This is a genomic window from Citrobacter sp. TBCS-15 (assembly GCF_005280815.1).
GTDB lineage: Bacteria > Pseudomonadota > Gammaproteobacteria > Enterobacterales > Enterobacteriaceae > Citrobacter > Citrobacter werkmanii.
Genome location: NZ_SZWK01000101.1, coordinates 172,086 through 287,428, shown reverse-complemented (window position 1 = coordinate 287,428; position 115,343 = coordinate 172,086). Strand labels below are relative to the sequence as shown.

The 115,343-nt window shown below is 51.4% G+C and carries 99 protein-coding genes, 1 tRNA gene, 1 pseudogene and 1 riboswitch (2 of these 102 cut by a window edge); of the genes and pseudogenes, 55 read left to right on the top strand and 46 right to left on the bottom strand.

From position 1 onward, the window contains the following. The 3 genes from plsC to FDW96_RS04470 form a co-directional block, all read right to left on the bottom strand. A protein-coding gene (gene plsC, locus FDW96_RS04480; RefSeq protein ID WP_032940773.1) for a 1-acylglycerol-3-phosphate O-acyltransferase crosses the window boundary here: on the bottom strand, positions 1–536 show its 5' portion. Its footprint begins 202 nt before the window's first position; 536 of the gene's 738 nt are visible here — the first part of the coding sequence; the start codon lies at positions 534–536; the stop codon falls past the left edge of the window. 193 nt (positions 537–729) lie between these two features. After that, entirely contained in the window at positions 730–2,988 is a 2,259-nt protein-coding gene (gene parC, locus FDW96_RS04475) for a DNA topoisomerase IV subunit A (protein ID WP_061382452.1), read from the bottom strand. 118 nt (positions 2,989–3,106) lie between these two features. Further along, complete coding sequence (locus FDW96_RS04470) at positions 3,107–3,502, bottom strand: YgiW/YdeI family stress tolerance OB fold protein (protein ID WP_038633899.1); 396 nt, start codon at positions 3,500–3,502, stop codon at positions 3,107–3,109. Positions 3,503–3,653: 151 nt separating this feature from the next. On the opposite strand from FDW96_RS04470, the gene qseB reads away from it, so the two are divergent. Together qseB and qseC are read left to right on the top strand one after the other, a co-directional pair. Beyond that, entirely contained in the window at positions 3,654–4,313 is a 660-nt protein-coding gene (gene qseB, locus FDW96_RS04465; RefSeq protein WP_032940770.1) for a quorum sensing response regulator transcription factor QseB, read from the top strand. Continuing rightward, positions 4,310–5,659 (top strand): quorum sensing histidine kinase QseC, encoded by a 1,350-nt coding sequence (qseC, locus tag FDW96_RS04460; protein WP_137365265.1) that lies wholly within the window; start codon positions 4,310–4,312, stop codon positions 5,657–5,659. The genes qseB and qseC overlap by 4 nt, the downstream gene beginning before the upstream one ends. 7 nt (positions 5,660–5,666) lie before the next feature. Here the strand turns inward: qseC and FDW96_RS04455 are convergent, their stop codons facing one another. The 3 genes from FDW96_RS04455 to FDW96_RS25375 are packed head-to-tail and all read right to left on the bottom strand — an operon-like array spanning position 5,667 to position 7,198. Further along, on the bottom strand, positions 5,667–5,999 hold the full coding sequence (locus tag FDW96_RS04455) for a DUF2645 family protein (RefSeq protein ID WP_137349761.1): 333 nt from the start codon (positions 5,997–5,999) through the stop codon (positions 5,667–5,669). A gap of 6 nt (positions 6,000–6,005) precedes the next feature. Further along, positions 6,006–6,716, bottom strand: a complete 711-nt coding sequence (locus FDW96_RS25380; RefSeq protein WP_137349760.1) for a hypothetical protein — start codon at positions 6,714–6,716, stop codon at positions 6,006–6,008. 2 nt (positions 6,717–6,718) lie between these two features. Continuing rightward, positions 6,719–7,198 (bottom strand): Hcp family type VI secretion system effector, encoded by a 480-nt coding sequence (locus tag FDW96_RS25375; protein ID WP_042311010.1) that lies wholly within the window; start codon positions 7,196–7,198, stop codon positions 6,719–6,721. Between the two features lie 246 nt (positions 7,199–7,444). Here FDW96_RS25375 and FDW96_RS04440 point away from each other — a divergent pair, with 246 nt between their 5' ends. Continuing rightward, entirely contained in the window at positions 7,445–8,026 is a 582-nt protein-coding gene (locus FDW96_RS04440; RefSeq protein WP_006688047.1) for an NAD(P)H-dependent oxidoreductase, read from the top strand. A 30-nt stretch (positions 8,027–8,056) separates the two neighbouring features. Then, positions 8,057–8,371: a putative quinol monooxygenase gene (locus tag FDW96_RS04435; protein ID WP_042289259.1), complete on the top strand. Its 315-nt coding sequence runs from the start codon at positions 8,057–8,059 to the stop codon at positions 8,369–8,371. Between the two features lie 57 nt (positions 8,372–8,428). Here FDW96_RS04435 and parE read toward each other — a convergent pair whose 3' ends face one another. The 5 genes from parE to nudF are packed head-to-tail and all read right to left on the bottom strand — an operon-like array spanning position 8,429 to position 12,834. Continuing rightward, entirely contained in the window at positions 8,429–10,321 is a 1,893-nt protein-coding gene (gene parE / locus FDW96_RS04430; protein WP_005123094.1) for a DNA topoisomerase IV subunit B, read from the bottom strand. Positions 10,322–10,349: 28 nt separating this feature from the next. Then, positions 10,350–10,931, bottom strand: a complete 582-nt coding sequence (gene yqiA, locus FDW96_RS04425; protein WP_038633915.1) for an esterase YqiA — start codon at positions 10,929–10,931, stop codon at positions 10,350–10,352. After that, entirely contained in the window at positions 10,931–11,758 is an 828-nt protein-coding gene (cpdA, locus tag FDW96_RS04420; RefSeq protein ID WP_042311024.1) for a 3',5'-cyclic-AMP phosphodiesterase, read from the bottom strand. Before cpdA ends, yqiA begins: the two co-directional genes overlap by 1 nt. Before the next feature lie 24 nt (positions 11,759–11,782). Next, positions 11,783–12,205: a DUF1249 family protein gene (locus FDW96_RS04415; RefSeq protein WP_003024582.1), complete on the bottom strand. Its 423-nt coding sequence runs from the start codon at positions 12,203–12,205 to the stop codon at positions 11,783–11,785. Further along, complete coding sequence (gene nudF, locus FDW96_RS04410; protein WP_038633920.1) at positions 12,202–12,834, bottom strand: ADP-ribose diphosphatase; 633 nt, start codon at positions 12,832–12,834, stop codon at positions 12,202–12,204. The genes FDW96_RS04415 and nudF overlap by 4 nt, the downstream gene beginning before the upstream one ends. 205 nt (positions 12,835–13,039) lie before the next feature. Between nudF and tolC the strand changes: the two genes are divergently transcribed. The 3 genes from tolC (at position 13,040) to FDW96_RS04395 (ending at position 16,507) form a co-directional block, all read left to right on the top strand. Then, positions 13,040–14,515 (top strand): outer membrane channel protein TolC, encoded by a 1,476-nt coding sequence (gene tolC, locus FDW96_RS04405; protein WP_042311027.1) that lies wholly within the window; start codon positions 13,040–13,042, stop codon positions 14,513–14,515. A gap of 148 nt (positions 14,516–14,663) precedes the next feature. Next, entirely contained in the window at positions 14,664–15,341 is a 678-nt protein-coding gene (locus FDW96_RS04400; RefSeq protein WP_006688037.1) for a DUF1190 family protein, read from the top strand. Positions 15,342–15,346: 5 nt separating this feature from the next. Continuing rightward, positions 15,347–16,507 (top strand): glutathionylspermidine synthase family protein, encoded by a 1,161-nt coding sequence (locus FDW96_RS04395; RefSeq protein ID WP_137365396.1) that lies wholly within the window; start codon positions 15,347–15,349, stop codon positions 16,505–16,507. Positions 16,508–16,547: 40 nt separating this feature from the next. Here FDW96_RS04395 and ygiD read toward each other — a convergent pair whose 3' ends face one another. Beyond that, the gene (gene ygiD / locus FDW96_RS04390) at positions 16,548–17,336 is read right to left on the bottom strand and encodes a 4,5-DOPA dioxygenase extradiol (protein WP_079225986.1); all 789 of its coding nucleotides are present in this window, start codon (positions 17,334–17,336) and stop codon (positions 16,548–16,550) included. A 147-nt stretch (positions 17,337–17,483) separates the two neighbouring features. On the opposite strand from ygiD, the gene zupT reads away from it, so the two are divergent. After that, positions 17,484–18,257 carry a zinc transporter ZupT gene (gene zupT / locus FDW96_RS04385; protein ID WP_038633928.1) on the top strand — a complete coding sequence of 258 codons (774 nt, stop codon included), beginning with the start codon at positions 17,484–17,486 and terminating at the stop codon, positions 18,255–18,257. A 66-nt stretch (positions 18,258–18,323) separates the two neighbouring features. Here the strand turns inward: zupT and FDW96_RS25005 are convergent, their stop codons facing one another. Next, positions 18,324–18,500, bottom strand: coding sequence for a hypothetical protein (locus tag FDW96_RS25005; RefSeq protein WP_064507033.1), 177 nt, complete (start codon positions 18,498–18,500; stop codon positions 18,324–18,326). A gap of 430 nt (positions 18,501–18,930) precedes the next feature. Continuing rightward, positions 18,931–19,584: a 3,4-dihydroxy-2-butanone-4-phosphate synthase gene (ribB, locus tag FDW96_RS04380; protein ID WP_038633931.1), complete on the bottom strand. Its 654-nt coding sequence runs from the start codon at positions 19,582–19,584 to the stop codon at positions 18,931–18,933. A gap of 106 nt (positions 19,585–19,690) precedes the next feature. Continuing rightward, a riboswitch (FMN riboswitch) is annotated at positions 19,691–19,841 on the bottom strand. 132 nt (positions 19,842–19,973) lie between these two features. Here ribB and ubiK point away from each other — a divergent pair. Then, entirely contained in the window at positions 19,974–20,270 is a 297-nt protein-coding gene (gene ubiK / locus FDW96_RS04375; protein ID WP_038633935.1) for a ubiquinone biosynthesis accessory factor UbiK, read from the top strand. A 32-nt stretch (positions 20,271–20,302) separates the two neighbouring features. On the opposite strand, the gene glgS is transcribed toward ubiK, so the two are convergent. Further along, complete coding sequence (gene glgS / locus FDW96_RS04370; protein ID WP_087856824.1) at positions 20,303–20,509, bottom strand: cell surface composition regulator GlgS; 207 nt, start codon at positions 20,507–20,509, stop codon at positions 20,303–20,305. Between the two features lie 261 nt (positions 20,510–20,770). On the opposite strand from glgS, the gene FDW96_RS04365 reads away from it, so the two are divergent. Then, positions 20,771–21,400 carry an OB-fold-containig protein gene (locus FDW96_RS04365; protein ID WP_137349756.1) on the top strand — a complete coding sequence of 210 codons (630 nt, stop codon included), beginning with the start codon at positions 20,771–20,773 and terminating at the stop codon, positions 21,398–21,400. Positions 21,401–21,423: 23 nt separating this feature from the next. Continuing rightward, positions 21,424–23,091, top strand: coding sequence for a flotillin family protein (locus FDW96_RS04360; protein ID WP_042311035.1), 1,668 nt, complete (start codon positions 21,424–21,426; stop codon positions 23,089–23,091). Between the two features lie 65 nt (positions 23,092–23,156). Here the strand turns inward: FDW96_RS04360 and hldE are convergent, their stop codons facing one another. The 3 genes from hldE to FDW96_RS04345 are packed head-to-tail and all read right to left on the bottom strand — an operon-like array spanning position 23,157 to position 28,839. After that, positions 23,157–24,590: a bifunctional D-glycero-beta-D-manno-heptose-7-phosphate kinase/D-glycero-beta-D-manno-heptose 1-phosphate adenylyltransferase HldE gene (gene hldE / locus FDW96_RS04355; RefSeq protein WP_042311038.1), complete on the bottom strand. Its 1,434-nt coding sequence runs from the start codon at positions 24,588–24,590 to the stop codon at positions 23,157–23,159. A 59-nt stretch (positions 24,591–24,649) separates the two neighbouring features. Next, positions 24,650–27,490, bottom strand: coding sequence for a bifunctional [glutamate--ammonia ligase]-adenylyl-L-tyrosine phosphorylase/[glutamate--ammonia-ligase] adenylyltransferase (gene glnE / locus FDW96_RS04350; RefSeq protein ID WP_137365264.1), 2,841 nt, complete (start codon positions 27,488–27,490; stop codon positions 24,650–24,652). A gap of 47 nt (positions 27,491–27,537) precedes the next feature. Beyond that, positions 27,538–28,839: an inorganic triphosphatase gene (locus FDW96_RS04345; RefSeq protein WP_061382459.1), complete on the bottom strand. Its 1,302-nt coding sequence runs from the start codon at positions 28,837–28,839 to the stop codon at positions 27,538–27,540. A gap of 242 nt (positions 28,840–29,081) precedes the next feature. Between FDW96_RS04345 and FDW96_RS04340 the strand changes: the two genes are divergently transcribed. Further along, positions 29,082–29,702, top strand: a complete 621-nt coding sequence (locus FDW96_RS04340) for a TIGR04211 family SH3 domain-containing protein (protein ID WP_048232822.1) — start codon at positions 29,082–29,084, stop codon at positions 29,700–29,702. Between the two features lie 62 nt (positions 29,703–29,764). Next, positions 29,765–31,006: a multifunctional CCA addition/repair protein gene (locus FDW96_RS04335; protein WP_137349754.1), complete on the top strand. Its 1,242-nt coding sequence runs from the start codon at positions 29,765–29,767 to the stop codon at positions 31,004–31,006. A 97-nt stretch (positions 31,007–31,103) separates the two neighbouring features. Here the strand turns inward: FDW96_RS04335 and bacA are convergent, their stop codons facing one another. Both bacA and folB read right to left on the bottom strand, forming a co-directional pair. Continuing rightward, complete coding sequence (gene bacA / locus FDW96_RS04330; RefSeq protein WP_042311049.1) at positions 31,104–31,922, bottom strand: undecaprenyl-diphosphate phosphatase; 819 nt, start codon at positions 31,920–31,922, stop codon at positions 31,104–31,106. Between the two features lie 86 nt (positions 31,923–32,008). After that, on the bottom strand, positions 32,009–32,377 hold the full coding sequence (gene folB / locus FDW96_RS04325) for a bifunctional dihydroneopterin aldolase/7,8-dihydroneopterin epimerase (protein ID WP_042311051.1): 369 nt from the start codon (positions 32,375–32,377) through the stop codon (positions 32,009–32,011). Between the two features lie 106 nt (positions 32,378–32,483). On the opposite strand from folB, the gene plsY reads away from it, so the two are divergent. Further along, complete coding sequence (gene plsY, locus FDW96_RS04320; protein WP_003024662.1) at positions 32,484–33,101, top strand: glycerol-3-phosphate 1-O-acyltransferase PlsY; 618 nt, start codon at positions 32,484–32,486, stop codon at positions 33,099–33,101. A 31-nt stretch (positions 33,102–33,132) separates the two neighbouring features. On the opposite strand, the gene FDW96_RS04315 is transcribed toward plsY, so the two are convergent. Further along, entirely contained in the window at positions 33,133–34,074 is a 942-nt protein-coding gene (locus tag FDW96_RS04315; RefSeq protein WP_137365263.1) for a LysR family transcriptional regulator, read from the bottom strand. 212 nt (positions 34,075–34,286) lie between these two features. Here FDW96_RS04315 and ttdA point away from each other — a divergent pair, with 212 nt between their 5' ends. The 10 genes from ttdA (at position 34,287) to ureG (ending at position 42,362) form a co-directional block, all read left to right on the top strand. Then, positions 34,287–35,195, top strand: coding sequence for a L(+)-tartrate dehydratase subunit alpha (ttdA, locus tag FDW96_RS04310; RefSeq protein WP_042311054.1), 909 nt, complete (start codon positions 34,287–34,289; stop codon positions 35,193–35,195). After that, on the top strand, positions 35,192–35,797 hold the full coding sequence (gene ttdB, locus FDW96_RS04305; protein ID WP_006688017.1) for a L(+)-tartrate dehydratase subunit beta: 606 nt from the start codon (positions 35,192–35,194) through the stop codon (positions 35,795–35,797). Before ttdA ends, ttdB begins: the two co-directional genes overlap by 4 nt. Before the next feature lie 48 nt (positions 35,798–35,845). After that, on the top strand, positions 35,846–37,309 hold the full coding sequence (locus FDW96_RS04300) for an anion permease (protein WP_069324355.1): 1,464 nt from the start codon (positions 35,846–35,848) through the stop codon (positions 37,307–37,309). 123 nt (positions 37,310–37,432) lie between these two features. After that, complete coding sequence (locus FDW96_RS04295; protein WP_204556000.1) at positions 37,433–38,257, top strand: urease accessory protein UreD; 825 nt, start codon at positions 37,433–37,435, stop codon at positions 38,255–38,257. Positions 38,258–38,267: 10 nt separating this feature from the next. After that, positions 38,268–38,570, top strand: coding sequence for an urease subunit gamma (locus tag FDW96_RS04290; protein ID WP_003024678.1), 303 nt, complete (start codon positions 38,268–38,270; stop codon positions 38,568–38,570). 9 nt (positions 38,571–38,579) lie between these two features. After that, complete coding sequence (locus tag FDW96_RS04285) at positions 38,580–38,900, top strand: urease subunit beta (protein ID WP_038633976.1); 321 nt, start codon at positions 38,580–38,582, stop codon at positions 38,898–38,900. Beyond that, positions 38,893–40,596, top strand: a complete 1,704-nt coding sequence (gene ureC, locus FDW96_RS04280; RefSeq protein ID WP_137365262.1) for an urease subunit alpha — start codon at positions 38,893–38,895, stop codon at positions 40,594–40,596. The genes FDW96_RS04285 and ureC overlap by 8 nt, the downstream gene beginning before the upstream one ends. Positions 40,597–40,605: 9 nt before the next feature. Beyond that, positions 40,606–41,064 (top strand): urease accessory protein UreE, encoded by a 459-nt coding sequence (ureE, locus tag FDW96_RS04275; RefSeq protein ID WP_042311069.1) that lies wholly within the window; start codon positions 40,606–40,608, stop codon positions 41,062–41,064. Next, the gene (locus tag FDW96_RS04270) at positions 41,064–41,735 is read left to right on the top strand and encodes an urease accessory protein UreF (protein WP_137365261.1); all 672 of its coding nucleotides are present in this window, start codon (positions 41,064–41,066) and stop codon (positions 41,733–41,735) included. The genes ureE and FDW96_RS04270 overlap by 1 nt, the downstream gene beginning before the upstream one ends. 9 nt (positions 41,736–41,744) lie before the next feature. Further along, a complete protein-coding gene (gene ureG, locus FDW96_RS04265; RefSeq protein ID WP_038633986.1) occupies positions 41,745–42,362 on the top strand; it encodes an urease accessory protein UreG in 618 nt (205 codons plus the stop codon). Positions 42,363–42,449: 87 nt separating this feature from the next. Here the strand turns inward: ureG and tsaD are convergent, their stop codons facing one another. After that, entirely contained in the window at positions 42,450–43,463 is a 1,014-nt protein-coding gene (tsaD, locus tag FDW96_RS04260; RefSeq protein ID WP_042311072.1) for a tRNA (adenosine(37)-N6)-threonylcarbamoyltransferase complex transferase subunit TsaD, read from the bottom strand. Positions 43,464–43,699: 236 nt separating this feature from the next. Here tsaD and rpsU point away from each other — a divergent pair, with 236 nt between their 5' ends. The 3 genes from rpsU (at position 43,700) to rpoD (ending at position 47,908) form a co-directional block, all read left to right on the top strand. Continuing rightward, entirely contained in the window at positions 43,700–43,915 is a 216-nt protein-coding gene (gene rpsU / locus FDW96_RS04255; RefSeq protein ID WP_001144069.1) for a 30S ribosomal protein S21, read from the top strand. 238 nt (positions 43,916–44,153) lie between these two features. Beyond that, positions 44,154–45,899, top strand: coding sequence for a DNA primase (gene dnaG, locus FDW96_RS04250; protein ID WP_038633998.1), 1,746 nt, complete (start codon positions 44,154–44,156; stop codon positions 45,897–45,899). Between the two features lie 164 nt (positions 45,900–46,063). Then, on the top strand, positions 46,064–47,908 hold the full coding sequence (gene rpoD / locus FDW96_RS04245) for an RNA polymerase sigma factor RpoD (protein ID WP_038634001.1): 1,845 nt from the start codon (positions 46,064–46,066) through the stop codon (positions 47,906–47,908). A 45-nt stretch (positions 47,909–47,953) separates the two neighbouring features. On the opposite strand, the gene mug is transcribed toward rpoD, so the two are convergent. Continuing rightward, positions 47,954–48,460 (bottom strand): G/U mismatch-specific DNA glycosylase, encoded by a 507-nt coding sequence (mug, locus tag FDW96_RS04240; protein ID WP_069324359.1) that lies wholly within the window; start codon positions 48,458–48,460, stop codon positions 47,954–47,956. Between the two features lie 124 nt (positions 48,461–48,584). Here mug and FDW96_RS04235 point away from each other — a divergent pair. The 7 genes from FDW96_RS04235 to FDW96_RS04205 all read left to right on the top strand — a co-directional run bounded on the left by FDW96_RS04235 (position 48,585) and on the right by FDW96_RS04205 (position 55,644). Further along, a tRNA-Ile gene (locus FDW96_RS04235) sits at positions 48,585–48,660 on the top strand. A 116-nt stretch (positions 48,661–48,776) separates the two neighbouring features. After that, complete coding sequence (locus FDW96_RS04230) at positions 48,777–49,571, top strand: hypothetical protein (RefSeq protein ID WP_137365260.1); 795 nt, start codon at positions 48,777–48,779, stop codon at positions 49,569–49,571. A gap of 132 nt (positions 49,572–49,703) precedes the next feature. Beyond that, the gene (locus FDW96_RS04225; RefSeq protein WP_074388486.1) at positions 49,704–49,907 is read left to right on the top strand and encodes an AlpA family transcriptional regulator; all 204 of its coding nucleotides are present in this window, start codon (positions 49,704–49,706) and stop codon (positions 49,905–49,907) included. Between the two features lie 105 nt (positions 49,908–50,012). Then, positions 50,013–51,329: an inovirus-type Gp2 protein gene (locus tag FDW96_RS04220; RefSeq protein WP_137365259.1), complete on the top strand. Its 1,317-nt coding sequence runs from the start codon at positions 50,013–50,015 to the stop codon at positions 51,327–51,329. 657 nt (positions 51,330–51,986) lie between these two features. Beyond that, positions 51,987–52,193: a hypothetical protein gene (locus tag FDW96_RS25370; protein WP_252362852.1), complete on the top strand. Its 207-nt coding sequence runs from the start codon at positions 51,987–51,989 to the stop codon at positions 52,191–52,193. 40 nt (positions 52,194–52,233) lie between these two features. Then, complete coding sequence (locus FDW96_RS04210) at positions 52,234–54,408, top strand: McrB family protein (protein ID WP_137365258.1); 2,175 nt, start codon at positions 52,234–52,236, stop codon at positions 54,406–54,408. A gap of 3 nt (positions 54,409–54,411) precedes the next feature. Further along, the gene (locus tag FDW96_RS04205) at positions 54,412–55,644 is read left to right on the top strand and encodes an McrC family protein (protein WP_137365257.1); all 1,233 of its coding nucleotides are present in this window, start codon (positions 54,412–54,414) and stop codon (positions 55,642–55,644) included. Between the two features lie 152 nt (positions 55,645–55,796). Here the strand turns inward: FDW96_RS04205 and FDW96_RS04200 are convergent, their stop codons facing one another. From FDW96_RS04200 to FDW96_RS04190, 3 genes are read right to left on the bottom strand one after another with little or no spacing between them, the layout of a single operon-like run. Beyond that, positions 55,797–59,045, bottom strand: coding sequence for a type I restriction endonuclease subunit R (locus tag FDW96_RS04200; protein WP_137365256.1), 3,249 nt, complete (start codon positions 59,043–59,045; stop codon positions 55,797–55,799). Further along, complete coding sequence (locus FDW96_RS04195) at positions 59,042–60,421, bottom strand: restriction endonuclease subunit S (protein ID WP_137365255.1); 1,380 nt, start codon at positions 60,419–60,421, stop codon at positions 59,042–59,044. Before FDW96_RS04195 ends, FDW96_RS04200 begins: the two co-directional genes overlap by 4 nt. Beyond that, complete coding sequence (locus tag FDW96_RS04190) at positions 60,421–62,781, bottom strand: class I SAM-dependent DNA methyltransferase (RefSeq protein ID WP_137365254.1); 2,361 nt, start codon at positions 62,779–62,781, stop codon at positions 60,421–60,423. Before FDW96_RS04190 ends, FDW96_RS04195 begins: the two co-directional genes overlap by 1 nt. Before the next feature lie 159 nt (positions 62,782–62,940). On the opposite strand from FDW96_RS04190, the gene FDW96_RS04185 reads away from it, so the two are divergent. Further along, complete coding sequence (locus FDW96_RS04185; protein ID WP_252362851.1) at positions 62,941–66,765, top strand: RNA-directed DNA polymerase; 3,825 nt, start codon at positions 62,941–62,943, stop codon at positions 66,763–66,765. 292 nt (positions 66,766–67,057) lie between these two features. Here FDW96_RS04185 and FDW96_RS04180 read toward each other — a convergent pair whose 3' ends face one another. The 9 genes and pseudogenes from FDW96_RS04180 to FDW96_RS04150 all read right to left on the bottom strand — a co-directional run bounded on the left by FDW96_RS04180 (position 67,058) and on the right by FDW96_RS04150 (position 75,716). Further along, positions 67,058–68,365, bottom strand: coding sequence for a site-specific integrase (locus FDW96_RS04180; protein WP_023331342.1), 1,308 nt, complete (start codon positions 68,363–68,365; stop codon positions 67,058–67,060). A gap of 452 nt (positions 68,366–68,817) precedes the next feature. After that, on the bottom strand, positions 68,818–69,303 hold the full coding sequence (locus FDW96_RS04175; protein ID WP_137349730.1) for a hypothetical protein: 486 nt from the start codon (positions 69,301–69,303) through the stop codon (positions 68,818–68,820). Positions 69,304–69,959: 656 nt separating this feature from the next. Then, complete coding sequence (locus FDW96_RS25515) at positions 69,960–70,088, bottom strand: hypothetical protein (RefSeq protein ID WP_256372417.1); 129 nt, start codon at positions 70,086–70,088, stop codon at positions 69,960–69,962. Positions 70,089–70,399: 311 nt separating this feature from the next. Next, positions 70,400–70,566, bottom strand: a pseudogene (locus FDW96_RS25555) (cell filamentation protein Fic); the annotation flags it as partial. A 197-nt stretch (positions 70,567–70,763) separates the two neighbouring features. Further along, complete coding sequence (locus tag FDW96_RS04170; protein ID WP_137365253.1) at positions 70,764–71,087, bottom strand: DUF1889 family protein; 324 nt, start codon at positions 71,085–71,087, stop codon at positions 70,764–70,766. A 109-nt stretch (positions 71,088–71,196) separates the two neighbouring features. Beyond that, positions 71,197–73,011, bottom strand: a complete 1,815-nt coding sequence (locus tag FDW96_RS04165; protein WP_137365252.1) for a diol dehydratase reactivase subunit alpha — start codon at positions 73,009–73,011, stop codon at positions 71,197–71,199. 10 nt (positions 73,012–73,021) lie between these two features. Continuing rightward, positions 73,022–73,450, bottom strand: a complete 429-nt coding sequence (locus FDW96_RS04160; RefSeq protein WP_137365251.1) for a diol dehydratase small subunit — start codon at positions 73,448–73,450, stop codon at positions 73,022–73,024. A gap of 2 nt (positions 73,451–73,452) precedes the next feature. Then, on the bottom strand, positions 73,453–74,037 hold the full coding sequence (locus FDW96_RS04155; protein ID WP_137365250.1) for a propanediol/glycerol family dehydratase medium subunit: 585 nt from the start codon (positions 74,035–74,037) through the stop codon (positions 73,453–73,455). A gap of 11 nt (positions 74,038–74,048) precedes the next feature. After that, positions 74,049–75,716: a propanediol/glycerol family dehydratase large subunit gene (locus FDW96_RS04150; protein ID WP_137365249.1), complete on the bottom strand. Its 1,668-nt coding sequence runs from the start codon at positions 75,714–75,716 to the stop codon at positions 74,049–74,051. A gap of 392 nt (positions 75,717–76,108) precedes the next feature. On the opposite strand from FDW96_RS04150, the gene FDW96_RS04145 reads away from it, so the two are divergent. The 4 genes from FDW96_RS04145 to FDW96_RS04130 are packed head-to-tail and all read left to right on the top strand — an operon-like array spanning position 76,109 to position 78,624. Continuing rightward, entirely contained in the window at positions 76,109–76,537 is a 429-nt protein-coding gene (locus tag FDW96_RS04145; protein ID WP_007372190.1) for a heme-binding protein, read from the top strand. Between the two features lie 22 nt (positions 76,538–76,559). Then, positions 76,560–77,723, top strand: a complete 1,164-nt coding sequence (gene dhaT, locus FDW96_RS04140; RefSeq protein ID WP_137365248.1) for a 1,3-propanediol dehydrogenase — start codon at positions 76,560–76,562, stop codon at positions 77,721–77,723. 16 nt (positions 77,724–77,739) lie between these two features. Next, the gene (locus FDW96_RS04135; RefSeq protein ID WP_137349723.1) at positions 77,740–78,093 is read left to right on the top strand and encodes a glycerol dehydratase reactivase beta/small subunit family protein; all 354 of its coding nucleotides are present in this window, start codon (positions 77,740–77,742) and stop codon (positions 78,091–78,093) included. Beyond that, complete coding sequence (locus FDW96_RS04130; protein WP_137365247.1) at positions 78,094–78,624, top strand: cob(I)yrinic acid a,c-diamide adenosyltransferase; 531 nt, start codon at positions 78,094–78,096, stop codon at positions 78,622–78,624. On the opposite strand, the gene dhaR is transcribed toward FDW96_RS04130, so the two are convergent. Together dhaR and FDW96_RS04120 are read right to left on the bottom strand one after the other, a co-directional pair. Beyond that, entirely contained in the window at positions 78,602–80,527 is a 1,926-nt protein-coding gene (gene dhaR, locus FDW96_RS04125; protein WP_137365246.1) for a dihydroxyacetone kinase operon transcriptional regulator DhaR, read from the bottom strand. The genes FDW96_RS04130 and dhaR overlap by 23 nt on opposite strands. 89 nt (positions 80,528–80,616) lie before the next feature. After that, complete coding sequence (locus tag FDW96_RS04120; RefSeq protein WP_007372185.1) at positions 80,617–81,714, bottom strand: glycerol dehydrogenase; 1,098 nt, start codon at positions 81,712–81,714, stop codon at positions 80,617–80,619. Positions 81,715–82,274: 560 nt separating this feature from the next. Between FDW96_RS04120 and FDW96_RS04110 the strand changes: the two genes are divergently transcribed. Continuing rightward, a complete protein-coding gene (locus tag FDW96_RS04110) occupies positions 82,275–83,933 on the top strand; it encodes a glycerone kinase (protein WP_079225969.1) in 1,659 nt (552 codons plus the stop codon). 40 nt (positions 83,934–83,973) lie between these two features. Here FDW96_RS04110 and cfa read toward each other — a convergent pair whose 3' ends face one another. Then, positions 83,974–85,128, bottom strand: coding sequence for a cyclopropane fatty acyl phospholipid synthase (cfa, locus tag FDW96_RS04105; protein ID WP_079225968.1), 1,155 nt, complete (start codon positions 85,126–85,128; stop codon positions 83,974–83,976). Between the two features lie 66 nt (positions 85,129–85,194). Between cfa and FDW96_RS04100 the strand changes: the two genes are divergently transcribed. Further along, positions 85,195–86,043 (top strand): AraC family transcriptional regulator, encoded by an 849-nt coding sequence (locus tag FDW96_RS04100; protein WP_137365245.1) that lies wholly within the window; start codon positions 85,195–85,197, stop codon positions 86,041–86,043. On the opposite strand, the gene FDW96_RS04095 is transcribed toward FDW96_RS04100, so the two are convergent. Continuing rightward, complete coding sequence (locus tag FDW96_RS04095; RefSeq protein WP_137365244.1) at positions 86,044–86,817, bottom strand: siderophore-interacting protein; 774 nt, start codon at positions 86,815–86,817, stop codon at positions 86,044–86,046. A gap of 236 nt (positions 86,818–87,053) precedes the next feature. Here FDW96_RS04095 and FDW96_RS04090 point away from each other — a divergent pair, with 236 nt between their 5' ends. After that, complete coding sequence (locus FDW96_RS04090) at positions 87,054–87,734, top strand: PadR family transcriptional regulator (protein ID WP_162267385.1); 681 nt, start codon at positions 87,054–87,056, stop codon at positions 87,732–87,734. A gap of 52 nt (positions 87,735–87,786) precedes the next feature. Here FDW96_RS04090 and FDW96_RS04085 read toward each other — a convergent pair whose 3' ends face one another. Continuing rightward, complete coding sequence (locus FDW96_RS04085) at positions 87,787–89,307, bottom strand: PAS domain-containing methyl-accepting chemotaxis protein (RefSeq protein ID WP_137365243.1); 1,521 nt, start codon at positions 89,305–89,307, stop codon at positions 87,787–87,789. Positions 89,308–89,737: 430 nt separating this feature from the next. Between FDW96_RS04085 and ygjG the strand changes: the two genes are divergently transcribed. After that, positions 89,738–91,117 (top strand): putrescine aminotransferase, encoded by a 1,380-nt coding sequence (gene ygjG / locus FDW96_RS04080; protein ID WP_167371260.1) that lies wholly within the window; start codon positions 89,738–89,740, stop codon positions 91,115–91,117. A 91-nt stretch (positions 91,118–91,208) separates the two neighbouring features. Here the strand turns inward: ygjG and FDW96_RS04075 are convergent, their stop codons facing one another. Continuing rightward, positions 91,209–91,541 carry a tRNA-binding protein gene (locus tag FDW96_RS04075; RefSeq protein ID WP_079225965.1) on the bottom strand — a complete coding sequence of 111 codons (333 nt, stop codon included), beginning with the start codon at positions 91,539–91,541 and terminating at the stop codon, positions 91,209–91,211. Positions 91,542–91,691: 150 nt separating this feature from the next. Here FDW96_RS04075 and ebgR point away from each other — a divergent pair, with 150 nt between their 5' ends. The 7 genes from ebgR (at position 91,692) to FDW96_RS04040 (ending at position 104,066) form a co-directional block, all read left to right on the top strand. Then, a complete protein-coding gene (ebgR, locus tag FDW96_RS04070) occupies positions 91,692–92,675 on the top strand; it encodes a transcriptional regulator EbgR (RefSeq protein ID WP_061382479.1) in 984 nt (327 codons plus the stop codon). A 189-nt stretch (positions 92,676–92,864) separates the two neighbouring features. Next, positions 92,865–93,311: a beta-galactosidase subunit beta gene (locus FDW96_RS04065; RefSeq protein ID WP_137365242.1), complete on the top strand. Its 447-nt coding sequence runs from the start codon at positions 92,865–92,867 to the stop codon at positions 93,309–93,311. 157 nt (positions 93,312–93,468) lie between these two features. Further along, complete coding sequence (locus tag FDW96_RS04060; protein ID WP_137365241.1) at positions 93,469–96,615, top strand: glycoside hydrolase family 2 TIM barrel-domain containing protein; 3,147 nt, start codon at positions 93,469–93,471, stop codon at positions 96,613–96,615. Between the two features lie 96 nt (positions 96,616–96,711). Beyond that, entirely contained in the window at positions 96,712–98,211 is a 1,500-nt protein-coding gene (locus FDW96_RS04055; protein ID WP_137349715.1) for an APC family permease, read from the top strand. A 133-nt stretch (positions 98,212–98,344) separates the two neighbouring features. Beyond that, positions 98,345–99,421 (top strand): protein YgjJ, encoded by a 1,077-nt coding sequence (gene ygjJ, locus FDW96_RS04050; RefSeq protein ID WP_137349714.1) that lies wholly within the window; start codon positions 98,345–98,347, stop codon positions 99,419–99,421. A 44-nt stretch (positions 99,422–99,465) separates the two neighbouring features. After that, positions 99,466–101,817, top strand: coding sequence for an alpha-glucosidase (ygjK, locus tag FDW96_RS04045; RefSeq protein ID WP_137365240.1), 2,352 nt, complete (start codon positions 99,466–99,468; stop codon positions 101,815–101,817). Between the two features lie 230 nt (positions 101,818–102,047). Beyond that, the gene (locus FDW96_RS04040) at positions 102,048–104,066 is read left to right on the top strand and encodes an NADPH-dependent 2,4-dienoyl-CoA reductase (protein WP_137349712.1); all 2,019 of its coding nucleotides are present in this window, start codon (positions 102,048–102,050) and stop codon (positions 104,064–104,066) included. A 46-nt stretch (positions 104,067–104,112) separates the two neighbouring features. On the opposite strand, the gene FDW96_RS04035 is transcribed toward FDW96_RS04040, so the two are convergent. Next, on the bottom strand, positions 104,113–104,940 hold the full coding sequence (locus FDW96_RS04035; protein ID WP_252182532.1) for a hypothetical protein: 828 nt from the start codon (positions 104,938–104,940) through the stop codon (positions 104,113–104,115). Positions 104,941–105,033: 93 nt separating this feature from the next. Further along, on the bottom strand, positions 105,034–106,170 hold the full coding sequence (gene rlmG / locus FDW96_RS04030; protein WP_137349711.1) for a 23S rRNA (guanine(1835)-N(2))-methyltransferase RlmG: 1,137 nt from the start codon (positions 106,168–106,170) through the stop codon (positions 105,034–105,036). Positions 106,171–106,252: 82 nt separating this feature from the next. Between rlmG and FDW96_RS04025 the strand changes: the two genes are divergently transcribed. The 4 genes from FDW96_RS04025 (at position 106,253) to sstT (ending at position 110,550) form a co-directional block, all read left to right on the top strand. Then, entirely contained in the window at positions 106,253–106,753 is a 501-nt protein-coding gene (locus FDW96_RS04025; RefSeq protein WP_042311118.1) for a M48 family metallopeptidase, read from the top strand. Between the two features lie 72 nt (positions 106,754–106,825). Next, entirely contained in the window at positions 106,826–107,824 is a 999-nt protein-coding gene (locus FDW96_RS04020; RefSeq protein WP_061382486.1) for a Gfo/Idh/MocA family protein, read from the top strand. Between the two features lie 268 nt (positions 107,825–108,092). Continuing rightward, a complete protein-coding gene (locus FDW96_RS04015; RefSeq protein ID WP_038642882.1) occupies positions 108,093–109,061 on the top strand; it encodes a TerC family protein in 969 nt (322 codons plus the stop codon). Positions 109,062–109,305: 244 nt separating this feature from the next. Next, entirely contained in the window at positions 109,306–110,550 is a 1,245-nt protein-coding gene (sstT, locus tag FDW96_RS04010; RefSeq protein ID WP_061382487.1) for a serine/threonine transporter SstT, read from the top strand. A 16-nt stretch (positions 110,551–110,566) separates the two neighbouring features. On the opposite strand, the gene FDW96_RS04005 is transcribed toward sstT, so the two are convergent. The 3 genes from FDW96_RS04005 to uxaC all read right to left on the bottom strand — a co-directional run bounded on the left by FDW96_RS04005 (position 110,567) and on the right by uxaC (position 114,321). Beyond that, entirely contained in the window at positions 110,567–111,121 is a 555-nt protein-coding gene (locus FDW96_RS04005) for a YgjV family protein (protein ID WP_042311125.1), read from the bottom strand. 138 nt (positions 111,122–111,259) lie between these two features. Further along, positions 111,260–112,747 (bottom strand): UxaA family hydrolase, encoded by a 1,488-nt coding sequence (locus FDW96_RS04000; RefSeq protein ID WP_042311128.1) that lies wholly within the window; start codon positions 112,745–112,747, stop codon positions 111,260–111,262. A 161-nt stretch (positions 112,748–112,908) separates the two neighbouring features. Then, positions 112,909–114,321 carry a glucuronate isomerase gene (uxaC, locus tag FDW96_RS03995; RefSeq protein WP_137349709.1) on the bottom strand — a complete coding sequence of 471 codons (1,413 nt, stop codon included), beginning with the start codon at positions 114,319–114,321 and terminating at the stop codon, positions 112,909–112,911. A 472-nt stretch (positions 114,322–114,793) separates the two neighbouring features. Between uxaC and FDW96_RS03990 the strand changes: the two genes are divergently transcribed. Then, positions 114,794–115,343, top strand: the 5' portion of a protein-coding gene (locus tag FDW96_RS03990; protein ID WP_042311133.1) for an MFS transporter. The gene runs 752 nt beyond the window's last position; only the first 550 of its 1,302 coding nucleotides appear in the window; it begins with the start codon at positions 114,794–114,796; its stop codon lies off the right edge, out of view.

Here is a 115,343-nt window from a genome sequence, read left to right as displayed (position 1 = left end):
ACGCACACCGGAATAACCGGGACGCCCGCCGCAATCGCCGCATGAAACGCGCCGGTTTTAAACGGCAGCAGACCACGACCGCGGCTGCGCGTCCCTTCCGGGAACATCCAGATAGAAATACGACGTTTTTTGAAATGGTTCACCACGGCTGCGATGGTGCTGTGCGCTTTAGCACGGTTGTTTCTGTCGATCAACAGGTTACCGGTTAACCAGTACAGCTGCCCGAAGAACGGGATCCACAGCAGGCTTTTTTTACCCACCGTTACCGTCGGCGGCTGAACAATATTCGAAGCAGTAACCATGTCATAGTTGTTCTGGTGGTTACAAATATAGATAGCATTACCATAATTCTGCGCGTCTGCCGGCATGCGGCACTCGACCTTCAGGCCATACAGGGGAGCCAGGCGGCCAAACATATGACCGAACGTTGCGACGTGTTTTGGATTCCGTGGGCTGAACAGACAGTATATACAACCGAAAATACAGACCAGAATGCAGTAAATAACAGTAATGATTAAACGAAAAATATATAACATAACAACCTCTAAGGCCTAAGAGCCTGGCATTTTACGTCACCGGATACATAACTCTGCATCAGGTTAGGGCTTTGTTAGGCGGCTCTCTGGAAAAGCGTATTGTTAATCGCAACGCACGAATAAACAACGGTTTTACGGGAAATTTTAACGTTGGCTCTCCCTGAGCGAAAGCAGGGAGAGCCGGGCAGTCACGTTATTCTTCGCTGTCGCCCTGACTGGCGCGTCGAGGCGAGTCAATTTCAATGCGATCGATACGCTGTAGACCACGCATCAGCGTGCCGCGACGACCACGTTCGCCGGTCACTTTCTGCAACTCTTCAGGACGCAGTTTAATTTTGCGTTTACCGACGTGAATAGTCAGCGTGCTCTGTGGCGGCAGCACATAGAGCAGCGCCAGGCCATCTTCGCCTTTCGCCGCTTCTGCTGAAGGGATATTGATAATCTTGTTCCCTTTGCCTTTCGACAGTTGCGGCAAATCGCTCACCGGGAACATCAACATGCGACCTGCCTGGGTAATGGCCAGCAGCATATCGGTTTCATCTTCAATCACCACGGGAGGCATGACATGCGCATTTTCTGGCAGCGTAATCAATGCTTTACCCGCACGGTTACGCGCCACCAGGTCATTGAAGGTACAGACAAAACCGTAGCCCGCATCGGATGCCATCAGCAGTTTCTGATCGTCACCTTCCATCAGCATATGCTCAACCGTCGCGCCCGGCGGCAGCGTGAGCTTACCGGTTAATGGTTCGCCCTGGCCACGTGCCGACGGCAGCGTAATCGGGTCGATGGCGTAGCTGCGTCCGGTCGAGTCAACGAACACCACCGGCTGGTTGCTCTTACCCTTCACTGCAGATTTAAAGCTGTCGCCCGCTTTATAGCTTAATCCTGGCGCATCAATGTCGTGGCCTTTGGCGCTACGCACCCAACCACTCTGGGACAATACAATAGTCACCGGCTCAGACGGCAGCATGTCGTGCTCGCTCATCGCCTTCGCTTCTTCACGTTCCTGCAGCGGGGAGCGGCGATCGTCGCCATAAGCATCGGCATCGGCCTGCAGCTCTTTCTTCAGCAGGTTACTCATTTTACGCTCGGAAGCGAGAATGGCCTGCAGTTGATCGCGCTCTTTCGCCAGCTCATCCTGCTCACCGCGGATTTTCATCTCTTCGAGTTTGGCAAGGTGGCGCAATTTCAGCTCAAGGATAGCTTCAGCCTGCGTTTCAGAAATGCCAAACCGCGACATCAGCTCAGGCTTAGGTTCATCTTCATGACGAATAATCTCGATCACTTCGTCAATGTTGAGGAACGCCACCAGCAAACCTTCAAGGATATGCAGGCGCTTAAGCACTTTTTCCAGACGATAATTCAGGCGACGACGCACGGTATCACGGCGGAACGCCAGCCATTCGGTGAGGATCTCCAGCAGGTTTTTCACCGCCGGGCGACCGTCGAGGCCGATCATGTTCAGGTTGATACGGTAGCTTTTTTCCAGATCGGTGGTGGCAAACAGGTGGTTCATCACCTGTTCCATATCCACGCGATTGGAGCGCGGGACAATCACCAGACGGGTCGGATTTTCATGATCCGATTCGTCACGCAGGTCGTCAACCATCGGCAGCTTTTTATTGCGCATTTGAGCAGCGATCTGCTCCAGCACTTTTGCCCCGGAAACCTGATGCGGCAGCGCGGAAATCACTACCGCACCGTCTTCTTTCGTCCATACCGCGCGCATACGCACGGAGCCGCGTCCGTTTTCGTAAATCTTACGAATTTCCGCACGCGAAGTAATAATCTCGGCTTCGGTCGGGTAATCCGGCCCCTGCACGATATCCAGCAGTTGATCGAGCGTTGTTTTCGGCTGCTCAATCAGCGTAATCGCTGCTTTTGCCACTTCACGCAGGTTATGCGGCGGAATGTCCGTCGCCATACCCACGGCAATACCGGTCGTACCGTTCAGCAGAATATTTGGCAGACGCGCAGGCAGCATCTTTGGCTCCTGCATAGTGCCGTCGAAGTTTGGCACCCAGTCCGACGTTCCCTGACCGAGCTCACCCAGCAGGACTTCCGCATATTTAGACAGACGGGATTCGGTATAACGCATCGCCGCGAAGGATTTGGGATCGTCCGGCGCCCCCCAGTTCCCCTGGCCGTCAACCAGCGGATAACGGTAAGAGAACGGCTGCGCCATCAGTACCATCGCTTCATAGCAGGCGCTGTCGCCATGTGGGTGGTATTTACCCAGCACGTCACCGACGGTACGCGCGGATTTTTTAAATTTGGCGCTGGCATTCAGCCCCAGTTCGGACATTGCATACACAATGCGACGCTGAACGGGTTTCAAACCATCGCCAATAAATGGCAACGCCCTGTCCATGATGACGTACATGGAGTAGTTCAGATAGGCGTTTTCCGTGAATTCATGCAGCGCCAGGCGCTCTGCCATATCGCTCATTAATCGTGGTTCCTCAACTTTGTACCCCTCTATTGAAGGGCAATATTGCCGCAGATACTACCCTATCTGGCGTGTTGAGTCACAAAGAAAAGGGCCGCGAATGCGGCCCTGATGGGGATTATTTAGCAACTTTGCTAATCTGTTTCACGTCGATTTCAACGGAGTTCCAGTCTTTATCCACTTCGCCCTGGATCTCAACCACATCCTGCGGCGTTACGGTTACGCCGTTCCAGCGCTTATGGTCAATATCCACATTCACCGTGCCGGTCGCATCTTTAAACACATACAGATCGTCGGAAATACGCTCAACGATGTTCCCACGCAGGGTAACCCACGCGTCATCACGCAGCGATTTAGCACTTGCTACCGTCGTGATGCTGCCGTTCGGGCCGACAAACCCACCGCTTTGGCTTTGTGTGGTCGTCGTTGGCCCAGAGAATCCGCCCTGCTGCGCTGCCAGAACAGGTGCGGAACACAGTGCCATTACGGCAACCATTGCAGCTAATTTTTTCATCGTCATGTCTCCCTTTCATGTTGGTTTACGACTATTAAATAAGGTAATCCTTAACAACTTCTTAAGGAAAAAAAAGATTCTTTTTTGCTGTACAGATGCGGCGGCGACAAGGTTTACTGACGGTAAAGAGAGTTTTCGCAGGGAAGAATATATGCGCATTTTACTGGTTGAAGATGATACGTTGATTGGCGATGGCCTTAAAACCGGTCTGAGTAAAATGGGTTTTAGCATCGACTGGTTTACCGAAGGACGTCAGGGGAAAGAAGCACTCTACAGTGCCCCGTATGATGCGGTAATCCTCGACCTGACGCTGCCAGGCATAGACGGACGAGACATCCTGCGCGAGTGGCGAGCCAACGGGAAGCAGGAACCGGTGCTGATTCTGACCGCCCGCGACGCACTGGCGGAACGCGTTGAAGGCTTACGTCTGGGCGCGGATGACTATCTGTGTAAGCCCTTCGCGTTGATCGAAGTTGCCGCCAGGCTGGAGGCGCTGGTGCGTCGTGCCAGCGGCCAGGCCAGCAACACATTGCGCCATGGCGAGGTGACGCTCGATCCCGGCGCGCTGGTCGCCACGGCGGCGGGCGAACCTTTGTCTCTTAAGCCCAAAGAGTTCGCGCTGTTGGAGCTGCTTATGCGCAACAAGGGCCGCGTCCTGCCCCGTAAACTGATTGAGGAAAAACTATATACCTGGGACGAAAACGTCTCCAGCAATGCGGTTGAAGTACACGTCCATCACTTACGCCGTAAGCTCGGCAGCGACTTTATCCGTACCGTGCATGGCATTGGCTACACCCTGGGTGACGCATGAAATTCGCACAACGCCTCAGCCTGCGCGTCAGGCTAACGCTTATCTTCATGATTTTGGTTTTAGTGACCTGGCTGATTTCCAGCTTTGTCGCGTGGAAGCAAACCACCGATAACGTGAATGAGATGTTCGACACGCAGCAAATGCTGTTCGCCAAGCGTCTTGTCACGCTGGATCTTGATGAACTCAAAGCCTCTGAACGTATCGCGCATACCCCGAAAAAATTCAAACATGGTCATATTGACGACGATGTACTGACCTTTGCGGCCTACACGCCAGAAGGGAAAATGGTTCTTCACGATGGCGACAATGGCCAGTACATTCCCTATAGCTATCGCCGGGAAGGTTTTGACGATGGCTATCTGAATGGCGACAACGATAAATGGCGTTTTGTCTGGCTGACTTCCGCAGATAAAAAGTATCGAATCGTTGTCGGCCAGGAATGGGAATATCGTGAAGATATGGCTTTAGCGATTGTGACAGCACAATTGGTGCCGTGGTTGGTCGCTCTGCCGCTGATGCTGTTAATCCTGATTGTGTTGTTAAGTCTTGAACTTAAGCCACTGAAAAAACTGGCGCAGGCGCTACGTTTACGCGACCCGGAATCAGAAGAACCGCTCAGTTTGAAAGGCATTCCTGGCGAGGTTCGCCCGCTGGTTGAATCACTCAACCAACTTTTCACTCGTATTCATACCACCATGGTACGTGAACGGCGCTTTACTTCAGATGCCGCTCACGAGCTGCGTAGTCCGTTGACGGCGCTGAAAGTGCAAACCGAAGTGGCGCAACTGTCTGACGATGACCCGCAGGCAAGGCAAAAAGCCTTAATGCAGATGCAGGCCGGGATCGATCGCGCCACGCGTCTGGTTGATCAGTTACTGACGCTTTCGCGCCTTGACTCCCTCGACAATCTTCAGGATGTGGCGGAAATCTCGCTGGAGGAGTTGCTGCAATCTTCGGTGATGGATATCTACCATTCGGCCCAGCAGGCGCATATTGACGTACGTTTGCAGATTAACGCGCATGGCATCACATGTACCGGGCAACCGCTGTTACTCAGCCTGATGGTGCGAAATCTGCTGGATAATGCGATTCGCTATAGTCCCCAGGGAAGCATTGTGGAAGTGACGCTCAACGCCCGCAATTTTAGCGTCAAAGATAATGGTCCAGGTATTGCGCCGGAAGTTCTGATGCACATTGGAGAACGCTTTTATCGCCCACCAGGGCAAAGCGTGACCGGCAGCGGTCTGGGGTTGTCAATTGTCCGTCGCATCGCGTCCTTACACAGAATGTCGGCCTCGTTTGGAAATGCTCCGGAAGGAGGGTTTGAAGCTAAGATCAGTTGGTAGGCCTAAATCACTGGCAATATAAATAACGCCCCCAAAAAAGCCACCAGCCAACGAAAAGGCAGGTGGCTACCGCGAGACAATATAACCAGAACTCAAACATTCTTCGGTCATAGAGTTTTCTGACTAGGATAATAATAAGCGGCGTGAGCAGAAAAAATGCTGCAACGGCAGCCTGCAAACCGCGATTATCGTTTGAGACGACAGGTATACTACAAATTGAGTCATTCGGCTCAAGCATCCAACTATATTTATTGAAGGCAAAAAATGTATCGGTTAACCAATACGCAAGGACTATATATAGAGACACTTCAAGTATAGATACTACTTTTCCTTTTAACATATACAATTACTCTCTAAGTAATGCTCTGATATGTTCTCTTATTTCCAGCAATCTCATACCATAGGATATATAGTTATAGTCTTCCGTACCTCGTTTGGGTACATTACTTATTAATTGGGTGAAATCTTCTAAACATCTTTGAACTCCCCGATTATACCTCACACCCGCCATTATGTATTGCTCATCGGTCATATAAAGTGTTGCTACATCAGGATAATCATAGAGAATGAGATCTCTCAAATAATTTGCTGTTACGCGCAAGTTAAAGTCATCCTCCATGAGACAGGTTGCTAACTCCAACTGATCCCTGGTAGTAAGCTCCGAAGGATCCAGGCCAAGTGTAACAGCCGCAACGCGTATTTGTGCAGCTACAGAACCAAATAATGTTTTATCTGCAGGTTTGCTCCCCCACCCAATCATCCTTTTAACCTCAAACACCTGAAATTTAAAATTTTCAGGCATTCCTCCTGATTCAATCCATGCTACTGCGCCAAGCAGGTCGGAGCGTATCCCCGCAGCGTTAGCATGTTTAATGATTTTATCTCTGTTGTATTGCACATATGCATCTTTATAGGCATTCAAATAAAATGCTCCTGAAAATCCACGGGCATCATTTTTGCCTAACTTCCAAAACAAAACATCAATTTCATCCCATTTCCGGAATTTTGTCTGTGGGATGGTACAGAAACGGTTCCTCAGCATAAAATCGCTTTTCATCGTTAGAAAATCCTTTCTTCCCAGAAGCTATATGACTCAGTGCCGGCTATAAGATGTTTCCACGTTATATTTTTATAGCTCAGCATAATGACTTCCTCTGGCTGATTACCTGCATGTGTTAACACATGAGGATAGCAGGATGAAATGTTAGACAAATAAGCATCCTGTAACTCAATAGAGTAAAACCGTTCAATACCACCACCAGAAATTGTTCTATAAAAGTCAAATAAAACCGATAATTTTTCATTTTCAGAAATCGCGGCATTTAACAAAGGTGATGACTTATCTATTGGCTTATAAAATTTCACAGGATGATGTAAAACATTATGCTCTCGACTCATGGAATGGTCGAATTGCAGGACAAAAATTTCATCAACGTGGTTTAGTTGATATTTATTACCAATAGAAGCAGATGTTCCACAATCAGCAGAAATCATGCCCTGTTTTTCACCGATAACTGTCGCATATATAATATTGGCCATTATAAAACCCTTTATATTGGTGTTTTGAATAACTCAGCTACAGACAGTTTATTCCTTCACTGTGATAAAAAATCACTCCATTTATCTGTTACAGAAAATTCAGAATTCATTTACACACTTTACGTAATTTCTCCACGACACCCAACTATTGCTATAAATGCAAAAGACTTTGCACATTTTGCTAATTTCACCGTACCGCTCATCAGCGTAGAATCGGCCTCAAACGTTATTCTTTGAGGACACAAAATGAGCAACATCCTGATTATCAACGGTGCGAAAAAATTCGGCCATTCTAATGGGCAATTGAATGACACCCTGACCGAGGTCGCGGACGGTATCCTGCGCGACCTCGGGCATGATGTTAGAGTCGTACGCGCTGACAGCGATTATGACGTGCAGGCAGAAGTGCAGAACTTCGTCTGGGCAGACGCCGTTATCTGGCAGATGCCGGGTTGGTGGATGGGCGCGCCGTGGACGGTGAAGAAATACATTGATGACGTGTTCACTGCCGGGCACGGTACGCTGTACGCCAGCGATGGTCGCACACGTTCAGATGCGTCAAAAAAATACGGTTCCGGCGGACTGATTCAGGGCAAAAAATACATGCTGTCTCTGACCTGGAACGCACCGATGGAAGCCTTCACGGAAAAAGATCAGTTCTTCCATGGCGTGGGGGTTGATGGCGTTTATCTCCCGTTCCATAAAGCAAACCAGTTCCTGGGAATGGAAGCGCTGCCGACCTTTATCACCAATGATGTGATTAAAATGCCGGATGTCCCGCGTTATATCGCAGAATATCGCAAGCATCTGAACGAAATTTTTGGTTAACTGGTAACCTGGAATTAGAAGGAGTTAACCATGCTTACCGTTATTGCAGAAATCCGTACACGTCCAGGTCAACATCACCGCCAGGCGGTACTGGATCAGTTCGCTAAAATCGTTCCGACCGTACTGAAAGAAGAAGGCTGCCACGGCTACGCGCCGATGGTCGATCATGCTGCTGGCGTCAGTTTTCAGACTACAGCCCCGGATTCTATCGTCATGATTGAACAGTGGGAAAGTATTGCCCACCTTGAAGCGCATTTGCAGACACCGCACATGAAAGCCTATAGCGAAGCCGTGAAAGGTGATGTGCTGGAGATGAATATTCGTATTCTGGAATCTGGCATTTAAGATTGTCGATTTGCCGGATAAGGCGTTTTACGCCGCCATCCGGCATTTAAGGATCGATTACCCTTCGAGATCCGCCAGGTCGCCTTTCTCCTGCAACCAGTTACGACGATCTTCAGAACGCTTCTTGGCCAGCAGCATATCCATTACCGCGTTGGTGCGCTGATCGTCTTCATCATCAATGATGAGCTGCACCAGGCGGCGCGTGTTCGGATCCAGCGTGGTTTCGCGCAGCTGCATCGGGTTCATTTCGCCCAGACCTTTAAAGCGCTGCACGTTCGGCTTGCCTTTCTTGCGTTTTAGCTGCTCCAGTACGCCCGCTTTTTCTTCTTCCGTCAGTGCGTAATAGACCTCTTTACCGAGGTCGATACGGTATAACGGCGGCAGCGCCACATAGACGTGACCGTGTTTCACCAGCGTGCGGAAGTGTTTTACAAACAATGCGCACAGCAGCGTGGCAATGTGCAAACCATCGGAGTCCGCATCCGCCAGAATACAGATCTTGCCGTATCGCAGCTGGCTCAGATCGTCGCTGTCCGGATCGATACCGATCGCCACCGAAATATCGTGAACTTCCTGCGAGGCCAGCACTTCATCGGAAGAGACTTCCCAGGTATTGAGGATCTTACCTTTGAGCGGCATGATCGCCTGGTACTCACGATCGCGCGCCTGTTTGGCCGATCCGCCCGCAGAGTCACCTTCGACAAGGAACAGTTCGGTGCGATTGAGATCCTGTGCGGTACAGTCCGCCAGTTTCCCTGGCAGCGCCGGACCGCTGGTCAGCTTTTTACGCACCACTTTTTTCGCCGCGCGCAGGCGACGCTGGGCGCTGGAAATCGCCATCTCAGCCAGCAGTTCGGCTGACTGCACGTTTTGGTTCAGCCACAGGCTGAAAGCATCTTTCACCACGCCAGAGACAAAAGCCGCGCACTGACGCGAGGAGAGACGCTCTTTGGTTTGCCCGGCAAACTGCGGATCCTGCATTTTTACCGACAGCACGTAAGCGCAGCGATCCCAGATATCTTCCGCCGACAGCTTCACGCCGCGCGGCAGGATATTGCGGTATTCGCAGAACTCGCGCATCGCATCCAGCAGGCCCTGACGCAGACCGTTAACATGCGTACCGCCTTGCATGGTTGGGATCAGGTTTACATAGCTTTCGGTCAACAGCTCGCCGCCTTCCGGCAGCCAGAGCAACGCCCAGTCAACGGTCTCTGTCTCACCGCTAAAATTACCGATAAACGGTTTTTCTGGCAGCGTCGGCAGGCCATTCACCGCTTCGCTCAGATAATCATTCAGACCATCCTGGTAGCACCAGCGCTGTTCGCTATTGTTGACCTCATCTTTAAAAGTGATCTCAACACCCGGACACAATACCGCTTTAGCTTTCAGTACGTGCGTTAAGCGCGAAACGGAAAAACGCGGGCTGTCGAAGAAGGTTTCATCCGGCCAGAAGTGCACGCTGGTTCCGGTATTGCGTTTACCGCAGGTCCCGACAACCTGTAAATCCTGCACCTTATCGCCGTTCTCAAACGCGATGTTGTACACCTGTCCGTCGCGACGTACGTTCACTTCCACACGCTTAGACAGAGCATTGACCACGGAGATACCCACCCCATGCAGACCACCAGAGAACTGATAGTTCTTATTGGAGAACTTACCACCCGCATGTAAACGGCAGAGGATCAACTCAACCGCCGGAACACCTTCTTCAGGGTGAATGTCTACTGGCATGCCGCGGCCATCATCAATGACTTCCAGAGATTGGTCAGCATGTAAGATCACATCCACACGTTTTGCGTGGCCCGCCAGTGCTTCATCCACACTGTTATCAATCACTTCCTGCCCAAGGTGGTTCGGACGGGTTGTATCGGTGTACATCCCCGGGCGACGGCGTACCGGCTCAAGCCCAGTGAGTACCTCAATGGCATCAGCGTTATAAGTTTGCGTCATGGTTTAAATAAGCAATTCGAATTGATCGTCAGAAACTGTGCAGTCCAAGAAAATCGACAATCTGGTTGAAATAATCTTCGAAGCCCGTGAATGCGTGGTTTCCGCCCTCAGTAACTGTCTGGCGGCAGGAGGCGTAATACGCCACCGCCTGGCGGTAGTCCAACACTTCATCGCCCGTTTGTTGGAGCAGCCAGATTAAATCCGGCGCTTCCAGCGGGTCAATCTGCATGACTTTAAGATCGTAAATATGGCGTGACTCTAGCACATATTGCTGCCCCGTGTAGGGGTTCTCGTTTTGACCGAGATAGTCGACCAGCAGTTCATAAGGCCGGACCGCCGGATTCACCACCACCGCTGGCAGCATAAAACATTGTGACAGCCAGGTGGCGTAATAGCCGCCCAACGAGGAACCGACAATCCCCAGCGACTCGCCGCCATGCTCTAGAACGATCGATTCCAGCATCTCTGCGGCCTGAGCAGGATACGGCGGCAACTGCGGTACGATCATCTCAACGTGCGGATGGTGCTCCGCCAGCCAGCTTTTCAGCAAACATGCCTTCGCTGAACGAGGAGAACTGTTAAATCCGTGGAGATAGAGAAGTGTAGACATCAGTAGCCTTCTGAAGCGGTATCAGGGTGGAACCGATTACCCTGCAGACGACACACCTGAGTCTGCAACGTACCGTCAGCAAATAGCTCCAGCGTACGCCAGCCGGGGCTGATGGTATCTAACGTGAAATTAGAACAATGCGGCTTAAACTGCACGCAGGTCGACGGCGTCGCCAACAGGCGGCGACCGTTCCAGTCCAGATCCAGTTCCTGATGAATATGCCCGCAGAGCAGATACTTCGCGCGCGGGTAGTTCACCAGCACGTTGTCCAGCTCGGCGGCATTGCGCAGACTGTGCTGATCGAGCCAGCTGCAGCCCGCAGGCATAGGATGATGATGCAGAAGCAGCAAGGTATTGCGTTCAGGCGCATCGGCAAGTTTACGCTCCAGCCATTCGAGCTGAAATTCGCTTAACTCGCCGTGGGGAACGCCAAATACCTGACTGTCCAGCAACAAGATTTGCCACTGTTCGCCAATGAAGACGCGCTTAGCCGGGGAAATGCCAGCTTCCTGCAGCGAGCTGTACATTGCAGGCTGAAAATCATGATTACCCGGGAGCCAAACGCAGGGCGCACGAAAACTTGCGATGCCCTCAGCAAAATGCTGATAAGCCGCAGCGGATTGATCCTGCGCCAAATCGCCAGTCGCGACGATCAGATCGTACTCTGGCGACTCAGCATGTATTGCATCCAGTACGGATTGATAGCTGTCCCAGGTGTTCACACCCAGCAGCGTTTCATGCTTTTCGGCAAACAGGTGAGTGTCTGTAATTTGTAAGATCCTGACTCTGGCCTCACCAGCCAAAGGAAGGGTTAACAGGCTTTCCAAATGGTGTCCTTAGGTTTCACGACGCTAATAAACCGGAATCGCCATCGCTCCATGTGCTAAACAGTACCGTAACCAGTCGGCCAGAAACTGGTTAATTTGATGCTTTTCGTCGCGTTGATGCAACTTTTTATTTGGATAATCATACCGCGCTTTGAAGCGAAAGATCTGCTGACTTGAACACACTTCAGCGACCCTCGCATCATGATACAGACGCACGGTTAACGACGGCAGACTCCAGTAAGTCACAGCCGGTGCCGTTTGTTCGATCGCGACAAGCGTAGTGTATCGGGTCGATTCAACGATCGTTAACCGATATTGTGCGTTTGCCACCTGATAGCTCACTGTTTCGCCGGCTGCGTCATTACGCGGCAACAGGCGGCGCAATTGCGAATAATTGGTTTCGCACAGGCGCATCATTTCAGGGAAGTCAGGTGTGTAACGCTTCATTTTTTCCACTCAGTTTTTAACTCTTGATAGTGCAGCTGTAACCATTGCAAGGCGATGACAGAAGCCGCGTTGTCGATTATCCCCTCTTCTACCCATTGGTAAGCCTGTTCCCGGCTCACCACATGAACACGAATATCTTCGTTTTCATCAGCCAGACCATGAATTCCGCTCGCGGTCGTGGCGTCCACTTCACCCACCATAATCGATGAGCGTTCGCTGGTGCCTCCCGGGCTTGCCAGATAACTTAGCACCGGTTTTACGCGTTTAACGTTAAGCCCAGCTTCTTCCATGGCTTCACGGCGCGCGACATCTTCCACACTCTCGCCTTCTTCGATCATCCCGGCCACCATTTCCAGTAGCCATGGGCTGGCGCTGGTATCAAACGCCGCGATGCGGATCTGCTCGACCAGCACAACTTCGTCCCGCTCAGGGTCAAAGGGTAGCAAGACTGCCGCGTGTCCGCGCTCAAAAATTTCGCGCTTTACCTCACCGCTCATCCCGCCGTTAAACAGGCGATGGCGGAATCGATAAAGATCCAGTGAAAAAAATCCGCGGTATAGCGTTTCTCGTGCAATAATTTCTACATCATTTTTAGTGAAAGTCATTGGCAAGTTGTCTGGTTTACGCATTGTGCTGTCCTGAAACCAATAGTGTTTAAAATGTGAATTTCAAGGTCGTTTGACTGATGTTTCAACGCCCTTGTGTTAAATTGATGCAAATTAACGCCGTATGGCACGTAACGCCAACTTTTTGCAGTGGCGGATTCTGCTAGAATCAGCAAATATTTTTACAATTTGATCAGCGCTAAATACTGCTTCACAACAAGGAATGCAAATGAAGAAATTGCTCCCCATCCTTATCGGCCTGAGCCTGTCGGGGTTCAGTACTCTGAGCCAGGCAGAAAACCTGATGCAGGTTTATCAGCAAGCACGCCTGAGCAACCCGGAATTGCGTAAATCCGCCGCCGATCGCGATGCTGCATTCGAAAAAATTAACGAAGCGCGTAGCCCATTACTGCCGCAACTGGGATTAGGTGCCGATTACACCTACAGCAATGGCTACCGTGATGCAAATGGCGTCAACTCCAACGCCACCAGCGCATCTCTGCAGTTAACTCAGTCCATTTTTGATATGTCAAAATGGCGTGCCCTGACGCTGCAAGAAAAATCAGCGGGCATCCAGGACGTGACCTATCAGACCGATCAGCAAACGCTGATCCTGAATACCGCCACCGCCTATTTTAACGTACTGAACGCGATTGACGTGCTGTCTTACACCCAGGCACAGAAAGATGCGGTTTACCGTCAGTTAGATCAGACCACTCAGCGTTTTAACGTTGGCCTGGTTGCCATCACTGACGTACAGAACGCCCGTTCACAATACGATACCGTGCTGGCGAACGAAGTTACCGCGCGCAACAATCTGGATAACGCGGTGGAACAGCTGCGCCAGGTGACCGGTAACTACTACCCGGAACTGGCTTCGCTGAACGTTGACGGCTTCAAAACCAACAAACCGCAGGCGGTGAACGCACTGCTGAAAGAAGCAGAAAACCGCAACCTGACCTTATTGCAGGCACGTTTAAGCCAGGATCTGGCGCGTGAACAGATCCGCCTGGCACAGGACGGTCATTTACCAACTCTGGACCTGACCGCATCTACTGGCGTATCTGACACCTCTTACAACGGTTCCAAAACTAACAATAACGCCCAGTATGACGACAGCAACATGGGCCAGAACAAAATCGGTCTGACCTTCTCGCTGCCTATCTACCAGGGTGGAATGGTTAACTCGCAGGTGAAACAAGCGCAGTACAACTTTGTTGGCGCGAGTGAACAACTGGAAAGCGCACACCGCAGCGTGGTGCAGACCGTTCGTTCTTCGTTTAACAACATTAATGCGTCCATCAGTAGCATCAACGCGTACAAACAAGCGGTTGTTTCTGCGCAAAGTTCTTTGGATGCGATGGAAGCCGGTTATTCCGTTGGTACACGTACCATCGTGGATGTATTGGATGCCACTACCACGCTGTATAATGCCAAGCAACAGCTGGCTAATGCGCGTTATACCTATCTTATCAATCAGTTAAACGTCAAATCCGCGCTCGGTACGCTGAACGAGCAGGATCTGGTGGCCCTGAACAATACGCTGGGTAAACCGGTATCCACTACCCCGGATACGATCGCCCCGCAAAACGCGCAGCAAGACGCCGCAGCGGATGGTTATACGTCCAACAGCACGACGCCGGCGGCGCAGCCGACAGCAGCACGTACAACCAGCAGCAACGGCACCAACCCGTTCCGTAATTGATGCTGATGACGGGGCTTCGGCCCCGTCTGAACGTAAGACAACGTAAAGATCCGCCCCTTCCTACGCATTCTCGCCTCTTCCCGCTTCAATTTCGACCAGTCATCCTCTATTCTGAGCAGTATTTACCACTGGGTCCTGGAAGACATAAATGAAACGGACAAAATCGATACATCACGCCTCGTTCCGCAAAAGCTGGAGCGCACGCCACCTGACTCCTGTCGCCCTGGCAGTTACCGCTGTGTTTATGCTCGCGGGCTGTGAAAAGAGCGACGAAACGGTTTCGCTTTATCAAAACGCGGACGACTGCTCGGCAGCGAATCCGGGTAAAAGCGCCGAATGTACTACCGCGTTCAACAATGCGCTGAAAGAAGCGGAACGCACCGCGCCAAAATATGCCACTCGCGAAGACTGTATCGCCGAATTCGGCGAAGGCCAGTGCCAACAGGCACCTGCGCAAGCGGGTATGGCGCCGACCGGCGAAGGCCAGGCTCAGGCGCAGAACCAAAGCAGCGGCAGCTTCTGGATGCCGCTGATGGCAGGCTACATGATGGGCCGACTGATGGGCGGCGGTATGGGCGCGCAGCAGCCGCTGTTCAGCTCGAAAAATCCGGCCAGCCCAGCATACGGCAAATACACTGATGCCAGCGGTAAAAACTACGGTGCAGCGACGCCGGGTCGTACCATGACCGTGCCGAAAACCGCCATGGCGCCGAAACCAGCCACCACCACTACCGTCACCCGCGGCGGATTTGGCGAATCTGTGGCTAAACAGAGCACTATGCAGCGTAGCGCCAGCGGCACCACCACACGTTCAATGGGCGGCTGATGGTCATGGAAAGAGTCAGTATTGTTGAGCGCCCGGACTGGCGCGATAAGGCCACCGAATACGGTTTCAACTTTCACACTATGTACGGCGAGCCGTACTGGTGTGAAGACGCGTACTATAAGCTCACGCTTGCCCAGGTTGAAAAGCTGGAAGAGGTCACCGCAGAGCTGCATCAAATGTGCCTCAAAGTGGTGGAAAAGGTCATCGCCAGCGATGAGCTAATGACCAAGTTTCGCATTCCAAAGCATACCTGGGGCTTTGTTCGTCAGTCCTGGCAGACACAGCAGCCGTCACTTTATTCGCGTCTGGATCTGGCGTGGGACGGCACGGGTGAACCCAAACTGCTGGAAAACAACGCCGATACGCCAACGTCACTGTACGAAGCCGCGTTTTTCCAGTGGATCTGGCTGGAAGATCAGCTCAATGCCGGCAACCTGCCGGAAGGCAGCGATCAGTTCAACAGTCTGCAGGAAAAGCTGATCGAGCGCTTCACCGAGCTGCGTGAACAGTATGGTTTTCAGTTGCTGCATCTGACCTGCTGTCGTGATACGGTCGAAGATCGCGGAACGATCCAGTACCTGCAGGATTGCGCTGCCGAGGCTGAGATCGCCACTGAATTCCTTTATATCGAAGATATTGGCCTTGGTGAAAAAGGTCAGTTCACGGATATGCAGGATCAGGTTATTGCCAACCTGTTCAAACTTTATCCGTGGGAATTCATGCTGCGTGAAATGTTCTCCACCAAGCTTGAAGACGCGGGCGTTCGCTGGCTGGAACCGGCCTGGAAGAGCATCATCTCCAACAAAGCGCTATTACCGCTGTTGTGGGAAATGTTCCCGAACCATCCGAACCTGCTGCCAGCGTACTTCGCCGAAGACGACCATCCGCAGATGGATAAATTCGTCGTTAAACCGATCTTCTCGCGCGAGGGGGCTAATGTCTCCATCATTGAGAACGGGAAAACGATCGAAGCCGTTGAAGGGCCGTATGGCGAAGAAGGTATGATCGTACAGCAGTTCCATCAGCTCCCGAAATTTGGCGACAGCTATATGCTGATCGGCAGCTGGCTGATTAACGATCAACCTGCTGGCATCGGCATTCGTGAAGACAGAGCATTGATCACGCAGGATCTCTCGCGCTTCTATCCGCATATTTTTGTCGAATAATCGTTGTGCCGGGTGAGGCGAAGCTGCCACCCGGCATTTCTCATCCAACCTGTACAGACAACATACTTAAACTTCCCATCTCAATCCCGTCGACAGGAATAGTCACCGGCTCTTTGCCATCCCACGCGCCCAATACATACAGCAGCGGCAGATAGTGATCCGGCGTCGGGTTCGACAACGATCCACCTTCATGATCGAGGTAGTTGACCAGAGGGTGCTGTTCAACCGGTCCCTGCCATGTCAGGTTGGCCTTCACATAATCGTTGAATGAGATCGCCCACGGGTATGGCGTGTTCTCACCGTGCCAACGCGCAGTACGCAGGTTATGCACCACGTTACCGCTGGCTACCAGCATAATGCCCTCATCACGCAGCGCCGCCAGCTTGCGACCCATCTCAAAATGCCAGGCCGCGGGTTTAGTGCTGTCGACGCTTAACTGCACCATAGGAATGTCCGCATTCGGATACATCTTGATCAGCACACCCCATGAACCGTGGTCAAAGCCCCACGCTTCTCTATCTAACGTGACGGGCACAGGGGAAAGCAAATCCACCAGATGCTGCGCCAGCTCAGGTGAACCGGGGGCCGGGTAATGGGTGTCATATAATGCTTGCGGAAAACCGCCAAAATCATGGATTGTTTTTGGCGCTTCCATCGCCGTCACGCCTGTTCCACGGGTAAACCAATGCGCCGACACCACCACAATGGCTTTCGGACGCGGCAACGTTTCCCCCAGTTGCTGCCAGGCACGGGTATAAACGTTATCTTCCAGAACATTCATCGGGCTACCGTGGCCCAAAAACAATGCTGGCATACGAGCTGAAGACATGATGATATCCTTACTGAGGGAGTCATTTTGATACCATCACAATACGCTTTTTCGGTTAATGAAGAACTCAGATAACCATGATGAAGATCATCAGTTATTTTGACGATCTGGCCCGGACAGCAGATTGATAAGGAGTTAGATTTGTCGATGTCAGTACCTTTACTTCTGACTTTACTGGCAGGCGCCGCCACGTTTATCGGCGCATTTCTCGGCGTGCTGGGGCAAAAACCCTCTAATCGCGTTCTTGCCTTTTCTTTAGGTTTCGCCGCCGGGATCATGTTACTGATTTCTCTAATGGAGATGCTACCTGCTGCGCTGGCCGCTGACGGCATGTCGCCGGTGTTGGGTTACGGGATGTTTATTGTGGGCCTGCTGGGCTACTTTGGCCTCGACCGTATACTGCCGCATGCTCACCCTCAGGATCTGGTGCAAAAAACCACGCAGCCTTTACCCGGTTCCATCCGGCGTACCGCGATTTTATTAACGCTCGGCATCAGCCTGCACAACTTCCCGGAAGGAATTGCGACATTTGTTACTGCCAGCAGCAACCTCGAACTGGGCTTTGGTATTGCCCTTGCCGTCGCATTACACAATATTCCTGAAGGATTAGCCGTGGCGGGTCCGGTCTATGCGGCTACGGGATCTAAACGCACCGCGATATTCTGGGCCGGGATTTCGGGCATGGCGGAAATATTGGGTGGCGTACTGGCGTGGTTAATTCTCGGTAGTCTGATTTCGCCGGTAGTAATGGCGGCGATAATGGCGGCCGTTGCAGGTATTATGGTCGCGCTGTCCGTCGATGAATTGATGCCATTGGCAAAAGAGATCGACCCCAATAATAATCCCAGCTATGGGGTATTGTGCGGAATGTCGGTGATGGGGTTAAGTCTCGTCATTCTCCAGTCTATGGGAATCGGCTAATCCAGAGGGCGGATGCCACCCTACAAGTTTAACAGCATCCGCTCATCCATAGCAGAACGCGAAGGACTATTCCTGTCCCTTAACCGCGCCGTTATCTTCGCCAGGTCGACGAAAGAGTTTGTTACGCGCCTCAAGCAGCGCATCTCTGTCCTGGCGGAACGCACGACAATAACGCTTCATATGACAATAATAACCCACCGCAACGAGTGCAATTAATACAATCCAATACCAGGCAATAAACATTCTTTTACCCTTAATATTTAACATCATTAAACATTTAACGTTAAAAATTTACACTAACTTATTCTGACCTACCCCTATAGTGGCATAACACAGAAACAAATATATGATTTCGATCATATAACCCAACTGTGCAGGGAATGACAAACGTGTATTAAAAATAAAACAATGTAGAAACAAGCCTGTTTCTAAATAATATTTATTATTCTGTAAATATCCTCAGCTCACTTAAGACAAAGTGATAAAATCGCTAATCCCTGATAATTCATCTCTTTCCCGGCCAATAAACAGAATTATTTAAACTCTACTTTCGGCAATGCCATTTAATTGCGGAACATTTTAAATATAAGCAGGCCTCGATAACAAAAAACCGAAGCCAGAAAACTGACTTCGGTTTTTTTATCCCTACCACAACAAGCGTGGTTATGAGCAATTAGCTGGCTTTACGCTCATGCGCCTGACGGTAAGCCACCAGGTCTTCGATAGTGACCACAGCCATATTATGCTTGCCGGCAAATTCGATGCACTCCGGCGCGCGCGCCATGGTGCCATCGTCATTGGTCAGTTCGCACAGCACACCGGCTGGTTTAAAGCCTGCCAGCGTCATCAGATCGATGGTGGCTTCAGTATGACCGCCGCGAGTCAACACACCGCCTGCCTGAGCTCGCAGCGGGAAAACGTGTCCCGGGCGGTTCAGATCGGAAGGTTTTGCGCCATCCTTAATTGCCGCACGTACCGTAGTAACACGGTCTGCAGCGGAAACGCCGGTAGTCACGCCTTCTGCGGCCTCAATGGTCACGGTAAAACCGGTACCGTAAGCACTGGTGTTATTTTCCACCATCATTGGCAGATCGAGCTGTTTGCGTCGGTCTTCAGTGATGCACAGGCAAACAATACCGCTGCCGTGACGGATGGTCAGCGCCATCTGTTCAACGGTCATGGTCTCTGCCGGGAAAACCATATCGCCTTCGTTTTCACGATCTTCGTCGTCAAGCACCATCACACCGCGTCCTTCACGCAGCGCAGAAAGCGCATGTTCAACACGTTCGAAAGGCGTACCAAAAGAGGAAAGTAGCGTCTGATTCATGGTAAAAAAACCTCACTAAAATTATGGTTACCAGAATCAGGGCAGTCTTAGGAGTACCGTCTAAGCGGCAAAAAAATAACGTGAGCGGGTCCATGCCCGACTGGATCGTTACTCTCTCCCATCCGGACTCTAACCGTCGGCCCCGGAATTACACCGGATCTGCTGACCTTTGAGTTTGCACCCAAAGCGCTCGCGGGCTTTCAGCATTAAGCTGATTTACCGCCGGTGGGGAATTTCGCCCCGCCCTGAGAATAAGCGGGTTAACTATAACGCTATTGATTACCTTCATCAACGCCTTTACTCGACTTAGCTTCACACAATTCTGGTTTATGCCTGCGCCCATTCGCACTACAATAAGCAGCAACACGTACCAGTTCAGGGAAACCACAATGATTGACCCGAAAAAAATTGAGCAAATTGCTCGTCAGGTTCACGAGTCGATGCCGAAAGGGATCCGGGAGTTTGGGGAAGACGTCGAGAAGAAAATTCGTCAAACGCTGCAGTCACAACTGACCCGTCTGGACCTGGTAAGCCGTGAAGAGTTTGATGTGCAGACTCAGGTTTTGCTGCGTACCCGTGAAAAGTTGGCGCTGCTTGAACAACGCCTGACTGAGCTGGAAGCGCGTGAAAAAACGGCAGAAGTTAAGCCTGCCCCTGCAATCCCCTCAGTCGATCCGCAAGAGTAAAAACGACAACGGGCCGCAAGGCCCGTTTTTTGTTAGTGTTCCAGTTCGAGTTTCTTCGCCTCTGTCGCCTGCTGGCAGTACAGCGCATAACGTTTACAAAACCAGCTACGATGTTCCTCATCCATATTGCCAGTGACGGCCTGGATATCAACAGGGTGTCCCTCAGCCTGCATCCTGGCAAAACTGCGGGCCAGGAAATCGAAATTGTTCATTGAATACATGTTGCTGTGCATGAGCATACCCTCCAGTTATTGAATATCTGCTAAGGCCATATGCTTTTTCTGATTTCAGTATTTCCCTATACGCGAAATGGTTTTGTACATAATGTGCGCAAATTTATAGCCCAGGCTCACACTTTCCTACGAAATATAAGGGGGCAATAAGTCCCCTTTCGGATTTAAGGATAATGGCTCGGCATGCTATTGTAACGTTATGTAAAAGTAACAGGTAAAACCGTTACTTTTGACACTATCAGGGAACGTAGTCGCAGGAGGAAAAAGTTGGTTTTATTTACGGAATATAACGGCCCCTACCTGTTTGCTATTTCATTTGTACTACTGATTGGCCTATTGGAAATCATCTCTCTTATTTTCGGTCATTACCTTTCTGGCACGCTTGATGCACATCTCGAACATTACGATGCCCTGACCTCCGGCAATATAGGACAGGCATTGCACTATCTCAATATCGGACGGATTCCAGCGCTGATCGTGCTGTGCTTACTCGCTGGCTTCTTTGGACTTTTCGGTATCCTCATCCAGCATGGCTGGGTCACGTTGTGGCAAGCACCGCTGAGTAATCTACTACTTGTCCCGGTAAGTTTTATTCTCGCCGTCTTCGCTGTGCATTACAGCGGGAAAATTATTGCTCCCTGGCTGCCACGGGATGAAACCACCGCCCTCGCCGAGGATGAGTTTATCGGCAGCATGGCAATTATTACCGGCCATTCTGCGAGTGCCGGAACCCCATGCGAAGGCAAATTTACCGACAAGTTTGGGCAGACCCACTATGTGCTGCTGGAGCCTGAAGCGGGCAAAGAATTCAAAAAAGGAGACAAGGTGCTGATTATTTGCCGACTCTCTGCAACGCGTTACCTGGCCGAGCTCAACCCCTGGCCGACTATTTTATAATTTTATACAGAGGGATCTCATAGATGGATGATGTTTTTGGCATGTTACCTTCATGGATGTTTACCGCCATTGTTGCGGTGGTCGTCTTAGTAATTATCGGGATTATTTTTGCCCGCCTGTATCGCCGCGCGTCTGCCGAACAGGCGTTTGTGCGTACCGGCCTTGGCGGGCAAAAAGTGGTGATGAGCGGCGGCGCAATTGTCATGCCGATTTTCCACGAAATTATTCCAATCAATATGAACACCCTCAAACTTGAGGTGAGCCGTTCAACTGTCGACAGTCTCATCACCAAAGACCGTATGCGCGTGGATGTGGTAGTCGCCTTTTTCGTGCGTGTAAAACCATCTGTAGAAGGTATTGCGACCGCCGCACAGACGTTGGGTCAGCGTACATTGTCGCCAGAAGATTTACGTGTGTTAATCGAAGATAAGTTTGTCGATGCGCTACGTGCCACAGCATCGCAAATGACCATGCATGAACTTCAGGATACGCGAGAGAACTTCGTTCAGGGTGTACAAAACACCGTGGCGGAAGACCTGTCCAAGAACGGGCTGGAACTGGAAAGCGTTTCGTTAACCAACTTTAACCAGACCGAAAAAATCCATTTCAACCCCAACAACGCCTTTGATGCCGAGGGTCTGACCAAGCTGACCCAGGAAACGGAACGTCGTCGTCGCGAACGTAACGAAGTCGAGCAGGACGTAGAAGTTGCCGTCCGTGAGAAAAACCGCGATGCGCTGTCACGCAAGCTGGAAATCGAGCAGCAGGAAGCGTTCATGACGCTCGAGCAGGAACAGCAGGTGAAAACCCGCACGGCTGAGCAAAATGCAAAAATTGCCGCCTTCGAAGCCGAACGTCATCGTGAAGCTGAACAGACGCGTATTCTTGCCGAACGTCAGATTCAGGAAACGGAAATCGAACGCGAGCAAGCCGTTCGTTCAAGAAAAGTGGAAGCGGAGCGCGAAGTTCGCATTAAAGAGATCGAACAGCAGCAGGCAACAGAGATTGCTAACCAGACCAAGTCCATCGCCATCGCCGCCAAGTCCGAACAGCAGTCCCAGGCAGAAGCGCGTGCTAACGATGCGCTGGCCGAGGCGGTTCGCGCTCAACAGAACGTAGAAACCACTCGCCAGACCGCAGAAGCCGATCGTGCCAAACAGGTGGCGCTGATTGCCGCCGCGCAGGATGCTGAAACACAGGCCGTTGAACTGACCGTACGCGCGAAAGCAGAGAAAGAAGCGGCAGAATTGCAGGCAGCCGCAATTGTTGAACTGGCCGAAGCCACGCGGAAAAAAGGTCTCGCGGAAGCCGAAGCACAACGCGCACTGAACGATGCGATTAACGTGCTTTCTGACGAACAGACCAGCCTGAAATTTAAGCTGGCTCTGCTGCAGTCCCTGCCAGCAGTGATTGAGAAATCCGTTGAGCCAATGAAGTCTATCGATGGAATCAAGATCATTCAGGTTGATGGTCTGAACCGCGGCGGTGCGGGCGGTGAAGTGACCGCAGGTAACGTAAACGGTGGCAATCTGGCGGAGCAGGCATTATCAGCCGCCCTTTCTTATCGCACACAAGCGCCGCTGATTGATTCGCTATTAAATGAGATAGGTTTGTCCGGCGGCTCGCTGTCGGCACTGGCCGATCCGCTTAAAAACAGCCCACAGCCTGTTGAGAAAACGACTGAAGAATAAGAAACAGAAATACCGGATGGCAGCGCTTACGCGTTTTATCCGCCATCCGGCAAACTTTCCAGGTGTTACTTATCGCTGTCTTTCTGGATCTTCTTAATGATATTGGTCGTTGAGCAGCCGTCTTCGAAGTTCAGCACCAGTACTTCACCGCCGTTCGCCCACACCTCTTTGCTGCCCGCAATATCTTCTGGCTTATAATCGCCGCCTTTTACCAGCAGATCCGGCAGGATGCCCGCAATCAGACGTTGCGGTGTATCTTCTTCAAAAGAGACCACCCAGTCGACGGCCTCCAGCGCACCCAGTACGATCATCCGCTGTTCCAGCGGGTTGACCGGACGCGTTTCGCCTTTCAAACGTTTGGTCGAAGCATCGCTGTTTACCGCTACGATCAGGCGATCGCCCAGCTTGCGCGCGTTTGCCAGATAGGAGACGTGACCCGCATGCAGGATGTCGAACACCCCGTTGGTCATCACGACTTTCTCACCGCGTTTGCGGGCGCTGGCTACGGCCTGTTTCAGCTCAGCTTCGCTCATCACACCAAAGCCAGTATCTGCCCGACCGCGCACGGCGTTTTCCAGTTCAATGGGAGAAACGGTGGAAGTCCCCAGTTTACCTACGACAACACCGGCTGCGGCGTTAGCAAAGTAGCACGCTTCTTCCAGAGAGTTACCCGCCGCAAGCGTCGCCGCAAGCACGCCAATAACCGTATCGCCCGCGCCGGTCACGTCATACACTTCCTGCGCCTGGGTCGGCATATGCAGCGGTGCTTTACCCGGTTGCAGCAGCGTCATCCCCTGCTCGGAACGCGTGATCAGCAAAGAGGAAAGGTCAAAATCAGCAATCAATTTCATGCCGCGTTCCACCAGCTCATCTTCGCTTTTGCACTTACCAACAACCGCTTCAAACTCAGACAGATTCGGCGTCAGCAGCGTGGCGCCACGGTAGCGTTCAAAATCGGTTCCTTTCGGATCGATAAGCACCGGAACTCCGGCCTTACGCGCCAGCGCAATCATCTGCTGGACGCTTGCCAGCGCGCCTTTGGCGTAATCAGAGAGCACCAGCGCGCCGATAGAACCCAGCGCCTGATTAATACGCTCGTGCAACGGCTGCGGATCCACACCTTCAAAACCTTCTTCGAAATCCAGGCGAATCAGCTGCTGGTTACGGGAAAGCACGCGCAGTTTGGTAATCGTCGGATGGGTCGGTACGGAGACGAAATCACATTTTACGTTCACATCCGCCAGCGTTTTGCTCAGCGCACGCGCCGCGTCATCAATACCAGTCAGGCCCACCAGACGCGAATTCGCTCCCAGGGAGGCAATGTTCATCGCCACGTTTGCTGCGCCACCGGGACGTTCTTCGATGGTATCCACTTTCACCACCGGAACCGGCGCTTCAGGCGAAATACGGCTGGTAGGACCGTACCAGTAGCGATCCAGCATCACATCACCGACAACCATTACTCCTGCACGTTCAAACTCTGGCAGCGTTACTTTCATTCCTGTCTCCTGAGAGATTCTCTGAGGGTCTTAAAATTTGCGCGCGATAATAGCACACTTCACTCGGCAACCAGCCACTTCTGCCAGCTGTCGCGCACCAGCGTGCGTTCAGCCTCAAAGCACTCTGGCGCCACATGGCCCGGAAGCTCCTGCAAGGCAAGATGGTGAAGTTCATCACGCAGCGTCGTATAAGCACGGGTAAGCGCCAGCGCCTCCTGCTCATCCATAATGTCGTTTTGCGCCAGTAATTCCAGAATGCGCACGTTATCCGACCAACGCGTCAGCTTCGGTTTTTCATGGGCATAGCGCAGCACCAGGTATTGCGTAATGAACTCAATATCGGTAATGCCGCCTTCGTCCGCTTTGATATCAAAACGATCGCGATGCTTATTGCCCAAATGGGCACGCATTTTCTCACGCATTTCGCGCACCTCGGTTTGCAAGGTTTTTCCGTCACGGACGAGGGTCATGATAGCGCGACGCACCGCGTCAAACTGAGAGGTCAACTGCGGGTCACCGTACACTACGCGCGCACGCACCAGCGCCTGATGCTCCCATGTCCAGGCTTCATTGCGCTGGTAATCGGCGAAAGCGTCCGCTGATGTTACCAGCATCCCCGCCGCACCGGACGGACGCAGTCGCGCATCCACTTCGTACAAAATACCGGAGGAGGTACGGGTACTGAAAAGGTGCATAATGCGCTGCGCAAGACGCAGATAGAACTGTCGCCCGTCAATCTCACGCTCACCGTCCGTCATCACGTCCATCGGACAATCGTGCAGGAAGATCAGATCGAGATCCGAGCTATAACCCAGCTCCCAGCCGCCCAGCTTGCCATAGCCGACCACGGCAAAACCGCGTCCCTCGCGATCGCCAAGATGGGTGGGTTGCCCGTAGCGAGCGACCATCTGCGTCCACGCCTGCTGGACTACCGCATCGATAATGGCTTCCGCCAGCCAGGTTAAGTGATCGCTCACCTTCATCACCGGCAACGTACCGGCGATATCAGCCGCGGCAATACGTAACAGCTGGGTTTGCTTAAACTGACGCAGCGCTTCCAACTGTTGCTCTTCGTCATCTTCCGGCACGCGCAGTAAATACTGGCGCAGCTCATCACGGTAGGCATCCGTCGCCGTGGGTTGATACAGCGTGTTCGGATCCAACAGCTCGTCGAGCAACAGCGGATACCGCGCCAGTTGGCTGGCGATCATCGGCGAGGCGGCACACAGTGAAATCAGGTGCTTCAGCGCGCCGGGAAATTCGCTCAGCAGCTCCAGATAGGTTGTACGGGTGACAATGCCCACCAGCAGCGGCGTAATGCGCGACAGCGGAACTGAGGCGTCGTCACGCGAACAGACATCGCTCAGCAGATGCGGCATTAGATGATCCAGCACCTGGCGTCCGCGCGGGCCAATGGTGCGTTTATCCAGCTCTTTGCGGAAATCCGCGATCAGCGACAGGACGCGTCGCCGATCGTCATCCGCCAGATGCGTCAGCACCGGCGTGGTGTCATCTTCCTGTAAGGCGTCCTGCCACAGTTCGCGCCACTGTTCTGACAGCGACTCTTCCTGAGTTTCGGCTTCGTCATCGCCAATCAGCTCGTTAAATACCCGACGCACGTTGTGCATATGGCCAGCCAGCACATCGGTCAACTGCTGCCAGTCATCAACGTTCATTCCCCACGCCAGCCGCGCACGATTCAGTTCATCACCCGGCAGCGTCTGGGTCTGTTCATCATTGATGCTTTGCAGCAGGTTTTCCAGACGGCGTAAATAGAGATAGGCTGCGCGCAGTTGCTCCGCATCAGTATCTGGCAACAGGTTTAACGCATTGATGGCGCTCAGCGTCGGTAACAGCGAGCGGGATTGCAGCGACGGCTCGCGTCCGCCGCGAATAAGCTGGAATACCTGCACGATAAATTCGATTTCACGAATACCGCCCGCCCCCAGCTTAATGTTGTCCTTCAGTCCGCGACGGCGCACTTCACGGGCAATCATCCCTTTCATGTTACGCAGGGACTGGATCACGCTAAAATCAATATAGCGGCGGAAGACAAAAGGTCGCAGCATGGCGCGGAGTTCATTGACGTAAGTGCCATCGGCATCGCCCATAATGCGGGCTTTGACCATTGCATAACGTTCCCAGTCGCGGCCTTGTTCCTGGTAATAATCCTCCAGCGCGGAGAAGCTCAGCACCAGCGGACCACTGTCGCCAAATGGGCGTAGGCGCATGTCCACCCGATAAACAAAGCCATCCATTGTGGGCTGTTCCAGGACCTTGATGAGCCGCTGGCCCATACGGGTAAAGAACTGCGCGTTATCCAGCTCGCGTCGCCCGCCCTGCGTACTGCCGTGCTCCGGCCAGGCAAAAATCAGGTCGATATCGGAGGAAAAATTCAGCTCGCCGCCGCCCAGTTTCCCCATGCCTAAAATCAGCAGCGGTTGCGCAACACCGTCTGGATTACAAGGCGTTCCCCATTCGCGACAACAAGCGGCGTATAACCAGTCACGCGCGGCAACGATCAGCGTTTCAGCCAGATGGCTTAGCTGCTGCAAGATACTCTCTTCCGTCACCAGCGACAGCGTCTGCACCCACGCGATACGCACCATAATACGACGGCGAAACAGGCGTAGCTCACGCATCAGCGCGTTTTCGTCGCTGACCTCGGTCAAAGCCTGCTGTAACCAGGCGGCATAATGTTGCCATTCGTCCACCTGAGGCGCTGCGCTTTCCAGCTCCAGCAGCCATTCAGGATGGGCAATAAGGCTGTCGCGGACAAAATCACTGAATGTAAGCACTGACTTCGCCTGCACGCTAAGCGAGGACTCAGATATTGTTGTTGGCAGCCGCTCAACAACGGTCGGCCAGTACTGCTGTAACGGTGAAGAGAGCTGCTTCATTTATGAGTTATCCTTTGAATAGCGCCAGATGGCGGCCTCAGTCCTGATTATCGTTTTCCGCTGTGCAGCCAGAACGGTTCCAGCGCGATTGCCTCATTGCGGAAGTGTTCAATTTCAATATATTGGTTGGCCGCAATGGCGTGACGCAGGCCCTGCCAGTTGGCGATCCATTCCGAGGCGACATTTTCGTCATAATATCCCGCCAGCATCAGCATGCTATCAATGTTGCGCGTCAGGCGTGGAAGCTGATCGGCATACTGATCGCCCAGCGGCTGAGCAAACGCGGTTTTCAGTTCAGCGGCATGGCGCGAGAGATGAATATCTGAGAAACGCTTAAAGGAGTCGGCAATTTTACCCTGCGCCTTCGCATCAAGGAACGGCTGCCATCCTTTGGTTACCAGCCACTCGGTCAGCGCCAGTTTTGCCATCGCCGTTTGTGTGCTGTAAACCGCCGAAACGGCAGAAACGTCCGACGCCATGATCGCTTCCGACTGGGTCAGTAAATCTCGTAAGTGAGCACTCGCTTTTCGTGGCACAATACCGCCAAACAGCATCAGAATGTGGCGCACCAGGCCCATTGCCGCCAGTACCTCGGCTTTTGCCCCCTTGACGCCACGTACCCACAGCTCTTCATGGTACTGCCACTGTGATAATGCCAGCTCCAGCGCCGCTTCCAGACCTTGCTCGATGCTCGCCTTCGCGGGAACCCGTAAAATGCGCGTCGGTTTGAGTTCACGCGGCGCATTCCCCTGCGCTAAATGATAGCCGCGCGCCGCTTTGCTCAGGCTACCCTGCCGTAAACCAGTTTGTGAAACCAGCTGGTTTGCCAGCTTCAGTACCGCACGGGTATCGCCACTTAGCAGTTCCAGTTCAAGCTCACAGATAGGTTCAGCAAACTCGCCCGCTTTCACTTCCCCAAGGTCGAGGGCTATCTCAATCCGGCTACCGTCGACATCAAGGCACCATTTCTCACGGTAAAAATCGGTGCTAAACAGCGGTTGCACCTGAGAAGCGAGTTCCGTGGGTAGCTTGCCATCCGGCCAGACTTCAGCGGGAAACAGGGTGAGATCCAGCTCAGGCGTGCTCAGCGCAACGTTATATTCTGGTCGCTGATGCAGACCGCCCGTTACCCGTCCGGCAATTTTCATGGTCATTTCATAATGACCGTTTTCACCGCGAATACGCAGTCCCATATCGTGACCACGCAACCAGGCATCCGGCGTTTCGTAGTAGATATTCAGCAACTGGCTGGGCGCGTGATGCTCTCCTCCCAGCGTATTCAGACGCTCACGTAGCGCATCTACAGCATCACTATTGACGATAAATTTTAATTCGATTTCCTGGGCCATGGTCTTGTACTTATGGGTTATGTCACAGTTGAGAAAACTGACTGCGAACTAAGTTCGTTCTTAATGGTCAAGTAGATAGTATTTTGCGCCAAATTGCCATGCAACGAGCAATTTGACGGGCGTAAAAGTTTCGGGTGGTGGCAAAAAGGACACAGATGATTCCGATTGATGTCGAATGCTTTGCGTAGAGACACTGATGCCACTACTATCGTTCCACTTTCTATGACAATAACGACAGCCTGATGCCAAAATTACGCCTGATTGGATTAACTTTACTCGCACTTAGCGCCACTGCAGTCTCACATGCCGAAGAAAAGCGCTATGTCTCTGACGAACTGAACACCTGGGTCCGCAGCGGTCCGGGAGATAATTATCGCCTCGTGGGTACGGTTAACGCCGGCGAGGAAGTCACGCTTTTACAGACTGACGCCAACACCAACTACGCCCAGGTGAAAGACAGCACCGGACGTACCGCCTGGATCCCGCTGAAAGAGCTGAACAGTACGCCGAGCCTGCGCACCCGCGTTCCCGATCTGGAAAACCAGGTTAAGACGCTGACAGATAAGCTCAATAATATCGATACCACGTGGAATCAGCGCACCGCCGATATGCAGCAAAAAGTGGCGCAAAGCGACAGTGTGATCGACGGGCTGAAACAAGAAAACCAGAAGCTGAAAAACGAACTTATCGTGGCGCAAAAGAAGGTCAGCGCAGCCAATCTGCAGCTTGATGACAAACAGCGCACCATCATCATGCAGTGGTTTATGTATGGCGGCGGCGTGCTGGGTCTTGGTCTGCTGCTCGGCCTGGTTCTGCCACACATGATCCCAAGCCGTAAACGCAAAGATCGCTGGATGAACTGAATCGCCTTCTCCGCCACACTGACATATGATTAAGGGATGATTTTTTTCAGAAGGAAAGTGGCGTGAAGATTTATCTGGTCGGTGGTGCTGTTCGGGACGCGTTAATAGGGCTACCGGTTAAAGATAAAGATTGGGTTGTTGTCGGCGCCACGCCGCAAGAGATGCTTGACGCGGGCTACCAGCAGGTAGGCCGCGATTTTCCCGTGTTTCTCCATCCGCAAACCCGGGAAGAGTATGCGCTGGCGCGTACCGAACGTAAATCTGGTTCGGGTTATACCGGGTTCACCTGCTACGCCGCAGCGGATGTCACGCTGGAGGACGATCTTCAGCGTCGCGACCTGACTATCAACGCGATGGCCCGCGATGACGACGGGGAAATTATCGACCCCTATAACGGACGCAGCGATCTGGAAAACCGCCTGCTGCGCCATGTTTCTCCCGCCTTTAGCGAAGATCCGCTACGCGTGCTGCGCGTGGCGCGCTTTGCTGCCCGCTATGCGCACCTCGGTTTTCGTATCGCTGACGAAACCATGACATTGATGCGCAACATGACCGCTGCCGGTGAACTGGAGCATCTGACGTCAGAGCGGGTGTGGAAAGAAACGGAAAACGCCTTAACCACCCGTAATCCACAGGTATTCTTTCAGGTTCTGCGCGACTGCGGCGCATTGCGCGTCCTGTTCCCGGAAGTTGATGCCCTGTTTGGCGTTCCAGCGCCCGCGCAGTGGCACCCGGAAATCGATACCGGTATTCATACCCTGATGACGCTGTCGATGGCCGCCATGTTAAGCCCCGAGGTCGACGTGCGCTTTGCCACGCTGTGCCACGATCTTGGCAAAGCATTAACGCCCAAAGCGCTGTGGCCACGCCATCACGGTCACGGTCCGGCGGGCGTCAAGCTGGTCGAGCAACTGTGTCAGCGCCTGCGCGTGCCAAATGACATCCGTGATTTAGCCAAACTGGTGGCCGAGTTCCACGATCTCATTCATACCTTCCCCATCCTGCAGCCAAAAACCATCGTGAAGCTGTTTGATTCCATCGATGCCTGGCGTAAACCGCAGCGTGTAGAGCAAATCGCCCTGACCAGCGAGGCCGACGTGCGTGGGCGTACCGGCTTTGAAGCGGCGGATTATCCACAAGGGAGACTACTGCGTGAAGCCTGGCTGGTTGCGCAGGCGGTGCCAACGAAAGACGTCGTTGAGGCCGGATTTAAAGGTCAGGAAATTCGGGAGGAGCTGACGAAACGGCGAATTGCGGCGGTGGCCAGTTGGAAAGAGCAGCGTTGTCCGAAACCAGCCCAGTAAACTGACGTTACCTGATGACGGCATAAATGCCGTATCCGGCCTACATATCGCGCCCGTAGGCCGGATAAGCGTAGCGCCATCCGGCATTTAATAGCGATCAGAAAAAAACCACATAGACGGCGGCCGCCACAATAAAGCGGTAAATCGCAAACGGAATAAACGAGATGCGTTTAATCAGTTGCAGGAAGGTTTTGATCGCTACCAGCGCCACGATAAACGCCGTCACGAAACCGACTGCAAACATCGGAATATCTGACGCGCTGAGGAACGACCAGCTTTTGTAGAGATCCAGGGCCGTTGCGCCCATCATCATCGGTACCGCCAGCAGGAAAGAAAACTCAGATGCCGCGTAACGGCTGACCCCCATCAGCATACCGCCAGAAATCGTCGCCCCAGAGCGGGAAAAACCCGGCCACAGCGCCAGACACTGGAAACAGCCAATCATAAACGCCTGACGATAAGTCATATCATCCAGCCCCGGCGCGCGCGGCTCTTTCGGCTTCAGGCATTCTGCGGCTATCAGCAGCACGCCCCCTACCACCAGCGCATACATCACGTTGATCGGGTTAAACAGTGATTTGATTGTATCGTGGAAAACCAGACCGAGGACAACGGCCGGAATCATCCCGAGCAGGATATGTCCCAGCGTCAACCGACCTTTGCCAGTCCCTTCGTGTTGGACCTTGCCAAAGTGAATGCCAATCAGGCCAAACAGACGTCGCCAGAACATCACTACGACGGCCAGAATAGAACCGAGTTGGATCACCACTTCAAATGTTTTTGCGGTATCGCCCTCAAAACCCAGCAGGTGGCCAACAATAATCATATGGCCGGTACTGGAAACGGGTAAAAATTCCGTCAATCCTTCGACCACACCCAAAATTGCCGCCACCAGCAGCGAGTGCATATCACTCATTAATAAACCCCTAGATAGAGAAACCACGGCAAAAAAGAGCCGACGAAAGGACCCTTTTATACCCGTTTGTTTTAGAAATTATTAAATTAATTATTTTCTTTCAGATTACTGCCACGCTCAATGATAACCCCGACGTTTGCCGCACGCGCCACCGCGCCAGGTTTACTGAGTTTGATACGCACCCATGGGGAATTAAAGCGACTAAGCAGGAGGTCAGCCACCTCTTCCGCTACGCGCTCTACCAGTGCAAAACGCCCGCCTTCCACATGATTAACAACCGTTTGAGCAATATCAGCATAGCTCAGGCAATCAGCGACATCATCGCTTTTAGCCGATTTACGGTTATCCCATGCCATTTCGATATCGAACACCAACTTTTGCTCGATTGTCTGTTCCCAGTCGTAAACACCGATGGTGGTGATTACTGAAAGTTGCTCTATAAATACAATATCCATCACGACCCGCCTGCTTTTTGGCTAACCCGGATACCACTTCCGGCGAAATATGCGTATTATCCACAGAAGTAGCGTTTTACACGACATTTTCAAAACGGAACAGCTTATGAGTGCAATCGCGCCTGGAATGATTATCTTCGCGTACCTCTGCGGCTCTATTTCCAGTGCCATTCTGGTATGCCGCCTCGCTGGATTGCCGGACCCGCGTGACAGCGGCTCTGGGAATCCGGGCGCGACAAACGTGCTACGCATAGGTGGCAAGGGAGCCGCCGTCGCCGTACTGATTTTCGACGTACTGAAAGGCATGTTGCCCGTCTGGGGTGCCTATGCGCTAGGCGTCAGCCCCTTCTGGCTGGGATTGATAGCGATCGCCGCCTGTCTGGGACACATCTGGCCGGTATTCTTCGGCTTTAAAGGTGGGAAAGGCGTTGCCACCGCCTTTGGCGCAATTGCGCCAATTGGTTGGGACTTAACGGGCGTAATGGCGGGAACCTGGCTGCTGACTGTCTTACTCAGCGGCTATTCGTCGTTGGGCGCTATCGTCAGCGCGCTGATTGCTCCCTTTTATGTCTGGTGGTTCAATCCCCAGTTCACCTTCCCGGTTTCCATGTTGTCGTGCTTAATTCTGCTTCGTCACCATGACAACATTCAGCGTCTGTGGCGCCGTCAGGAGCCGAAAATCTGGACCAAACTGAAGAAAAAACGCGAAAAAGATCCTGAGTGACGATACTGCCGGATGGCGGCGCTTAAGCGTCTTATCCGGCCTGAGGGACGTGATACCCTTCAATTGGCTTACCCAATCGGTGCTGACACCACGTCGCCAGAAACTCCACACAGACGCGAAGCTTCACGCTGCGATACAGCGGCTCCTGATAAACCGCCCAGATATTGGCGCTTTGTGCATAGTCCGGAAGTACACGCACCAGTTCACCGCTTGCCAAAAACGGTTGTACGTCCCATTCGGAACGCAACATGATCCCTTTTCCCTGCAACGCCCACTGCAACACAATCTCACCGCTGTTCGATGAAAGGTGCCCGGCTACCTTGACCGATTTTTTCTCCTGGCCGTTATCCAGCCCCCACACTCCGTGGGTCATATCGCGTTCTTTGGTGACCAGGCAATCATGCCGACTTAATTCCTGTAGCGTCATTGGCTCGCCATATTTTTGTAAATAGGTCGGGGCCGCACACAATATTCTTTTGTTTTTCGTTAACAAATGCGCAATATAATAATCAGGAATTTCATCATTAATACGAATATCCAAATCGATATTATCCTGCGCCAAATCAATTTGCCGATCGTAAAGCTCAAAATGCACCTGTAATTCAGGATAGCTATGCATCAGTTCGGTAATGGCCGGCGCAATATAGCTGCGCCCAAAACCAAAGCTACAGCCGATACGAATCATCCCCGCCGGGCGCGTTTTGATTTGCGTGACGTCATCAACCAGATGCTGGTAGCCCGCGAGGATCGCCTGTGCATGTTCATAGCAACGTTGACCACTCTCAGTTAACGCCACACCGCGCGCAGAGCGGTTAAGCAACGTCGTCCCCAGCGTGGATTCGAGGATTTGAATACGTTTTGTCACAAACGCTGGCGTCTGTCCCAGCGTGGCGGCAGCGGCGCTAAAGCTGCCGCTATGAACAATTTCAACCAGCACCTGCAGGTCTTTCGCCAGGGGATACGTGTTCAGCATGGTCGGTATATCCGTAATGTTGTTAACCGCAGTGTAATTCTCTCACGCGTATTAAACCCTGCCTTTGCGCAATTTTTATTGCCTTATTTGGACATCATTCACGAACTGTTAATTGGATATTCACAGTGGCAAATAATATAAACCCCTATTTTTAGTGGTAGTTTGTGGCGGAGAATTTATTTCCAGAAAATAAAAGAACTGGAGTTTACAAGATGAGCAATCAAAATAACCAAAATGCGATAAATACGCTGACAAACATTGTCGCGAATTTTACCGCCATGATTTCTACCCGTATGCCCGACGACGTAGTGGATAAGTTAAAACAGCTGCGTGAAGGCGAAGACTCGCCGATGGGTAAAATCATCTACCACACCATGTTTGACAACATGCAGAAGGCGATCGAACTGAACCGTCCGGCCTGTCAGGACACCGGTGAGATTATGTTCTTTGTAAAGGTCGGTTCCCGTTTTCCGCTGTTGGGTGAACTGCAAAGCATCCTGAAACAGGCCGTTGAAGACGCCACGGTCAAAGCGCCACTGCGCCATAACGCGGTAGAAATTTTTGACGAAGTGAATACCGGCAAAAATACCGGCACCGGTGTGCCGTGGGTCACCTGGGACATCATTCCTGATAATGATGACGCGGAAATCGAAGTCTACATGGCTGGCGGCGGCTGTACCCTGCCAGGACGCTCGAAAGTGTTAATGCCTTCAGAAGGCTACGAAGGCGTAGTGAAATTTGTCTTCGAAAATATCTCCACATTGGCCGTTAACGCCTGCCCGCCGGTGCTGGTGGGCGTAGGCATTGCCACCTCAGTAGAAACTGCCGCAGTACTCTCCCGTAAAGCGGTGCTGCGTCCTATCGGCTCACGTCATCCCAACCCCAAAGCGGCCGAACTGGAACTGCGTCTGGAAGAAGGACTTAACCGCCTGGGTATTGGTCCGCAAGGGTTGACCGGCAATAGCTCCGTGATGGGCGTGCATATCGAATCCGCCGCGCGCCATCCGTCGACTATCGGCGTTGCTGTTTCCACCGGCTGCTGGGCGCACCGTCGCGGCACGCTGCTGGTTCATGCTGATCTCTCCTTCGAAAATCTGTCTCACACCCGGAGCGCGTTATGAAAAAGATCCTCACAACCCCGATTAAAGCCGAAGATCTGGAAGATATTCGCGTTGGCGATGTCATTTACCTGAGCGGTACGCTGGTGACCTGCCGCGACGTGTGCCACCGTCGCCTGATCGAACTGAAGCGCCCAATTCCTTATGACCTGAACGGCAAGGCTATTTTCCACGCAGGCCCAATCGTGCGTAAGAACGGTGATAAATGGGAAATGGTCTCCGTCGGCCCAACCACCAGTATGCGTATGGAAGCCTTTGAGAAAGAGTTTATCGAGCAGACGGGCGTCAAACTGGTGGTTGGTAAAGGTGGTATGGGACCGTTGACAGAAGAAGGCTGCAAGCAGTTCAAAGCGCTGCACGTGATCTTCCCGGCAGGTTGCGCCGTACTGGCGGCTACTCAGGTTGAAGAGATTGAAGAAGTGCACTGGACGGAGCTGGGCATGCCGGAATCCCTGTGGGTGTGTCGGGTCAAAGAGTTCGGCCCGTTGATTGTGTCCATCGACACCCACGGCAACAACCTGATCGCCGAAAACAAAAAGCTGTTCGCTGAACGCCGCGATCCCATCGTGGAAGAGATCTGCGAGCACGTGCATTACATCAAATAATCCTTCCGGAGAGGCGCAGAGCCTCTCCCCATTCGCAGGGATATCACAATGGCACCTTTAGCTGGTTGGTGGCGATACCTGGCTCCGCTGGTGGTCATCGCCATTATTGCTGTTTTACCCGTTCCCACCGGTCTTGAGAGCCACACCTGGCTCTATTTTGCCGTCTTTACCGGTGTGATTGTGGGGCTCATTCTGGAACCTGTACCCGGCGCGGTAGTGGCGATGATTGGTATTTCGATCATCGCCGTGCTTTCACCGTGGATCCTGTTCAGCCCGGAACAGCTCGCGCAGGACGGTTTTAAATTTACCGCCAAATCACTGTCGTGGGCTGTGTCTGGCTTTTCTAACTCGGTTATCTGGCTGATTTTCGCGGCCTTTATGTTTGGTACCGGCTATGAGAAAACCGGCCTTGGTCGGCGTATCGCGCTAATGTTAGTAAAAAAGATGGGGCACCGGACGTTATTCCTCGGCTACGCGGTGATGTTCTCTGAGCTGATCCTCGCCCCCGTCACGCCTTCCAACTCCGCGCGCGGGGCCGGAATAATCTACCCGATTATCCGCAACCTGCCGCCGCTGTATAACTCCCAGCCCAATGACGCCAGTTCACGTTCTATTGGCTCCTATATCATGTGGATGGGCATTGTCGCCGACTGCGTCACCAGCGCGATTTTCTTAACGGCGATGGCGCCGAACCTGCTGCTGATCGGCCTGATGAAAGGCGCATCTCATACGGCGCTCAGTTGGGGCGACTGGTTCTTGGGTATGCTGCCGCTGAGCATTTTACTGGTGCTGATCGTGCCCTGGCTGGCGTATGTGTTGTACCCGCCGGTGCTGAAATCCGGCGATCAGGTGCCGCGCTGGGCGGATACAGAATTAAAAGCGATGGGCCCGCTCTGCGCACGTGAGAAAAAGATGCTCGGGCTGATGGTCGGCGCGCTGGTGTTGTGGATCTTCGGTGGCGATTATATTGACGCCGCAATGGTCGGTTACAGCGTGGTGGCATTGATGCTGGTACTGCGCATCATCAGTTGGGATGACATCGTCAGCAATAAAGCCGCATGGAACGTCTTTTTCTGGCTGGCCTCGTTAATAACCCTGGCGACCGGGCTTAATAACACCGGTTTTATTACCTGGTTCGGCAAGCTACTGGCAAACGGGCTGAGCGGCTATTCACCGATCATGGTGATGGTGGCGCTTATCGTGGTCTTTTATTTACTGCGCTACTTCTTTGCCAGCGCCACGGCGTATACCTCCGCCCTTGCGCCGATGATGATCGCCGCCGCGCTGGCGATGCCGGAAATCCCGTTGCCGGTCTTCTGCCTGATGGTCGGTGCCGCTATTGGCCTGGGCAGTATTCTGACCCCCTACGCCACCGGCCCAAGCCCTATCTACTACGGCAGCGGCTATTTGCCAACGGTTGACTACTGGCGGCTGGGCGCTATTTTTGGCCTGATTTTCCTCGTGCTGCTGGTGATCACCGGTCTGGTCTGGATGCCTCTCGTTTTACAGTAAAATCCCATTGGGGCGACGTTTTGTCGCCCCTTTATCCATAAGCTTCTCATATGATCGATTTCCCGATGCGCTGAGGCATACTTTTTTGTATGCAAACACCCTCTTGCTGATAAGGGAAACGCTCTGGACACGCTGGCGCACGAGACACTCACACGAGGCTGGCAGGCCGAACTGGATCTGCACTTTACCCGCACCGGACACAAAACGGTGCTCGCCTCGGCGCGTCACTATGGACCTTTGACGGTTCAACGTCCGTTTTATCCCGAAGAAGAGGTATGTCACCTCTATTTGCTTCATCCACCTGGCGGGATCGTCGGCGGGGATGAGCTACATATTTCCGTATCACTTGATGAAAACAGCCATGCGTTAATCACTCAGCCCGGCGCGGGAAAATTTTATCGCAGCCGTGGGCCGCAGGCGTTGCTACGCCAGCATTTCACGCTCGCCCCACACGCCACGCTGGAGTGGCTGCCGCAGGATACGATCTTCTTTCCCGGCGCTAAGGCCACCGTCCAATCCGTATTTCATCTGACGTCCGCAAGCCATTTGCTGGCCTGGGATCTGCTGTGTCTCGGACGCCCTGTCATGCAGGAAACGTTCAGCCACGGCACGCTACAAAACCGTCTGGAAGTGTGGCGGGATGGGCAACCGCTGCTGATAGAGCGTTTGCAGGTGCAGGCAGGGGATCTGCATGGGATCGCACATCATCCCTGGGTCGGTACGTTGCTGTGTTACCCGGCCAGCGAACACATGCTGGAGGGGACGCGCGAGCGGCTTACGCCACTGGGGGATTATGCCGGGGCAACGCTTAACGACTCGCTGCTGACAATTCGATTTCTGACGAACGACAACCTAATTGTTCAGCGCGTTATGCGCAATATCTGGCAATTTCTGCGCCCGCTGCTGACACACAAAGCGCCCATGCTACCGCGAATCTGGCAAACCTAAGAGGCCCATTATGGAACTGACCCCCAGAGAAAAAGACAAGCTGTTGCTGTTTACCGCCGCGCTGGTGGCGGAACGTCGCCTGGCCCGCGGGCTGAAGCTGAATTACCCGGAATCAGTGGCGCTGATTAGCGCTTTCATCATGGAAGGGGCGCGCGACGGGCAAACCGTGGCCGCGCTGATGGAAGACGGGCGTCACGTGCTGCGCCGCGATCAGGTGATGGAAGGCGTACCAGAGATGATCCCGGATATTCAGGTTGAAGCCACATTCCCGGACGGTTCGAAACTGGTCACCGTCCACAACCCGATCGTCTAAGGAGCGGTAATGATCCCAGGTGAGTATCAGATCTCAGCAGGCAACATTGCGATCAATCAGGGGCGCGAAACCTGCACGATCGTGGTGGAAAATCACGGTGACAGACCCATCCAGGTGGGATCGCACTATCACTTTTACGAGGTGAACCCGGCGCTGCGCTTTGACAGGGCGGCCACGCGGGGCTTCCGTCTGAACATTGCCGCAGGTACAGCGGTACGTTTTGAACCGGGGCAAAAGCGCGAAGTCGAACTGGTGCGTGTCGCTGGCGCACAAAGGATGGTGGGTTTTCGCAGTGAAGTGATGGGCGCGCTGGAGGCAGATAATGAGTAACATTTCCCGCCAGGCGTACGCCGACATGTTTGGCCCAACCACCGGCGATAAAGTGCGCCTGGCGGATACTGATCTGTGGATCGAGGTGGAAAAAGACTTCACCACCTACGGCGAAGAGGTCAAATTCGGCGGCGGAAAAGTGATCCGCGACGGTATGGGCCAGGGACAAATGCGCGCCCAGGCGTGTGTGGATCTGGTGATAACCAACGCGCTGATCGTTGATCACTGGGGGATCGTCAAAGCGGATATCGGCATCAAAGACGGCAGGATCTTCGCCATCGGCAAAGCGGGTAATCCCGATATTCAGCCCGACGTCACGATCCCGATAGGCGTAGGAACAGAAGTCATCGCCGGAGAAGGCAAGATCGTCACCGCGGGCGGCGTGGATACGCATATTCACTGGATCTGCCCACAGCAGGCGCAAGAAGCGCTGGTTTCAGGCGTGACGACGATGATCGGTGGTGGTACCGGTCCGGCCGCAGGCACTAACGCCACCACCTGCACACCGGGCCCGTGGTACATCGCCCGCATGCTGCAGGCAGCGGACACGTTGCCGGTTAACATCGGTTTGCTGGGCAAAGGCAATGGTTCAAACCCTGACGCCCTGCGCGAGCAAATCAGCGCCGGCGCCATTGGCCTGAAGATCCACGAAGACTGGGGCGCCACGCCTGCCGCAATCGACTGCGCGCTGACCGTGGCCGACGAGATGGACATCCAGGTGGCGCTGCATAGCGATACGCTCAATGAGTCCGGGTTTGTTGAGGATACGCTGGCGGCGATTGGCAATCGCACCATTCATACCTTCCATACCGAAGGCGCAGGCGGCGGCCATGCGCCGGATATCATCACCGCCTGCGCACATCCGAATATTTTGCCCTCCTCCACCAACCCGACGCTGCCTTATACCGTCAACACCATCGATGAACATCTCGACATGCTGATGGTCTGCCACCATCTCGATCCGGATATCGCTGAAGACGTGGCCTTCGCCGAATCGCGCATTCGCCGGGAAACGATCGCTGCCGAGGATGTGCTGCATGACATTGGCGCGTTTTCCCTGACCTCGTCCGATTCACAGGCGATGGGGCGCGTGGGCGAAGTGATCCTGCGCACCTGGCAGGTGGCGCACCGCATGAAGGTTCAGCGTGGCTCGCTGGCGGAAGAAACGGGCGACAATGACAACCTGCGCGTTAAACGCTACATCGCCAAGTACACCATCAATCCGGCGTTGACCCACGGTATCGCCCACGAAGTCGGCTCCGTTGAGCCTGGCAAACTGGCCGATCTGGTGCTGTGGTCACCGGCCTTTTTTGGCGTAAAACCGGCGACGGTCGTCAAGGGCGGGATGATCGCCTGCGCGCCGATGGGCGACATCAACGCCTCCATCCCCACCCCGCAGCCGGTGCATTACCGCATGATGTTCGGCGCGCTTGGCGCAGCGCGGCATCACACCCGTCTGACCTTTATTTCACAGGCTGCCGACGCGCAAAACGTCCCGCAGCAACTTAATTTGCAAAGCGCTATCGCCGTCGTCAAAGGCTGCCGGACGGTAAAAAAGGCTGACATGATCCACAACGGTCTACAGCCCAATATCACCGTCGATGCCCAGACCTACGAGGTACGCATTGATGGTGAACTGATTACCAGCGACCCGGCAGACGTTTTGCCGATGGCGCAACGCTATTTCCTGTTTTAAGGAGTGAGGATGATCTACCTGACCCAACGCCTTGACCACGCCCACCGCGTCACCGCAAGCGTCACGCTACCCATTGATGTTCGAGTAAAAAGCCGCGCCAGAGTGGCGCTGAGCGATGGCCGCGAAGCCGGCTTAATGCTACCGCGCGGTTTACTGTTACGCGGCGGCGATCTGCTGACTACCGACGATGGCCGCGAGGTGATCGAAGTGATCGCCGCGCCGGAGTCGGTTTCCGTCGTGCGCTGCGCCGACCCTTTCCTGCTCGCCAAAGCCTGTTACCACCTTGGTAATCGCCACGTACCGTTGCAGATCCTGCCCGATGAGCTGCGCTACCACCACGATCATGTGCTGGACGATATGCTGCGCCAGTTCAACCTCGAGGTGGCGTTTGCCCAGTTGCCGTTTGAGCCGGAAGCAGGTGCCTATGCGAGCGAGTCACACGGGCATCATCACGGCCATGCACACTGATGTATAGCACCCAACAGCTGCGCCTGATGCAGCTCGCCAGCAGCAGTCTCCCGGTAGGATCGTTTACCTGGTCTCAGGGGCTGGAGTGGGCGGTAGAAATCGGCTGGGTGAAAAGCGTCGATGACTTCTCTGACTGGCAAATCCAGCAGATGGAGCACAACTTTTTTACCGTCGACTTACCGCTGCTGGCGAGATTGTATCGCGCCTGTGAGCAGGACGATCTCGCCGCCGCGCGCCGCTGGACCGCTTACCTGCTGGCCTGTCGGGAAACCCGCGAACTGCGGGATGAAGAACGCAGCCGGGGCATAGCCTTTACGCGGCTGGTCACCGACTGGGAACCAGACTGTTCCCAGGATTGGCGCACGCTCTTTGCCGATAGCCAGCTGTGCGGTATGGCCTGGCTGGGTGTACGCTGGAAAATCCCCCTGACGAATCTGGCGTTAAGCCTCGGCTACAGCTGGATTGAGAGCGCCGTGATGGCAGGCGTCAAACTGGTTCCCTTTGGCCAGCAGGCGGCTCAGCGATTGATTATTTCGCTTGGCGATCGTTATGCGCAAGGTCTGGCACAAGCGCTGGCGTGTCCTGACGCCAGCCTCGGATCCGCAACGCCGTTAGCCGCCATCGCGTCTGCCCGGCATGAAACCCAATATTCCCGCTTATTCCGTTCCTGAGGAGAAAAAATGAGTGATTACAAGCATCCCCTGCGCGTGGGCGTTGGCGGCCCGGTTGGCTCCGGCAAAACGGCGCTGCTGGAAGCGTTATGCAAAGCCATGCGCAGCAGCTATCAACTGGCGGTCGTGACTAACGATATCTACACCAAAGAAGATCAGCGCATTCTCACCGAGGCTGGCGCACTGGAACCGGACAGAATCGTTGGTGTGGAAACTGGCGGTTGTCCGCATACCGCCATCCGCGAAGATGCGTCGATGAATCTGGCCGCGGTAGAAGCGCTGAGCGAGAAATTCGGCAACCTGGATCTGATTTTTGTGGAAAGCGGCGGCGATAACCTGAGCGCCACCTTTAGCCCTGAATTAGCGGATCTGACGATCTATGTGATCGACGTTGCCGAAGGCGAGAAGATCCCGCGTAAAGGCGGGCCAGGGATCACCAAATCCGATTTTCTGGTGATCAACAAAACCGATCTGGCCCCTTACGTGGGCGCTTCGCTGGAGGTGATGGAACGCGATACCCTGCGCATGCGCGGCGAGCGTCCGTGGACGTTTACTAACCTGAAAGCGGGCGACGGTCTGGCGACGATTATTGCGTTTCTGGAAGAGAAAGGAATGTTGCGGGTGTAGCGTGGTTTATCGCCGGGAGGCGGCTTCGCCTGACCCGGCCTACGGTTTTGTTGGCCCGGTAAGTAAAGCCACCACCGGGCAAAAAACTCACGCCGCCGGTAATTCCGCCAGCGGCCAGCGTGGACGTACGGTCACGCCAAGATCCGCCGTTGCGCCCGCTTTAAAACGCACCATACCCGCATAGGCGATCATCGCCCCGTTGTCGGTACAAAATTCCGGGCGTGCATAGAACACTTCGCCGCGGCGTTTTTGCATCATTTCGGCAAGCTTCGCGCGCAGCGTGCGGTTAGCGCTCACGCCCCCCGCCATCACCAGACGTTTAAAACCGGTGTGATCCAGCGCGCGTTTGCACTTGATCATCAGCGTATCAACCACCGCATCTTCAAACGCTCGGGCAATATCTGCACGCGTCTGATCGTCATTTTCGTTATTACGAATCGTATTCGCGGCGAAGGTTTTCAGGCCGGAGAAGCTGAAATCCAGTCCCGGACGGTCGGTCATCGGACGCGGGAAGACAAAGCGTTTTTCCACACCCTGTGACGCCAGCTTAGACAGCATTGGGCCGCCAGGATAATCCAGCCCCAGCAGCTTGGCGGTTTTGTCGAACGCTTCACCTGCCGCATCATCAATCGATTCGCCCAGTAATTCATACTGACCGATACCGGTGACGCTGATCAATTGCGTGTGCCCGCCGGAAACCAGCAGCGCGACGAACGGAAAAGCAGGAGGATTCTCTTCCAGCATCGGCGCCAGCAAATGCCCTTCCATATGGTGCACAGGAATTGCCGGCACGTCCCAGGCGAACGCCAGTGAACGTCCTACGGTTGCACCGACCAGCAGCGCGCCAACCAGACCCGGACCTGCGGTGTACGCCACCGCATCGATCTCTTTCGCCGTGAGTCCCGCTTCTTTCAGCGCGGCCTGAATCAACGGTACGGTTTTACGTACGTGATCGCGCGAGGCCAGTTCTGGCACTACGCCGCCGTAGTCAGCGTGTAATTTCACCTGACTATACAATTGGTTGGCTAAAAGACCTTTTTCATCGTCGTAAATGGCGATGCCGGTTTCATCGCAGGATGTTTCAATACCCAGTACACGCATGACTTGTTTTACCTCGCTCTATTACCGCGCAGTGTAGGACCAATGCGGGTTGATGTAAAACTTTGTTCGCCCCAGGCGCATGCCTCGTGTATACTCCTTGTCCTTATAAAAGTCCCTTTCAAAATCGCGTGGGTGCTTTACAAAGCAGCAGCAATTGCAGTAAAATTCCGCACCATTTTGAAATAAGCTGGCGTTGATGCCAGCGGCAAACCGAATTTATTAAAGGTGAGAGTTACATGCCGGTAATTAAAGTACGTGAAAACGAGCCGTTCGACGTAGCACTGCGTCGCTTCAAGCGTTCATGCGAAAAAGCAGGTGTTCTGGCGGAAGTTCGTCGTCGTGAGTTCTATGAAAAACCGACTACCGAACGTAAGCGCGCTAAAGCTTCTGCTGTGAAACGTCACGCGAAGAAACTGGCTCGCGAAAACGCACGCCGTACTCGTCTGTACTAATCCATTGAGAGCTAAGGCTCTCAATTCAGACTGAGTTGTAGTTGTAAGGCCGTGCTTCCGGAAGGAATGCGCGGCTTATTTTCGTTTATACACGTCATCATTCAAGCTGCCTCAGTGTTGGCTGCAGTCGCTCACCCCAGTCACGTACTTGCTGTACGCTCCTGAGGATTCGCTTCCTTGCCGCCTTGATGCATCCTGAATGATTTTGTGTATATGAGTCATCAAAAAACAGGGGCTTATGGCTGGACGAATTCCTCGCGTTTTTATTAATGACCTGCTGGCAAGAACCGACATCGTCGATCTCATCGACGCGCGGGTAAAGCTGAAAAAGCAGGGCAAAAATTATCACGCGTGCTGTCCGTTCCATAACGAAAAAACCCCCTCTTTCACCGTAAACGGTGAAAAACAGTTTTATCACTGCTTTGGGTGTGGCGCGCATGGCAACGCCGTCGACTTTCTCATGAACTACGACAAGCTCGAGTTTGTGGAAACCGTCGAAGAACTGGCCGCAATGCACAACCTTGAAGTGCCCTATGAAGCAGGCAGTGGCCCCAGTCAGATAGAGCGCCATCAACGGCAAAGCCTTTATCAATTGATGGACGGCCTGAACACTTTTTATCAACAGTCTTTGATGCAGCCCGCCGCTACCCCTGCGCGCCAGTACCTGGAAAAGCGAGGATTAAGTAGCGACGTTATCACCCGTTTTGCTATTGGTTTTGCGCCCCCCGGCTGGGACAACGTCCTGAAACGGTTTGGCGGCAATGCTGAGAATCGCAAATCGTTGGTCGATGCGGGGATGTTGGTCACCAACGATCAGGGACGCAGTTACGATCGCTTTCGCGAACGGGTGATGTTCCCCATCCGCGACAAACGTGGTCGGGTCATTGGTTTTGGTGGACGCGTGCTGGGCGATGCCCTGCCGAAGTATCTGAACTCCCCGGAAACCGATATTTTCCATAAAGGTCGCCAGCTGTATGGCCTTTATGAAGCCCAGCAGGATAACGCCGATCCGCAGCGCCTGTTAGTGGTGGAAGGCTATATGGATGTGGTAGCGCTGGCGCAATACGGCATTAACTACGCCGTGGCATCCCTTGGGACGTCAACCACCGCCGATCACATCCAGCTGTTGTTTCGCGCGACGAACAACGTGATTTGCTGCTACGACGGCGACCGCGCCGGACGCGATGCAGCATGGCGCGCGCTGGAAACCGCACTGCCCTATATGACAGACGGCCGCCAGCTACGCTTTATGTTTTTACCTGATGGCGAAGACCCCGATACGTTAGTGCGTAAAGAAGGGAAAGAGGCCTTCGAAGCCCGGATGGAGCAGGCGTTGCCGCTCTCCGCGTTTTTATTTAATAGCCTGTTGCCACAGGTGGATTTGAGTACCCCGGACGGACGCGCACAGCTCAGCACGCTGGCGCTGCCGCTGATCACTCAGGTGCCGGGCGAAACGTTGCGCATTTACCTGCGACAGGAGTTGGGAAACAAGCTCGGCATTCTGGATGACAGTCAGCTTGAACGTTTAATGCCAAAACTGGCAGAAAATGGCGCTTCCCGCCCTGTTCCACAGCTAAAACGTACGACCATGCGTATACTTATAGGGTTGCTGGTGCAGAATCCGGACCTTGCTCCGCTGGTTCCGCCGTTAGGCGCACTGGACAGTAATAAACTGCCTGGACTTGGCTTATTCAGAGAACTGGTCAACACTTGTCTGGCTCAGCCAGGCCTGACCACCGGCCAACTGTTAGAGCACTATCGTGGCACAAATGATGCTGCAACCCTTGAAAAACTGTCGATGTGGGACGATATAGCAGATAAAGATATCGCAGAAAAAACCTTCACCGACTCACTCAACCATATGTTTGATTCGATGCTTGAACTGCGCCAGGAAGAGTTGATAGCTCGTGAGCGCACACACGGTTTAAGCAGCGAAGAACGCCGGGAACTCTGGACGCTGAACCAGGAACTGGCCAAGAAATAGCTGAAAGACAAAAGTATTTAACGGCTTAACTGCCGAATATCGATCGGGAAGCCCCCGACAGCCGCACGGAGAGGCAGCGGCAAAATATAAGTATGCCCTCGTTTTGCCGTTGGCGGTTTTACCGCCCAACACCAATCAAACGAATTAAGTGTGGATACCGTCTTATGGAGCAAAACCCGCAGTCACAGCTGAAGCTTCTTGTCCAACGTGGTAAGGAGCAAGGCTATCTGACCTATGCCGAGGTCAATGACCATCTGCCGGAAGATATCGTCGATTCAGATCAAATCGAAGACATCATCCAAATGATCAATGACATGGGTATTCAGGTGATGGAAGAAGCACCTGATGCCGATGATCTGCTGCTTGCTGAAACCTCCAACAGCACCGATGAAGACGCGGAAGAAGCGGCTGCCCAGGTTCTGTCCAGCGTTGAGTCCGAAATCGGCCGTACAACTGACCCGGTCCGCATGTACATGCGTGAAATGGGTACCGTTGAACTGTTAACCCGTGAAGGCGAAATCGACATCGCTAAGCGCATCGAAGACGGGATTAACCAGGTTCAATGCTCCGTAGCCGAATACCCGGAAGCCATCACCTACCTGCTTGAGCAATACGATCGCGTAGAAGCTGAAGAAGCGCGTCTGTCCGATCTCATCACCGGCTTTGTCGATCCGAACGCGGAAGAAGACATGGCGCCAACGGCGACCCACGTCGGTTCTGAACTCTCTCAAGAAGAGATGGATGAAGATGAAGACGAAGATGAAGAAGATGACGACGACAGCAGCGATGACGACAACAGCATCGACCCTGAATTAGCGCGTGAAAAATTCGCTGAACTTCGTACCCAGTACGAAATCACCCGCGACACGATCAAGGCCAAAGGCCGCAGCCATGCTGCCGCGCAGGAAGAAATTCAGAAGCTGTCTGAAGTGTTCAAACAGTTCCGCCTGGTGCCGAAACAGTTCGACTACCTGGTAAACAGCATGCGCGTCATGATGGACCGCGTGCGTACTCAGGAACGTCTGATCATGAAGCTCTGCGTTGAGCAGTGCAAAATGCCGAAGAAAAACTTCATCACCCTGTTCACTGGCAATGAAACCAGCGAAACGTGGTTCAACGCGGCCATCGCGATGAACAAACCGTGGTCTGAAAAACTGCACGACGTGGCAGATGACGTTCACCGCGGTCTGCAGAAACTGCAGCAGATTGAAGAAGAAACCGGCCTGACCATTGAGCAGGTTAAAGACATCAACCGTCGTATGTCCATCGGTGAAGCGAAAGCCCGTCGTGCGAAAAAAGAGATGGTTGAAGCGAACTTACGTCTGGTTATCTCTATCGCCAAGAAATACACCAACCGTGGTCTGCAGTTCCTTGATCTGATTCAGGAAGGCAACATCGGTCTGATGAAAGCGGTTGATAAGTTTGAATACCGTCGTGGTTACAAGTTCTCCACCTACGCAACCTGGTGGATCCGTCAGGCAATTACCCGCTCTATCGCGGATCAGGCGCGCACCATCCGTATCCCGGTGCATATGATTGAGACCATCAACAAGCTCAACCGTATCTCCCGTCAGATGCTGCAAGAGATGGGCCGCGAGCCGACGCCGGAAGAGCTGGCCGAACGCATGCTGATGCCGGAAGACAAGATCCGTAAAGTGCTGAAGATCGCCAAAGAGCCTATCTCCATGGAAACGCCGATCGGCGACGATGAAGATTCGCATCTGGGTGATTTCATCGAGGATACCACCCTCGAGCTGCCGCTGGACTCTGCCACTACCGAGAGCCTGCGTGCCGCAACGCACGACGTGCTGGCTGGCCTGACCGCCCGTGAAGCGAAAGTGCTGCGTATGCGTTTCGGTATCGATATGAACACCGACCACACGCTGGAAGAAGTGGGTAAACAGTTCGACGTTACCCGCGAACGTATCCGTCAGATCGAAGCGAAGGCGCTGCGTAAACTGCGCCACCCGAGCCGTTCTGAAGTGTTGCGTAGCTTCCTGGACGATTAATCTCGCCGTATAAGTTCAAACGCCACCGCAAGGTGGCGTTTTTATTTACATCCCGCGCATGACCAGCGCGTCATCCAACTCGCGATACGCCTCCACCAGCTTATCCAGTGTAATCCGGCTCAATCCGCTGGGATTTGGCAATACCCAAATCTGCGTCGCGCCAATGGTCAGCGTCTGCTTTCCCCACTGCGCTCCGCGCTGACTGAAGCCTTGCTCGAACGCCTGCTTGCCAAGGATCGCCAGCGCGGCGGGCTGATAGTCATCAATCTTTTCAATAAGCTTACGGCCACCGCTACGCATCTCCTGTAGCTTCACTTCATTAGCCTGCACCGTCGGTCTGTCGACAAACTTGGTCACGCCACAGCGGAAGTCCAGCAGGTGTTGCGCCTCTTCAGGTTTGAGTTGGCGATCGGTAAATCCCGCCTGATGGATGACCTTCCAGAAGCGATTGGCGGGATGCGCAAAGGGGAACCCCGTACCTGCGGAAGATAGCCCCGGATTGATGCCGCAAAACACCACCCGCAGCCCTGGTGCCAGTATGTCCTTAACCATAATTACTCCGAACAATACATCAGAGTAACAGTATAACGGACTGAAAATACATTGTTTATAAAATCAGCATCCGTACGCTTATGGCTGGATTGCGACGCGGAGTTACTTTATAATCCACCGCCACGGCCCCTTAGCTCAGTGGTTAGAGCAGGCGACTCATAATCGCTTGGTCGCTGGTTCAAGTCCAGCAGGGGCCACCAAATAAAACAAGGACTTAGACAGGAAACTGGCTAAGTCCTTTTTGTTTTGTTTCAATCTGGGTGACGTAATGGGTGACGTAACTCAACTGTAGGTGCCGTAGTCAGGGAGATTTAGCATGAGCTTTAAGGATAAAGTTGAAGAGAAAAAAATGCGCCGTATGGCCCGTCCCCCTGAGTTAACGGTAAAGGACTGGATTAGCCTTTATGATCTTCTTCGTTCAGCCAAAGCTCAAGACCCAGAAGCCATGTACGAAGACTTCGCCTCTGTGCTGTTAACTACCCTGTCGGTTGAGCATCATCCGGAACTATACCGCCTGGACGGAAACAAACTAAACGCTGTTGCCGATGACCATTTTGCCTGGGACCTACTATCCGCCCCAATGAAAGGGAAAATGTCCCCTGAAGAATTGGAGAAGCGCCCGAAGACCCTTTCCCAACTTCTTTGTATCTACGATGAAGATATCAGTAACGACGAGTCACTTCGTACACATGGCTTCTTGCGTGACGCTATTGCCCCTATCCTCGATTTCGAGCTTCTGGATAGCATCGAAGATGAGCCTGACTACAAAGAAAAATATTTCGAGTTGCTAGCAGCGCAAAAGCACTCGACTCCCCCGCCACTAAGAGGGGAAAGTTATGCTATCAAACGAGAAGAGTTGCTGATCACAGCCCTTGCGGTTATCTCTCAAAATCAAAGAGACGCTAATAAAAAGGTCGTCCCAACAGTTACTGAACTTCTGAATCAGATAGAAAAACATGCCTCTGCGTTCTGGCCTCACAGTAAACAACTTCCGATGTCTCGTGAGAATGCATCTAAAGAGCTAGGCTTCGCCTTACATCTTTTAGAACAACCAAATCAGAATATTGAATTTCTTCGGGAAGCCAAAAAAGCAAAAAGAAAAAGTGCATAAAAAGAAATAGTTACAAAAGGTACCCAGTAATCTTCAGGAAGGTACACGGGAAATATACCGTTCAGTTTGATTAACTCCGTTCAGTTTCAGCTTTCACCACCAGGAGTTATTCAATTGAAAAATAAACCAACCATGTCTGATAAGGTTGTCGCCCTTCATCAGCCCCAACGTCTGATTCGCATTGATACAATGCTTCAGCTCCTCGATTGCAGTCGCACCACCCTCTACCGCTGGGTTAAAGCTGGCATGTTCCCACAGCCGATAATGCATGAGGGTCGAACCGTAGGATGGCCAGCCAATACGTATCAATGCTGGCTTGAGCAAAATAACAAGTAATTCTGTTTGTTAAAGGGCTGAAATATTCAGCCCTTTCTTCATCTAACAATGAAACAAACTGGAACAAAAACGATTACTTTCACCTCTTCTGCGACTCGTTAAAACATGAGCAATTCTCTGATTAATCAAGCAACAAAGCCCTCACCAGGTCAGGAACTCACCCCGGTATTTAATACTATTACGCTCGATAAGCCTGGCAACCTTGTTGAATATCAGCCAAAGGGAACGTTTGTTTTCAAAGAAGTGATGTGGTCTGTGCTGCCAGAGAAACGCGACCAGGACACGAAGATCATGAAAAGAATCTTCGGGGCAGTTGACAAGGTATCAGCGATGTCTCGCTTCCTTGCGGTCAGATATGATTTTCGACTCCCGACCTACAGTGCGGATAATCGCATAATGGATGATTTCCATAATTTACTTTTCCGACAGTTAAGTAAGAATTACCCAAAATCGTTTATCAGCTATCTCTGGGTAAGAGAGCAGGGCTCAGGGGAAGCACAGCATTATCACTATTTGCTGATGCTGGATGGCAACTATATCCGTTATCCAAATAAGCTGAATACGATTGTCCGACATTGTTGGGAACAGGTTGCTGGTGGTTCGGTATGGTTCCCGGAAAACGGTTATTACTTTGTGAGCGAAAATGATCTCAAGACCTATACCGAACTGATGCTAAGAGTTAGCTATCTGGGTAAGCGCCGAACAAAAGAGTCAATTGATAAAGGTATTAAACTTGTTGGCTCAGGCATGCGCAAACCGAAACCTGTCGCGCCTTCACGCCAAAAATCTGCAATAACACCCTCCAAGCCAATCAACCAAAAAGCGGAGACGAAAGCCAACAATCAGGATATGGTGTTGAAATCCACCAACTCAGGAATGTTGGACAAATATTTTCTGGGCAAAGCCCGATTACCCGCCGTTCTGCGTAAGCGTTCATCCTATGAACTTTATGACGAAAATAAATGGTGGTGTAATTCACCACGTTGGTCCGGCCATCGTCATAACTACGTGTTCGAGGCTCTGATTACTGGGATCAGCCTTTCTGATTACGCACACAAATACAAGTTGAATCCAGTACGGGTATATGCCAATTGTCGCCGTGTTGGGGGGCAAAGCCTTAAAATTATTCACTGGGCATGGCATCGCTATTGCTTCCAGAAAAGCAAATCCACACTGGATGACTACATTAACAATCACCGACTGAATCATAAAACAGCTAAAAAGCAGTTACGGCGTAAACCAATGAGCTCTCACTGGAGCCAGCACTTTGATCGATATTATCAAAAGTACTGGCCGAAAGTCTGGACTGTTGCCGACTATTGCCGTGAACACAATCTGGTCGCCAGCACTGCCAGACGTTACATAGTCGATTTTCCCTTTATAGGCCTGATCGATCCGTTCCTGCTGAAACCATGGTTATAGAGATGAAAACACCATAACAGTGTCTCCTGGTATACTTACTGAGCGCGGCGTAACTTAAATATAAACACTTAGCCGCCATCAGTAAGCAGAGCCTTATCAGGCACTACCAGGGAATTATTGTGCAGCATGATAACTGAAGTACCTCTCAATTCTTGACGGACATTAACGCACAGACAACGTTGATTACCTCCTGTAAGCCAATTTATATCTGCTTACTGCCACATATCCGCTGGGACTAATCCCCTTTAAACACCTTTTACTTCAAAAAAATGTTTTCCTTCTGATTTATCCCATACACAAAATAATGAAGATTTCTTTTAATTACTAATACTTTCAATGAGATAAGACTCGCCCCTCCTTGCACTCATATGATAACTTTTATTTTTCCTTTAATATCAACGCGTTATAAACCGATCAACACAAAAGTCACTGCAGGGGGTTAGCTGATTGAACGTTTCAGTTCGTTTCTGATGGCCACATATAGATTCACATCAAGAGCCAGTGATCACTGTAGAGTAACAGTGTCCCCACTGCTGAAGAGCAGTGCAATGACAACCTGCACCACATCTAGCAGCAACATCTCGTTCAAATCCATCTGTCAATAGCGATATATGCTGGCTATCAGGAGCACCCTTTTGACTGTTTACTGCGGGGCTCATGTCTCGCAAAAGAAATGTAGCAAGAGCGCCACTCTGCCCGATGTGGTGCAGTACAGGTAACATTTCACAGTTGCAGACTGCGTTAAGAAAAGAAAAAACGGAAGCCAGCGGCGATATTTTGGATACCAGTATCCGCACGATGATTGAAAGAAATGTGGAAACTTATGGTACTAAAATGGAAGATGGCTCATACCACATTAACTAATGTCCATCAGTTGCTTAATTCATAAAAAAGGATCACAAGGATGAGCCGCTATACCGGTGAAGAACAAGCAGAACAAATTTTAAATGCAGCCAGTGAATGGCGTCAGCGCTGCCTGGTTAATGGCATATCGCTTTTCAGCGACAAAAACCTCTGGAACAGCCAGTATCTGGCAGAGATTGAGAGTAATGTGGTTAATAGCCAGTTAGAGCAGGAAGGCAATTTCATGCTTCGGCTTAAAGAACAGTTAGCCAGTGTCTCACCTGAAGCAAAACAACTCACTGCGGAAATGCTTTGGCTACTGTATCTCTGCGCCAGCAATATCAGCGTCAAAACCAAGCGTGAGCAAATAAACACTATTTGGGATTTATCCGGCGAGCCGCTAGATACCCATCACGCTATGCTGCAAAGCACAGTACTTGCTGGTGTCGGCAGCGCTGGAACAGGGTTTAATACTTTTCGCGCGCGCGAATTTGCGTATCTCGCGAATGTGCTTAAGGCGCTATTAGCTCTGCCCTCTGCCGGGCGCGAAGCGCAACTGAGTAACGGTTTCTCGTTTGGAGAGTGGCTTAGCGTTATTCCTGAAAATGCCAGCCGCCAGTTCCGCCATATGCTGATGTTTTTGCTGTTCCCCGATGAATTTGAACGCGTTTTTAGCAGCAGTGATCGCCGTACTATCATCCGTGCCTTCAAGCCACATCAGAAAGAAGAACTTTCAGCGGTAGCGATGGACAGAGCGCTACTAGAGATTCGTCATGAGCAGGAAGAAAAACAACATACTCAGCAGCTCGATTTCTACATCCCACCATTATCCAAGGTCTGGCAAAAAACCACAGAACCAGTCGAAAAGTCTGCGGTAATCGAGCCCACTGATGAATTGCTCGCGCAGCCAAAAATATTAGAGCCATTGAACTTAATTTTGTTCGGCCCGCCGGGAACAGGCAAGACCTACGAATTAAATCAATTGAAAGCAAAATATGTCAGCGAAGCGCAGACACTAACGCGCGAACAATGGCTGACCGAACAGCTAGCAGATAAATCATGGTGTGATGTAATTTTTATGGCACTAACCGATTTAGGTGGTAATGCAAAAGTACCAGCTATTCGCGAACATGAATTTGTGAGAACCAAAGCTACAGCCTTAGAAAGAACAAAAAATTTGCATCAAACCATTTGGTCAACCTTGCAAAATCATGCAGCTATTGACTCGAATACAGTGAAACTTGAGCGCCGTACAGCGCCTTACCTTTTTGATAAAAATAGCGATAGCACATGGTTTTTGCTTTCCGAAGCTCGAGAAGAATGTTCTGATTTAGTTAATTTGGTTTCTTCACTTAAAAAGCCATCTAAAAATAATAAGACTATCAACCGCTACGAGTTCATCACTTTCCATCAAGCTTACAGCTATGAAGACTTCGTAGAAGGTATTCGCCCAGAGTTGAATGAAGAGAACGGTGAATTAAGCTATTCGTCACAGGATGGCGTATTTCGCCGTATCTGCCAGCGTGCCGAAGCTGATCCGGAGCATCGCTACGCCATCTTTATCGATGAAATTAATCGTGGCAACGTAGCAAAAATTTTCGGAGAGTTAATAACTCTGATTGAAACCGACAAACGCACCAGCGGCGACAAGGGCATGCGCATTACCCTGCCCTATTCTCGCGAGCCATTTGGAGTGCCTAAAAATCTGGATATTTACGGCACGATGAACACCGCTGATCGCTCAATCGCACTATTGGATACCGCTTTACGCCGTCGCTTCCGCTTTAAAGAATTGATGCCGGACAGCAGCAAAATAGCTGGTTCAGATGATGCGGGAAATATTCTTGATGAAGATGGCAACCAGATTAACCTGCGCAAACTGCTGGATGCGATGAACCACCGTATCCGCTTTCTTCTGAGCCGCGATCTCATGCTTGGTCATGCTTATCTTTGCCCGGTGACTAACCTCACACAGCTAAAGACGGTTTTCCTGAACCAGTTAATTCCGCTCCTGCAGGAATACTTCTATGAAGACTGGTACAAAATACAGCTTGTGTTCCGCGATATTGACGCTACCGGCAAGTTGATTGAAGCTCCGCTGATTAGACATGCTAAGTTGACCAGCAAAGATGTTTTTGGCTTTACCCACGATGACTTTGAAGAGGTTGTTGAATATCGGGTTTCAGTTGCACAAGAAATTACTCCCGACTCAATTCGTAAAATTTACGAGGATTAAGCAGTGGCAGAAATTCTGTCGGTGATTGAGCATAGTTCGCTACCAGTGATCACTGAACGAGCAGCCGCCCAGCATGCGCTGGGCATTCATCATGCCCGGCTACTGGAAAAGCTGGCTCCAAATCTTCCTAACGGCGCTTTTAGCTGGGGACATCAGTCGGTGCGGTTTGCACAATTCTGCGGTGTCATCCAACTGGACGACTTAACACTGGAAATCTTGCCAAAAATAAACGGTAAAGAAGAACATCCTGAATCCTGCCGTGAGGCATTGGTGCAAATGCTGTATACCGCCCGAATAATGCGTACACATAAAGGTGCGCAGGCAGGCATCAAGACCCACCAACATAGTCTGCTGGATATTTTTATCCAGCACTTTTGCCATGATTTGCATACACAGATCCTTCAAGGCAAGTTGCGAAATTACATAGAACAGGAAGAAAATTTGTCGGTAATGCGTGGTCGTTTGGTTATCCCGCAGCATGTCCGACACAATCTGGTTCACAGAGAGCGGCTGTATTGTCGCTTCGACGATTTCAGCGAAGATATGGTTCTGAATCAAATACTCCGCTTTACCCTGCGTCTGTTAATGCCCTGGACACACTCAGGAAAAACCAAAAAGCGGTTATCCGAACTATTGATGCATTTTGACGGAATTAGCGATGTGCCCATCACTTTGCAGTCATTCAAATTACTCAAAAGCGATCGTATTAACCAACGGTTCCAGCCTGTCCTTGAACAGTGCCGATTATTTATTGCAGCGATTAAACCGGATGTACTGGCGGGAGGTACACCGCTATTTTCATTGTTGTTTGATATGAATCGCCTATTCGAAGCATGGGTAGCAGAAAAGTTAAAACCATGGGCCCACCAGCAGGGCTGGCTTCTTCGTACACAAGGACCGCGAAAATATCTGGCGATGCGTGCAGACGACTCCCCGCAGTTTCAATTGCGACCAGACATAGCCCTTGTCGATGAAAATGGAGTTCCACAATTAATTGCAGACACAAAGTGGAAATTACTTAATGCAGCAGACCGCAAACTGGGGGTTTCCAGCAGCGATATTTACCAACTTTACGCCTATGCAGGTTGCTATGAGGTTCCTCATTTGCAGCTGATTTATCCAAATCAGGCGGGATTACGCCCCAACTACGGTTACACACTACAAGGAATGCATGCACCGAAATTAGCCGTTAAAACTGTGGCGATAGAAAAAAACCAGATACTAAACTGGTCCTAAAAACTGTCCCTGATACCGCTACACTTTTCCCAGTCCATTTATCCCTACAGGGAATGGGCTGGTGGTTTCGGGTCTGCCACCGCAGATGGGGATACATTTTACCTGCGTTCCATACCAGACAACGCATCCCCACTCCTGGCCAGCTAAAAAAACTACGCCCCTTTCAACATATCAAACACCACGCGGGCAAAGCCTTTCGCCAATTCAGGATTAGAGAGGTATTGCACCATCATCTCCTGCTGGGCGTCGTTGCTGTCCATCACGGCATCATCAATGGCTTTCGGGAAATCGCCCAGCATCGCCTGCTCACGCGTATTGTTCGCAATCTGGGTCATCACCGCCTGGTTTTCTGACAGCTTGTCGCGCACCGCGAAGGCATAATTGATCATGTCTTTATCGGTCAGATTATCGGTGACGAACAGCTCGTTCAGGCGCGCCAGGATATTCGACAGAAACTCTTCTTTCTTATCTTTCGGCTTCGCCGTACCGACATCATTCCCCGGTTTGATTTTGTACTCTTCAGCATCTTCCTGTAGCTTCAGATGCTGTTCGTGAAGCTTCGACAAGCGGTAATGGCTCATCTCCACGTTGCTTAAATCAATCTCATCTTCTTCGATGCGCTGCTCATGCAGTAACGGACGCAGATGGCGGGCAAACAGGCTCAGTTTTTCCAGGTTCTTGTCATCGTAATCGACGATTTGCGACATAAACTCGTAAAAACGGACAAAGCTGCCGAGGTCTTTCTTGAAGATATCCAGCTTACTTTTTTCTTTCTCGCACTCTTTAAAGGTGTTTTCCGCATTGGTGATCAGCACAATATCGCCGGTCTTTTTGGTGCGCTCAAACATCTCTTTCGCCAGCACATACGCATCAATCGCTGAGGTATAACGATGCTTCCAGCGCTCCACCGCAGGTTTGCAGATATTGCTAATGGCCGCATTGGATTTGTTTTTGCTGAAGAAAGCCTCGCAGAACTGCTCCACTTCGTTCCACAGGAAAATGCCGCTGGTACGTAGCTTTTCAAACAATTCAAAAACCTGTTGCGGGTCGCTGACATCCGTCAGTTCTGCTGTCTGGTAGTACGGCTGGAAAGCTCCCAGAATCTCGTCGGGCTCGTTGTAGAAATCGAGCACAAACGTACCGGACTGCGCTTTTCCTGGATAAGTACGGTTCAAGCGAGACAGCGTCTGTACGCACTCCACGCCGCCCAGCTTTTTATCCACATACATGGCACAGAGCTTAGGCTGGTCAAAACCGGTCTGGAATTTATTGGCCACCAGCATCACCTGGTAGTCGTCGGTATCAAATGCTTTACGCATATCCCGGCCTTTCAGGCCTGGGTTCATATTGATTTCGGTGAACTTCTGGTTAAGCAGCGCAAGGCTGTTGTGGTCATCTTCATGGAATTCCACTTCCCCGGAGAATGCCACCATTGCGCTTATCTTGTCGTACTTTTGCTCGGCGATGTATTTATCGAACGCCAGCTTGTAGCGCACCGCCGCTTTACGCGAGCTGGTCACCACCATCGCTTTTGCCTGACCGGCCAGTAGATGCATCACATGCTTGCGGAAGTGCTCAACAATCACCTTCACTTTCTGCGACACGTTATGATCGTGTAGCGACACCCACTGGTTCAGTTTGATTTTCGCTTTCTTGCTGTCCACTTCCCGGTCAGGATCGTCCAGCTTTTGCAGCAGCTTATACGCCACTTTGTAGTTGGTGTAATTCTTCAGCACATCAAGAATAAAGCCTTCTTCGATGGCCTGGCGCATGGAGTAAACGTGGAATGCTTCCGGTTTGTTCGTTTTCGACGCTGGTTCCTGCGGATTAGGACGACGACCAAACAGCTCCAGGGTTTTGGCTTTCGGCGTAGCGGTGAAGGCGTAATAGTTGAGGTTATTGCTGCCTTTACGCGCAGCGACGGTGGCGTCCAGAATATCTTCTGAAGACATCTCCACATCGTCATCAGCTTCTTCGGTCATCAGCACCTCTTTCAGCTGACGCGCCGTAGAACCACTCTGCGAGGAGTGCGCTTCATCGGCAATCACCGCGTATTTACGCTGCTTGAGGTTGACGCTGTTTTCAATCGCCTTCAGGACAAACGGAAAAGTCTGGATGGTGACGATAATGATCGGCTGTGAGTTTTCCAGCGCGCTCGCCAGCTTCTCCGATTTAGAACCGTCGCCTTCTTTGTTATTGATACGCCCGACCACGCCGTCCTGATGCTCAAACTGATAGATGGTGTCCTGCAACTGGTCGTCAAGCACGGTGCGGTCCGTCACCACAATCACCGAGTGAAACTGCTTCTCGCCATTTTCGTCGTACAGGCGGGAAAGCTGATGGGCCGTCCAGGCAATAGAGTTCGATTTGCCCGAACCCGCACTGTGCTGAATCAGGTATTTATTGCCAGTCCCTTCCACCGTTGCGGCGGCGATCAGTTTGTTCACCACGTCCCACTGATGATAGCGCGGGAAAATCAGGCTCTCGCTTTTGTACTTCAGACCAATGGCGTTTTCTTTTTCTTCGATTTGCAGATGCACAAAGCTGGCGAGAATTTTCAGCAGGTTGTCCGGCAGCAGCACCTCGTTCCACAGGTAGCTGGTGGCGTAGTCATTGGCATCTTCCGGGATATCGTTCCCCGCACCACCGTCATGGGTGCCTTTGTTAAACGGCAGGAAGAAGGTTTTATCACCCTCAAGTTTGGTCGCCATAAACACTTCGTACTGGCTGACGGCAAAGTGCACCAGCGCGCCGCGTTTAAAGGTCAGTAGCGGCTCAGGTTTATTGGTGCCAGGATCTTTTGGTAAACGCGTTTTCTTATATTGCGTGATGGCGTTTTGCACCATCTGCTTAAATTCAGACTTCAGCTCCAGGGTCGCTATCGGCAGGCCATTGACGAACAACACCAGGTCGATGCGCCATTTCTTCGCCTTCACGCCCGTTTCTTCAAATGCGGCGTTCGACGCATGCGGGCTGTAAACCAGCTCCGGCACGATACGGCAGATATTCTGTTTGTAGCGCGCCAGGGTTTCCGGGTTGAGGTTATGTTCCGGCTTAAATTGGCACAGGGAAAAACGCGCATTATGGCTTTTGATACCATGACGCAGCACGCCGAGTGTGCCATAAGTGCGAGACAAAGTATCGGTAGCGTTGATGTCCGCTTTTTTCAGCTGGGCCACCAGCGCATCGAGGAAATGACGCTCGGTATCGGTAGGATAAATTTTGGCAAACTTCTCCCACTCCTGCGGCTGTGTGGTCTGCACAAAGGTCAGAGCATCCTGGGAGTAAAGCGCACGTTCGCGATCGTAGCCGTCCGTTTTGCCACAAATCCAACCTCTTGCTTCCATCTGAGCAATCATTTCATTCTGGAAAATCAGCTCTTTGGTGCTATCCACGCTCATGCGATGGCCTCCTGTGATGCCTCAATATCCTGCGCGACAGGGGCAACCCAATCGCGGACATCGATTTTTCCGGTGACGGCGGCGGAGATAAGGGCGGTGCGGCGCTCTTGGAGAGACTCCATTAAACTTAATGAGTTATCCATCAGTGAATCAAATACTTCCATCTGTTTTGTAACCATTTCTATAATAGATTTTTGCTCAGATATTTCTGCCGGACATGCCACAAGAATATCAGTAACATTACTATTCGAAAGGTTTGCTTGTTTAGTCCCTGATGGTAAAGAATATAGCTGATTTAAGTATGAATCAGACCATAGGATATAAAGCAGAAAGTCTCGACAGAGTCTGGTTTCATCAGGAGTTATTTTCGCAACACGTTGATTCAACAAAAAAACATCATCTCGATCAACTTTTATAGCGAATCCATAATCACGCTTTCCTAATGTACCAGTGAGCGACATTAAAATATCATCTTTACAAATAACAAAATCTCTAAATCCATCGAGTTCATTAACATCGAGGAATATAGGTTGCCGTTCAATCTCAAGGTTATTTTGATAGAGATTACCAATCCTTAAAATTTGGACACCCTCATGAGTAAAAGAATCACTGCTAAATGCAAAACCACCTTGAATAGAAGCGAAGTATTTTAATTTTGATACTTTCCAATGCGCTGGCACTTCCCCCAGCCACTCAACACCAGAATCTGTCATCGGCATATCTGGGTTTAGCCCTTTGGTAACGGCATGACTAATCACTGCCTGACGTTTTTCTTTCAACAACTCAATCAATTGCTGTTGTTTCTCGATCAGGCTGTCGATTTTTGCAGTTTCGTGATTAAGAAATGCACATATTTTTGTCTGTTCATCAAGCCTAGGCAATAAAATTTCAATTGTCCCAAACACCTCGGGATATAACCGAAGACGAGAATCAATAACACCAGTAGAAAGCAATTTAAAATGGGTTGTATAGATTTTAGTTCTGAGAAGATAGTGCATGTACGCAGGTAAAGCTTTTGCAGTATTAAATCTGAAAACTGAATACGCTGGGCTAATGATTCCTTCATAATCTGAAACACCAAGCCCCGTCTTCCAGGCCAACATAATATTCATAGCTAAATCATTAGGCTGGCACTTTTTATAGCCAACTAATGATTCAGCTCTTGAGATAAAGTCACCGTCCTCGATTGTATCTTGTCTAGGCTTAACGCCATAGTATTCAGACACCGAAAGCAATGTTTCATCTCCGGTAGTAGATAATTCCTTTACTTCCTTAAATACATACTTTCCACGTAACGTTTGCCAATCCTCAGGAATCGCCCCCAGCCACTCAACCCCTGAATCCTTATACTCCGGATACGCCTTATACTTAGCCATCAGGAATGTACCTCCTGCAGCAGCTTCATAATCTCGGCGCTGACCGCATCCAGATCGGCATCAATCTCTTCGAGCGGGCGCGGTGGCTGATAAACGTAGAAATGGCGGTTAAACGGAATCTCGTAACCGACAATCCCCACCTCACCATCTTTCGCATCGCGCTTATCAGCGTTGATCCACGCGTCATTCACATGCGGCAGCACTTCGGCTTTGAAGTAGTTTTCAATCAGGTCACTGGTGGAGACTGCCGGGTTCAGCGGCACGTTTTCGTTATCACGCAGCTCGCCGTCCTGCTCAAACTCAACAACCTTGCCTTTGTATTCAAACGCACCGTACAGCGGCTGAGCGGCTTCTTTCAGTGCCTTCTTCACCACCGGCTCGGCATCCGAATTTTTGGTGGTGATGGCATCGATAAACTGCTTATTCTCTTTCGCATCCAGCTTCACGCCAGCCGTTTTGATGGCCCCTTTCAGGGTCAGCTGGAACTGGTTGAAGTCATTGCTTACCAGCGTCTCGCCACCCGCCTGCGTACCCAGAGCCGTCTGAATCTGCTGCGCTTTTTCCATCAAGGCGCGCTGCGCCAGCCACAGTTTACTGTCGAGCAGATCTTTAATCTGCTTCTCTTTCAGCTCGGCAAATTCAGCTTTGATGATGGCGCGCGCATCAGCTTCCAGTTCGGAGAAATCACCATAGGTCTCTTCCTGCCATTGGGCTGCGAACTCTTCATACAGACGTTCCATTGGTGCGTTAAACGGCTTCGGTGCAAAGCGCAGAGTCGCAATCGCCTCATCCGTCACCTGAGCAGATAAACGCAGCGGGCGTTCAATGGTCAGGCGGCGATAGCCAAAGTCGGTGCTGTTAAAGATTTTGCTGGCGAAGGTTTTCGGCGCTTCGATTTTGGCGGTGGCAGGCTGGCGACCACGGTTGGATTTTTGCTCGGCGGCTTTCTCCAGACCAAGCTCTTCCAGTGTTGTGGCATCCACCACCTCAAAATCACCGAAGGTCTGCGTGATCAGCTTGATATCGTCTTCGCCCATCAGGTTACGCTTGGAACCCAGCGATTTACGCATTTTGCCGCACAGGTTAGTGCCATCAATCAGCTGCACTTTACCCTTACGCTCAGGCGCTTTCTTATTGGAAAGTATCCAGACGTAGGTGGCAATGCCGGTGTTGTAGAACATGTCCGTTGGCAGCGCGACAATGCCTTCCAGCAAGTCGGCTTCCAAAATGTAGCGTCGAATTTCGCTCTCACCGCTGCCCGCACCACCGGTAAACAGTGGGGAACCGTTAAGGATAATCCCGATCCGCCCACCATTGCTCACGGTGCCATCCACATTGTGGTTGTCGCGCATTTTGCTGATCAGGTGCATCAGGAACAGCAGCGAGCCGTCGGAAACACGCGGCAGTCCCGGGCCAAAGCGACCGTTAAAACCTTTCTGCGTATGTTCGTCGTTAATCTCGCCCTCAATCTTCTTCCAGTCCACACCAAACGGTGGGTTAGAGAGCATGTAGTCGAACTGATCCAGCGGCAGCTGGTCGTTAGAGAGGGTGTTGCCCAGCTTAATACGGCTGACGTCCTGACCTTTGATCAGCATGTCGGCTTTACAGATTGCGTAGGATTCCGGGTTCAGCTCCTGACCAAAGGCACGCATGACTGCTTTAGGGTTCAGCTCGTGAACATATTCCATGCCTGAAGAGAGGAAGCCGCCAGTCCCGGCCGTCGGGTCGTAAATGGTGCGGATGATACCGTCCTGCGTCAGGGCTTCATCATCTTCCATAAACACCAGCGAGGTGGTCAGACGCACGATATCGCGTGGGGTGAAGTGCTCACCAGCAGTCTCGTTAGAGCTTTCCGCGAAACGGCGGATAAGTTCTTCAAACACCAGGCCCATTTCATAGTTGGAAATCGCTTTCGGGCTGAGATCGGTGGTGGCGAAAATCTTCACCACTTTGAACAGCAGGTTGGCATCTTCCAGCAGGCCGACAAACTCGCTGAATTTGAAGTGTTCGAAGATTTCGCGCGCGTCCGGGGAGAACGCCTGCACGTAGCTTTCCAGGTTGGCTTTGATGTCGTTCTGGCCCATCTTGCCCAGATCCATCTTCGAGGTGTTAAAGAAGGAAAATGTGCTGGCGCGCAGCAGAAACTTCTCTTTAGCATCTTCCGGCAGTGAGCTGGTTTTTAACTCATCATATTTCGCCACCACCGCATCTTTGGTCTCCGCCAACACGCACTCAAGACGGCGCAGCAGTGTAAAGGGCAGGATCACACGCCCGTACTGAGACTGTTTAAAATCACCGCGCAGCAGATCGGCCACCGACCAGATAAACGCAGCCGTTTGAGAAAAGTTAGTGTTAGTCATGAGCGACACCCAAAAAAATGGCATAAAAAAGTGGCAAGATTATACCCCATCAGGCATAAGATGCTTTGACTTATAACGCATCAGTTTGAAACACAATGGTGATGGGGGTCACAGGGGCTGACATGTACTTTTAAGATTAAAAAGCATTAACATCTACTTTTGAAGAAAACAGAAAAAAACAATCACAAACCTTTAAAAACAAAAACTATGCCAATTATTAATAAAAAGTATCAAGAGCTTCAGTTAACAGATGAGTACATTACCGATCCACTGCTCATGGCCCTAGCCTGGAAGAAAAGCCATCACTACATACGTACCACAAATTGGTATGCTGACAACTTTGAACTAGACCTGTCGGCTTTGGACCTAATGCAGCACTGTAAAGATTGGGTCAAAAGAATGCAGGACAAAAAAGAATTTAAATTTTCAGAGCTACAACTTGTTCCTGTACCAAAAGCCTGTAAATGGGAGTTTAAGACTGTCGAAAATAAGGTTCTATGGCAACCTTGTGATGAAAAAGAACTTACCCTACGCCCCCTTGCCCATATACCCATAGCTGAACAAACCATCATGACATTAGTCATGATGTGCCTAGCCAATACAATAGAAACCAAGCAAGGAAACCCAGACACCAGCTATGACATCGTCCACCAGAAAGGTATCGTCAATTACGGAAATAGACTTTATTGTCAGTATATTGACGATAAAGCAGAGCATAGCTTCGGTGCAACAGTGACATATAGTAAATATTTCACTGACTATCGGAAATTTTTAAATAGGCCTTATCATTTTGCGTCAAAAGCGCAAAGTGAAATTTCGCCGGACGAAGCCGTTTACATCATAGAACTAGATCTTGCGAAGTTTTTCGATTTAGTAAACAGGAAGACTCTAATTCAAAAGATAAAAAGCCATATCAGTGAGCCAATAAACAATAAAGAAAACCCTCTCATCAATCATTTATTTAAATGTTTTACAAACTGGGACTGGACTGCATCTAGTATAAAGAATTATGGCCTATGTAAGTCGGACGAAGTAAAAGAAATACCCAAAGGCATCCCTCAGGGATTAGTTGCCGCAGGATTTTTCTCAAATATTTATTTACTTGAATTAGATCTATTCCTGCAAAATAAAATCAACACAAACATCGCTGATAACATTAAACTTATTGATTACTGTCGATATGTCGATGATATGCGGATTGTGGTTAAGGTTAAAAAACAAAAAAATAATAATACCGAATTCATAAATGATGCAATAACTAATCTCCTTAACCATGAAATAGATAATCTTGGACTGATAATTAACCCTAAAAAAACAAAAATAGAGATTTTTAGAGGTAAATCAGCGGGCCTCTCACGCAGCCTAGAAAACATCCAGACCAAGTTAAGTGGTCCAATATCAATGGATAGCGCCAACGAACAACTTGGGCATCTTGAGTCATTATTAAGTCTAACAAAAACCGATTTTGAACCACCGAAAAATGGTAAATCAAATCGATTAGCTGAGATTGAAAAAGACCGTTTCGATGTCAGGGAGGATACCCTCAAGCGTTTTTCTGCAAATAAAATCAGTAAGATACTAAAAGAATTAAGACATTTCACCTCGCAGGATATAGATACTGATGGGGATGTTATTGCCGGGGAATGGGATTATCTGCAAGAACGTTTGGCACGGCGTTTTATTGTCTGTTGGAGCCATGACCCGTCACTGGCACTGCTACTCAAGAAAGGACTGGAACTTTTCCCAGATCCTAAGCTATTAGACCCTATACTTGAACAGCTTTGCACCCTCATTGAAAGCGATAATGAAAAACAAAGTGCTGTAGCTACTTATTGCCTTGCTGAAATATTTCGACATTCAGCAATGACTATTCATAAAAAAGATACCTATGCATTCCCTGCGCAAGCCAATGTGGATGGGTACTTTGAAAAAATACAACATTGTGCCGCGACATTCATTAATAAGCGCAGCGCCTCTGACAACGAAACTTGGAACCTGTTAATTAATCAGGCTAGTTTTCTGTTGCTTGTGCGTTTAGATAATACATTAGAAAAAAATGGCACTGATGCCAGGCATGATCTTATCTTAAAACTGGCATCAGGCTTTAGAACAATTACACTTCCCACTAAAATGGATAGCAAGACAATAGCCTCATGTATTTTGCTGGCTAGTCAATTAGTTAAAGATAACAAACCATTTATTCGCTCATGTGCTTCTTTGTGCGAAAGAATTTATGACAAAGAACACGTCATAAAATTGAAGAAAATAGTTAGCATAATATCACATCAAAACTTATCATTGTTTAAATCCTTAGTTTATCATTCACGACCTTTACAACAGAAGTGGCTAAACTCAGACTCCGTGAAAACAATAATTAATGAATGCCATATAGATATACAACCTTTGGCGACTTCTTTAGGCATGATAAAAAGTAGTCACTCATTACTTAGAATCATATCAAGACCTGATAACCCATTTTCCAATGAGATAATGGCATTAAAACTGATGCAAGCCCTTTTATTGGACAGGATTGTTTGCCTGGATAATAAAAAAGATTATCAAATAAGTGTAGCAAACACTAAAGTGACGTTTCATAACTACTCCAACCCTCCAACATCGAATGTCTTCGATGCAGGAATGGATGTGGATGCAAAATTATTCAAATCATCGGGATGGGTCGATTCTATTTTCACGGATGATGCAGACACTCAAATATTGTATAGAGTTGCCATGTGCATCCGATCAGTACTACTCGGCAAACAAGACTGGACAGATTTTGGTCAAGCAATTTCCCCCAAACAGGGTTATCGGGGTATTAAAACTAGTAGAGACAAACGTCAATTGGGGATGATGACAACACCTGAGTCCATTGCCGGTGAGAACTCTCAGGTTTCTGGTTGGCTTACCACACTCTTATCCAAGTTGCTTGCCTGGCCGGGAATTTCAGTGGGTGATAATGGATATCAATGGCCAGCAATTTTTACAGTAGATGCTGTCAGAAAACTAGTTGATGCTCGGCTGAGTAAGCTTAAGCAGGATTACTGCAAACTATCAGGAACTCCGGGACTTACAGAAAAAATACAGTTCGACTGGTCTGACTCGAAAAAAGCCCTAACAGTTGCTATGGTCCAGTCAAAACTGCCTGCAACGAAAGATTTTGCCAGCCATGGACTTCTTTTAAACTCCGCAAAATATAGAGTGATTCATCGCAGACATGTTGCTGAAGTGGCTGATTTAGTTGTAAAACACACGCTTGCACAAAAAACAACTCAACGAACTCATGGTGAAAAAATAGAGAACATTGATTTAATAGTATGGCCTGAGCTCGCTGTACATAGTGACGATTTGGATGTACTCATCGCCTTATCTAGAAAAACCAATGCAATCATATACTCGGGCCTGACATTTATTGAGCAACCTGGAATCAAAGGACCAAATAATTGTGCCGTTTGGATTGTCCCACCTAAAAGCAATAGCAGCCAGAAAGAAATGATAAGACTTCAAGGCAAGCATAATATGATGGAAGATGAGAAAGGCCGGGTTGAACCCTGGAGACCATACCAATTGATGCTTGAACTTGTTCACCCCCAATTCCCTGATAAAAAAGGATTTATTCTCACAGGCTCCATTTGTTATGACGCAACCGACATCGCACTAAGTGCAGATCTCAGGGATAAATCAAATGCTTATCTTGTGGCAGCATTAAACAGGGATGTTAATACATTCGATTCCATGGTTGAAGCACTGCATTATCATATGTACCAGCATGTTGTGCTCGTTAACTCAGGGGAATTCGGCGGATCTTACGCTAAAGCACCTTACAAGGAGCCGTTTAATCGTTTGATTGCTCATGTTCATGGCAATGATCAGGTAGCTATAAGTACGTTTGAAATGAACATGTTTGATTTCCGTCGTGATAATGTAGGAAAAAGTATGCAATCCGGGTTAGATAAAAAAACTGCTCCTGCAGGAATCACAATGTAATAAATATTAGATATTTTTATATTAGAGGTGAGGGGATGGCGTCACCTCTAATATTTTCGCTGATTGTATTTAGCATCAAATAATAAAGGTACAATTAATTTAAGTGACTATCATGAAAAAATTAGTTCCGCCATATCAAGTAACCCCGGCACAAATCTATCGTTCCGTTGCCAGTTCTACAGCCATTGAAACCGGAAAACCCGTGCAAGAAATTGAGCGACAGCTCAAACGTAACCGAACACTGGCGAAGAACGTCGGCCTCGCCAGCAAATCCAGAGATCCGATTAAGCCTCTATCTCTGCCCAAACAGGTTAACGACATTGTTTTCCTGCTGTTGCTGGTGGTTATTCACCCGAGACTCCCAGATCTCGAGAGCCTTACGCTTTTCAACCAGGTAATCGTAACGATCGTAGTGTTTAGAACTCACATCCTGTAGAGCATGGTTCTGAATGCGGTCACGCAGGTCTTTAGCAATACCCGCTTCGCCCATCAGGGTCTTACAGGTACGTCGAATATCACGCGCAATAAAAAATGGGCTCAGCGCAAAGTGTTCCCGGTAATAGATGATGGCTTGTGCAAAGCTGTCTGTGCGCAAATGCTGCTCTGGCTTGGTTCGTTGCGGGAAGATGTAAGGACTCTGATTTAGATTTTCAGCTTTTAACCTTTCGAGTATCTCAAGAGCTGAGTCAGTCAAGGGCACCAGATGATCCCTTTTATTTTTCGACACACCCGCCACTACCAATAGCGTTTTCTCTTCCCAGTTAACAGCATCCCAACGGCTGGAAACCAGCTCATGAGGCCGCTGACCACCAGTGTAGACACACAAGTTGAGCAATTGGCTAATTAACGAACCTACCTTTGAAGCTTTAGGGAAATCCCCCATCAGCTGCTGCAACTCATCCAGCTTGAGCCAGTTTGTCCCTGCCTTCTCCGCTGAGGATTGTTTGGGTATGACGCCCACTGGATTCATCTGAAGACCAAACATCACATTCTGCTGATGGTTTGCCGGATCGTTGTCAGCTTTCAATCCATAGTTGAAGGCTGCCATCAGATAAGAGCGGACACGGTTTGCTTCAACCGAGGCACCTCGTTTAATAATGGCTGCCAGAATCTGTTTGATATGAGCAGGTGTAACGTCACGTGCTTTTGTTGCTTTAGGTATAAATGGGTAGGTTTCTTTTTCCAGCCGGTACAGAACCTGCTGCCAGGTACGTTTACCGTCTTCACGCATTTTGGTGGTGTACCCCAAAATGAGTTGCTCAATGCTGCCTTTGAGCTGGTCTTCATACTGTTGCTGTTCGGCAGTTAAAAGTTGTTCCGCGATTTCAGCCTTGGGTGCTTTTCCTTCTTTAAGAAGACCCGCATGCTCTTTACATTGCTGCCTGGCCTGTGCCAGTGACAGCTCCGGGAACCGCCCTAGCAGAATGAACTGCCGTTTCCCTTGCCAAAAGTAGCGATAATAAAAAACTCTCTGGCCTGATGGCTCAACTTTCACCCCTAATCGCCCTGCCCCGCGTTCACCACTTTTGTCCCACTCATAATAGGCAGTTTTCTTCGGCTTTAAGCCGCTTATCAGCGAGACAGTTAAATTATCAGACATAGCCTTTTTCAGTCCTTCGGTGTTACGTTACCTGAACATTTACAGGTGACGTAGTGGGTGACGTAAGGATGATACTGAAGGCCAAAACACAGCACAACATGAAACAACGAAAATGAATTAACACCATGTTATTAAACAAAATAAAATCATGGCGATGAAAAATGCACAAAGATGAAACGCGTTATTAATATGACTCATAATCGCTTGGTCGCTGGTTCAAGTCCAGCAGGGGCCACCAAATAAAACAAGGGCTTAGATAAGAAATTATCTAAGCCCTTTTTCTTTGCGTCAAATTTGGGTCAGGTAAGGTTTTGATTCCTTTCTACCTTAGATATCAGAAATGTCATCCAGCCACGACTATCAGAGTAATGCTTGACTAAATCAGAAAGCCTTTAGCTCTGATAAATTACACTAAGTCTGGATTAACACCTTTTTAGTGGACGTGTTCATTATTACCAGCCGCCCAGAGAACGGTTGATGCCCTGAAGAGCTTGTGTCTGCTGCTGCATCAGCATCATTTGCTGTTGCTGCTGTATCTGCTGGTTTGCCTGCTGCATCTGCTGATTGTTATACGCGTCTTGTTGCGCTTGCTGGGCTTGCATCTGCTGCCCCATTTGCCCGATTGCCGCCCATGCAGCTTGTGATCGCGCGGTCTCGGCTTGTTCCTGAGAAAGCTGGTTAACACCAGCCTGTGAAAGCGCCTGGCAAGTTTCTTTTGGTACACTCAATACACCGCCGTGCGCATCCATACGTTTCTGTGCTTCATTACCAACTTCAAGCATACGATTTGAATCACCCGCCGCCATTGAATAACCGTAGGTGGTACAAAGTTCTGCATCAGTCATCTGCATAGCTGGTTTAAGTGGAGTCGTCGAGCAACCCGCCAGGAAAGATATGGAAACTGCTATTGCAAGGGCTATATTTTTTGCTTTCATCATCACTTTTCTTTTGGTCTGTTTTACACCGTAGAGCGGTTATTTACTTCCTGCCGCTTGCGGTATTGTTTTTGGGGTTTATGTTCCAGATATAAGCTGGATAACTGTACTCATGCTGCATCCATCACTATTATTAGGTTCTTCAGCATTGTAGCCACTGCCGGTTATCTGGTTTGCCAGTTGGCCGCGTTGCCCCCTGGACTTACTCATCCTGTACGTCACGATATTACCGTAGCGGTAGACACGTACAGTCTCGGTGCTAAACGTTGCAACAGTGGTGCTGGTTGTATACCAATGATTCATACATAGTGTTGGCACAATAAGAAACCTCTACGATAATTGCAGATAATGGTATTTTATTCATTTGAACTTTAACTCTATGATTTATCTTATCTCAGCCAGACTTATTTAAAATAAAAACAACTACCTATCGATTAAAACGGTACTAACACAATACAAGAATAAAAATCACAATATCAATCAATAACTATGCTGCATAAATATTTCTCATCACACAAATATAAACAACAATCACACACCCGGTTAACAGGATATCAATCTTAATTAATTTATATTTAATCTCGACTATTGCGGATCTAACAATTAAAAGACCCACGAGAAAACGTGGGTTAGCAATCTAATTAATCAGTATATTAGTTTTAGTAGCAGGTACCGCCTGCATGGTGGCTACCAGTACCGCCATGCGGATGAGTGCCTGCCGGGCAAGCTTTAGCCACGCCAGTGAATGCTGCGACAGCCAGAACGGCAGCAAGGATAATTTTTTTCATTTTTCGCTATCTCATTTTTGGAAGAATTCCCCGGCTCTGCGAGGAATGATATTTATCTGATTGTTGTAATAGTCTTGTACAACAAACTGCGAAAATCTACGGCAGCTTCTTCTTTTCAGCAACCCAAAAAAGATATCCATTGTGAAAAAAGCATGGAAGCCTGTGAAAACAAATTCCTTTAGCCATTCGTGCTTTGAAAAATTGTTTCAATACTTGATATGGAGTTAACAAATAAGAGCAGGAATGCCTCAAGCTCCGTTTATCATTCCGCGCGTTGCTATTTGGTTACAGAACTTTCCGGCCCAGTCTTAGACATTATCTAACCATTACGGTGCCACTCGTGAATATGCCCAAAAATCAAGGTTGCAGGCAGTTGATGTCTGATAAATTACTGCTCATACAACATGAGCAACAGCCCTGACTCCAACGCATCCATTTCAGCAGTTTCGGTAATATCCAGCTTATTCGCTAAAACCAAATCAACTGAACCAGGCTGATAACGCTCTGCCTGTTTGCATCGAAATGTGAAATGAGTACCAAGAAAAACAAGTAGGCGAGCAAAGAAGGTGTATCACGAGACACGCCGATTAAGGCAGTTACATACGAAAGGTAACCCTTCTGGACGCCGCCATCCTTAGATGGAAACGTCCGTTAGCGTTTTATTCAATAGTCAGCTCACACGAGTTCTTTGAGCTGCTCCTGCATATAGGTCGAAAAATACTCTGGGTTTTTGATAAGGATGCGGTTACCGGAGGCGACTTTTTCTGCCCATCCGGCCACTTTTTTCGTGAACTCAGGATTCCATCCCTCCTGCTCACCCCGTGCCATCACAACTTCCGGACTCGCTGGCACACCTAAGTCATGCAAATACTTTAGAATTCCCTTAGCGGTGCTTTCGTCCATTGAATGGGGTACTGACGCCGAAGTGTTCATACCACCAATAAAATCCAAGGCTTTTTCAATTGCTGTTGGCATGCTCGTATCCTTAAAATTAACCACGTGAGAGACACCTTGATACTATGTACCCAACTCCGCCGGGATATCAAAGAGAACATCGCCTTTCTTTGACTTACCCCGCAGCTAAACGCTTGCGCGGCTGTTTTCTGCACTATTTTTTGGCTTCTCCGGCTAAAACCAGCCCGGTCGCCACCGCATTGCGCGGGCCTTCAGTACCACGGATATTACCCTGCCCGGCGACAACGCCGTACTGCGCCAGCGCATCGGTGATCATCTGCGGAATTTCAAAATCCAGCGATGAGCCACCTACCAGCACCACAAAAGTGATATCGCGAATCGAGCCACCGGGCGAGACCTGACGTAACGCGCGCAGACAGTTGGTCACAAAGACTTTCTCTTTGGCCTGACGGCGCACCAGACGAATCTTCTCCAGCGAGGTCTGGTTATCGACCGGGATCAGCTCGCCCTCTTTCAGATACACCACTTTGGCAAATACTGACGGGCTGAGCGGTTCACGAAAAAACTCCACCGCGCCGTTCTCGTGGCGAATGCTGAACAGGCTCTCCACTTTGGCCAGCGGGTATTTTTTAATTTCCTCTGCCAAAAACGGATCGCTTAAGCCCAGTTCCGTTTGAATCAACAGGCTGACCATATTCCCCGCCCCGGCAAGATGTACCGCCTTCACTACGCCGTCGCTATTAATAATGGCGGCATCGGTGGATCCTGCGCCTAAATCGAGGATCGCCAGCGGAGCGGCGCATCCAGGCGTCGTTAACGCGCCAGCCACGGCCATGTTGGCTTCCACACCACCGACTTCAACTGGGGTATTTAACCGGGCGCTTAGCTCGCTGGCGATAGCCTGCATCTGTAAGCGATCGGATTTCACCATCGCCGCAATGCCAACGGCGTTCTCCATTGAACATTCCCCGGCAATGCCACCCTGCACCGCGCGGGGAATAAACGTATCCACCGCCAGAAGATCCTGAATATGCACGGCGTCCATGTCATGACCGGTCAGCGAGGCCATTACCTTACGTACCCGCTCAAGCATCCCGCCCGCGTGCGTACCTGCTTCACCGCGAATATCGCACACGGGCGCACAGGCGCTCATCGCCTGCATAATGGCCTGCGCGCCCTGCGCTACGTCGGCTTCACCGCCGCGCTTTTCGCCACGGATAAAAATCTTACCCGCCGGGATCGTTCGCGACTGCACATCCCCCTGCGGCGTTTTCAGCACCACGGCGGAGCGGTTACCAATCAGCGCTCTGGCGATGGGGACGATGGTTTGCGTTTCCTCCGGCGTCAGGGCAAAAAATGTTGCGATACCGTAAGGATTCGACAATACCCGCACCACCTGCCCTGCGGCCGCCACTTCCACCGCCGCCAGCACACCTTCCGGCACCTTCTCCAGTAGCGTGACTTCATCGACCACCGGCATTGCCCGACGCAGGCGATTGTTCACCAGCACGCCATCATCTTTTTTCAGGATCGCCGCCACCACGTTGATCCCACGATCCAACGCCGCATTGATAAGCCAGACCGCTTCGAGGAAATCGATCTCTTCGCCCACCAGCGGGATCCAGCCCTGCGCAAAGCGCTCCTCACTCAGTGATGCCAGCTTATCCACGCTGATGGTGGTTCCCATCCCCACGCCGACGCCACCCGGCGTTTGCGGGTTATGGCCAATCATTGTCGATTCAGTAATGATGGTTTCAGTGATGGTTTCCATCGCCACATCGCCAATCACCGGCGCGGCCTCATTGATGCAGATTTTCTCCACGTCCTGAAGCGACCACGGTGTTTTATCCAGTGCCTGCTGCAGAGAAGCGACCACCCCGGCAATGTTGTCCCGCGTCCCTTTCATGCCCGTGGTGGCGACAATCCCGCTGGCGATAAACTGCCCATGCTGTGCCAACGCCACTTCGGTGGTGGCGTTGCCGATATCAATCCCGGCGATTAACGGCATACGTCCTCCGTCACTGGCTGCCTTTACGCAGCTTGTTTCTCTGCTGATACACCTCTGCCGACTCGCGGACAAAGGCAGCGTTCATCGTGGCATGCCAGGTGTGCTCCAGCTCATCGGCAATCGCCTGTAGCTCCGCGAATGAAGAACGAAACGGACGTAGCGCATTGTAGATCTCCAGAATACGAGCATCCGGGATGGCAATCAGTTCCGCCGCGCGACGGAAATTGCGCGCCACGGCGTGACGCTGCATCTGTTCGGCAATCTGCGCCTGGTACTCCAGCGTTTGCTGAGAAATACGCACATCCTGCGGCCCGACCTTGCCTGCCAGCACATTCTCAAGGGTAATGTCGGTTAACGGTTTCCCGCCAGGCGTCTGGATTTTCTCCGGGCAGCGGGTGGCTAATGGGTAATCCTGCGCGGTCATGATGTTGTCGTTCATGGTCATTCCCTCACCAGTGCAATATGCAGCGTGACAGGCGCAGCATCCTGCACCACATGTTTGGTTTCTTTGATGTGAAACAGCGCGGCCTTGGCCATAAATTTAGGGCGCACCATCTGGTCATTGACCACCGGCACCGGCGAAGGCGACTCTTTGCGTGCATAGCGCGCGGCGTTTTTACCGATCTGGCGATAGGTTTCCAGCGTCAGCAGCGGAGCCTGAGAGAACAGTTCAAGGTTACTCAGCGGCAGCAGATCGCGCTGATGAATCACCGTGGTTCCCTTCGACTGGATACCAATTCCGATGCCGGAACCGCTAAGGTTTGCCGCGTCCCATGCCATAAAAGAAACATCCGAGGTGCGCAGAATTCTGACCACCCGCGCATGCAGCCCCTCTTCTTCGATCCCCGCCACCAGCTCTTTAAGAATCGCCTTATGCGGCATATCAATCAGGGTCTTGTGCTGGTGCTTATCAAAGGCCGGACCGACGCCAATCACCACTTCATCTACGCGTTCGTCCGCTTTAGCCGCTTCGCCTTCGCTTACCTGCAAGGTGAAAACCGGCTTACGTTCAGTTGTGCATTCCACGGTGTACCACCTTATTCAATTGAGCCAGGCTGAACCACGCCCGCGATATTTTTAATTTCCGCCCAGCGCTCGGCGGAGATGCGATAGCCGGTGCCTGGTCCCTGATAATCATTAATGTCGTTAACGGCGCTTACCACCTCAAACTGGCGATCCAGAATGGCCGACGTTTGCAGGTAATCACCGGTGACGCGCTGTCTCAGCATATTGAGAATGTTACTGGCGATATCTTCGAAGCCGCTACGGCTTAGCGCGCCGACGATATCCAGCCCGGTGATATTGCGCTTCATCATCTCTTCCACGGCGGCCAGATCTTCCACCACATTGCGCGCGGGCATATCTTTGCTGCCGTGAGCATAAGTGGCGGCCTCAACTTCCTCATCGCTAATCAGCGGCAGGCCCAGTTCGCGGAACACCGCCTGAATGGCGCGTGCCGCCTTGTTGCGGATGGCGATGGTTTCTTCTTCGGTTACAGGACGCAGACCACCGTCAACCCTCAGATCGCGTTGCAGAATGTTGTAATCATCGAAGTCTTCCGCGTCGAAGTTCGACCCGGCAAACATGTTGTCGTAGTTCGGTACGGCGCTATAGCCGGAGAAGATAAAGTCGGTGCCGGGAAGCATTTGCATCAGGGTACGGGCGGTACGGCGAATATCAGAGTGGGAAAAGGTCTGGTCATTGGCGGAGGCCACTTCAAGGTCGAGCATTGAGGCAATCAGGTTTTCCGCCAGCACCGCGCGGATCCCCGACGGCACCGCGCCGGTCATGCCAATACAGCTGACCGCACCGTTTTGCAGCCCCTGTACGCCCGCGCCTTTGGTGATAAAGATGCAGCGCGACTCCAGATAGAGCATCGATTTACTCTCGGAATAGCCCATCAGCGCTTCCGAACCGGTGCCAGAGGTGTAACGCATTTTCAGCCCGCGAGACGCATAGGCCGAGGCGAGAAACGCTTTGGACCACGGCGTATCATCGCCGTCAGTAAACACCGACTCTGTACCGTATACCGATACCGTTTCGGCGTAGCTGGTTAACCCGCGCATCCCCAGCTCCAGCTCCGTCGCCTCCTCAACGGAACATTGCGTGAGCACGCCAGGACGACCGCACTGGGAACCGACCAGCAGCGCCAGGGCGTTAAACGGCGCATAGCGGGCGATCCCGACCGTGGTTTCCTGTTCTGAAAAACCACGGATCCCCGCTTCAGCCGCATCGGCGGCAATCTGTACCGGGTTATCTTTCAGGTTAGTGACATGGCACTGGTTGGATGGCGTGCGCCTGGCGCGCATTTTTTGCAGCGCCATCATCATTTCCACCACGTTCATTTGCGCCATCACCTCCACCGCTTTCGCCGGGGTGATAGCGGTGGTAATAGCAACAATCTCTTCCCGGCTGACGTGGATATCTACCAGCATTCTGGCGATCTCCAGCGCGTCGAGCCGCATTGCCCGTTCAGTTTCAGCCACGTTAATCGCGTAGTCGGCAATAAAACGGTCAATCATGTCGAACTCGGCGCGGCTCTTGCCGTCCAGCTCAACAATACGACCATTCTCTACCTTCACCGACGAAGCCGGATCGTAGGGGCTTTCCATGGCGATCAGCCCCTCTTCAGGCCATTCGCCAATCAGCCCATCCTGATTTACAGGGCGCTTCGCAAGCACTTCGAATCGTTTTGATCTTCTCATAGTTTATGGACTCAAAAGATAAAAAATAGGGACGCCGGGCCGTATTGCCGGGGACACACCACCCGGCATTCGCCTTTCATCAGCAATGGCCGAACTCTAAATGAGCACAGCAATAAAAAAATAAAATTAATTTCGTTCCAATTTGGCACGTAATAAAAATTCATCGTTCCATATTGAAACGGTTCTCAGGAATATCCGGAGCGAATTGTGACGAAGTTAAATGATCATTATCAATAAACACCAACACACAAAATTAAATTAATACTTTTTAAATTTTCACCCTATTGACTTAATAACGCGCGGCGAGAAAATAAAGCCAAACCCAATGATAAAAAATAGCTGTATCGCGATATTTTCGTGACCTCAGCCCTACAACATTTTCAGGAGAGACTGTGAATAAGAGCCAACCAATCGCCACCATTACGCTGGCGGCGGCGAAAAAAATGGCGCAGGCCGTCGAGGCTAAAGCGCTTGAGATTAACGTGCCGGTGGTCTTTTCCGTGGTGGATCGCGGCGGCAACACGCTGCTGATGCAACGCATGGACGACGCATTTGTCACCAGTTGTGATATTTCTCTTAATAAAGCGTATACCGCCTGCTGTCTGCGGCAGGGGACCCATGAAATTACCGACGCGGTACAACCGGGTGCGTCACTATATGGTTTACAGCTAACAAATCAACAGCGCATTGTTATTTTTGGCGGCGGCTTACCTGTCATGTTAAACGATAAATTAATCGGTGCTGTCGGCGTAAGTGGCGGTACTGTCGAACAAGACATGTTATTAGCGCAAACCGCACTGAATTGTTTCTCTGAATTATAAATTAAATCTAAGAAGGTAAATTATGAGCTATCGTATGTTTGATTACCTGGTGCCAAATGTGAACTTTTTTGGCCCGAATGCTATTTCCGTCGTTGGCGAACGCTGCAAACTGTTGGGCGGTAAAAAAGCGCTGCTGGTGACTGATAAAGGTCTGCGAGCCATTAAGGACGGCGCGGTTGATAAAACCCTCGAACATCTGAGTGAAGCCGGTATTGACGTGGTGGTGTTTGACGGCGTCGAGCCAAACCCTAAAGACACCAACGTGCGCGACGGCCTGGAAGTTTTTCGTAAAGAGCAATGCGATATCATCGTTACCGTCGGCGGTGGTAGCCCGCATGACTGCGGTAAAGGCATCGGCATCGCAGCGACGCACGAAGGCGATCTCTATAGCTATGCCGGGATTGAAACTCTGACCAATCCGCTGCCGCCGATCGTCGCGGTGAATACCACCGCCGGTACCGCCAGCGAAGTCACCCGCCACTGCGTGCTGACCAATACCAAAACCAAAGTGAAGTTTGTGATTGTCAGCTGGCGCAACCTGCCGTCGGTTTCCATCAATGACCCACTGCTGATGCTCGGCAAACCTGCGCCACTGACTGCGGCAACCGGAATGGACGCCCTGACCCACGCCGTTGAGGCCTATATTTCAAAAGATGCCAACCCGGTTACCGACGCCGCCGCGATCCAGGCAATTCGTCTGATCGCCCGCAACTTACGCCAGGCCGTAGCGCTGGGCAGCAACCTGAAAGCTCGCGAGAACATGGCCTATGCCTCTTTGCTGGCGGGTATGGCCTTCAACAACGCCAACCTTGGCTACGTTCACGCGATGGCGCATCAGCTTGGCGGTCTGTACGACATGCCGCACGGCGTAGCAAACGCCGTCCTGCTGCCGCACGTGGCACGCTATAACCTGATCGCTAATCCGGAGAAATTTGCCGACATCGCGGAGTTTATGGGTGAGAACACCGACGGTCTGTCCACCATGGATGCCGCTGAGCTGGCGATTCGCGCCATCGCTCGCCTCTCTGCCGATATCGGTATTCCGCAGCATCTGCGCGAGCTGGGCGTCAAAGAAGCCGATTTCCCGTATATGGCGGAAATGGCGCTGAAAGACGGCAATGCCTTCTCCAACCCGCGTAAAGGGAACGAGAAAGAAATTGCCGAGATCTTCCGTCAGGCATTCTGATAAATAAGGGGGCGCAATGTCACTTTCATCACCGGGCGTACATCTGTTTTATCACTCACGCTGGCAGGATACGCGCGTGCTTGATGAACTATGCTGGGGGCTGGAAGAGCAAGGCGTCCCTTGCCGGACAATCTGTTGCGACGAGCATGACTGCGCGCTGGCCCTCAGCAAGCTGGCGGCTAAAAGCTCAACGCTACGCGTGGGTCTCGGCCTCAGCGCCTGTGGTGATATTGCCCTAACCCACGCCCAGCTACCCGAGGATCGGGCGCTGGTCCGCGGGCATATCGCCGCCGGGATAGCCCACATCCGCACACTCGGCGCCAATGCAGGCCAACTGGTCAAAGTGCTTCCCTTTAGCGAGATAAAATAAATGTACCGCATCTATACCCGAACCGGTGATAAAGGCACGACCGCGCTGTTTGGCGGCAGTCGTATCGACAAAGACGACATCCGCGTTAACGCCTACGGTACGGTGGATGAACTGATTTCCCAGCTTGGCGTCTGCTATGCCAGCTCGCGCCAGGCAGAATTACGCCAGGATCTGCATGCCATCCAGAAGATGCTGTTTGTGCTGGGGGCGGAACTCGCCAGCGATGAGAAAGGTCTCGCCCGCTTAACGCAGACGATTAATGCCGAGGATATTCAGGCGCTGGAGCAACTTATTGACCGCAATATGGCGCAGAGCGGCCCCCTGAAAGAATTTGTCATTCCGGGGAAAAATCTGGCATCGGCACAGCTACACGTGGCGCGCACCCTGGCACGGCGGCTGGAGCGGATCCTCATCGCGATGGACAGAACGCTGACGTTACGCGATGAACCCAAGCGTTATATCAACCGGCTGTCGGATGCGCTGTTCTCCATGGCCAGAATCGAAGAAACTACTCCAGATGTTTACGCTTAAACTGGCTGGCGTCGATGTCGTACTGCTTCATCTTACGCCACAAGGTGGTGCGACCAATATTCAGCAGTTGCGACATCTCCTGTACTCGCCCACTGGTGACGCGGGCGGCATGGATAATCGCCTCTTTTTCGATAGCGGTAAACGTCAGGCTGGCAGGCAGCAGGGAAGACGCCGTCTCCAGACCGGGACGCTCGGCAAACAGATAATCAGGTAAATTACTCAGCCGGATATGCCCGTTATCGCTACTGATGGCGATGTTTTCGATAATGCTGTTCAGCTCGAAGTCATTGCCCGGCCACGAATAAGCCACCAGTTGTGCCAGCGCGTCATCGTCGATCTTCAGGCTGTATGAAAAGCGTTTTTTCAGGCTATTCAGTCGCGTATAAATCAGCGAGGGAATACTGTTACGCCGCGCTCGTAGCGGCGGGATAACAATCTCAAAAGAGTGCAGCGCGTAATACAGTTGGCGGCTAAAGCGGTTTTGCTCCACCAAATTAGCGAGATCAACCGTAGTGGTGGCGATCACTTTCACATCCACCGGAATCAGCCGACGGGCATCAAGACGGGTTAACACCCCCTGCTTGATCACCTGTAGCAGCGCGGATTGCAGCTCCGGCGCCAGATATTCAATTTTCTCCAGAAACAGCGTGCCGCCGTTCGCCAGCTCAAGGCGGCTCAACCGACCATTTTCATCATCGGTGGGCGCACTGCCCATAAAATCCTGCCCCAGCACGCTGTTGGCATACAGCTGACAGTTCACGGCGATATACGGCCCGCTGGCGCGTTCGCTTTCATTGTGAATGGCCTGGCTCAGCAACTCTTTCCCGACGCCCTCTTCCCCACACAGCAGGATCGGGAAACTCCCCCTTGCCGCCTGGCGACCAAAATGGATCAAGCGTCGGGTTTCTGGATCGTCCGTCGACATCTGCTCAAAGGTGTGGCTCACCTTACCAAGCTGGCTGGTCATCAGCTGACGCATTTGCTCCACCGGGTGCAGCAGCAGGATAAAGCTGTTGCCCTGCTCCTCAACAATCGGCTTCAGGGTGATAACAGCATCAACAAACTGGTGCTGGCTTTCAAAAGTGACTTCGACGTGATTCAGACCGCGGGCATGTTTAATTGCCCGACGCAGCAGCGTGGGCATATTGAGCAGGTCGTGAATGTTTTTGCCCTGGCTGGCCTGCGCATCGAGATGCAAAAGCAGCGCCGCGCGCGCATTGAGGAACTGCAACACCCCCTGCTCATTCCAGGCCATCACGCCATCATCCATGCTCTCCAGCAGCCCGTACATCTGGTTCAAATGGCGGTTGGATTCTGCCAGCAGGCTGTCGGTCAGCAATGAATTGCCGACTTCTCTGGCAATCGCCAGCGTCAGGGATAAATCAGAAACGGACTCATGCTCTACCAGACAGCATAATGAGATGGAGCCAAACAGACGCCCATGGTTATCGAACACTGGCGTCGAGCAAAACGACCACGGATGCAGCGCCTGTTTAAAGTGCTGAGCGCCAGAGGTTTTTGTCGGCTGGCCCGGCATTGTCGCCAGCGACAGCGCACAGCTGCCGATAATGCTTTCCGCGCAATAGCTGCCGCCGCGAAACCCAAGCTCCGCCAGCTGTTCTATCGTCTGCGGATCGCCGCAACGGCTGAGAATACAGGCCGATTCATCCAGAATCAGCAGCGCGCACGGACGACCGTCCATAAACTCCCAGGCATCTTCCAGCGCGGCCTGCGCAATCGTGAGCAGCGCCGTCTTACGACGACAAATCGACTCAAAGGTCAGCCCTTGCGCCTGATGCGGCGCCTGCCAGGTTTCCCGCTGCATGAACTTGCTGCAACGATGCCAGGACTGGGCGAGAACCGAAGAGACTTCCTGCCCGATGCTATGCGTATGCGCCGTCATATCCATTTCCGCTGTTTTACCATAGACAACCCCTCCGGCAGAGACTGTCAGAGGGGGAGAAGATGCTGGGTAAATTTACCGATGCCCGATTAACGCGCCAGCCACTGCTGTCCCAGCAGGTCTGCCGTCAAAATAGCGGCATGTACGCTTTCAGGCGTCACCGGGAACGGCATATTGTGAATGGTTTCACCTTCTGCGCAGGTGGCTTTAGCCACGGCCATGATCTTGCCATCAATGTCATCTTTTACGCCCATTTCCGCTAACGTTACCGGCAGGCCCACTTTCTGACAGAAATTCAGCACGGTTTCGATCTCTTCCATCGGGCTGTTCTGCAGCACCAGCTGCGCCAGCGTACCAAAGGCGACTTTTTCACCGTGGTACAGATGGTGGCACTCTTCCAGAATCGTAAAGCCGTTATGGATGGCATGTGCCCCCGCAAGTCCGCTGCTTTCAAAACCGATACCGCTGAGGTAGGTGTTGGCTTCGACAATACGTTCCAGCGCATCGGTCACCACACCAGCCTGGGCGGCTAAGCGTGCCTTTTCGCCTTCCGCCAGCAGGGTATCATAGCACAGGCGCGCCAGGCTCAGCGCCGCCACGGTGGACTGCCCGCCCGCCATGCTGGTCGCCCGAGCGTCATAACAGGCTTTCGCTTCAAACCAGGTCGAGAGCGCATCGCCCATCCCGGCCACCAGCAGACGTACCGGCGCTTTGGCAATAATTGCGGTATCCATCACCACCATATCCGGGTTTTTCGGGTAGATCAGATACTCTTCAAACTCACCCGCTTCGGTATAGATAACGGACAGCGCGCTGGTTGGCGCATCGGTTGAGGCGATGGTCGGGATCACCACTACCGGCAGCTTCTGGTAATAACCAATCGCTTTGGCGGTATCTAACGTTTTCCCGCCACCAATCCCAACCACGCCGCGGCAACCGTGTTTTTTCAGAATGGCAATCAGGCGATTAATTTCAACATGGCTGCATTCACCGTTGAAGCGTTCCGCGTGGCAGCTAATGTCATGGCTATGCAGACCATTGAGTACCTTTTCTCCCGCCAGCTTCATCACGAAGTCGTCCGCAATCACGAAAAAGCTGTCAGCCAGATTTTTAGCGTATTGACCAAATAAGGTAGAAGCGTCAGGACCCTGGAGATATTTGGCTGGAGATTGAATAACTTTTAGCATTCCTTTCATCCTCAAATAAGTACATGTTTTTACATGGTGAGCCCTGGCGTTAACCCGTTTAGCCTGATGTTGACGGCGAAAGCGGACGTACCGGAGCGATGTAATAACTGTATGGCGAGGCGTGCACAAAAAAATCTTTCGTCATTTTGTTCTGATATGGAACAGATAAAAATGACATGCGTTTCATATTGGAACACTTAACCACAAAAATAATGAGGTTTGCGATCTCGATCCGTTCCTTTACCGCGAAATCACCGACAAACATGATGATAAATTTCTCCAATTACGCGCCATCCTGCGTAAAACCCCGCAAAAAAGACTGACTGCGCCGTGTGGCCTGCTCTGATCGCAGGAGAAAAAAGTCGAGCTGGTTCGCATTGTGCTGATTTCTCGCCTGATTAAGTTTCATTTCGGAACAAAAAATAGCAATCACGTTTCGTAATGAAACTCATTTTCGCGTTGTTTTTTTCCAGGCTGACTTCGCCAGAATCTCTCTATCGCCTCCGCACCATGAACATGCATTCGGGGGTTTGTCTTACACTCAACCTCGAGGAGCCGTTATGTCTCAATTCTTTTTTAATCAACGCCCCCATCTCGTTAGCGACGTGATCGACGGTACAATTATCACCAGCCCGTGGAATAACCTGGCGCGTCTGGAGAGCGATCCGGCCATTCGCATCGTGGTTCGCCGCGACCTTAACAAAAATAACGTGGCGGTGATCTCCGGCGGCGGTTCAGGACACGAACCCGCGCACGTTGGGTTTATCGGCAAAGGAATGCTGACCGCGGCGGTCTGCGGCGACGTGTTCGCCTCCCCGAGCGTGGATGCGGTACTGACCGCTATTCAGGCAGTGACCGGTGAGGCTGGCTGTCTGTTGATCGTGAAGAACTACACTGGTGACCGTCTTAATTTCGGTCTCGCCGCCGAGAAAGCGCGACGCCTGGGCTACAACGTTGAAATGCTGATAGTCGGTGACGATATCTCCCTGCCGGATAACAAACATCCGCGTGGCATTGCGGGAACCATCCTGGTGCATAAAATCGCCGGCTATTTCGCTGAACGCGGCTACAACCTCGCCACCGTCCTGCGTGAAGCGCAGTACGCAGCCAACAACACCTTCAGCCTGGGTGTTGCGCTTTCCAGCTGCCATCTGCCGCAAGAAACCGACGCCGCGCCGCGCCATCATCCGGGTCATGCAGAGCTGGGCATGGGGATTCACGGCGAACCGGGAGCCTCGGTTATCGATACGCAAAACAGTGCGCAGGTGGTGAATCTGATGGTGGATAAACTGCTGACGGCCCTGCCTGAAACCGGCAGAGTGGCGGTGATGATTAACAATCTTGGCGGCGTGTCCGTTGCGGAAATGGCTATTATCACCCGCGAACTGGCAAGCAGTCCGCTGTACCCGCGTATCGACTGGCTGATTGGTCCGGCCTCGCTGGTCACCGCGTTGGATATGAAAGGATTCTCACTGACGGCCATCGTGCTCGAAGAGAGCATCGAAAAAGCGCTGCTGACCGAAGTGGAAACCAGCAACTGGCCGACTCCCGTCCCACCGCGTGAAATCAGCTACGCGCCATCATCCCAGCGCAGCGCGCGCGTGGAATTCCAGCCCTCTGCCAACGCGCTGGTCGCCGGGATTGTGGAGCTTATCACCGGAACGCTTTCCGGTCTGGAAGCACATCTCAACGCGCTGGATGCCAAAGTCGGCGATGGCGATACGGGTTCAACCTTTGCCGCCGGCGCGCGTGAAATTGCCAGTCTGCTGCAGCGTCAGCAGCTTCCGCTGGATGACCTTGCCACGCTGTTCGCGTTGATTGGCGAACGTCTGACCGTGGTGATGGGCGGTTCCAGCGGCGTGCTGATGTCTATTTTCTTTACTGCCGCCGGGCAGAAACTGGAGCAGGGAGCTAACGTTGCCGAAGCGCTGAATACAGGTCTGGCGCAGATGAAGTTCTACGGCGGCGCAGACGAAGGCGATCGCACAATGATAGATGCCCTGCAACCCGCACTGACCTCACTGCTGGCGCAGCCGCACAACCTGAATGCCGCTTTTGACGCCGCGCAAGCCGGAGCCGAACGAACCTGCCTGTCGAGCAAAGCCAATGCAGGTCGCGCATCGTATCTGAGCAGCGAAAGCTTGTTGGGTAATATGGACCCCGGCGCGCATGCCGTCGCAATGGTATTTAAAGCGCTGGCAGAGAGTGAATTGGGTTAAGTCATAAATGCCTGATGCGCTTCGCGCATCAGGCAGAACGTTAACGATAAACGCGGATGCCGCCCTCTACGCCGCGACTAAACAGTACCTGCCAAAGCTCAATATCTCTGGCGCGGAAAGCCCCAGCGCAGGCGCATAAATAGTAATTAAACATTCTTCTGAAGGTGGCGGAGTAACGTGAAGACAGCTCCGGCCAGGCCTGATTAAAGCGCTCATGCCAGGCCATCAGCGTTTTATCGTAATCGCTGCCAAAGTTATGCCAGTCCTCCATCACAAACCGTGATTCGCTGGCCTCGGCAATATGCGAAATCGCCGGTAAGCAACCGTTCGGGAAAATGTATTTATTGATCCACGGATCGACGCTCATCCCCTTTTTGTTGCTGCCAATGGTATGCAGCAGGAACAGCCCGTCCGGTTTTAAACAACGGTCGGCGATGCTGAAATAGGTGTCGTAGTTTTTCGGCCCGACGTGTTCGAACATCCCCACGGAAACAATGCGATCGTAGTGTTTATCGAGGTCACGATAATCCTGCAGCAGAATGTTAACGTCCAGCCCTTCACAGCGCTGTTGAGCCATTTTCTGCTGCTCTTTAGAGATAGTGACGCCTTCGACCGCCACGCCATAATGACGCGCTGCATATTCCGCCAGTCCGCCCCAGCCACAACCGATATCGAGTAAACGCATACCCGGTTTGAGTTGTAGCTTCTCACAAATCATTTTCAATTTGGCATTTTGCGCTTCGTCTAATGTGGTGGCGTCTTTCCAGTAACCACAGGAATATTGCATGTGCGGATCCAGCATCAGCGCAAAAAGATCGTTCCCAATATCATAATGCTCTTTACCGACAATCCACGCGCGGCTCCGCGACTGCAAATTAAACAGGCGGGCGCTGGCAATGCGTAAAATATCTTTCAGGTTGCCCGGCATTTGCTGGTCGAGTTTTGCTTTGAGAATTTTGCAGAACAGAATATCGAGCCGCTCGCAGTCCCACCAGCCTTCCATATAGCTTTCACCCAGCCCTAACGAGCCTTGTTGCAGTACCCGCTTAAAGAAACCGGCATGATGAAGCTGAATATCCCAGGCACGAGAGCCATTAATCTGGATATCCGCTTGCGAAAGCAGCTCTTTCCCCATTCGGGTCCAGTTATCATTTGTTTCATTGACGATGACAGCATCTGAACAAAGCGTGTTCATGGTATTTACCAAAGTGGGCTAAAAATCGTTACGCAAGATTATTATGGAAAACTGAATGCATGTATTATGATCTGCGGACAAGATCTATCGAATAGCGGACACATCACCGGGAGCATTGACGATTTATTTATGGAGACTCTCGCGCAAAAACAGTGGAATTCATTTCCCGATAACTCCATTACGGAGCTGCCGCAGGACGTGTACTTCCGTTCTTATGTCCTGGAAGCCAACCATCATGTTCCGCTGCATTCGCACTCTTTTATGCAGTTTCATTTCGCCCGTAAAGGCAGCATGCGAATTGATGTCGCCGGCAAATGCTGGATAATTCCAGCGCATTATGGCATCTGGATCCCCAATAATACCGAGCATGCGGTCTGGGCACTGGATGATGTGTATTTAGAGAATCTGGATATTAAGCCGGGTTTTCTTGAAGAGAGCATCAATGAATGTAAAGTGGTGGCGATCAGTGATTTCGCCAGAGAGTTTATTCATTACGCCACCAATTTAATTTCGGGCCATTATGATAGCCAGTCAAAAGAGGGTAAGCTGGTTAGTGTTCTGGTCGATATTATTCTGCAGCTCCCGGAAGTCGCTTTTGTATTACCCTGGCCACACGATCGCGAATTAACCAAAGTGTGCCGGACAATTCAGGAATCCCCGGCCCTGGAGCATTCGGTTGAATACTGGGCACAGCATCTGGGCATGTCAGCCCGTACCTTTTCACGCCATTTCAAAAAAGAAACCGGATTGCCCTTCAGCGTCTGGAAGCAAAAAATGCGTATTCTGGAATCGGTATTAATGCTGAAAAAAAATAAAAGCGTAACTGCCGTGGCGCTGGATGTGGGGTATTCCAGCACCGCGGCATTTAGCTATGCATTTCGCCAGGCGTTTGGCGTGCCGCCATCGAATTACTGATTAACGGCGTTGATGCCAGTAAGCCGTTGCGCGCACCAGTTGCTGATCGAACGCCTCGGTTTCAAAGCGAACGCTGAGGTTTTTTACCGCCTTGCCTTCGCCGGTAATCCAGATGAAATAATCGTCTGCGGGCACGTTCAGCCGCGATAAATGTTCGTTCACCACCTGTTCGTCATGGCCGATAACCCACTGAATAGTAAACTCGTCGAGATGGGCAAAATAGTCCTGATACGCCGCATCCTGCACGCTTACCAGCGCCGTTACGTTCGGGCGTACCGCTAAACGGCTGAGCGACTCCAGCCGTCGGCGCAGCGCGGGCATTCCTGATTCATCACACACGTAAACCTGATACGCATAATCCTCTGGCACCACCAAAGAACCGCGCGGTCCACCGATCGTCAGCTTGTCACCCTCACGAGCATTCATCGCCCATGTGCTCGCCACGCCACCGTCATGAATATAAAAATCCAGCGCCAGCTCATGGCGCGCTTCGTCATACAACGGCGTGTAGTCACGGGAGAGCGGACGTACGCCGTCAGCCCAGACAATGCCTTCATCGGTGACAACAGGCGGCACAAAATGGCTGCCCGGCTCCGGGAAAAAGACCTTGGTATGGTCATCAAAACCGTGCGAGCTAAAACCGTCCAGCGCGTCACCGCCCAGTACGATGCGCTGAAAACCCGCGCTAATACGTTCTACGCGCAGGACGGTAAGTTCACGGAAGCGCAGTTCATTGCGAACGCGCTGTGGGTAGCGTGAGGTGTTTTTTGTCATTTTTTCGCCTTCGTGAAGATAATACGATATATCTAAATTTATTTTTAAATGATAATGATTGCTAATCAAAAAGATTGCAAGCACTTTTTTGATATAGTCAGCTTGTGATTAAACAGCGATCAGCAATCCATGAAAACCATTAATAATCATCAAATTAAACAAAAATTATTTTATAGACTTGCAAGCCGATAAACTTTAGATATAAATTAGATATATCTAAATAACATCAGGAGACGATGATGCAAAACCATCATGAAGGTTGCTGTAAACATACAGAGCACCAACACGAAGGCTGCTGCAAGGGTGAAGGACATCACCACGAAAGCCGCCACAGTGAGCACCATGCAGGCTGCTGCAAAAGTGAAGAGCATCGCCACGCAGGCTGTCACCAGGAACATCACCACGAACAGGGTTGCGGACGCCGCCACGGTCGCGGCGGAGGTGGTGGTCGTCGCCAGCGCTTCTTCGGTCACGGCGAATTGCGCCTGGTGATTCTGGATATCCTGACCCGCGACGCCAGCCACGGCTATGAACTGATTAAAGCGATTGAAACCCTGACCCAGGGTAACTACACCCCGAGCCCGGGCGTTATCTATCCGACGCTGGATCTGTTGCAGGATCAGGCCCTGATCGCCATCAGCGACGAGGAAGGCGGGCGTAAGCAAATTGCCATCACGACTCAAGGTCTGCAGTGGCTGGATGAGAACCGCGAACATCTGGAACATATCCACGAACGTATTAAAGCCCGCTGTGTGGGTTTTGAATTACGTAAAAATCCACAGATGAAACGCGCGCTGGAGAACTTCAAAGCTGTGCTGGACCTACGCGTCAATCATGGTGATACCAGCGAGGCGCAGATCAAAAAAATCATTGGTATTATCGATCGCGCCGCGCTGGACATTACTCAGTTAGATTAATCTGCGCAGCAGGCGGAACCCGTGTCCGGCGTTGCGCCTGCTGTGGTTAAGATTAATGCAGCACCGTAACCGCATCTTCCAGACGACCCGCGCGATGTTTCACCATCGCGGAAATCTGGGCACTCTCTTCAACCAGTTCGGCGTTTTTCTGCGTGATGCTACTCAATTCATTCACCGCACGAGTCAGGCTGGAAAGACCATCGGACTGTTCCAGCGTTGAGTGGCTGATTTGGGCGATCAACTGAGTGACGTTTTGCACCTGCGCCACAATATCGTCCATCGTGCGCCCCGCGGCGTGCACCTGATCGGAGCCGGACTGCACCTTATCGGCGCTGGCATCAATCAGCTTGCGAATATCATTGGCTGCACTGGCGCTACGACTGGCAAGATGACGCACTTCTCCCGCCACTACGGCGAAGCCTTTGCCCTGCTCGCCCGCCCTCGCGGCTTCAACGGCGGCGTTCAAAGCCAGAATATTGGTCTGGAAAGCAATATCGTTAATCAGCGTGGTAATGGTGCCGATCCGCTGAGTGCTGTTGGCAATATCATCCATGGTTTTGATGACGGTATCCATCGCCTCGCCGCCGTGCGTTGCCGCGCTGCTGGCAGCAATCGAGAGTTTATCGGCTGCGGCGGCGGTCTCAGAGTTTTGTTTCACCGACGCCGCCATCTGATTCATGGTGGCCACCGTTTCCTGCACATTCTCTACGGTCTGCTGCGTATGCTTGTTTAAATCATCACTGCCTTTCGCCAGCGTTTCGCTGTCGCTGCGCACACAACTCACCTGGCTGGAGACATCATGGATGAGCCAACGGCACATTAACCCCAGTTGCCCCACCGCTCGCAGCATCAAGCCCAGTTCATCGCAGCGGTTAAGATGCGACACGCTGTTGCGCTCACCGGTCGCCACTTTCAACGCCTGACGCGCGACATTCTCGATGGGACGCACAATTTGCCATTCGAAAATAGCCGTCCCCAGCAGCATTACCAACGCACTCATCAACAGTATCGGCCATTCGGCGCCCATTTGCTGCAATGCGGTCGCCAGTACGACAAACATCAATGCCATCACGCTGCGTACCCGCCAGCGAATCGGCAGTGCCGGGAGTTTACCCAGCCAGCCTTTGCGTACCACCAAACCTTTATGAATACGTCGGTTGCAACGTCCTTCATTCAGCGCCTTATATAAAGGCTCTACTGCCGCAATCTCTTCGTCAGTTGCCCGGGTGCGAATCGACATATACCCGGTCACTCGCCCTTCCCGCACCATCGGCACCGCGTTGGCCCTCACCCAGTAGTGATCGCCATTCTTACGCCGGTTTTTCACAATGCCGCTCCACGGCTCACCCTGTTTGAGGGTGTACCACATATCCGCGAATGCCGCTTTTGGCATGTCCGGATGACGAACCAGGTTGTGCGGCTTATCGAGCAATTCATTCAGTTGATAGCCGCTGACCTGGACAAAGGTATCGTTAGCATGAGTGATATAGCTTTGTAAGTCGGTGGTGGACATGAGGGTGATATCATCATCCAGCGGTGTATTTTGCTGACTAACGTAGGGATGAGCAGACATGGTTGCGTCCTGTGCAGGTTATCTGGTTGTTAACTCTTTCGGCTTATGTTATTTCGGCGATAATGTTTTTATCTTTAGTTGTTAAATTTGATTTAGATCGCAATTTGCGATTAAACCTCAAAATCTGTACGCATTCTAATTCGTTGATTTAAAATACTTTCATTAGGTAACTATTCAATTGCACGTCTTCTCCCGCACCGTGACAGTGCAAACATTGCCCATTTTTAGCGCAAATACGCGTTTATTCGATCTGTTTTCAGGTGCCAAATCTGGGCAAAATGCCAGCAAATGTTAAATACCGGCATTAAATGTTGCACAAATGAGATATTTCCTGGTGTTTATCCCGATTTTTGCTAAGCGCGCCGGAATGGCGCAATCCCTGCAATACTTAAATCAGTATCATGTGATACGCCAGCTCCGGGAGCATATTTTGAACAGGTTACCTTCCAGCGCATCGGCCCTGGCCTGCAGCGCACACGCACTGAATCTCATCGAAAAGCGCACGCTTGATCATGAGGAAATGAAATCATTAAACCGCGAGGTGATTGAGTACTTTAAGGAGCATGTCAATCCGGGGTTCTTAGAGTATCGAAAATCTGTAACTGCAGGCGGGGATTACGGAGCCGTAGAGTGGCAAGCGGGAAGCCTTAATACGCTTGTCGACACCCAGGGACAGGAGTTTGTTGATTGCCTGGGCGGTTTTGGCATTTTCAACGTGGGGCACCGTAATCCAGTCGTGGTTTCCGCCGTACAGAACCAACTCGCGAAACAACCTCTGCACAGCCAGGAGTTACTTGACCCGTTGCGGGCCATGCTGGCAAAAACCCTCGCCGCACTGGCGCCCGGTAAACTGAAATACAGTTTTTTCTGTAACAGCGGGACCGAGTCGGTTGAAGCCGCCCTGAAGCTGGCGAAAGCGTATCAATCGCCGCGCGGTAAATTTACATTTATTGCCACCAGCGGCGCATTCCATGGTAAATCCCTCGGCGCGCTATCCGCCACGGCGAAATCCACCTTCCGTAAACCCTTTATGCCGCTGCTGCCGGGATTCCGCCATGTGCCATTTGGCGATATTAACGCGATGCGTACCATGCTCAGCGAGTGTAAAAAGACCGGTGACGACGTCGCCGCCGTGATCCTTGAGCCTATTCAGGGCGAAGGGGGCGTGATCCTGCCGCCGCAAGGGTATTTGACCGCCGTTCGTAAGCTCTGTGATGAGTTTGGCGCGCTGATGATCCTTGACGAAGTGCAGACCGGCATGGGTCGTACCGGCAAAATGTTCGCCTGCGAGCACGAAAACGTGCAGCCGGATATTATGTGTCTGGCAAAAGCGTTGGGCGGCGGCGTGATGCCGATTGGCGCAACCATTGCCACCGAAGAGGTGTTCTCCGTCCTGTTCGATAATCCTTTCCTGCATACCACTACGTTTGGCGGCAACCCGCTCGCTTGTGCGGCGGCGCTGGCCACCATTAACGTCCTGCTGGAGCAAAATTTACCGGCTCAGGCAGAGCAGAAAGGCGATATGTTGCTGGATGGTTTCCGCCAGCTTGCGCGGGAATACCCGGATCTGGTACACGATGTACGCGGCAAAGGCATGTTGATGGCGATTGAGTTTGTCGATAATGAAATCGGCTATAACTTTGCCAGTGAGATGTTCCGCCAGCGGGTGCTGGTCGCCGGGACGCTGAACAATGCCAAGACGATCCGCATCGAACCGCCGCTAACGTTAACGATCGAGCAATGCGATCTGGTGTTGCGATCAACACGCAAAGCCCTGGCAGCATTACGGGTGAGCGTGGAGCAGATGTAATACCTGTCGGATGGCGCTGCGAGTATCTGGCCTACGAAAGTGTGTCCTTTGTAGGCTCAGGCGTAGCCGCCATCCGGCAGAATCACACAACTCACACAATGCGTACGCCGGCTGGCATCATCCGTTCTGGCGTTAACAGCACGCTTTCACTACCGTCGTCGGTTTCCGCACACAGCAGCATGCACTCTGATGTCTCACCGCGCATTTTGGCCTTTTGCAGATTACACAGCACCACCACCGTTTTGCCCATCAGTTCCTCTTCGCTGTAATAAGGCACCAGACTGGTGACGGTTTGCAGCGTATGTCCTCCCACATCCACCTGCACGATGTACAACTTATCCGCATTGTCATGGCGCTTCACATGCGCGATTTTTCCGACACGTATTTCCATCCGGGCGAAATCAGCAAACGCAACGTTATCCATCCGACCTCCTTTTTGGTAAAATTTTACTAAAAAATAGCACGGTATTTATGAAACACAAAGGGCGATGAATTTACTAAAAACAGATGCATCTCATATCGCTTCCTTTACAATAAATACCCCATGCGTCGAAGGGTGGTATGAAAGGCACATATGGCAACACTTAAAGATATAGCAACGGAAGCTGGCGTTTCTCTGGCAACCGTATCCAGGGTTTTGAATGATGACCCCACTCTGAATGTGAAAGAGGAAACCCGGCATCGTATTCTGGAAATTGCGGAAAAGCTGGAATACAAGAGCAGCTCATCCCATAGAACGCAGGTTAACATCGTCAACCAGCATCACATCCTTGCGCTCTATAGCTATCAACAGAAGCTGGAGATCAACGATCCGTACTATCTGTCGATACGCCACGGAATCGAAACCCAGTGTGAGAAGCTCGGTATTGAGCTAACCAATTGCTACGAGCATCATAGTGTCCCCGCCATCAAAAAACTCACCGGCGTGCTGGTAGTCGGGAAGGCCAGTGAGGTGATATGCCATACCGCTACTTCCCTGACGGACAATATCTGCTTTATCGATTTTCAGCCGCCTGGCGGTAAATATGACTTTGTTGATACTAATCTGACGCAGATTAGTCAGGAAATTATCGACTTTTTCATTCAGCAAGGTGCAACGCGAATTGGTTTTATCGGCGGCGAAGATGTGCCTGGTGAAGCCGATATTCGCGAGGTTGCCTTTGCGGAATACGGCAGGCTGAAAGGGGTGGTATCCGAATCGGATATTTATCGTGGCAGCTTTTCCAGCGCTTCTGGCTATGAACTGGCGAAAGAAATGCTGGCCAAAAAAGATTACCCGTCTGCGCTGTTCGTGGCTTCAGACTCTATCGCCATCGGTGTGTTGCGCGCGATTCATGAAAAGGGGGTCAGCATTCCGGAACAGATTTCCCTTATCAGCATCAACGATATTCCTACCGCACGCTTTACCTTTCCTCCGCTTTCAACCGTGCGCATCCACTCAGAGATGATGGGTATCCAGGGGGTAAATCTGCTTATCGAAAAAGTTCGCGATGGCCGGGTTTTACCGCTTCAGGTCTATGTTCCGAGCCAGCTAAAACTACGTGGCACTACCCGTTAAGCCTCATTTACCCGACGCCATCGTCGGGTAAGCCTCTTCTGTCGTTACCTGCCAAATATCTCCATTTCGTGATCAAGTTAAAGTAAATCAACTTCGTCTATTTTATTTAGTAAAACTTTTACTAAAATGATTACCATACTGCGATGTCACCTGGGTTGTTGATCAAGGTTCTGTGCATAAGGAAGAAAAATGAGAATTCTCGATAGCTTCGAACTGTTCCAACAACATGCGCATACACAACATCGGTGGCAAAGTTGTGCCGATTTGTTGGATAGCGCCAGGGACATCACGCTAGGCATTGTCTATTCACGGGGAGATGCCCTGAACTACGACGTACGATTTGATAGTACAACGGATGCGCTTTTTACCGGCCATCGTCGTTACGTTGAGGTGCATTGCTTTTTACACGGAACCCAGAAAATCGAATATGCGGCGAAAGCGCAACTCCAGCAGGTCGATTGTTACCGAGAGGAAACTGACCGTGAATACCTGAGAGGTTTAGGACAAACCGTACAGGTGCAGGAAGGGCAAATTATTATTTGTGACAATAATGAAGCGTATCGATTCATTACACATGCCATGGTTAAAAAATTGGTTATTAAAGTCATGGCCAACGCGTTAGTACAACTGGTGTAACCCTTATTTTCGTATCACTTTTCGGCAGTAAGCTATCGCTTATTTTCATCTGCCGTCACAATGAAAAATAGTTAAATATTTTCGTCGGTGATGTATTAAATTAAAAAATACACACCACAAATAATATATTAAATTCTTTAAGATCTGGAGATATATTATGAGTGTCGTTGTCTCTGACAAACAGCATATTGCTTCTCTATATGCCGAACGCGATCATGTCCCTGCGGTTCTGGAAGATCATCGAATTAATGGAATCAACAAGGAGCCACCGCGGCCTTATCTATTTCCGTTTACCAGCACCTGGCAGGCAATAAAAAACATTCCTACAGAAGCCAGTAATTATCTGTCTTTGAATGGGGTCTGGAAATTCCATTGCGCAAGCAATCCGCGCTCAAGACCCAAAACGTTTTATCAAGAAAACTATGATGTTTCCGCATGGGATACCATTCAGGTTCCGGGCAACTGGGAAGCACAAGGCTTTGATAAGGCAATATATATTGACGAACGTTTCCCTTTCACCACCCAGTGGCCGGAAATCCCGCGCGACTATAACCCGGTCGGTTCGTATCGCCGTACTTTTAACCTGGACAACAGTTGGACCGGTCGTGAAGTCTTCCTACAGCTAGCTGGTGCCAGAACGGCCTCATTTGTCTGGATAAACGGTCAGCGCGTAGGTTATACCCAGAATGCTAAAAACCCTGCTGAATTTAATATCACCCCTTACATTAAAGCGGGCGAAAACACCATCGCGCTGGAAATTTACCGTTGGGCCAACGCCAGCTACGTGGAAAAACAAGACATGCTGGATATGTCTGGCCTCGAACGTGAGGTATTCATTTATTCCACTGATAAAACACGCATCTATGATATTTATTGTAAACCAGAATTAAATGAAGAATATACGCAGGGTATATTCAGCGTTAGCATCAATCTGAAGCATTATGACCACCAACCTGTCGAACTCTTACTAAATGCAAAATTGCTGGATGATTCCCATGATTTCTCTGTATTAATCGATAAAGATCAATCATTCATCCGTAACGGAACAGAGCAGCAGTTTAGTTTCGCTGATAAGGTTCAGGCTCCTCGTCTTTGGAGTGCAGAAACCCCGAACCTATATACATTATTAATTACCCTGACTAACCCGCAGGGTGAAGTGATCGAGGCGACCAGCCATAAAATAGGTTTTCGCAAAGTACAAATCATCAACAGCCAGCTCACCGTCAACGGTAAAGCAATTAAGATCAAAGGGGTTAACCGCCACGAGCTGCACCCTACCCTCGGTCATGTTCCGACCGAAGAAAATATGCTGACTGATATTCGATTGATGAAAGAGCACAATATCAATGCGGTCCGCACCAGCCATTTCCCCTGCCATTCTCGCTGGTATCAGCTATGCGATGAATATGGCATCTATATTGTTGATGAAGCCAATATTGAATCACATCCGCTGGCATTAAAACCTGAAACGCAAATCGGCGATACCGAATCCTGGATCCCTGCTCACCTGGATCGCGTCCAGGCGATGGTTGAGCGCGACAAAAATCACCCCTGCGTTATCGTCTGGTCGATGGGCAATGAAGCCGGAACCGGATGTGTTTTTGAAACGCTCTATCGGTGGATAAAAGAGAAAGACAACAGCCGACCGGTACAGTATGAACCCGCTGGCGAAGCGTATTACAGCGACATTGTTTGCCCAATGTATCCCACGCTTGAGCGATTAGAGCAGTTTGCCTGCAAGGGCAGCGATCGTCCGATGATTATGATTGAGTACGCGCATGCTATGGGAAACTCTGTGGGCATCCTGCGTGATTACTGGAACATTATCGACGCGCACGACAATCTGCAGGGCGGTTTTATCTGGGAGTGGATGGACCATGCGCTGGAATTGACCAACGAACGCGGTCAAAAATATTGGGGATACGGTAAGGACTATCACCCGGATAAACCCAGCGACGGCAACTTTATGAATGATGGGCTGATTGCGGCCGATCGCACGCCACATCCACATATGGCGGAAGTGAAAAAGGTGTACCAGCCCATTCGTTTTCACGCAACGGATCCACAATCTGGCGTATTTGAGATAGAAAATCGCTATGATTTTATTGCCTTATCTCATTGCGACATTCAGTACAGCATCATTGAAAACGGACACCAAATCGCCCACGGTAGCCTGGGCTGCTTTAACGTGAAGCCCGCGCAACGTCAGACTCTTCACGTCCCAGTGGAAAATCTCTCGCGTCAGGAAAACAAAGAATACCTCGTCACACTCAGCGCGGTTACCAAAGATGAAGTTCCGCTAATTGGCAGCGGATATGAAATTGCCTGGGAGCAATTCAGCCTAACGCCGCCGGCAGTTTTTCATCTCAGCCCAGAGGCAAACACCCTCACCTTATCTGTGCAAGAGACGCCGACATCCATTGATATCAGCAGTAACCTTTTCACTCTCGCGTTCGAGCGCAGCACGGGTCGAATGGCTCACTTGTCAGCCGAGGGGAAAGCGCTGATTCTTACCGGTATTGAACCCAATTTCTGGCGGGGGCTGACGGATAACGATCTGGGTGCCAAACTCTTCGATAAATCCGCGATCTGGCAAGACGCAGGCAAACTGCGCGAATTATCCAGCCTCATAATCGAGCAGCCATCCAGCCACACCGCGGTCGTCACTACCGAATTCACCCTCCCGACAGTCGACTGCAGATATACCCTGACCTGGACCATACACGCGACGGGAGAAATGCACATCAGCATTGACTTTATTCCAGCAGCCCGCGAACTCCCCCTTCTGCTACGCATGGGTTCACAGCTGACCCTGCCCTGTGAGTTTAAGTATATCCAGTGGTTTGGCCGTGGTCCGGTAGAAACTTATGCCGACAGAAAGGGAGCCAAAGCGGGTATCTATGGTGGAACAACCTGGGAGCAATTCCACGCCTACCCCAGACCGCAGGAAAGCGGTAATAAAACGGATGTTCGTTGGGTGCGCATCGTCAATCATGACGGGTTCGGCCTCGAAGCGATTGCCGACGGGCAGTTACTTAACACCAGCGCCTGGCCTTTCGCCGCAAGCGAGCTCGATTTTGTCGCTGATAATGATGGCAGTAGCGCATCGGGATTAACGCCGTTATCGCATAAACATGGCGTTGATGTGCAACCAGCAGACATAACCACGTGGAACATCGATCTGGCGCAAATGGGGACGGGTGGGCAAAACTCATGGGGTTCTTTACCTCCCAAAGATTACCAACTACCGGTACAACCTTATCACTATGCGTTTTATTTACGCATCGTGCGTCCTGATGTGTAAGACCATTTTATTAACACCCTTTTCGAATGTCCTTTTACGGACATTCGAAATTTTTTCAAATAAAACTATTTTAATACACGAATAAAGGGATATGGTATGTCTGAAAAATCCGATGCAAGATATCAGATGTCTCTAATAACATTCTTGTTTTTCTCCATTGCAGGAGGAGGGTTTGTTCTTAAAGGCGTTGTGAGTCAATACACCGACTGGGGATATAACTCCTGGTTATTATATGCCTTTGCCTCATTATTTTATGCAATTCCCTATACATTCATGATCATTGAGCTTTCATCGATTAAAAAGCTGCGTGAATCTGAAAGTGGGTATCAGACATGGTTGAACCTGATTCTAGGCAGAAAATTGGGGTTTATCGCCGGTTTCTTTTACTTTTATGTCAATATTTTTTATTTTGTCGATCTGCTGCCTAATATCATTACCTATTTTATTTACACCTGTACCAGCGACGTAGCCTTTGTTACCCAATTAACCAACCAGACCTGGTTTAAACCGGTGATCAGTATTACTTCGATTGCGCTGTTCTGGCTGGCGACATGGGTATCAATGAAAGGCCCCAAATGGCTATCGCGGGCACTTTCATTCTCTGGTTACGCTGGGTTTGCTTTAACCATGCTGTTCATCATTGCCGCAACCTGGAAGTTATCTTCCGGCACGGTGACTTTTAACGGTACGCCGATTGCGCCTGAATACTTACAGCACATTGACCTGTCGTGGTCCAAAGTAGCCTCCATGTCCTGGGCTCTCCAGTCGTTGGGCGGGCTGGAAGCACTGGCCGCTTATAAGCGAAATATCCGTGGTGGTGATCGTAACTTCAGAACCGGGCTAATTCTTAACGTCTTTATTTTCTCCGGTATTATTGTAATTTCATCAATCCTGATGAATTTCATTTTACCTGCTGAACAGGCTTCCAATCTCGGTCTGTTATCCGCTATTTACGTCGCCTTCCAGCAGCTAGGGTTTCCTGACTGGTGGACCAATGTTATCGCATTATTCCTGATGATCACCACACTGTGTGGTTCCCTGATGTTATGGACTGCCGCGCCGGTCAAAATGCTGTTTGTTGATGCGCCAAAAGGCATTTTTGGCCATAAACTCTCAGAGGTAAACAGTGAAGGCACGCCAGTCAACGCCCTGAAAATGCAAGGCATTGTCGTCACAATCATCATTATTTTGTTTATGCTGGGCCAGTTTAACTCGGAAATGAACACCATTCTGGTGGCAGTGAAAAACCTGGACGGGGGTGCAGCAACGATTCCCGTGCTGTTTATGGTAGCAGGTTATATAAAGCTACGTATGCAGTCCACTCATCAGGATTACGCACGTGATTTTTACTTCCTCGGTAAAGGGCGTTTCTGGGCGTTATTATCCGTGGCACCAATCGTGATTATTTTCGCCGCGTCTACAGTAGCTGCATTAATCCCTGGGCCAGAGGACTGGAGCGCTAATTTTATGGGGTCATTAATCCAGCTTATTCTTGGCCCCGTCAGTATTATTGCCGTGTTCTATTATTGCAGCATTATGTATAACCGCTGGAGGATTAAAAACCCTAACGATAACTCACTCTTTAATAAAGTTTAAGACACCGTTTTAATCTGTAACGCCGTTATCTGAAGTCCTACCCTCCCGTTATGCAAGTAACAGGAGGGTTGCTTGTTGACTAAGAGATTTACAGTGAAAAAATAAAATAATTATCTTCTGATGGAATAGAAAGATGACACTTAATAAAAACACTTACAGGGCATTACTCGCCCTGGCCTTTTGTTGCTACCTTCCTTTGGCGATGGCGGAGGAAAATATTCCAGCAACACACGACGATACTAAAACACCAGAAATAACAAACACTACACCTTCATTTCGTTTTTATGGCGAAATGGGGGTGGGTGGTTATACGGCACTGGAGGGTGATTATAAAGGAAAATACGAAGACGGTACTTATATTGAAGGCGGCGTGGAGGGGCAATACGGGCACTGGTTTGGGCTTATATACGGTGAGGGCTGGACAGTACAGGCAGACCACGATGGCAATGCCTGGGTGCCCGATCATGGCTGGGGTGGTTTTGAAGGGGGGATTAACCGCTTTTGGGGTGGTTATCGAACCGATGATAAAACCGAAATTATTCTGAGCCTGCATAACGACTCTTCTCTGGACGATCTGCAATATTGGGCAGACTTCACGCCAGAGTTTGGTTATGAACTTCCCAATACTCGCGATATTGCCACGGCCGTCAAAGTACAAAACCTTAGCGGTGATTTCCGTTATAGCATCATCGCGACACCGGCTGGTCATACCGATGAAGATAAAGCATGGCTGCATTTTGGTAAATACGATCGCTACTCCGATAAATATATCTACCCTGCAATGGCAAACGGCTATATCCAGTATGACTTTATGAAAGATGTCACCTGGATGGGCGGGACAGAAATTACCGATGGCACCGGCCAACTTTTTGTCACCGGTTTTCTGACGCCGAACTTCGGCGCACGTGTCTGGCACCATACCGGACGTGGTGAAGGGCTGGGTAATCCGGGAACGGAAACCGGCGCGATGGTCAGCGCCATGTATGAGGCGTTTAAAGGTTTTTATCTCTCTACGGCCTACAGCTACGCGCAACACAACCTGGATAACGATCCCGACACAACCACATCCTATGCGCAATTTGGCATCTGGTACGAATATGGCGGCGGTAAATTCGCCACGGCTTTTGATAGCCGATTCAACCTGGGTAACAGTACTGACGATTCAGATAACAAAATATTCCTGATGCAGTATTACTACTGGGGTCATTAATTTCTCTGTTTATTTCGCTAAATGTGAAAAGGAGCTTCATTATTATGAAAAAATTATATTCGTTAACCCCGCTAGCCTGCGCATTATTATTTAGCATGTCAGCGCATGCAGCAACCGCCACCGATTTTAAAGATGTTATCGATCGCCACGGCGCACCTGAATATATGCGTGATACCAATAACGACAGCCATCAGCGCTTTAATCCATTCTTCGATCTGGGTTCATGGCATGGGCACCTGCTGCCAGACGGCCCAAATACCATGGGGGGCTTCCCCGGCGTCGCTCTGCTTACAGAGGAGTACATCAATTTTATGGCGACTAACTTTGATCGCCTGACGGTGTACCAGAGCGGTAAAAAAGTGGCCTTCGCGATGCAGGCGTACAGCATTCCGGGCGCGCTGGTACAAAAACTGACGGCCCCCGGCATCGAAGTTAACATGACCCTGCGTTTTGCGGATTCACACACTTCGCTGCTTGAAACCAGGATAACCAGTGATACCCCACTGGATCTGGTGTGGGATGGCGAGCTGCTGGAAAAAGTGGAGGCAAAAGACGGGAAGCCGACATCGACCAAAACCGTCGATGAAGAGTATCCGGATTATCAACGCAAAATCGTCGCCACTCGCGATGGTCTGAAAGTCACCTTCGGCAAAGTGCGTTCGACCTGGGATCTGCTTACCTCTGGCGAGTCAGAATATCAGGTGCATAAATCGCTGCCGATGAAAACGAAGGTCAGCGGTCATCGCTTCACCAGCAAGGCGCATATCAAAGGTTCAACCACGTTCTATACCACCTATTCACATCTGCTGACTTCACTGGAAGTCAGTAAAGAACAGGCGCAAATCCGCGATATTCTGGCGCGCCCGACTTCTTACATGCTCGCTTCACAACAGCGCTGGGAAGAGTACCTCAACAAAGGGTTAAACAATCCGGATGCCACGGCCGAGCAAACCCGCGTCGCGGTAAAAGCGATTGAAACCTTAACCGGTAACTGGCGCGTCCCGGAAGGGGCAGTAAAACACAATACCGTTACACCTTCCGTCACGGCACGTTGGTTCTCTGGCAACCAGACCTATGCCTGGGACAGCTGGAAAATCGCCTATGCCATGGTGCATTTCAATCCCGAAATTGCGAAAGACAGCATTCGCGCCCTGTTTGACTGGCAAATACAGCCCAACGATCCCATACGGCCGCAGGATGCCGGTATGATCCTCGACCTGGTGACCTGGAATAAGATCCCGGAACGCGGCGGCGACGGCGGTAACTGGAACGAGCGTAACACCAAGCCGAGCCTGGCGGCGTGGTCGGTGATGGAAGTCTACAACGTTACCAAAGACAAGGCCTGGCTGGAGGAGATGTATCCGAAGCTGGTGGCCTACCACGACTGGTGGTTGCGTAACCGCGATCACAACGGCAACGGCGTACCGGAATATGGCGCAACGCGCGATAAAGCTCACAACACCGACAGTGGTGAAATGTTGTTTACGGTGAAGAAAGGTGACAAGGAAGAGACGCTCTCTGGATTGAAAAAATATGCAGAAGTGGTTAAAAGCGCTCAGTATGACAGCCTGAGCATTCCGGCGCAGGAAGCGGCTGGATGGGAATCGGGACGCGATGATGCGGCAGTCTTTGGTTTTATTGATAAAGATCAGCTAGATAAGTACGTAGCCAATGGCGGTAAACGTAGCGACTGGACGGTCAATTTTGCTGAAAACCGCGATAAAAACGGAAACCTGGTCGGCTATTCTTTGCTTCAGGAGTCTGTCGATCAGGCCAGCTACATGTACAGCGACAACCATTATCTGGCAGAGATGGCGACCATCCTCGGTAAAACACAAGACGCGAAACACTATCAGTCGTTAGCGAAGGAGCTGGCTGATTACATCAATACCTGCATGTTCGACCCTGGTACCCAGTTCTTCTATGACATCAGGATAGAAGATATTCCGCTGGCGAACGGCTGCGCGGGTAAACCGATCGTCGAGCGTGGTAAAGGGCCGGAAGGCTGGTCGCCGCTGTTTAACGGCGCAGCAACGCAGCCCCACGCGGATGCGGTGGTTAAGGTGATGCTCGATCCTAATGAGTTCAACACCTTTGTGCCGCTTGGCACGGCAGCGCTGACCAATCCGGCCTTTGGCCCAGACATATACTGGCGCGGACGCGTCTGGGTGGATCAGTTCTGGTTCGGGCTAAAAGGGATGGAGCGTTACGGCTATCGCAATGAAGCGTTAAAACTGGCGGATACTTTCTTCAGCCACGCCAAAGGCCTCACCGCTGACGGTCCGATTCAGGAAAACTATAACCCGCTGACCGGCGCACAACAGGGCGCGCCTAATTTCTCCTGGAGCGCGGCGCATCTCTATATGCTGTACAACGATTTTCTTAAAAAACAGTAAGCTGTGACATATCGCCGGATAGCGCTTCGCTTATCCGGCCTACCAAGGACACATTTTCACAGGCCGGATAAGGCGCTTGCACCGACATCGGGCAAATTCGTTCTCTGGCTCCACTCCTTTTTTGAATCCCATCACAATCACGGCATTCCCCTTTTCCCTTTTACGCTGCGACGGCTAAATTATTAACTCATCCGACCACATAACAATAATTTTACATACTGGACACGTTTATGAGCTATCCGTCACTGTTCGCCCCGCTCGATTTAGGCTTCACCACGCTTAAAAACCGCGTGCTGATGGGTTCAATGCATACCGGGCTGGAGGAATATCCCGACGGGGCAGAACGGTTGGCCGCGTTCTATGCCGAACGCGCCCGTCACGGCGTGGCTCTGATTGTGACCGGAGGCATTGCGCCAGCGTTATCCGGCGTGGGTATGGAAGGCGGCGCGGTGCTGAACGATACCAGCCAGCTCGCGCATCATCACGTGATTACCGATGCCGTGCATGACGAAGGCGGCAAAATCGCTCTGCAAATCCTGCATACCGGGCGTTACAGCTATCAGCCGCATCTGGTGGCGCCTTCTGCCATTCAGGCCCCCATCAACCGTTTTACGCCGCATGAACTGACGCACGATGAAGTGCTGCAGCTGATTGAGGATTTTGCCCACTGCGCGCAGCTGGCGAGAGAAGCGGGCTACGATGGCGTGGAAGTGATGGGCTCGGAAGGGTATCTCATCAACGAATTCCTGACCCTGCGCACCAATCAGCGCGACGACGAATGGGGCGGTGAGTATGCCAACCGCATGCGTTTTGCCGTCGAGGTGGTACGGGCAGTACGTCAGCGTGCCGGCAATGACTTTATTATTATCTTCCGCCTGTCGATGCTCGATCTGGTAGAAAACGGCGGCACCTTCGAGGAAACAGTCCAGTTGGCGCAGGCTGTAGAAGCCGCAGGCGCAACCATTATCAACACCGGTATTGGCTGGCACGAGGCGCGTATCCCCACCATCGCCACCCCGGTGCCGCGGGGTGCATTTAGCTGGGTGACGCGCAAGCTGAAAGGTCATGTGACGATCCCCCTGGTCACCACCAACCGCATTAACGATCCTAAAGTCGCCGATGACATTCTGGCCCGCGGCGATGCCGATATGGTGTCGATGGCCCGTCCGTTCCTCGCCGACGCCGAACTGCTGTCAAAAGCGCAAAGCGGACGAGCGGATGAAATCAATACCTGTATCGGTTGCAACCAGGCCTGCCTGGATCAGATCTTCGTCGGCAAAGTCACCTCTTGTCTGGTGAATCCACGCGCCTGCCATGAAACCAAAATGCCGATCGTTGCGGTAACTGTGCCGAAAAATCTGGCGGTTGTCGGCGCGGGTCCTGCTGGCCTCGCCTTCGCCATTAATGCCGCCGCGCGCGGGCATCACGTGACGCTGTTTGACGCCCATAGCGAGATTGGCGGACAGTTTAATATCGCCAAACAGATCCCCGGCAAAGAAGAATTCTATGAAACCCTACGCTACTACCGTCGGATGATCGACGTGACGGGCGTGACGCTAAGACTGAACCACATTGTCACCGCGCGCGATCTGGAAACTTTTGACGAGGCGATCCTCGCCAGTGGGATCGAACCACGGATGCCACCGATCGCGGGGATCGATCACCCTAAAGTGCTGAGCTATCTCGACGTCCTGCGCGATAAAGCGCCGGTGGGCAAACGCGTTGCCATCATTGGCTGCGGCGGGATCGGCTTTGATACCGCCATGTATCTGAGCCAGCCAGGCGATCCCACCAGCCAGAACATTGCTGAGTTCTGTGTGGAATGGGGGATCGACACCAGCCTGCAACAGCCTGGCGGCTTACGCCCTGAAGGTCCGCACTTATCCCGCAGTCCGCGTCAGATAGTGATGTTGCAGCGCAAGGTCAGCAAACCGGGGCAAGGTTTAGGTAAAACGACGGGCTGGATCCATCGCGCCACCCTGCTCTCACGCGGCGTGAAAATGATCCCGGCGGTCAGTTACCAGAAAATTGATGATGATGGGTTACACGTTGTGTTGAACGGCGAACCAGTGATCTTTAACGTGGATAACGTGGTGATTTGCGCCGGACAAGAGCCACGCCGTGAGCTGGTCGAACCGCTCCACGCGGCAGGTAAAACGGTGCATCTAATCGGCGGCTGTGACGTGGCCAGTGAGCTGGATGCGCGGCGGGCGATTGCACAGGGGACGAAGCTGGCGCTGGCTATTTAGGATCCATTCATAAGCTACGTCGGTGATATACCCACGTAGCTTCTTATTACTGGAGCTCGCAATCTTTTACCGTGAACGTCAGATCCTGTGTTTCATACCCTTGAGCAAAGCGCGCTATCATCTTCAGATCGAGAGCGCTCGCGGTACCATCGGCACAAAACCTGAGATAAAGCTTACGAGCATGTTGATAATAATCCGTAACAGGCAACTCAGCGAGCTTACCTCTGGTCACTTGATGTTCCAGAATAAGCGTACGTTTCTCAAAATAAATATCAGTAAAAGATATATTATTACTGAGTTTTATAGGGAATTTAAGTTTAGCCGCGTCAGAAAGGGTTTGTTGATAAAACTCTTTCCAGAGGGCTTCTCGAGTATATTTTTGCACGTATTTCATCCCCAGCATCCCGGAATGGAAGAGAACAAAAACAATTGCCGTTAATATCGACACGCGTTTATTAAGCGATGCGCTACCATCAACACCTGTCTTCTTATATTTATGTCTTTGCCAACACCCCATGATTCCGCTAGAAAAACTCGTCATCAGCGCAAAAGTACAGGATAGCCAGAATATGGAGAACGGACGGCCTGGAGGCACCAACTCAGCGCCTAGCTGGTCCACAAAATAGAGCAGCAACGCAGTAATAGCGCAAACGCGGCTATACTTATAGATACCAAAAGCTAACCCGCCCCAGAGCAACACGGAGGCAATAGCAAACCCGGAATCTTCTATTGTTGAAACAGTAAGCCAGCGATCAATCACTATCCAGGTATAACTCAGAGAAATAAATACGGGGCCAGCTAAGCCGGCCTGAGAAAGCTGACGAATTACTGCTGGAATATCATTACTCTTATTATATTCATCATCCTGATGCATTAACTTATAATCTCCCTGGCTATGTTCACCGGCAGGAAATTATATTGCCGGATGGAGTGTTTATACCTCTATCCGGCAAGGAATGCATCTGGATTAACGACGACGACCTAATTTCACCGCTTTCAGAATCACAAACTTATTATTGGTGGCGATGGTCTCGCAGTTGCCGAAAATCTTCTTCAGCTTGTGGAAGTAGTCGAGGTGACGGTTCGCCACAATATACAGCTCACCGTTAATCTTCAGACAGCGGCGGGCGTGATGGAACATCTCCCAGGCGATATTGTCGGTCAGCGCGTGCTTCTGATGGAACGGCGGGTTGCACAGGACGGCATTAAAGCGGAACGGCTCAACCCCGGACAGCGCGTTGTTAATCATAAACTCGCAGCGATCCAGCGCCTCAGGCATATTGCTTTCGACGTTCAGACGACTTGACGCCACCGCCATCGGCGATTCATCCACAAACACCACGCTGGCTTGTGGGTTTTTCTCCAGCAATGTCAGGCCAATCACGCCATTCCCACAGCCGAGATCGACAATCTCCCCTTCAAGATTTGCAGGCAGGTGCTCGATAAAGAAGCGCGCGCCGATATCCAGCCCGGTACGAGAGAAAACGTTGGCGTGGTTATGGATAGTCCAGTCGGTACCTTCCAGCTTCCAGCTTAGCGTTTGCGAAGCAGCGGCCAGTTCAGGTTTGCTGAACGTACAGTTGATCAGACGAGCTTTTTTCCACGCCAGCGTCGTGGTGGTTGGACCCAACACCTTTTCAAACAGCTCCAGCGTCGAGGTATGAATATCGCGTGCTTTCGCTCCGGCAATAATCCGCGTTTGCGGCGTCACCACTTCACGCAGCGCGCGCAGCTGTTGCTCCAGCAGCGCCATGGTTTTAGGAATTTTAATCAGCACCACGCCCGGCGCCTGCGGATAGTCAGCGGTGCTGTCGAGGAACTTGACGCTCGATTCGGCGATGTCGTTGTGACGCAGATTCTCGCGCGTGGCCAACTCGCTTAAATAGGAGTCGCCAATGCTGTACGGCGTGTGCTCCGCCAGCGCACAGCCCAGCGCGCCAAAGGTATCATTCAGGATCAGCACCGGGCCGCTAATCTCGGTATCGTCCAGCTGTTGCAGCAGATATTCATCCGCCGCTTCCCACGCCAGCAGCGGGTTAACGTCATCCGTCTCCGGGAAACGTTTAAGTGACAGCGAACGGAAACCGTTGTCTATGTGGCTCATCGGCCCTCCTGAATGGTAAAATTTCGGCATATCCCTGAAAAGGGTGCGTGAGTATACACTTTTATGATTTGCGTGGACATTAATGAACCAACTAACTTATCTCCAGGGCTATCCTGAGCACTTACTCGCCCAGGTTCGAACCTTGATTAGCGAGCAGCGTCTGGGCGCAGTGCTGGAGAAGCGCTATCCGGGTACGCATGACTTCGCGACCGACAAAGCGCTGTGGCAATACACCCAGGATCTGAAAAACCAGTTTCTGCGCAATGCTCCACCGCTGAATAAGGTGATGTACGACAGCAAGATCCACGTCCTGAAGAATGCGCTGGGGCTGCATACCGCCGTCTCCCGCGTGCAGGGTGGCAAGCTAAAAGCCAAAGCGGAGATCCGCGTGGCGACCGTTTTTCGCAATGCCCCGGAACCCTTCCTGCGAATGATCGTGGTCCATGAACTGGCACATCTGAAAGAAAAAGAGCATGACAAAGCGTTTTACCAACTGTGCTGTCATATGGAACCTCAGTACCATCAACTGGAGTTCGATACCCGCCTGTGGTTAACGCAACAATCGTTAAAGCAAAGTGCGTAGTCGCGCACTGGCTTTGTCTTCAAGGCATGCTAAATTGACGAAAGGATCCCTTTTAGCAGCCTGAAGGCCTTTATGATACGTTTCGCAGTAATTGGCACAAACTGGATCACCCGCCAGTTTGTCGATGCCGCCCATGAAACCGGCAAGTATAAGTTAACCGCAGTTTATTCCCGCAGTCTTGAGCAGGCACAGACCTTCGCCAACGATTACCCCGTCGAGCACCTGTTTACCTCGCTGGAGGCGATGGCCAATAGTGATGCGATTGACGCCGTCTACATCGCCAGTCCAAACTCCCTGCACTTCCCGCAGACAGAGCTATTTTTGCAGCACAAAAAGCATGTCATTTGCGAAAAGCCGCTGGCCTCAAATCTGGCGCAAGCTGAAGCCGCTATCGCCTGCGCGCGCGAAAATCAGGTCGTGCTGTTTGAAGCATTTAAGACCGCCAGCCTGCCTAACTTCCTGCTGCTGCAGCAAGCGTTACCCAAAGTGGGCAGAATCAGGAAAGCCTTTATCAATTACTGCCAGTACTCCTCGCGTTACCAGCGTTATCTGGACGGTGAAAATCCGAATACGTTTAATCCGGCGTTCTCTAACGGTTCGATTATGGATATCGGCTTTTACTGCCTGGCCTCAGCGGTTGCGCTTTGGGGCGAACCGCAGAGCGTTCAGGCCAGCGCCAGCCTGCTGGAAAGTGGTGTGGATGCCCACGGCGTGGTCGTGCTTAATTACGGTGATTTCAGCGTCACACTCCAGCACTCCAAAGTCAGCGACTCGGTATTAGCCAGTGAAATTCAGGGCGAGTCGGGTTCGCTGGTCATTGAGCATATCTCTGAGTGTCAGAAAGTATGCTTCGTTGCGCGTGGTGGCAAAACGCAGGAGCTGACGGTGCCTCAGCATATCAATACTATGCTGTATGAGGCAGAGACTTTTGCTCATCTGGTTGAATCCGGCGAAGTGGATCATCCGGCACTGAACGTCAGCCGTATCACCGCCAAACTGCAAACGGAAATTCGCCGTCAGACCGGCGTGATTTTCCCGGCAGATGAAACGGTAACATCGCTGACTGCGTAAAGGTATGTAAAACAAATGTTGCAGGCCATTGACTGCATGCTTGGCCTGTAATATTTTGTAACCCGCAAAGGGGAGTAACTTCGTTGTCGGTTGATCGTCATTACGATGTGTGCAAAACCACATCCGGTCACCGGGCAACAACAAAGGAATACGCTAGCGTATTCCTTTGTTGTTGTAAGTGAGACCTTGCCGAATGGCAAGGTCTATGCATAAAAAGCAGCGGCTAACGTCATTCGGCGTTGGCCGTTTTTTTATGCATGGGGGAATTATGAATACTGTCGGCACACCGTTGTTGTGGGGCGGCTTCGCTGTTGTGGTGGTGATTATGTTGGCCATCGACCTGCTGCTACAGGGTCGTCGTGGCGCACATACCATGTCGATGAAGCAGGCTGCGGCCTGGTCAATCGTCTGGGTAACGCTGTCGTTACTGTTTAACGCCGCATTCTGGTGGTACCTGGCCCAAACGCAGGGCCGCGCCGTTGCCGACCCACAGGCGCTGGCGTTTCTTACCGGCTATCTGATCGAGAAATCACTGGCGGTAGATAACGTCTTTGTCTGGCTGATGCTGTTCAGCTACTTCTCGGTACCGCCTGCGTTACAGCGTCGGGTACTGGTGTACGGCGTACTGGGCGCGATTGTGCTGCGTACGATTATGATCTTCGCAGGTAGCTGGCTTATCGCCCAGTTCGAATGGCTGCTGTACGTGTTTGGCGCGTTCCTGCTGTTTACCGGCGTGAAGATGGCACTGGCGAAAGAAGATGCTTCCGGTATCGGCGACAGACCGTTAGTCCGCTGGCTGCGTAGTCATTTACGCATGACCGATACCATCGAAGACGAAAAATTCTTCGTGCGTAAAAACGGACTGCTGTTCGTCACGCCGTTGATGCTGGTGTTGATTCTGGTTGAGCTGAGTGATGTCATTTTTGCCGTCGACAGTATTCCGGCAATCTTCGCCGTCACAACCGACCCGTTCATCGTGTTGACCTCAAACCTGTTTGCTATTTTGGGTCTGCGTGCGATGTACTTCCTGCTGGCTGGCGTGGCAGAGCGTTTCTCCATGCTGAAATACGGCTTGTCGGTCATTTTGGTGTTTATCGGTATTAAGATGCTGATCGTCGATTTCTATCATATCCCAATCGCTATCTCGTTAGGCGTGGTGTTCGGTATTCTGTTCGTTACGCTGGTCGTGAATGCGTGGGTTAATCACCAGCACGATAAAAAGCAGCAAATACAGTAAGTTTCATCCGCTAGCTGAAAAAGCCCGACAGCACACTGCGTGCGTCGGGCTTTTTGTTTATCATGTCAAATTAATGTTAATTTAAAGTTATAAAACATGATCTGAACGCAAAAATCAGGAGATTTCGCTTCCCGGGACTTCATCTTTCCTTATACTCAACCAGGCAAACACTTTGTTACATCCAGAAAGATGCATCATCAGAATGCACACAGGATGGGCAACAACACAATGAAAGGATTACTACATGACTACGCAACGTTCATCGGGGCTATTCTCGCGTTTGGCGCAAGGGAGCCTGGTTAAACAAATTTTGATCGGTTTGGTACTGGGGATATTGTTGGCGCTAGTGTCAAAACCTGCTGCAGAAGCCGTCGGGCTGTTGGGTACGCTGTTCGTTGGCGCATTAAAAGCCGTGGCCCCTGTTCTGGTCCTGATGCTGGTTATGGCGTCCATCGCCAACCACCAGCACGGACAAAAAACCAATATCCGTCCAATCCTGTTCCTTTACCTGCTCGGTACTTTTTCCGCAGCGTTAGCGGCGGTTGTCTTCAGCTTCGCCTTCCCGTCCACACTGCATCTTTCCAGCAGCGCCAGCGACATCGTACCGCCGTCCGGCATTGTCGAAGTGATGCGTGGCCTGCTGATGAGTATGGTTTCGAACCCGATTGATGCCCTGCTTAACGCCAACTATATCGGCATTCTGGTATGGGCCGTCGGCCTGGGCTTTGCGCTGCGTCATGGGAATGAAACGACCAAAAATCTGGTCAATGATATGTCCAACGCCGTCACCTTTATGGTGAAGCTGGTGATTCGTTTCGCGCCAATTGGGATCTTCGGCCTGGTCTCCTCCACGCTGGCAACCACCGGTTTTGCCACGCTTTGGGGCTACGCTCAGCTGCTGACCGTGCTGGTAGGTTGTATGCTGCTGGTAGCGCTGGTGGTTAACCCGCTGCTGGTATTCTGGAAAATTCGCCGTAACCCGTATCCGCTGGTGCTGGCCTGTCTGCGTGAAAGCGGCGTGTATGCCTTCTTTACCCGCAGCTCCGCGGCAAACATTCCGGTGAATATGGCGCTGTGTGAGAAGTTGAATCTGGATCGTGATACCTACTCGGTTTCTATTCCGCTGGGGGCCACCATCAATATGGCGGGTGCTGCGATCACCATTACCGTGCTGACGCTGGCGGCGGTGAATACGCTGGGTATTCCGGTCGATTTACCGACAGCGCTGTTACTCAGCGTGGTGGCTTCGCTGTGTGCCTGCGGCGCATCGGGCGTGGCGGGCGGTTCTCTGCTGTTAATCCCCCTGGCATGCAACATGTTCGGGATTCCGAATGATATCGCCATGCAGGTGGTTGCCGTTGGCTTTATCATCGGCGTGCTGCAGGACTCCTGTGAAACGGCATTAAACTCTTCTACAGACGTCCTGTTTACCGCTGCTGCCTGTCAGGCAGAAGACGAACGTCTGGCCAACAACGCCCTGCGCGGCTAATCTCTGCTCCCCTCCGTCATCGGGCGGAGGGGTTACTATCTTGTACGCTTTTTTCAATTTTGAACGGATCAATTCCGCGTTTTTGCATCCGCCGGAAGCGAATAATATTCAAGCCGTTCATCACCAGAAAACTCCCTTCAATCATCGTCCCGCCAATCGATCCCAGCCAGAAGTTATGGATAACCCAGCAAGCGGTTGCGCACCACATAACGCAACGCACGGTTAACCCCTGGCAGCGAAACAGCGCCCAGGTGCTGGCCAGCGTGCCGATTATCGGCAACAGCTCCATCGCATGCTGTAATTTCGCCAGCCCGAGAACCAGGGTGAGGATAATAAAAACGGTCATTACCCACAGTTTACGGGTATGCATCGAGACGAGTGTGCGGATGGTATTGAGCTCAGCGCTCATTCCTGCAGGCCAGGCGCCCATCAGGAAAAAATGCACGCCAATGGTAGCGCTATAGACAGCGAGTTGCAGCCGGAACCGACGCTCATCGCGATTGAAAAAGGTGGTAATGCCGATTAGAAAGGCGATGACACCTACGCCCTGGGCCAGCCAATACGCGGTCATGCAAGCAACCCCAATTCTATCTCGTAGGCCGGATAAGGCGAGTTCGCCACCATCCGGCAACGGTTTGTGCCTGATGGCGCTGCGCTTATCAGGCCTACGGTTTGCGCAGACCTGTATGCAGGTACCATCAGGTATTTACTACAACGTTACGCCGCTTTTAAATATCGCTAACTCTCTAAAATCATTCCGCTCGTTGCAGGTTTGCTTGCCGTTGGCAAAATCGACGATGGTATCGACAAATTCTTCCAGTAACTGCGGCATCGCTTTGCCGTGGATCAGTTGTCCGGCATCAAAATCGATCCAGTGCTTTTTCTTCGCTGCCAGCTCGCTGTTGGTAGCAATTTTCACCGTCGGCACAAATCCACCGTACGGCGTACCGCGACCGGTACTGAACAGCACCATATGACAGCCCGCTCCAGCCAGTGCACTGGTGGCGACTGCGTCGTTACCCGGCGCGCTCAGCAGGTTCAGGCCGTGCGTTTTCAGGCGTTCACCGTAGCGCAGTACGTCCACCACCTGGCTGGAGCCTGCTTTTTGGGTACAGCCGAGAGATTTATCTTCCAGGGTGGTGATACCGCCCGCTTTGTTGCCCGGCGATGGGTTTTCGTAGATCGGCTGGTCGTGAGCAATGAAGTACTGTTTGAAGTCATTCACCATAGTGACCAGCTTGCCGAACGTTTCTTCGTCACGGCAGTGGTCCATCAACAGTTGCTCGGCGCCGAACATTTCCGGTACTTCGGTCAGCACGGTGGTGCCGCCGTTGGCAATCACGTAGTCGGAAAAGCGGCCCAGCATCGGGTTGGCGGTAATACCGGACAGGCCGTCAGAGCCGCCGCATTCGAGACCAAACTTCAGCTCGCCCAGCTTACCGGGTTCACGCTTATCGTTACGCATCACGTTGTACAACTGGTGAAGATGTTCGATCCCCGCTTCCACTTCATCTTCCTGGTGTTGGCAGACCATAAAGTGAACGCGATCGGGATCGTACTCGCCTAAGGTTTCGCGAAAAGCGTCAACCTGGTTGTTTTCACAGCCGAGACCGACCACCAGCACTGCGCCCGCGTTCGGGTGGCGCACCATGTTTTGCAGCATGGTGCGGGTGTTGATATGGTCGTCACCCAGTTGCGAGCAGCCGTAGGTGTGGCTGAAGAGATGCACGCCGTCGATCCCTTCGGCATCGTTGGTCTCTTTCAGGAAGCGATTCTGCATCTGACGGGCCATGGCGTTGACGCAGCCTACTGTCGGCAGGATCCACAGTTCATTACGCACACCAACATCGCCGTTGGCACGACGGTAGATCTGTACATCACGATCCGCCGGTTGCGCCTCAGGTTCCTGAAAGTCGGGTTGATAGCTATATTCATCCAGATCGCTCAGATTGGTACGCGTGTTATGAGCATGAATATGCTCGCCCGCCGCGATATCAGCCAGAGCATGGCCGATTGGCAGGCCATATTTCATGACGTTCTCACCCTGCGCGATATCGCAAAGCGCGAACTTATGCCCACGAGAGACCGCCTGGCGCAGGGTTACCGCCTGCCCGTCAACGGTAACTTCGGTTCCTTCAGCCAAATCAGCGAGCGCTACCGCAACGTTATCCAGCGTATGGATCTTGATGTATTGCATATCAACCCCGGACCTTAGAGCCTATTTCAGTAGGCGTATATTGTCGCAGCCCGTTTGGACACGGACAGCGCGCAAAAACCGGAGCGTACACGCAGTACGTGAGGATTTTGAGCACTGCCCAGGTTCAAACTGGCAAGTAAAATAGCCTAATGGATAGGCTCTTAGTTCAATTCAATGGCGAAGTAATCGCGCGCATTGTTGAAACAAATGTTTTTCACCATTTCACCCAGCAGTTGGATGTCGGCTGGGGCTTCGCCCGCAGCAACCCAACGACCGATCATCTGGCACAGAATACGACGGAAGTATTCGTGACGGGTGTAAGACAGGAAGCTACGGCTGTCGGTCAGCATGCCGACGAAGCGGCTCAGCAGGCCCAGTTGCGCCAGCTGTGTCATCTGACGTTCCATCCCGTCTTTCTGATCGTTGAACCACCAGCCGGAACCGAACTGCATCTTGCCCGGCATGCCTTCGCCCTGGAAGTTACCGATCATGGTGCCCAGCACTTCGTTATCGCGCGGGTTCAGGCAGTACAGAATGGTTTTCGGCAGCAGGTTTTGTTCGTTCTGCTTGCTCAGCAGTTTGGACAGCTCTTCCGCCATCGGACGGTCGTTGATGGAGTCGAAGCCAACGTCCGCGCCCAGCAGTTTGAACTGACGCAGGTTGTTATTACGCAGCGCGCCGATGTGGTACTGCTGTACCCATTCGCGACGGGCGTATTCTGCACCGAGGAACACCAGCACGGCGGTTTTGAACTGCGCCACTTCGTGCTCGCTCAGGGTTTCACCAGCCAGACGACGCGTCAGGATGCTGTCCAGCTCCGCTTCGTTGGATTCCGCAAACAGGACAACGTCCAGCGCGTGGTCAGACACTTTACAGCCGTGAGCGGCGAAGTGGTCCAGGCGTTTGGTCAGCGCGGTCTGCAGGTCAGCGAAACGACGGATATCGGTGTCAGAGACTTCACCGAGCTTGGCCATGTAATCGTTAAAGGTCGCCAGTTCGATGTTGAAGGCTTTATCCGGACGCCAGCTTGGCAGCACTTTTACGTCGAAGGAGCCGTCTTTAGCAACGGCCGCGTGGTGCTCCAGAGAATCGATCGGGTCATCGGTGGTGCCGACCATTTTCACGTTCATCTGCTTCATGATACCGCGCGCAGAGAATTGATCCTGCGCCAGCAGTTCGTTGCACTGGTTCCAGATTTCGTCAGCCGTTGCCGGAGACAGCAACTTACCTGTAATACCAAACGGGCGACGTAACTCAAGGTGGGTCCAGTGGTACAGCGGGTTACCGATAGTGTGCGGAACCGTAGCGGCCCAGGCATCAAACTTCTCACGATCGGAGGCATCGCCGGTACACAGGCGCTCAGCAACGCCGTTGGTACGCATCGCACGCCACTTATAGTGGTCACCCTTCAGCCAGATGTCATACAGGTTATTAAAACGGTAGTTTTCAGCGATTTGTTGCGGTGGTAAATGGCAGTGGTAATCGAAGATCGGCTGGTCTTTGGCGTAATCATGATACAGACGGCGGGCAAATTCGGTATCCAGCAGGAAATCTTCTGTCATAAACGGGGTCATTATCGTCTTCCTCTCAACGAGTGCGTCAGATTGCTTATGTTTTGATGTTGACAAAGTTATCACACCAATTTCCACACACTGAAGATATTTTCGTGAGTTAGATCAACAAATGATGACAAAAAAATTACTCTCAAAGAGGTAAATCATGCCTCAAGCCGCGCCAGCACTGGCTTTGCTGAATCGAAATAATGACCACACGAAGATTCACACTTTTGTGATGGCACTCACCTTTTAAAGTTGTATGACAAGTTATCTTTTGGCCGTCGCGATACATAAGCCGACGGAATGCAAATTACCGATGTATCACCATCGGATTGACCGGTACGGAAACCGAATTAGCACAACTATTGACATGGCAACGTTCGGGGAGTACCGGCTTTTTTTCGGTTCCCCCCTCGTAAAAGAACATCCTCCGCTCTGAACTGGAAGATGACCGCTCGTTCGCGGACATAACAAAACGATGAGGTTTTACATGCGTAAAATTAAAGGGTTACGTTGGTACATGATCGCACTGGTGACGCTTGGCACCGTGCTGGGTTACCTGACACGTAACACTGTGGCGGCAGCTGCGCCGACTCTGATGGAAGAGTTACACATCTCCACTCAACAGTATTCCTATATCATCGCAGCGTATTCTGCTGCTTACACCGTAATGCAACCCGTTGCTGGCTACGTGCTTGATGTTCTCGGCACGAAAATAGGTTACGCGATGTTCGCCGTTCTGTGGGCCGTCTTCTGTGGCGCGACCGCACTGGCTGGCAGCTGGGGTGGCCTGGCGTTGGCGCGAGGTGCGGTAGGTGCCGCTGAAGCCGCAATGATCCCGGCCGGTCTGAAAGCCAGTTCTGAATGGTTCCCGGCAAAAGAGCGTTCAATTGCCGTCGGTTACTTCAACGTCGGTTCTTCTATCGGCGCGATGATCGCTCCGCCCCTGGTGGTCTGGGCGATCGTCATGCACAGCTGGCAAATGGCATTCATTATTTCCGGTGCCCTGAGCTTCATCTGGGCGATGTCCTGGCTGGTGT

What these genes read in the sequence shown, in the direction of transcription:
- FDW96_RS25370 (WP_252362852.1), top strand. Translation starts at nt 51,987, where the DNA reads ATGTCTCGCAAAAGAAATGTAGCAAGAGCGCCACTCTGCCCGATGTGG.
- FDW96_RS04190 (WP_137365254.1), bottom strand. Translation starts at nt 62,781, where the DNA reads ATGACTAACACTAACTTTTCTCAAACGGCTGCGTTTATCTGGTCGGTG.
- FDW96_RS04100 (WP_137365245.1), top strand. Translation starts at nt 85,195, where the DNA reads ATGATCTGCGGACAAGATCTATCGAATAGCGGACACATCACCGGGAGC.
- FDW96_RS04360 (WP_042311035.1), top strand. Translation starts at nt 21,424, where the DNA reads ATGGATGATGTTTTTGGCATGTTACCTTCATGGATGTTTACCGCCATT.
- FDW96_RS04440 (WP_006688047.1), top strand. Translation starts at nt 7,445, where the DNA reads ATGAGCAACATCCTGATTATCAACGGTGCGAAAAAATTCGGCCATTCT.
- FDW96_RS04225 (WP_074388486.1), top strand. Translation starts at nt 49,704, where the DNA reads ATGTCTGATAAGGTTGTCGCCCTTCATCAGCCCCAACGTCTGATTCGC.
- FDW96_RS04400 (WP_006688037.1), top strand. Translation starts at nt 14,664, where the DNA reads ATGAAACGGACAAAATCGATACATCACGCCTCGTTCCGCAAAAGCTGG.
- bacA (WP_042311049.1), bottom strand. Translation starts at nt 31,922, where the DNA reads ATGAGTGATATGCACTCGCTGCTGGTGGCGGCAATTTTGGGTGTGGTC.
- zupT (WP_038633928.1), top strand. Translation starts at nt 17,484, where the DNA reads ATGTCAGTACCTTTACTTCTGACTTTACTGGCAGGCGCCGCCACGTTT.
- FDW96_RS04300 (WP_069324355.1), top strand. Translation starts at nt 35,846, where the DNA reads ATGGCACCTTTAGCTGGTTGGTGGCGATACCTGGCTCCGCTGGTGGTC.
- FDW96_RS04085 (WP_137365243.1), bottom strand. Translation starts at nt 89,307, where the DNA reads ATGTCTGCTCATCCCTACGTTAGTCAGCAAAATACACCGCTGGATGAT.
- ygiD (WP_079225986.1), bottom strand. Translation starts at nt 17,336, where the DNA reads ATGTCTTCAGCTCGTATGCCAGCATTGTTTTTGGGCCACGGTAGCCCG.
- FDW96_RS04285 (WP_038633976.1), top strand. Translation starts at nt 38,580, where the DNA reads ATGATCCCAGGTGAGTATCAGATCTCAGCAGGCAACATTGCGATCAAT.
- rpsU (WP_001144069.1), top strand. Translation starts at nt 43,700, where the DNA reads ATGCCGGTAATTAAAGTACGTGAAAACGAGCCGTTCGACGTAGCACTG.
- FDW96_RS04435 (WP_042289259.1), top strand. Translation starts at nt 8,057, where the DNA reads ATGCTTACCGTTATTGCAGAAATCCGTACACGTCCAGGTCAACATCAC.
- FDW96_RS04060 (WP_137365241.1), top strand. Translation starts at nt 93,469, where the DNA reads ATGAGTGTCGTTGTCTCTGACAAACAGCATATTGCTTCTCTATATGCC.
- FDW96_RS04160 (WP_137365251.1), bottom strand. Translation starts at nt 73,450, where the DNA reads ATGAACGACAACATCATGACCGCGCAGGATTACCCATTAGCCACCCGC.
- FDW96_RS04130 (WP_137365247.1), top strand. Translation starts at nt 78,094, where the DNA reads ATGTACCGCATCTATACCCGAACCGGTGATAAAGGCACGACCGCGCTG.
- FDW96_RS04150 (WP_137365249.1), bottom strand. Translation starts at nt 75,716, where the DNA reads ATGAGAAGATCAAAACGATTCGAAGTGCTTGCGAAGCGCCCTGTAAAT.
- FDW96_RS04200 (WP_137365256.1), bottom strand. Translation starts at nt 59,045, where the DNA reads ATGAGCGTGGATAGCACCAAAGAGCTGATTTTCCAGAATGAAATGATT.
- qseC (WP_137365265.1), top strand. Translation starts at nt 4,310, where the DNA reads ATGAAATTCGCACAACGCCTCAGCCTGCGCGTCAGGCTAACGCTTATC.
- FDW96_RS04315 (WP_137365263.1), bottom strand. Translation starts at nt 34,074, where the DNA reads ATGCTGAACACGTATCCCCTGGCGAAAGACCTGCAGGTGCTGGTTGAA.
- ubiK (WP_038633935.1), top strand. Translation starts at nt 19,974, where the DNA reads ATGATTGACCCGAAAAAAATTGAGCAAATTGCTCGTCAGGTTCACGAG.
- ebgR (WP_061382479.1), top strand. Translation starts at nt 91,692, where the DNA reads ATGGCAACACTTAAAGATATAGCAACGGAAGCTGGCGTTTCTCTGGCA.
- hldE (WP_042311038.1), bottom strand. Translation starts at nt 24,590, where the DNA reads ATGAAAGTAACGCTGCCAGAGTTTGAACGTGCAGGAGTAATGGTTGTC.
- FDW96_RS04040 (WP_137349712.1), top strand. Translation starts at nt 102,048, where the DNA reads ATGAGCTATCCGTCACTGTTCGCCCCGCTCGATTTAGGCTTCACCACG.
- ygjK (WP_137365240.1), top strand. Translation starts at nt 99,466, where the DNA reads ATGAAAAAATTATATTCGTTAACCCCGCTAGCCTGCGCATTATTATTT.
- FDW96_RS04065 (WP_137365242.1), top strand. Translation starts at nt 92,865, where the DNA reads ATGAGAATTCTCGATAGCTTCGAACTGTTCCAACAACATGCGCATACA.
- plsY (WP_003024662.1), top strand. Translation starts at nt 32,484, where the DNA reads ATGAGTGCAATCGCGCCTGGAATGATTATCTTCGCGTACCTCTGCGGC.
- FDW96_RS04270 (WP_137365261.1), top strand. Translation starts at nt 41,064, where the DNA reads ATGTATAGCACCCAACAGCTGCGCCTGATGCAGCTCGCCAGCAGCAGT.
- qseB (WP_032940770.1), top strand. Translation starts at nt 3,654, where the DNA reads ATGCGCATTTTACTGGTTGAAGATGATACGTTGATTGGCGATGGCCTT.
- yqiA (WP_038633915.1), bottom strand. Translation starts at nt 10,931, where the DNA reads ATGTCTACACTTCTCTATCTCCACGGATTTAACAGTTCTCCTCGTTCA.
- rpoD (WP_038634001.1), top strand. Translation starts at nt 46,064, where the DNA reads ATGGAGCAAAACCCGCAGTCACAGCTGAAGCTTCTTGTCCAACGTGGT.
- parE (WP_005123094.1), bottom strand. Translation starts at nt 10,321, where the DNA reads ATGACGCAAACTTATAACGCTGATGCCATTGAGGTACTCACTGGGCTT.
- FDW96_RS04165 (WP_137365252.1), bottom strand. Translation starts at nt 73,011, where the DNA reads ATGCCGTTAATCGCCGGGATTGATATCGGCAACGCCACCACCGAAGTG.
- FDW96_RS04455 (WP_137349761.1), bottom strand. Translation starts at nt 5,999, where the DNA reads ATGTTAAAAGGAAAAGTAGTATCTATACTTGAAGTGTCTCTATATATA.
- FDW96_RS04020 (WP_061382486.1), top strand. Translation starts at nt 106,826, where the DNA reads ATGATACGTTTCGCAGTAATTGGCACAAACTGGATCACCCGCCAGTTT.
- tsaD (WP_042311072.1), bottom strand. Translation starts at nt 43,463, where the DNA reads ATGCGTGTACTGGGTATTGAAACATCCTGCGATGAAACCGGCATCGCC.
- FDW96_RS25380 (WP_137349760.1), bottom strand. Translation starts at nt 6,716, where the DNA reads ATGAAAAGCGATTTTATGCTGAGGAACCGTTTCTGTACCATCCCACAG.
- ygjJ (WP_137349714.1), top strand. Translation starts at nt 98,345, where the DNA reads ATGACACTTAATAAAAACACTTACAGGGCATTACTCGCCCTGGCCTTT.
- ureG (WP_038633986.1), top strand. Translation starts at nt 41,745, where the DNA reads ATGAGTGATTACAAGCATCCCCTGCGCGTGGGCGTTGGCGGCCCGGTT.
- FDW96_RS04110 (WP_079225969.1), top strand. Translation starts at nt 82,275, where the DNA reads ATGTCTCAATTCTTTTTTAATCAACGCCCCCATCTCGTTAGCGACGTG.
- glgS (WP_087856824.1), bottom strand. Translation starts at nt 20,509, where the DNA reads ATGCTCATGCACAGCAACATGTATTCAATGAACAATTTCGATTTCCTG.
- FDW96_RS04220 (WP_137365259.1), top strand. Translation starts at nt 50,013, where the DNA reads ATGAGCAATTCTCTGATTAATCAAGCAACAAAGCCCTCACCAGGTCAG.
- FDW96_RS04230 (WP_137365260.1), top strand. Translation starts at nt 48,777, where the DNA reads ATGAGCTTTAAGGATAAAGTTGAAGAGAAAAAAATGCGCCGTATGGCC.
- mug (WP_069324359.1), bottom strand. Translation starts at nt 48,460, where the DNA reads ATGGTTAAGGACATACTGGCACCAGGGCTGCGGGTGGTGTTTTGCGGC.
- cfa (WP_079225968.1), bottom strand. Translation starts at nt 85,128, where the DNA reads ATGAACACGCTTTGTTCAGATGCTGTCATCGTCAATGAAACAAATGAT.
- glnE (WP_137365264.1), bottom strand. Translation starts at nt 27,490, where the DNA reads ATGAAGCAGCTCTCTTCACCGTTACAGCAGTACTGGCCGACCGTTGTT.
- FDW96_RS25005 (WP_064507033.1), bottom strand. Translation starts at nt 18,500, where the DNA reads ATGTTTATTGCCTGGTATTGGATTGTATTAATTGCACTCGTTGCGGTG.
- FDW96_RS04340 (WP_048232822.1), top strand. Translation starts at nt 29,082, where the DNA reads ATGCCAAAATTACGCCTGATTGGATTAACTTTACTCGCACTTAGCGCC.
- FDW96_RS04345 (WP_061382459.1), bottom strand. Translation starts at nt 28,839, where the DNA reads ATGGCCCAGGAAATCGAATTAAAATTTATCGTCAATAGTGATGCTGTA.
- FDW96_RS04055 (WP_137349715.1), top strand. Translation starts at nt 96,712, where the DNA reads ATGTCTGAAAAATCCGATGCAAGATATCAGATGTCTCTAATAACATTC.
- FDW96_RS04075 (WP_079225965.1), bottom strand. Translation starts at nt 91,541, where the DNA reads ATGGATAACGTTGCGTTTGCTGATTTCGCCCGGATGGAAATACGTGTC.
- FDW96_RS04025 (WP_042311118.1), top strand. Translation starts at nt 106,253, where the DNA reads ATGAACCAACTAACTTATCTCCAGGGCTATCCTGAGCACTTACTCGCC.
- FDW96_RS04210 (WP_137365258.1), top strand. Translation starts at nt 52,234, where the DNA reads ATGAGCCGCTATACCGGTGAAGAACAAGCAGAACAAATTTTAAATGCA.
- dnaG (WP_038633998.1), top strand. Translation starts at nt 44,154, where the DNA reads ATGGCTGGACGAATTCCTCGCGTTTTTATTAATGACCTGCTGGCAAGA.
- FDW96_RS04015 (WP_038642882.1), top strand. Translation starts at nt 108,093, where the DNA reads ATGAATACTGTCGGCACACCGTTGTTGTGGGGCGGCTTCGCTGTTGTG.
- ribB (WP_038633931.1), bottom strand. Translation starts at nt 19,584, where the DNA reads ATGAATCAGACGCTACTTTCCTCTTTTGGTACGCCTTTCGAACGTGTT.
- rlmG (WP_137349711.1), bottom strand. Translation starts at nt 106,170, where the DNA reads ATGAGCCACATAGACAACGGTTTCCGTTCGCTGTCACTTAAACGTTTC.
- FDW96_RS04090 (WP_162267385.1), top strand. Translation starts at nt 87,054, where the DNA reads ATGATGCAAAACCATCATGAAGGTTGCTGTAAACATACAGAGCACCAA.
- FDW96_RS04095 (WP_137365244.1), bottom strand. Translation starts at nt 86,817, where the DNA reads ATGACAAAAAACACCTCACGCTACCCACAGCGCGTTCGCAATGAACTG.
- FDW96_RS04135 (WP_137349723.1), top strand. Translation starts at nt 77,740, where the DNA reads ATGTCACTTTCATCACCGGGCGTACATCTGTTTTATCACTCACGCTGG.
- FDW96_RS04395 (WP_137365396.1), top strand. Translation starts at nt 15,347, where the DNA reads ATGGAAAGAGTCAGTATTGTTGAGCGCCCGGACTGGCGCGATAAGGCC.
- parC (WP_061382452.1), bottom strand. Translation starts at nt 2,988, where the DNA reads ATGAGCGATATGGCAGAGCGCCTGGCGCTGCATGAATTCACGGAAAAC.
- FDW96_RS04000 (WP_042311128.1), bottom strand. Translation starts at nt 112,747, where the DNA reads ATGCAATACATCAAGATCCATACGCTGGATAACGTTGCGGTAGCGCTC.
- sstT (WP_061382487.1), top strand. Translation starts at nt 109,306, where the DNA reads ATGACTACGCAACGTTCATCGGGGCTATTCTCGCGTTTGGCGCAAGGG.
- FDW96_RS04470 (WP_038633899.1), bottom strand. Translation starts at nt 3,502, where the DNA reads ATGAAAAAATTAGCTGCAATGGTTGCCGTAATGGCACTGTGTTCCGCA.
- ttdA (WP_042311054.1), top strand. Translation starts at nt 34,287, where the DNA reads ATGAGCAATCAAAATAACCAAAATGCGATAAATACGCTGACAAACATT.
- FDW96_RS04035 (WP_252182532.1), bottom strand. Translation starts at nt 104,940, where the DNA reads ATGCATCAGGATGATGAATATAATAAGAGTAATGATATTCCAGCAGTA.
- FDW96_RS04120 (WP_007372185.1), bottom strand. Translation starts at nt 81,714, where the DNA reads ATGCTAAAAGTTATTCAATCTCCAGCCAAATATCTCCAGGGTCCTGAC.
- ureE (WP_042311069.1), top strand. Translation starts at nt 40,606, where the DNA reads ATGATCTACCTGACCCAACGCCTTGACCACGCCCACCGCGTCACCGCA.
- FDW96_RS04175 (WP_137349730.1), bottom strand. Translation starts at nt 69,303, where the DNA reads ATGATGAAAGCAAAAAATATAGCCCTTGCAATAGCAGTTTCCATATCT.
- FDW96_RS04195 (WP_137365255.1), bottom strand. Translation starts at nt 60,421, where the DNA reads ATGGCTAAGTATAAGGCGTATCCGGAGTATAAGGATTCAGGGGTTGAG.
- FDW96_RS04290 (WP_003024678.1), top strand. Translation starts at nt 38,268, where the DNA reads ATGGAACTGACCCCCAGAGAAAAAGACAAGCTGTTGCTGTTTACCGCC.
- FDW96_RS25375 (WP_042311010.1), bottom strand. Translation starts at nt 7,198, where the DNA reads ATGGCCAATATTATATATGCGACAGTTATCGGTGAAAAACAGGGCATG.
- dhaR (WP_137365246.1), bottom strand. Translation starts at nt 80,527, where the DNA reads ATGACGGCGCATACGCATAGCATCGGGCAGGAAGTCTCTTCGGTTCTC.
- FDW96_RS25515 (WP_256372417.1), bottom strand. Translation starts at nt 70,088, where the DNA reads ATGAAAAAAATTATCCTTGCTGCCGTTCTGGCTGTCGCAGCATTCACT.
- FDW96_RS04180 (WP_023331342.1), bottom strand. Translation starts at nt 68,365, where the DNA reads ATGTCTGATAATTTAACTGTCTCGCTGATAAGCGGCTTAAAGCCGAAG.
- uxaC (WP_137349709.1), bottom strand. Translation starts at nt 114,321, where the DNA reads ATGACCCCGTTTATGACAGAAGATTTCCTGCTGGATACCGAATTTGCC.
- dhaT (WP_137365248.1), top strand. Translation starts at nt 76,560, where the DNA reads ATGAGCTATCGTATGTTTGATTACCTGGTGCCAAATGTGAACTTTTTT.
- FDW96_RS04005 (WP_042311125.1), bottom strand. Translation starts at nt 111,121, where the DNA reads ATGACCGCGTATTGGCTGGCCCAGGGCGTAGGTGTCATCGCCTTTCTA.
- tolC (WP_042311027.1), top strand. Translation starts at nt 13,040, where the DNA reads ATGAAGAAATTGCTCCCCATCCTTATCGGCCTGAGCCTGTCGGGGTTC.
- folB (WP_042311051.1), bottom strand. Translation starts at nt 32,377, where the DNA reads ATGGATATTGTATTTATAGAGCAACTTTCAGTAATCACCACCATCGGT.
- nudF (WP_038633920.1), bottom strand. Translation starts at nt 12,834, where the DNA reads ATGCGTAAACCAGACAACTTGCCAATGACTTTCACTAAAAATGATGTA.
- ttdB (WP_006688017.1), top strand. Translation starts at nt 35,192, where the DNA reads ATGAAAAAGATCCTCACAACCCCGATTAAAGCCGAAGATCTGGAAGAT.
- FDW96_RS04415 (WP_003024582.1), bottom strand. Translation starts at nt 12,205, where the DNA reads ATGAAGCGTTACACACCTGACTTCCCTGAAATGATGCGCCTGTGCGAA.
- ureC (WP_137365262.1), top strand. Translation starts at nt 38,893, where the DNA reads ATGAGTAACATTTCCCGCCAGGCGTACGCCGACATGTTTGGCCCAACC.